Below are 112,740 nucleotides of genomic sequence, written 5' to 3' on the forward strand. Positions count from 1 at the left end.
GCGACGTCCTGCACCGTCGTGAACACGCCGTCGACCGTATTGCCGAGCATCACCTTCTTCACGACTTCCTCTTCGCTGATCCCGAGCTCCTTCGCCTGCTCCGGAATCTGCTTGTCGACCAGCGGCGTGCGCACGAAGCCCGGACACACGACGTGCGAGCGCACGTTGTGCTTCGCGCCTTCCTTCGCCAGCACGCGGGCCAGGCCGAGCAGGCCGTGCTTGGCCGTCACGTACGCCGACTTCAGCGGCGACGCTTCGTGCGAGTGCACCGAACCCATGTAGATCACGACACCGCCGCGATCGTCCTTGTACATGTGCTTGAGCGCGGCCTTGGTCGTCAGGAATGCGCCGTCGACGTGGATCGCCTGCATCTTCTTCCAGTCGGAGAACGAGTAGTTCTCGATCGGGTTGACGATCTGGATGCCCGCGTTCGACACGAGGATGTCGACCGAGCCGAACGTTTCGGCCACCTTGTCGATACCGCTGTTCACGGCTTCCTCGTTCGTCACGTCCATCGCGACGCCGATCGCCTTGCCGCCGGCCTTGACGATCTCGTCGGCAACGGCGTTCGCGCCGTCCTGGTTCAGGTCGGCGATCGCGACGGCCGCGCCCGCTTTCGCGAGCTCGAGTGCGATTTCCTTGCCGATGCCGCTCGCGGCGCCCGTGACGACTGCGGTCTTGCCATTCAGGTTGCTCATGTTCGAATTCCCGTGGTGAAAGGTTTGACAGGGAGAAAGGACTGCGGACGTGTTACTGAGCCAGGTAATCGTAGACGACTTCGCCGAGGCCCAGCGTCAAATCCGCGACGATGTGCCGGGCTTCGACGATTTCGAGCACGGGGAGGTCGGCTACCGGCGCGAGCGCGTGCGGCGCCAGCTCGAGCGATGCGGGGCCCGTCCACGCGCCCTTCATCTTGATGTCCTGCATGTAGTAGCGCACCAGTTCGCAGACGCGCGCGGTGCCGTCGACGTGCGGGATGATCTTCAGCAGGAAATTGGGGCCGGCAAGACGCTTCGTCTGCTCGTCGATGTCGAGTTCCTTGTGCTTGTAGCCCATCGTGCCGGTCGCGACGCGCACCTTGCCGTAGTCGAGCGTGCCGAGGAGGTGGTCGGTGTTCACGTGCAGCGTGGGCGATGCGAGTTTCTTCGGGAAGCCCCACAGTTCGCGGCCGCCGGCGATCGGCGGGTGATCGTCGAGATACATCGCGAGCGTATAGCCGCCCGGCTGGCCGTTGTATTCGACGGGAATGACCTGGCCGCTTTCGGTGTAATCGCCGAAGCCGGTCGAATCGGCCATGCGGATGAATTCGTAATGCACGAGCGGCTCGGTGACCTGCAGCGGCTCGGGGACGATTTCGCGGAGACGGTCCGGATCGGTGCGATACGTGATGATCAGGAACTCACGATCGACGAAACGGTAAGGGCCCATCGGGAAGGCAGGGCTGGTCAACGGCATCGCAAACGCTTTCGATCGGACATCGCTGGGTTTCATGCGGACTCCTTGTTGTTGATCGCTTCGTGGATGAGTGCTCGTAAGCTCGTAATCCTATGCCTGTGCGTTGCCGTTGTGCGATGCCGCATGTGGAATTAATTGTTGCCGATTTCGTAGAATTCGACGCGTAAATATTGAGATGAATGATGCAAACGGCCTGGACGGCACCCGGCGTCCCGATATTCGCATGCATCGATGACGTCACGATGTGAAAAAGGTGAGCCTTTACGGGATGGTAGGTGAGCTTTTCCGGGAGGCGGTCGCTCGGGAATGTGACAATTGTGTGAACTTGTGCTGCAGTGCAGGCTCTAAGTGCGTTCGCCGCGGCGGGCTTCGTCGCGTGCGACTGCCGCATTAAGCATCGCTTAAGCGGGAGCGCCCTAGCATCGTTCGTATCAGGCCGGGCAACCGGCCGAGTTTTTACGCCCCACGCAACCGGATTCATGCAGACCCTCAATCTCACCCTTTTTTCCGCCATCAACGCCGGGGTTGCGCCGCAGCCGGGCGTTGCCCGCCTCGCCATCTTCGCCGCCGACTGGCTCGTCTATGCGCTGCCCGCGATGCTGCTGCTGACCTGGATCTTCGGCGCACGCACGACGCGGCGCCAGGCGATCGAAGCCGGCGTCGGCGTGTGCGTGGCGATCGCGCTCGCGCAGGTCATCGGGCATTTCTGGTTCTCGCCGCGTCCGTTCATGGCCGGCGTCGGCACGCAACTGATTCCGCATGCGCCGGACAGCTCGTTTCCGAGCGACCACATGACGTTCGCGTGGAGCATGGCAGTCGGGTTGATGCTCGGCGGCACGACCCGGCTCACCGGGTTCGTGATGGCCGCGTTGGCCGCGGCGATTGCATGGGGGCGTATCTATGCGGGCGTGCACTGGCCGTTCGACATGGCGGGCGGCGTGCTGGTCGGCACGGCCGGCGCGCTGGCCGCGCACCTGTACGGACAACGCGCGACCGCGCTGCTCGAACGGCTCGGCGATTCGGTGCATGCAGTCGTGATGGGGCGCCGGCACGCGCCGTAAGCGGGGGGGCGGGCCGGACGCCGTCAGCCGGGTGTCCTGGCCGGTTCAGCCGATGCGGATGGTCCGCCGCCCGCATCGTGCAGTTCGGGCGTATCGGCCGGATGTTGCGCGGCGTCGCGGTCGAGCGCGCTTTCCTTCAGGATCGCGCACATCGCGACGAACAGCGCAAGTACCACCGCGGCAAGGCCGCAATAGCCGGCGATCTTCAGGTTGCGAAGGAAAGGCGAAGCGGGGCTTTCTTTTGTCATGACCGGACGCTCCTGGGCAGGCTGCGACGGCTGTCGCCCGACAGCGGCGTCGCACACACAGATATATACCAGTCGCGATAGCGGTGCCAAGCCCGCTGGTGCGCCGACGCGACGATTGTGTCATCCGCCGGTCAACCGGGTACGCCTTTGACGGCTACCCGCATCCGTCAGTCTTCCAGGGTTTCGTGCACGGCCGCCGCGCCGCGCTTCCAGTAGGCCGCCGCGCGGATGCGCGATTTGTCGACGCCGCGCTCGCCGGTCAGGTGCTGGCGTACCGCGCGCATCGACAGCGCTTCGCCTGCCGCCCACACGTAGCCGTCGCCGGACGGCGGCAGCGGCAGGTCGCGCACGGCATTCAGCAGCTCGTCGCCGTTTGCGGCGTCGGCTTCGGCGCGGAAGCGCCAGATTTCATGCACGTCGGCGCGCGTGTCGAACGCGATCTGCGCGGTGCGATCCGCGACTTCCATCACGACGACCGCGCGCGCACCGGCCGGCAATTCCTCGAGGCGCCGCGCGATGGCCGGCAGCGCCGTATCGTCGCCGATCAGCAGGTGCCAGTCGAAACCGGTCGGGACAACGAACGATCCGCGCGGACCGCCGATACCGAGCCATTGGCCGACGCGTGCCTGGGCGGCCCACTGCGACGCGGGGCCCGGATGGTTCAGCACGAATTCCAGGTCGAGTTCGCGGGCGGCGCGGTCGAAGCGGCGCGGCGTGAAGTCGCGCGCGACCGGCCTCGGTTCGCCTTCCGGAAACTCCGGGCCGTTCGCGCCGAGCGTCGGCATCGCAGGCCGTTCGGCGCCGGGCGGCGGGAAAAATACCTTCACGTGATCGTCGAACGACGCGGATTCGAAATCCGCGAGATCCGGGCCGCCGAGCGTGACGCGCAGCAGGTGCGGCGTCACGGCATGCACGCGCAGGACCTGCAGCAAGCGGAACTTGAGGGTGTGGCGCACGCGGGTCACGGTGCGCTCGGATGTGTTCTGCATCAATCCGTTCTCCTGAGGTTTGACGGGGCGGCGCGGATCACGCGCCGGTACCACCTTCGATTTCGCCCGTCGCGCGGCGCAAGATGGCCGCGACGCGGCGCTGTTCATCCGGGCCGGCTGCGCTCTTGTGCAGCAACGCGCGCTTGAGTGCGAGGCGCGCCTCGACGAACTCCGGCAGCCAGCCTGCTTGCGTTTCGTCCTGCGTTTCGTTGCCCGCCGATTCCCCGGCGAACGCACGGCGCATGAACTCCATCTTGCGCGCGAGGTGCGTGAGGCGTGCGAACAGCGTGTCGACCCGTTCGCGCTGGGCGTCGAGATGGGTGCGGCCGGCGTCGGTCAGTGCATAACGCTTGCGGTTGCCTTCCGCCTGCGACGCGACGAAGCCGACTTCTTCGAGATACGTGAGCGCCGGATACACCATGCCGGGGCTCGGGCTGTAGAAACCGTTCGAACGCGTGTCGAGCGCCTTGATCAGTTCGTAACCGTGGCTCGGTTGCTCGGCGACGAGCGCAAGCAACAGCAACTGGAGATCGTCGGAGCTGAACTGGCGGCCGCGTGGCATGCCGTCGTCGCCGAAATCGCCAAAGCCGCCGCGCCCGCCACGGCCGCCGAACGGGCCGCCGCCACCGAACGGATCGTGGCCGCGACGGTGGCGGCCGATCGCGTACCAGAGACCGGCGAACCAGTCAGGGCGGGCATGCGCACCATGACCGTCGCTTCGGGCATGGCCGCGGGAAGGGTTGTGTCGCATGATCGTGTCCTATATGTCGGAAAACATATCTAAAGATATATATCGAAAGATAGGCCGTCAAGGGGATTTATTGGGGATGGATGGTGGGGCCGGCAAAAAGGTGACCTCTTTTGCGGTGCTTGAGCAGAACTACTGAGATCGTATTTTCAATAGTTTTTAGCGGGCGAGTTCGTTTGCCGAGACATCGAATATCTGTCGATCCGCTTGCCCGCCTCGGTAGACGAGCATGCCGACGTCGTCAGCTCGACGCTGTGACCACGCTTGTTGGAGCAACCCACGAGCAGGAGGGGCGAAGATTGTGTTCGAGCGATGTAACAACTGGGTCGCCAACTGGCCGGGCACTGTACGAGCGTTGCGCATCGAGCGCCGCAGTTGTGGCGCGGTTCGAAACTTGCGGTGTCTTTTGGGGAGCGATATTGCGACGCTCTTGAATTTCAGTGACGGTTCGCCGATAACGCCGCACTCTTTGTTGAAGCCCTGCATGACGGCATATGCGATATCGATCGACGCATCCGAATATGGGGCTGCCGCCCTGGCACTACGTGAACCGGGTACTCGCGCCCAGCGGATATGCGATCGAACCGCCCGACCTGATCGTCGGGTTTATGGGTTCGGTTGTTGCTGTGCCTGAAAATGTGCAGTCCCTCGATACTTAGTCTAACGAACTGATCGAGCGCTCGCTGGCCCAGATCGGAAGATCTGCTCAACTCATGCAAACGGTGTAGCGGGAGTGATTTGTCCTCGGCGATGAAGTCATCAAGACATTCGGGACGCAACGTTACTTGCTTGCGGTCCTCGCCGTCGACAAAACGCCCCTTCGTCGCTTCTCATCGGAACGGGTTGATTCAGTCCAGGTGATCGAGCGCGCTTTTATGCAGTCTCGGCCAGTAGCTGCCACTGGCCGATCCTTCAATAGACCGCTCAATTGCGTCATCGAGATTCAGAAGCGGTCGCCACGGCCCCATCCCTCGTAGAACACATCATGAGCCGGCTGAAACCGGAATCGGCCGGATATCGCCAAGACTCGCTTGTGTGGGTGCCTCGCCCAGCCATTGCATGAATTCGCCCACATGCCGCGCCCAAAGATCGGGACGAGTCATCGTGAAATGGCCCGGCGATGACGGTGTGCCCTGCTGCACCAGATACCGGCCATGCTGAAGCGTTGGCACAAGTCGCTCGAGAACGCGCAGGGTGTCGGGGTTGAATTCGTCGTCGGAGAAATTCAGGGCAAACAGCTTGGCCCGAATCCTGGAAAGCCCTGGCTCGGGATCGTAGTCAAACGACGACTTGAGCGAATAAAGAATGTCGTTCGCGTCGACATGCTCCGCCTGGAAGCGCACGGTCGCGAGAAACTTGCTTGCCGCCGCGCCGTCCGGAATTTCCTGCTGTAGCGCGGGCGCACTGTCGATCATCATTCGCAACACACCGAAGCCTTGGACCCAGCCTCGGGGCGTTTGCGTGTACTCCCCGCTCTTCCAGTCGGGATCGGAACGGATCGCGTCGATCACCATGCGCCGCCACAGCAGATTGCGGCCCGAGACCGTAATCGGTAGTGAGACCACGGGCATGACGCCGTCCATCATGTCGGGATATGTTTCCGCCCATTGCCAGGCGTTCATGCCGCCCATCGACATGCCGAGAATCGCATGAAGATGGTCGATGCCAAAGGTTTCGGTCACCAGCTTGTGCTGGAGATCGACGATGTCGCCGTAATCGTAGTTTGGAAATTTCGCCCTTAATCCGTCACTCGGTTTGCTCGACTGGCCGTGGCCCACGTTGTCGGGAAAAATCAGGTAGTAGCGATTCGCGTCGAGTGGACGTCCCCGGTCGAACAGCGCTTTTGTGTAGGTCGGACTCAGCAGCGTTCGACTGTCCGCGCCGGTCCAGTGCAGGACCAGGACGGCGTTGTCAACGGCACCATGGGCATTGCGATGCGGCGTGCCGAGCGTTGCGTAGTGGATCCTCAGCCGGGGCAGCGTCTCGCCATCCCGGAACCGGTAGTTGTCGAACCAGGCATCGGCCTCAACGGCCGTCGGATTCGCGCGCGGGTCCCGCGGCGCCGTCGCTTCGCCGGCGGAGGCGGCCGACGGGATACCGGGCTGCGCCGACGCGGTGTCCTCAAACGTGGGGCCGCACAGCAGCAAGCCGAACAGCACGCTGGCTGCGGCACGGGTACGACGAAAGTTCACGATGATTTCCTTGTCCGATTGAAGAAGCGGTTTTGCACAGGGCGCGCCAGTGCCGTTGCTTCGGCAAGCTTCACCGCACGTTCGAGAGGCCCGGGCGGCGGCGCAGCAGGTCGAACGCCATGATGTGGCTCGCTCCTGATATTCCGACACCGTAGAACGGGATCAATGCCATCGGCAGTGTCTGGATGCCGGACATGCGGGGATCGTTGAGCAGGAAATAGGTCAATCCCGTACCGACCGCCACGACGAAATCTGCGAACCCGAACAGATGAAAGATCAGATACCGGTTGCGTGTTTTCGGCAGCATGGTGACGCCGAACGCCATCAACCCCGCGATGAGGTCCCCCCATCCCGCGTTCCTGACGAACGCTTCCGGCAGGAGATCGTGCGCCCCGTACCAGAAGAAGACCAGCGCGGCCGCAATCCGCCAGATATGAAACGCCGTCAGCGTTCTTAGCCCGATGGTCGCGATGTATGTGCGAAAGCCCCGGGACATCGAATAAACGGCAACCGGCGCCACGATACCGAGGGCAATGAGGCAGGCGAGCCCCAGCGGGTAGATCGCTCGATAAACCCCCGCTTCGGCCGCCGCGGCAACGGCCAATCCCCAGACGATCAGCACACCCAGCAAGCCCGTCCCGCCGTTCTTCCGGATCTCGACGATCTGATTCATTTCCGAATCCAATTAGGTTAACTAAGCATTGATCGAATTACCGGTATCGAATGGACGTGACGCCGTAGATTAAAGCGCGCCCTTTCTGCCGTCTTCGGACACCTTCAGAAGCGGCACCGACTTGAGCAGGGTTTCCGGCTGCACCCGCTCCCAGAGACTTCCTTTGCCTTGCTGCCGGCCACGCTCGTCTTCGCGTCGAAGCCATTGCTCGACGGTCCGGATACGGTTCGGATGGATTTCGTCGAGTAGCGCGTAGTCGCGTCGGATGACGCCGTGCTTCCAGATGTTCCAGAAACCGGTGAAGTTGTCGCGGAAACTCATCGTGCTCTTGTCATTCGGGTCCGCGTTGTATCCGGCGGGCGAGCTCGCCGCCATCTTGAGCGGGCCGTTCCAGTAAGTGTCCAGATCCGTGTCGATGTAGCGCGCCGGATGCCCCGTTACCCGTTCGAACGCCTCGGCCAGCTTCCCGTACTCGACGTGCTCGATGGCGACCTGGAGATCCATGCCGTTCGCGCGCTCCGGGTGGTCGAACAGCCAGCGCGCGTAGTAGCCGCAATCCTCCAGTGCGACATGCGGCACCGCGCCGTTGCCGAGCGGCACGCGCCAGGTGACGACTCCGTTCTCGACGAAGGGCATCATCGGCGTCTTCGCCGAAATGGCCATCTCCATGTATGGCCCGGTGGTGAACACGGCCGCGCCCATGCGGTCCCGGTTCGTCTGGTTCTGGAACAGGATCCATTCGCCCACGCGGCCCTTGCCGTCGTAGTGGCCAGCACGAAAGCGCGAATCGTAGCCGGCCTGTTTGAGCGCGTAGTCGAGGTTGCCATACACGAAGAACTCGATGCCTTCTTCCAGCGCGATTTCGTAGCAACGTATCGCCCAGTAGATCTCCGTTTTCTCGCCGGTGTTGAACCCGTCCAGATTGACGTACGCACCGTCGCAGCCGCGAAAGCCTGCCCGCAGAACGGCTTCGTCGGCAAACGTGCCTTTCAGGATCGACACGTTGCCGAGTGCGAGCAGCGCCTTGGCGCGCCGGGAATCGGGATCCCGGCTCAACGCGCGAACGGAATACTTGCCGTCCGCGACGAGCGCGCTGATGACAGGCAGGCCCTGCGCGCCTGTACCGCCGATGACGAAGATTCTGGAAGGGGCATGAGGAGGCATGATGGGTTCCTTGAGTTCGATGCTACGGACGCTCACCGACGACGTCGGTCAACAAGTGGGACACTCACTCTTATAATAAGAGTGAGTGTCCCACAAGACAAGAATATTTCGGCACTTGAACTGGGAAGGCGGCGGGCTCTTGGGGGGAAACGTCCTGTCGACGCTCATGCGACTCTTATAATGAGACTCACTCTCGGCGACGATCGCCGGGGCTAATCAGGGAAACGGCCATGCGCTCGAAGGGTTTTGACGGAATGGTGTGCCCGATTGCCGGCGTCATGGCGGCGATCGGCGACCGATGGGGCTTGCTGATACTGCGCGACCTTGTCTGCGGGCTCAGCCGGTACGACGAGTTTCGCCAGTCGTCCGGCATCACCAACGCGACGCTCAGCGACCGGCTCAAGCATCTGGAGGCCAACGGCCTCGTTGAGCGTAGGCGCTATCAGGTGAATCCGGAGCGATTTGAATATCTCCTGACTCACAAGGGCTGGCAGATCGCCCCGGTGATGCCGGTACTTGCCCAGATTGGGGACAGTCTGGACGTTTCCGGCGCTTCGGCGCCTCCGATGAAGTTCGTGAATCGAAAGACAGGCGCCGAGGTGCGGTGGAGCTTTATCGATCAGGAGACGGGGGAGCGGACCGACGCGGCGGATCTGGAGGTCCAGGAAGGTCCCGGTGCAGACGAGCTGGTCCGCTGGCGCCTGTCGCACGGTAACCGGCGTCGCCGAAAAGCAGATCCGCCTGGCGGACGAGCGCCTGCTTGATGGTCGCCCGGGTTTCTCCGTAGAACTTCATCAGGTCCTTCCCGGACACCTCGTCAGGCAGCATGCTGCGCCGGCGATCGTGGGCGATCCTGGCGAGCAGCGCATCCTCGGCCCTCGCCGAGTGTTTCGCTTGATCAGCTCGACATCTCGTGGTGCCCACCGACGTCGCCCGGCGTGCAGGCGCTGATCGAAACAGGCGGCGCCGTGTCGATTGATAACCTCGGTGCATCAATTCTTCCAAAAATCGCACTTATCGTTTGATCGACGCCGGGAGAACATTCCGGAAAACGACAATCGTCCCGCCCCGCATATTTCCGGATTTTCAGGAGACACCTCGATGCACCCCTCGTCCAGCCTTCCGGCCGAACGTTCGAAGGCCGCCGCGATCTTTCGCGTCACGGCCGGCAATTTTCTCGAGCAGTTCGACTTCTTCCTGTTCGGCTTCTACGCCACGCAGATCGCCAATGTCTTCTTCCCTGCGCAAAGCGAGTTCGCTTCGTTGATGATGACCTTCGCCGTGTTCGGCGCCGGCTTCCTGATGCGGCCGCTGGGCGCAATCGTGCTGGGCGCGTACATCGACGAGGTAGGCCGCCGCAAGGGCCTGATCGTCACGCTGTCCATCATGGCGAGCGGCACCATCCTGATCGCGTTCGTGCCGGGCTACGCGTCGATCGGGCTGCTGGCGCCCGTGCTCGTACTGATCGGGCGGCTGCTGCAGGGCTTCTCCGCAGGCGCCGAGCTGGGCGGTGTATCGGTCTATCTCGCCGAGCTGGCAACGCCCGGCCGCAAGGGCTTCTTCACCAGCTGGCAATCGGCCAGCCAGCAGGTTGCGATCGTCATCGCGGCGGGCCTCGGCTTTGTGCTCAATCAGTGGCTGAGCGCATCGCAGATCGCCACCTGGGGATGGCGCGTGCCGTTCTTCGTCGGCTGCATGATCGTGCCGTTCATCTTCATGCTGCGCCGCAACCTGGAGGAAACCCAGGAATTCAAGGCGCGCAAGCATCGCCCGGGCATGAAGGAAGTGTTCGGCACGCTGGTTCAGAACTGGGGCGTCGTGGTCGCCGGCATGATGCTGGTCGCGATGACCACCACGAGCTTCTATCTGATCACCGTCTATGCGCCGACCTTCGGCAAGACGGTGCTGCATCTGAGCACCGCCGACAGCCTGCTCGTGACACTCTGCGTCGGCGTGTCGAACTTCGTGTGGCTGCCGATCGGCGGTGCGCTGTCCGATCGGTTCGGCCGTCGGCCGCTGCTGGTCGGCATGACGATGCTCACCGTCCTGACCGCCTATCCGGCGCTGTCGTTCCTCGCTCACGCGCCGTCGTTCGCCAACATGCTGCTCGTCCTGCTCTGGCTCTCGTTCATGTACGGGATCTATAACGGTGCGATGGTCGTCGCGCTCACCGAAGTGATGCCGGTGCAGGTGCGTGTCGCGGGCTTCTCGCTCGCCTACAGCCTCGCGACGGCCGTGTTCGGCGGCTTCACGCCGGCCATCTCGACCGGGCTCATTCACATGACGGGCGACAAGGCCGCACCCGGCTACTGGATGAGTTTCGCCGCGGTGTGCGCGCTGCTTGCGACGTTCGCGCTCTACCGTCACCGCACGGCGACGCTCACGCCGGCGCATTGATGTTCAGCCCATCCGAAACCTCACCCACCCACACGAATTCGCATGACCACGACCATGAGAAATCAGCTCCTGAAATTTTGCGCGACCGCGCTCGTCGCCACCGCGGCGTTTGCGGCCAACGTACAGGCGGCCGAGCTCCACGTGATGAGCTCGGGTGGCTTCACGGCCGCTTATAAACTGCTCGGCCCGCGGTTCGCGTCCACGACCGGCAATACGCTCGACACCGCGCTCGGCCCGTCGATGGGCAAGTCGCCCGAAGCGATTCCGAACCGGCTCGCGCGCGGCGAGCCCGCCGACGCCGTCATCATGGTCGGTTACGCGCTGGACGAACTGATCAAGCAACGCAAGGTCATCCCGGGATCCCGCGTCGAGCTGGCCGATTCGCGCATCGGCATGGTCGTGCGCGACGGCGCGGCAAAGCCCGACATCAGCACCGCCGAAGGTCTCAAGCAGGTGCTGCTGCACGCGAAGTCGATCGCCTACTCGGACAGCGCGAGCGGCGTGTATATCGAACGCGAGTTGTTCAGGAAGCTCGGCATCGAGGAGCAGGTGAAGTCCAAGGCGAAGATGATCCCGCGGATTCCGGTGGCGTCTGTCGTCGCGAACGGCGACTACGAAATCGGCTTCCAGCAGGTCAGCGAGCTGCTGCCCGTCCACGGTGCGACCTTCGTCGGCAAGATTCCCGAATCGCTGCAGTCCGTCACGCGCTTCGCTGCCGGCATCCCCGTCGGCGCGCAGCATCCGAAGGAAGCGAAGGCGCTGCTCGATTATCTGGCGTCGCCCGACGTGCAGGCCGACGTGCAATCGACCGGGCTGGATTCCGCTTCCGCTCATTGAGCCTGATCGACGGGAAGGCTGGTGTCAGACCGCCTTCCCGTCACCGCCGCCGTCTCCCGCGACACCGTTGTCATCGGCCCCGTCCGGCGAGGCCGGCCCGCCCGCCGCGAGCCTCTGCGCAAGACGCGTACGATCGCACGCACCTTCCCACAGCGAAACGAAGATCACCGCGCACGCATTGCTGATCACGCTGGTCAGGGCACGCGCCTCCGACATGAAGCGATCGATGCCGACCAGCAGTGCGACGCCGGCGACGGGCAGGTCGGGCATGACGGCGAGTGTGGCGACCAGCGCGACCAGCCCGCTACCGGACACACCGGCCGCCCCCTTCGATGTGAGCAGCATGATGGCGAGCATCACCGCGATCTGCGACGCGGAGAGCGGCACGTCGCACGCCTGGGCGATGAACAATGCCGCGAGCGTCAGATAGATCGCGGTACCGTCCAGATTGAAGGAATAGCCCGCCGGCAGCACGAGCCCCACGATGCCCTTGTCGCAGCCGAGTGCCTCCAGCTTGACGATCAGACGCGGCAGAACGGGCTCCGTGGACGACGTCGCGAGGACGATGAGCAATTCTTCGCGCATGTAGCGCAGGAGCCGCCACAGCGCGAAACCATGCAGTCGCGCGAGCGGTGCGAGCACCAGCGCGACGAACAGCACGCAGGCCACGTAGAAGGACGCCATCAGCTTCGCGAGCGAGCCGACCGAACCGATGCCGAAACGGCCCACCGTGAACGCCATCGCGCCGAATGCGCCGAGCGGCGCGAGCCGCATGATCATCGCGAGCACGCGAAAGACGACCTGGGCGACACCGTCGATCAGCGCAAGAACGGGCCGGCCGGCCCGCGGGTGCGCATTCAGCGAGAAGCCGAACAACAGCGACAGCAGCAGCACCGGCAACACTTCGCCTTTGGCGAACGCGCCGAGCATCGTGTCCGGAATCACGCTCAGCCCGAACGCGACAAGCCCCCGCGGCTCCGCATGCTTCGCATACGGAGCGAGGATGCCTGGATCCAGGTGGTGGACATCGACGTGCATGCCGGCGCCGGGCTGCAGCACATATGCGGTGACGAGTCCGAGCGCGAGCGCAGCGGCGGTCAACAGATAGAAGAGCGCCAGTGCCCGCACGATCGTGCGGCCGATCGCCTTCCCGTTCGCCAGCGACGTGATGCCCGAGACGATCGTGCAAAAGACGATCGGCGCGATGGTCATCTTGACCAGGCCGACGAACGCATCGCTGAGGGGCTTGAGCATCGTGCCCGCCGCGGGCCACGCGTGACCGATGCCCATGCCGAGCATCATCGCGAGCAGAACCTGCACGTAAAGCGATCCAAGCGGCCTGGCCAACCTCACTGTCCGGTCTTCCTTCGTGTCTCTCTGTCGTCGTTATGCCGATGCGCCACTGCTTGCGGTCCCGCCACGCTTCGCGTCGATGACCATCCGATGAAATGCCTCGGCGGCCGGTGTGAGCGGTCGTCCGCGCCGCTTCACGATTCCCACGCGCCGTTTGACGACCGGTTCGACGAGCGGCACGCTCGTGAGGATCGGGTGGTCATGCCCAGGCATCGCCATCGACGGGACCGCGGCGACGCCGAGCCCCGCTTCGATCAATCCGAGCAGGGTCGTCACGTGGCGTGTCTCGCAGACGCTCGGCGCGCGCGGCGCGACGGCGGTCAGCGCCTGGTCGAGCAGCAGACGGTTGCCGGAAGTCTTGTCGACCGACACGTAATCGTGCTCGTAAAGCTCGTTCCAGGTCACGCGCTTCTTGCGCGCGAGCGGGTGGTCGCGGCGACAGGCGGCAACGAAGCGTTCCTGGAGCAGCACCTTGAACTCGATCTCCGCCTCCTGGCTGCCGATGAAGCTCACGCCGAAATCCGCCTCGCCGCTGATGACGGCCCCGAGCACCTCGTTGGCGCTCGCATCGAGCAGCTTCACCCGGATGCGCGGAAAGCGCTGATGATAGCGCGCGACGATGGCGGGAAGAAAGTAGTAGGCGACCGACGGCACGCATGCGATCGTCACATGGCCCAGGCGGCTCGATGAAACGTCGCGAATGCCGAGCAGGGCGGCATCGAGATCGTCGAGCAGTTGTTCGGCACTCTGCGCGAACACGCGCCCGACCGTGGTGAGCGAGACGCTGCGCGTGGTGCGCTCGAACAGTCGCACGCCGAGCGCTTCCTCGAGCTTGTCGATACGACGGCTCAAGGCCGGCTGGGAAATGTTGACTGCGTCGGCGGCCTTTCGGAAGCTGCCCGTTTCCACGACGGCGCGAAATGCCTGCAAGTCGGTTAAATCGAAGTTGATCCCCACAGGCAAATCTCCGCCACTCAGATGCGGTGCATTGTGCATGATTCCGCCGGTGCCAGGCGCGTTGCGTTGCCTGAAACCGATGTCTTCGGGTTTGCCCGCCGTGGTTGCCCGAACCGCGCACGATAGTCCCGCGGTGATGCGCCGACGCATGTTGCAAACGCACGCTGCAACGCGTCCACGCTTCCGGATCCCGATCGTTCGGCTATCCGTTCGAGTGGCCGGTCGGCCCGCTCCAGCCGTGCCTTCGCACACCCGACCCGCGCAGCCGGCACGTAACGGGCCGGCGAGAGCCCGGTCTCTTTGAGGCGTGTGATCCTTGCGCGGCGGCAGGTCGTCGGATCGTGGAAATCGAGGGGATTACCGTGCGACCAAGGTCGCGTGGATGACTTTTGGCAGCCACGCATACGCAATCGTTACCAGCGTCACGCCGACGACGAGCATCGGCACAACCATCGGCCATGCGCCAGCTTGATAACGCGGATCGGCGAATCCCGCTGCCGTTTGTCCTACGCTGAACGCGAAAAACATCATGATGAAGCCGGACCAGGATACGGCGCGGCCTGCAAGTTGAGGTAGGCCGCTGACCGCCCCTGCCTGCCCGCACGGCTGATGGATTCCGTGGCCGAGGCAATACACGCCATGCCCGACGAGCAGCGGCCAGATGCTGCCGGGAAGCAGCGCGCACCCCAATGCCTGGATCACCGCGCCGCAGAGGCTCAGCGTTGCGCCTTGCCGCACCGTTCGCAACATGCTCTGACGGCGCAGCAGCACGCGGCAGCCGAACGTGCTCAGGACATAGACGAGCGTACCGCTCGCCGGTATCCAGCCATAACGCTGGGGCGAGATGCCGAACTGCCCGATGTAGATGGCCGGAGACAGCAGCAGAAAGCAGAACATGCCGGTGTACGTCGACGCGGCCAGCAGTGTCCATACCCTGAACGGGGCATTGCCGAATATCTCGCGCACCTCCCGGGTCGAGTCCCGGCTCGGCGCGCTTCGCGCGAAGCTTTCCTCGAAGCCGTACCAGCACATGACGAGCAGCCCGAACGCATACACGCTCATCCCCGCGAGCACCCATCGCCATCCGGCTTGCTGTGCGACATACGCACCGAGGATCGGGGCGAGGAACGCCATCATTCCCATCCCCATGAAACCGCGCGCCATCACGTACGGGCCGTCGCCCGCCGAATACCGGTCGCGCACTGTCGCACGGGCGCATACCAGTATCGCGGCCATGGCCAGCCCCTGCATCGCGCGAGCGGCCACCAGCATCGCCGCAGTCGAGGCCAGCGCAGCGGCCAGTGCGGACAGTGCATAGAGTGCAAGGCCGGCCAGCAGGACGGGGCGGCGGCCGAACCGGTCGGAAAGGCTGCCCATCGGCAATTGCCCGACACCGAATATCAGCGCGAAAACCGTGAGGCTGACACTGGCGGAGCCCAGCGTGGCGGCGATTTCGGGCAGCGCCGGCAGGTAACTGTCGGTCGCCACCGGCTGGGCCGCCAGCAGAAGCGGCAACATGAGCGCGAAGTTCAGGCGAGCGGGTCGCGTGGAGTCCGGCATGGCGGTTTTCGACACGGTATCGGGCATCGTGCTTCGAGTAAGGGCTGCGGTTACGCCAGGTTGCTCGCCCGGCGAGGGCGGCCGCGGCGAGCTGAAATGGCTGGGCGGAAGGGGCGCCGAACCCGACGCCCCGCCGAACGCCGGCTAGCTGCCGACGGATCCGGGCACGGGTTCGCGCGCGATGCGATCGTGCGACAGCGCCTCGGCGCGCAGCAGGTCGTATTCTGCCTTGCCGACCGGTTGCGCGTTCGCTCGGCCCAGGTCGTTCAAATGGACACGACTGGTCTCGCGTGCGCTCCAGGCCGCGAGCGACGCGATCACGGTGATGCCGAACGCGATCGCACCGACGATCAGCCAGACGTGATGGGCGCCGGGCGGCGCGACCGCGGTGAACAGCGCGGGCAGCATCGCCGTGGCCGCGGTACCGAGGTTCTGCGCGATGGCCATCGCCGAGACGCGCGTGCGGGTCGGGAAGAGTTCCGGGTAAAAGGCGGGAAATACCGCGTTGTAGCCCTGGTACACCACGCCCCACATCAGCATCGACATCACGAATGCGAGCGGCACGTTCCGGATGCTGATCGCATACAGGTACGCGAACGCGAGCAGCCCGGCGGCCAGCGAGCCGACGATGATCGGCGGCCGGCGGCCGACGCGGTCGGACAGGTTGCCGACGAACGGAATCACGATCATCGCAACGATGTTGCCGACCACCGTGATCCAGAGATAGACATCCTTCTGGAATCCGATTCCATATGCAGGCTGAACCGCATAGGCCGCGCCGAAGATCGTCGCGACGACCGGAATCACGTTCATCATCGACATGCAGGCCACGCGCAGCATGTCGGGAAAGTGGTGCCTGAAAGCGTCGGCCACCGGCGAGCCGGCTTGCGACCGGTTGCGTACCGCTTCGTCGAAGGCCGGCGACTCGTCGACCTCGCGGCGAATGATCAGTCCCGCGACGATGACCAGCGCACTCAGCAGGAACGGAATGCGCCAGCCCCAGCTATCGAATTGCGCGGACGGCATGTAGTAGGCGAGCGGCAGGAACACGGCGGCGGCCAGCACTTGCCCGGCCTGCACGCCCTGCAGCGTGAAGCTGACGAAGTAGCCGCGCCGGCCGAACGGCGCGTGTTCCAGGATCATCGAGCTCGCGCCGGTGATCTCGCCGGCCACGGCGAAACCCTGCAGCAGGCGCAGCGTGACCAGCAGGGCGGGCGCGATCAGCCCGGCTTGCTGATAGGTCGGCAGGAGGCCGACGCCGACGGTCGAGATGCCCATCAGGAACATGCAGAACAGCAGGACGGTTTTCCGTCCGCGCGTGTCGCCGAGGTGGCCCAGCACGAACGCGCCGATCGGGCGGGACACGTAGCCGACGCCGTAAGTGGCCAGCGACGCGATGATGGCCGTCGTGGGGCTGCCGTGCGGAAAAAATATCTGCGGGAAGATCAGCGCCGATGCCGTGGCGTAGATGAAGAAATCGTAGTATTCGAGCACCGATCCGATCCAGCCGCTGATCGCGGCTTTTCTCGATTGGTGCCTGCCCCTGGGCTCGTCTCGCAAGGTCGTGGTCATCGTCGTCTCCGGATATTGATATGTGTGCCGGGCAAGGCGGTGATGCGGGGAGTCGTCACTGCCCGATGTGTCGACCCCGTCGTGCGACCTGACCGCGGCCTGTCGATACGGCGCGCGGCGAGCACGCGCGGTGCGCAACGCCGCGCCCTGGCGACGGCTGCGCATGCGCGTCGGTCCCGCATCGGCAGCCGATGCGGGAATCGGCTTATTCGTCGCCGAGCGCCGAAACCGCGGCCCTCAGCGCGAGCAGATAACTTTGGACACCGAAACCGCAAATCTGCCCGCTGACGATCTCGGCCAGGACGGAGTGATGCCGGAACGGCTCGCGTGCGTGAATGTTGGACATGTGCAGTTCGACGATCGGGCACGTGAGGATCGCAAGGGCATCGCGAATGCCGTAGCTGTAATGCGTCCATGCGCCCGCGTTGATCAGCACCGCGTCCTGGTGTTCCTCGAAAGCGCGATGAATGCGCTCGCACATCGCGCCTTCGTGGTTCGTCTGGAACGATTCCACCTGCACACCCAGTTCCGTCGCCAGCCCTTGCAGCCGCGCATCGATCTGCGCGAGCGTGATCGTCCCGTACTGCGCCGGATCGCGCTTGCCGAACATGTTGTGATTGATGCCGTGCAGCATCAGGATCTTCTTCATGCGAATCTCCGTTGCGTGTTCAATCAAAGGGCACGGCCAGGCGATCGATCACCGCGCTGGTCTGGGGGCGTACGCCGCGCCACCACGCGAACGCTTCGGCCGCCTGCTCGACCAGCATGCCGACGCCATCCGCGATCCCGTGTACGCCTGCGTTTTTCGCGAGCCGGAGAAACGGCGTCAGACGCTTGCCGTATGCCAGTTCGTAGGCCGTGCCGGCCGGACTGAACACGCTCGGCGGAACCGGCGGCAGGTCGCCGGTCAGGCTGGCCGACGTGGCATTGACCACCAGGTCGAAACGCCCCATGCGTGTGAGATCCGCGTAACCGCTGGCAACGAGCGGGCCGCGTCCGGCAACCTGCGCGGCCAGTGCGCGCGCCTTGTCGACGTCGCGGTTCGCGATGACGAGTTCCGCCGGGCCGGCTTCGAGGAACGGCAGCAGCGCGCCGCGTGCCGCGCCGCCGGCACCGAGGACCAGGACACGCTTGCCGGCCATCGGCAGATTGAGGTTCGTTTCGATATCGCGCACCAGCCCGATGCCGTCGAAGTTGTCCGCCAGGATGCGGCCGCCTTCGAACTTGAGCGCGTTGGCCGCGCCCGCGAGCTGCGCGCGCTCGCTGCGTTCGTCCGACATCGCGAACGCGTCGAGCTTGAACGGCGCGGTGACGTTGATGCCCTTGCCGCCGCCGTCGAAAAACGCGCGAACCGCGTCAGCGAAGGCACCTGCCGGTTCGATCGGCCCCTCGATCGCCGTATAGCCGAGGTCCTGCCGCGTCTCCTGCGCGAAGAGGCCGTGAATCAACGGGGATTTCGTGTGTCCGATCGGATTGCCGATCACCGCGTATTGATCGGTCATCATTGGCTCGCTTTTGAGTAGAGGACGCCGTCGGCCTGCATCGCGTCGATTTCGGCCGGATCGAACCCGAGGGAGCGCGCGATCTCCGCGTTGTGCTGCCCGAGATCGGGCGCGACGTCGCGAATCGTCGTATCGCAATCGGAAAACCGGAACGGCAGGTTGGGCAGGCGCAGCGTCCCGTAGCGCGGATGCTGTTGCTCGACGACCATGCCTCTGGCCTGGATCTGCGGATCGTTCAACACCTCGTCGATGCGCTGCACCTTCGCGCACGGAACGTCGATGCCGTCCAGCAGATCCAGCACCGACGCGACGGAACGCGCGGCCACCCACGGCTCGACCACCGACAGAATCTCCGCGCGGTGCGCATTGCGGCCGGTGCTGTCGTGAAACCGCGTATCGGCGCCGAAGCCCGCCGGGCCGCCGTGCGTCGCGATCAGCTCGGCGAAGCGCTTCCACGCGTCGTCGACTTGCGCGGCGATCACGAGATCGCCGTCCGCGGCGCGGAACACGCCGTAGAGCGTCGAGGTCGGCATGTCGTGCCCGGTCTGCTCGGGCAGCACGCCCTGCAGCGTGTAGCACTGCACCGCATATTCGTGCATCGATACCAGCGTGTCGTACAGCGCCATGTCGACGTGTTGCCCGCGGCCGCTCTTCACGCGCCCCAGCAGCGCGGCATTGATGGCCGCGACCGCATGGATGCCGGTGTACATGTCGCCGAGCGAGATGCGCAGCAGCGGCGGCCGCTCGCCCGGCGTGCCGACCATCTGCATGATCCCGCTCTTGGCTTCCGCGATCAGCCCGAAGCCCGCGCGATGCGCGTCGGGGCCGGTATGCCCGTACGCCGAAATCGAGCAGTAGACGAGGCCCGGATTGCGCGCGGACAGTTCGGCATAACCGAGCCCGAGCTTGTCCAGCGCGCCCGGCCGATAGTTCTCGATGAACACGTCGGCCGAGTCGCACAGCCGCTGCATGAATGCCTTGCCGCGCGCGTCCTTCATGTTGACGCTCACGCCGCGCTTGCCCATGTTGAGCTGCAGGAAGTAGCCGCTTTGCTGGTCGTCGAGCACGGTCGCATGCTGCCGTCCGGCGTCGCCTGACCCGGGCCGCTCGACCTTGATGACTTCGGCGCCGAGCGCCGCGAGACAGCGCCCGACATACGGCCCGGCAAGGAAGTGGCTGTAGTCGACGACGCGAATGCCTTCGAGTGGGCGAGCCTGCATTACAGTGCCTCCGGGCGGCGCGGCACCATCAGGCGATGCTCGCCGCGTTGAACGACCTGACCGTCCTGATTGATCAGCTCCGACGGCAGCACGACGATGCCCCAGTCCGGGCGGCTCTTGCTCGCCCGCATCGAGCCGACGCGGAACTTCACGTGCAGCACGTCGCCGACCTTGATCGGCAGCAGGAAATCCCAGGTCCAGCCGAGCGACATGCCCGGCAGAAAGCGATAGTCGCTCTGCGTCTTCAGGCCGTCGGCGATGGACAGGCCGAACAGCCCGTGCGCGACGAGGCACCCGAAATGGCTCGCGTTCGCGTATTCCTCGTCGACGTGGACGGGCGTATGGTCGCCGGTGAGGTCGGCGTACGCGAGAATGCGCTCCTTGGTCACGACGTAGTTCGGGCTCGTGCACGTGTCACCCTCGCGGGCGTCGTCCCAGTATTTTTCGACGATCGTCATGCTCATGCCTCCGCACGCGGGTTGATTGCCAGCGCCTGTGCGACGCAGGAAGCCGGCCGGGCCTGGATCAGTTCGACGGCGAGCCCGTCGGGCAGGCGAAGCCAGTTGCGCCCCTGCGGCATTTCCGTCACGCCGAATTGTTGGGCCGCGGCCAGCGCGGCCTCGAGGTCTTCGCACATCACGCCGAGATGGGCGAGCCGGCCTTCCGGGCCTTCGTATTCCGGCGCGTGGATGAACTGCAGGCCGCCGAGCGTCCAGTACTGCCGCGGTGCGTCGAGCGTGCCGTCCACTTCGCGCAGCGTCATGCCGAGCACGTCCTCGAAGAAACGGATGTGCCAGCGGATGTCCTTCACCCAGATCGCGACGTGTTCGAGATAGGCTTTCTTGGCATTCATGCGGCCGCCTCCTGCCGTTGGCGGTCGGCCATCGCGCGTTCCAGCCCCTTGATGCACGCGACGAGCGTCGCATTGACCGGTGTCGGCACGCCGTAGCGCTGGCCCCAGCGCACGACCGAACCGTTGATGAAGTCGATCTCGGTGATCGAGCCCTTCTCCAGGCTTTGCAGCATCGACGTCTTGAAGGTCGCGGGCAGCCCCTCGGCGGCCAACGTCCATGCCTGTTCGGGATCGGTCATCGACAGCTTCACGCCCGCAGCCTGCGCCGCCGCGATCGCCTCGGCCACGGCCGCGAGCGACGTCGCCTTCAGCAGCGGCTCGTCGTAAAGCTGCCCGTAGGTGAGGCCGGTCAGGCCCGTCAGCGCACCCGTCGCGACGTTCACCAGCAGCTTGTCCCACATCGTGCCGACGATGTTGTCGCTGATCGTCGTGGCGAGGCCGGCGGCATTGAACGCCGCGGCGATCGCCTCGACACGCGGTGTGATGCGGCCGTCGAGTTCGCCGATGTAGGTGTATTTGCCGATCACGCCGGATTCGATATGACCCGCGCCGCGCAGCACGCCGCCGACGTAGGTCTTGCCCGCGAGGACGCGCTCGCGGCCGACGACGTCGATCAGGATGTCCTCGTGTCCGAGGCCGTTCTGCAGCGACAGCACGGCGGTATCCGGCCCCACCAGCGATTGGGCGCCGCGGATGGCCGCATCGGTGTGGAACGACTTGACCAGCACCACCACCAGGTCGGCCACGCCGACATCGGCAGCCCGGGTCGTCGCGTGGACGCGCACGTGGCGGGTGCCGCCGGCATCGTCGACGCGCAGGCCGTCGCGGCTCATCGCATCGACATGCGCGGGCGAGCGGTCGATCAGCCAGGTCTCATGGCCGCCTTGGGTGAGGGTGGCGCCGATCGCGCAGCCCAGTGCGCCGGCGCCCAGAATTGCTATTTTCAATGGATTCTCCTGTGTCGACCGGAGTTGGCGCTTTGGCGCCTTACTCCGGTCCCATGCAAAGCTGACGTATGGCATCACGATAGGCGTTGCCGCTCATGCCGCCAATGCAATGGATACAATGGCGTCATTGCGATGGACAATAACGCTACGATGCCCGCCGACCTGCCCGACCTGAAGCTGCTTCAGCTTTTCGATCTCCTGTACGACGTGCGCAGCGTCACGCGCGTAGCCGAGCAACTGGGCCAGAGCCAGCCGACGGTCAGCATCTGGCTCGGGCACTTGCGGGAACACCTGCACGATCCGCTTTTCATCCGGACGCCCGGCGGCATGGCGCCGACACCGCAAGCCGACGCGCTGATCGGGCCATGCCGGGAAATTCTCGAATCCCTGCGGCGCTTCACCGCGTGGGAGATCGCGTTCGATCCGGCGACGGCCCAGCGACGGTTTCGCATCTGCATGACCGACGCGAGCCACATCACGCTGCTTCCGCGGCTGCTGGCCCATGTCCGGGCGCAGGCGCCCGGCGTCCGGCTGGAAGCCGCACGGATCGACGGCAATACGGAGCGCGCGCTCGAATCCGGCGAAGCCGATCTCGCGATCGGCTATGTGCCGTGGCTCGGCGGCGGCATTTATCAGCAGAAGCTGTACGACCAGGACTGGGTATGCCTGGCCAACCGGCATCACCCGAGGATTCGCGGTCGCCTCGGGGCGAAGCAGTATCGTTCCGAAGGACATGTCGCCATTACGGCGGGAACGGGCGCGCAACTCCTCGAGCAGGCGCTGCGGCAGGCGCGCATCGAGCGCGACGTCGTGCTGGAGCTGCCGGGTTTTCTGGGGCTGGGGGCGATCGTCCAGACGACCGACCTGATTACGACGCTACCCCGTCATATCGGCCAGACACTGGCTCAGGCGAGCGATCTGGCGGTTCATGCGTGCCCGATCCCGGTCGACGGCTTTGCGGTACGGCAGCATTGGCATGCGCGATATCACCATGAGGCGGGCAATCGATGGCTGCGTGGTGTCGTGATTCAACTGTTCGGTGCATCGGATTGACCTGCGGGTTTGGCGTTCGCGACGGATGCCGGACTGGCCGGCGTCTGGTTGGATGCAAAACGTCCTGGAAGCCGTATTTTTCGACGTTTTACGTCGATGTTCGATTCGGTTGAGATTTTTTCAGTCGCATCGAGGCGATATGATTTCTCCAGCCCCAACACCGTCGGCCGATCCATGAAGCGCGCCAGCATCGCTGCGACGCGGCCCCGCAAGCACGAGAGAGTTGTATGCCGGACACGCCAATCGTCATCGTTGAACACGCCCGCAGGCGAACCGCCCAAGTCCGGTCCGGCGACGTCCCCGCCGCCTTGCAGGAGGGTCCCAAGTGGGTGTGCCGTATCGTTCCGGATCACGCACAGCGATCCTGCGAAGGGCGCCGATCCGCTGCAAGCGCGGCTGAAATGCTCGGCCGACTGAAGCCTGCGAACGTCGTGTTGACGGACTCCGTGCCGAGCGCCGGCGGCTGGCTGGCGCGCGCTTCGACCGACGAGGCGGGCCGGTGTCGCGCCTATGCGCATCTCGGTGCGGACCAGGTCCTCGAGATGGTCGGCATGCCGGGCGTCGGCCCGTGGCTCGACGAGCACGACACCTGGTGGCCCGGCGCGTACGAGCTGCCGTTGCTCGAACAGTTGTCCGCGAACGAGTCGCCCCTGCGCAACCTGCTTGGCGCGACTGCGCCCGCCCATCTGTTGATGAGCCTGACCGAAGTCGACGGCACCGCACTCGTGACCGAATCGGACGATGGCATCGAGCGCCCGTTCCGTATTCCTGCAGGAGTGGACACGATCCATTTCGAACCCGTATGCATCCGCGGGCCAGTCGCGCAGTGGCGCGAAACGCTGGTTACCGCGTTCGACCGTGTCCGGCATCTGGTCGGGCTCAGGTCGGCCCGCCCTTTTTATCTTTGACGCAAGCACCCGTTCTCCGGCAGGCCACGCCATGACCGACGCACTCGACTCCTTCGACCGCAAGATCCTGAATATCGTCCAGCGCGATTGCACCGCGACGGCGGACGCCATTGCCGAACGGATCGGCCTGTCCACCTCGGCCGTGCAGAAGCGCCTGAAGCGCATGCGCACCGAAAAGATCATTTCGGCGGAAATCGCGGTGGTCGATCGCGCGGCGGTCGGCAGGCCGATGACGTTCATTGCGGCAATCGAGATCGAACGCGAAAACTACGAGACGGTCGCCAGGTTCCGCGAGTGGTCGAAGGCGCATGACGAAATCCAGCAGATCTACTACGTGACCGGCTCCGTCGACCTGATCGCGATCATCACCGCGCACGACGTCGAGGCGTACGACCGGCTGTCCGCGCGGATCATGCAGAGCAACCCGATGATCCGCCGGATCAACACGAATGTCGTGCTGAGTGCGGTCAAGGTCGGGCTGTTCGTGCCGGTCGACAAGGACGGCGACGACGAACCGCCGGCCACCTGACGTACCTGTTTCGCGCGGGAACGGGCGATCCGTCCGTCCCGCATGACAAACCGAAATGGATGACGACCTGAATCGGGCGAAACGACTAATTTGAAAATCGATTCGCATAACTAACCTGTGTCGTGTGGTCAATGAACAGGAGATGATCGAGATGGAACTCAAACTGGCACTGGTCGGTTTCGGCGGAGTCAATCAGGGACTGGTCGAACTGCTCAAAAAGAAGCGCGGGATGCTGGGGGCGGCGGGACTCGACGTATCGGTGACGATGGTCGCCGACCTGCGGCTCGGGATCGCGACGAATCCTCGCGGTATCGCGCTGGATGTCCTCGACGAAACCGCGCGGCGGGGCGTCGATGCGGAAGCGCTGCGCCGCGATCCCGGCACGCTGGTGTCGCCGGACGTCGGCCTCGGTGCGGTGCTGAAGGCCATCGCGTCGGATCACGTGGATGTCGTCATCGAGGCGACCTTCACGGATCCGAACACCGGCGAGCCTGCGCTGTCGCATTGCCGGACCGCGCTCGAATGCGGCAAGCACGTGATCACGACCAACAAGGGGCCGATCGCGCTCGCGCAGCCGGCACTGGCGCGGATCGCCGCGCAATCGGGTGCGTGCGTGATGTACGAGGGCACGGTGATGAGCGGCACGCCGGTGCTGCGGCAGCTCGCGACCTCGCTGCGCGGCTGCGACATCAACGGTTTCGCCGGCATCCTGAACGGCACGTCGAATTACGTGCTCGGTGAGGTCGAGGCCGGCGCGAGCTTCGATGCGGCGATCCGGGATGCGCAGCAGCGCGGCTATGCGGAGGCGAATCCGGCGGCCGACGTCAACGGTTCGGACGTACAGCTGAAAGTCGTGATTCTGGCGAACGCGCTGTGGAATGCCGGCCTCAAGCGGGGCGACGTGACGTGCCGCGGCATCGTGGAATTGACCGAGCACGACGTGCGCGCGGCGGCGGCGGAGCGCATGTCGTGGCGGTTGATCGGTTCTGCCGTCCGTCATCCGGACGGCACCGTGACCGCGAGCGTCGAACCGCGCAAGCTCCCGGCCGGCCATCCGCTGCTTGCCGCGAGCGGCGTGACGAACGCGATCACGTTCGACACCGACGTGCTCGGCGGCGTGACGATCAGCGGGCCGGGGGCCGGCCGTGAGGAAACGGCGTTCGCGATTCTCTCCGACCTGATCGAACTCGCGGACAGAATCGGCGCAGCCTCGCACGAGGTGGCGGCATGAGCGCGCGCGATGCGGTGATGGCCGACTGCACGGGAGCCGGCGTGGCCGATGTCCGGTCGCCCTATGACGGCTCGATCGTCGGCCAGGTTCGACTGTCGCGAGCCGATGCGGCACCGGCCCTTGTCGAGCGCGCGCTCGACGGCGCGCGCTCGGCCGCAACCCTGCCACGCAGCCGGCGGGCCGACATCCTGTTTCGCGCGGCCGCGAGCGTGGAAGCACAGGCGGAGACATTTGCACGCACGATCGCGCTCGAAGCGGGCAAGCCGCTGCGGCAGGCCCGCAAGGAAGTCGCGCGCTGCGTGAACACGCTGCGCCTGTCGGGCGAGGAAGCGAAGCGACTGGCCGGCGAGACGATCCCGTTCGACGGGTATCCCGGCTCCGAGGATCGCAGCGGCTACTACACGCTGGAGCCGCTGGGCGTGATTCTCGCGATCACGCCCTTCAACGACCCGCTGAACCTCGTTGCACACAAGCTCGGGCCGGCGCTCGCGACCGGCAATGCGGTCATCCTGAAGCCCTCGTTGCTCGCGCCGCTGTCCGCGCAGGCGCTCGTCGAGGTTCTGTGGGAAGCCGGGGCGTCGCGCGACGCGCTGCAGATCGTGCACGGCGGCGCGGATATCGCGTCGGCTCTGGTGCGCGACCGGCGGATCCGGATGGTGACCTTTACCGGCGGCCCGCAGACCGGCGAAGCCATCACGCGCGATGCTGGGCTCAAGAAGGTCGCGATGGATCTCGGTGGAAATGCGCCGGTGATCGTCATGGCCGACTGCGACCTGAAGGATGCCGCCGAATCCTGCGTGTCGGGTGCGTTCTGGGCAGCGGGACAGAACTGCATCGGCACGCAGCGGATCTTCGTCGCCGAGGCGGCATACGAGCCGTTCGTCCGGTATTTCGTCGAGCTGACCGGCAGGATGGTCGTCGGCGATCCACTGGACGATGCGACCGACATGGGGCCGATGATCGGCGAGGAACAGGCGATCCGCGTCGAACGCTGGGTCGACGAAGCGGTGTCGCGCGGTGCGACGGTGCTGACCGGCCATCGGCGGCGCGGGGCGCTGTACGAACCGACGGTGTTGGCGGATGTGCCGCACGACGCGCGCGTATGGACCGACGAGGTGTTCGCGCCGGTCGTGACGATCGAGAAATTCACCGACCTGCAGCAGGCGCTCGACGCGGCCAACGCGTCGGAGAGCTCCCTGCATGCTGGCGTGTTCACCAGCCGGCTGGAGGTGGCGCTCGGCGCGGCCGAGCGACTCCAGGCGGGCGGCGTGATGATCAACGATTCGTCCGATTACCGCTTCGACGGCATGCCGTTCGGCGGATTCAAGCATGGGTCGCTGGGCCGCGAAGGCGTTCGGTTCGCGATGACGGAAATGACACAGCCGAAGGTGGTGTGCTTCAGGCGCAACCGGCGGCTGTCGAGCTGATGCACAAGCGCCGGCGCCTGGCGGGCCGGCGCGAACCGAAGCGGTGTGGTGAGCAACGTATCGAAGAAGGAGTCGAGGATGCCAGCAGCAATTCCTGCATGCAAACCGGCGGCGGACGCGCTGGTGGTCGAGGATATTCACAAGTCGTTCGGCGGTGTCGAGGTGCTGAAGGGCATCTCGCTGACCGCGAGGAATCACGAGGTCGTATCGATCCTCGGCAGCAGCGGGTCGGGCAAGAGTACGTTCCTCAGATGCATCAACCTGCTGGAAATGCCCGACCGCGGCCGGATCTGCGTGAACGGCGAAACGCTCGCGCTGAAGCCGGCGGGCCGCGACGGCGCGCTCGTCGCGGCCGATGCGCAGCAGGTGATGCGCGTGCGCCGCAAGCTCGCGATGGTGTTCCAGCAGTTCAATCTCTGGGCGCACATGACCGTGCTGCAGAACGTGATGTTCGTGCCGGCGCGCGTGCTCGGCGTGCCGAAGCGCGACGCACGCGACAAGGCGATCGCGATGCTCGAACGGGTCGGGCTCGCCGGCAAGTGCGAACACTATCCGAACCAGCTGTCGGGCGGCCAGCAGCAGCGCGTCGCGATTGCACGTGCACTCGCGACCGACCCCGACGTGATGCTGTTCGACGAGCCGACGTCCGCGCTCGATCCCGAGCTCGTCGGCGAAGTATTGAAGGTGATGCGCTCGCTGGCCGACGAGGGACGCACGATGCTCGTCGTCACGCACGAGATGGGATTTGCGCGCGAAGTCGCGAACCGCGTCGTGTTCGTCCACCAGGGAAGAATCGAGGAAGACGGCAGTCCCGATGAGGTGTTCGCGAGCCAGAAATCGGCGCGTTTCCAGAAGTTTCTGTCCAGCATCATCTGATGCGGATTCGTTGTCAACGGGAGAGGAAACCATGAAGAAGCTGCTTCAGTCGCTGTGCGTGGGCGCGGCATTGCTCGGATCGGTCGCGCATGCCGAGCAGGTCGTGCGGATCGGTACGCTCGCCGATTACGCGCCGTTCGAATACAAGGATGCATCCGGCAAGCTGCAGGGCATGGAGATCGACATCGGCAAGAAGATGTGCGACACGATGAAGGTCAAGTGCCAGTGGGTGACGATGGATTTCGACGCGCTGATTCCGGCGCTCAAGGCGAAACAGATCGATGCGGTGCTCGCGCAGATGTCGAAGACGCCGGAGCGCGAGCAGTCGGTGGACTTCACGCGCATTTTCACGACGGCACCCGTGCAGCTCGTCGCGAAGCAGGGCTCGGGCATCACGGACAACGCCGCCACGTTGCGCGGCAAGACGATCGGCGTTCAGACGGCCTCGACGCACGAATCCTATCTGCGCCGCCGCCTGCCGGCGGGCAAGTCGGGGGTCAACGTGAAGGTCTATCAGACGCTCGACGAGGCCTGGCTCGATCTCGAGGCCGGGCGCGTCGATGCGGTGTTCGCCGACAACACGGTCGCGTACGACTGGCTGACGAAGGCCGGCAGGAAGGAAGGCTTCGACTTCGTCGGCAAGCCGATTGCCGATGCGGAGATCTTCGGCGACGGTACGGCGATCGCGGTACGCAAGGGCGACGCGCCGCTGAAGGCGCTGTTCGACAAGGGCATCGCGCAGGTGCAGGCGGACGGCACGTTCGCCGCAGCCAACAAGCGCTATTTCCCGTTCAGCATCGCGCCGCAATAACCGCGCATCGGGACCGCGCGGTCGCCGGACGGCGGCCTGCGCGAATCGGGCTCACAAGGAGCGATATAACGATGGACATCTTGGTGAACTACGGCGCGCAGATCGCGGCTGGCGCGCTCGTCACGCTGGAGCTCGCGGTCGCCGCACTGTGCGTCGGCATGCTGCTCGGCATCGCCGGCGCATCGGCAAAGCTGTCGAGCCTGGGGTGGCTCAGACATGCGACCTATGCGCTGACCAATTTCCTGCGCGGCATTCCCGAGTTCCTGATCCTGCTGATCTGCTACTTCGGGCTGTCGCATCTGCTCAACGCGCAATTCGCTGGCGCCATCGTCATCAGCCCGTTTTCCGCCGGCGTGATCGCGCTCGCCGTGGTGTTCGGCGCCTACGCGTCGGAGATGTTCCGCGGCGCGTTCATCGCGGTGCCGGCCGGACAGATCGAGGCGGCGCGCGCGTATGGAATGACACGCGCGCAGACACTGTGGCATGTGCGCCTGCCGCAGGCGTGGCGCATCTGCCTGCCGAGCCTGAACAACATGTGGCAGAACCTGCTGAAGGACACCTCGCTGGTGTCGATCGTCGGGCTCGAGGACATGCTGCGCAAGGCCAACATCGCCGCGCAGTTCACCAAGCAGCCATTCGTCTTCTACGTGACGGTCGGCATCGTCTATTTCGGCTTTCTCGCCGCATCCAACCCCGTGTTCGCATGGCTCGAGCGCATCGCGGGCCGCGGTTACGCAAAGCGCACCTGAGGAGGGCCATGCGATGAACGACTTTCTTTCCCTCATCGTGCAGTCCGGCCCGGATATCGCGCGCGGCATATGGATCACGCTCGAACTGCTGGTGCTGTCGTGCACGCTTGCATTCGCGCTTGCGGTGCCGCTGGCGGTCGCGCGCACGTCGGCACGCCCGTGGCTGTCGACACCGAGCCGCCTGTTCATGTCGGTGTTTCGCGGCACACCGCTGCTGGTGCAGATTTTCGTGCTGTATTACGGGCTTGCGCAGTTCTCGGTCGTGCGTGCGTCGCCTCTGTGGCTGCTGGTCGGCGGATCGTTCTCGTGTGCGTTGTGCGCGCTGACGCTCAATCTCGCGGCGTACATGGCCGAAGACATCCGGGGCGGGATTGCCGGCGTCCCCGCCGGCGAGAAGGAAGCCGCGCTCGCGTTCGGGATGAGCCGGTTCATGCTCACCTGGTTCGTGATCGTGCCGCGCGCGATCGGCATCGTCGCGCCGACGCTCGGCAACGAGATCGTGCTGCAACTGAAGTCGACCGCGCTGGCCAGCACGATCACCGTGCTCGACCTGACCGGTGTCGCGCGCCGCATCTCCATCGAAACCTATACGACCGACGCGCTGATGCTGGCCGGCATCGTGTACGTCGGTATCACTGCGGTGCTTTCGACCGTGCTCAAACGTGTCGAAGGTCTGCTGAATCGCCATCTGGGCAGCGCGCGTGCGTGACGGACGCTGCATAACGCGACACAACGAACGATCCGAGGACGACATGGGATACAAGCTTGAAACGCTGGCGCTGGCTGCGGACCGCGACGTGACCGACGAGAAGTCGGTCGCGCCGGCGATTCACTATTCGGCGGTGTTCAAGGCAGCCGGCAGCGAGGAGTTTGCGGAGATGTCGAGCGTGCCGCAGCATCCGCGCAACTACACCCGCTACGGCAATCCGGTTCACGAGCGCGTGAAGGCGGTCATGGCGGAGCTCGAAGGCACCGAGACCGCGCTCGTCACCGCATCCGGAATGGGCGCGATCGCGACCGCGATCCTCAGTGTCGTGAAGGCCGGCGATCACGTCGTCGGCCAGACGCGTCATTACATGAGCACCACGAAAATGCTCGACGACATGCTGCGCCGGTTCGGCGTCGAGGTGACGTTCGTCGACCAGACCGACGTGGGCGCGTTCGATCGTGCGATCCGCCCGAACACGCGGCTGATCGTGCTCGAGTCGCCGGTCAATCCGCTGCTGCTCGTGACCGACATCGCCGCGGTGACGGAAATCGCAAGGGCGCGCGGCATCCTGACGCTCGCGGACAACACGTTCGCGTCGCCGGTCAACCAGCAGCCGCACCGGCTCGGGGTCGACATCGTCGTGCACAGCGCGACCAAGTATCTGGGCGGCCATCACGACCTGACCGGCGGCGTGATCTGTACGAGCCGCGTGCTCGCCGAGCAGATCTGGCATACGCACATCACGCTCGGCTCGGTGCTGTCCCCGATGGACGCGTGGCTGCTGCTGCGCGGGCTGCGCACGCTGCCGATGCGGGTCGAGCGGATCAACGCGAACGCCCAGGCGCTCGCCGAATTCCTCGAAGCGCACGCGAAGATCGAACGCGTGTTTTATCCGGGCCTGCGCAGCCATCCGCAGCACGCACTCGCATGCCGGCAGATGCGCGGCTTCGGCGGTGTGGTGGCGTTCGGCGTGCGAGGAGGCTACGGCGAAGCGCAGCGCTTTGTCGAGGCGCTGCGCTTGCCCCTGAATGCAGGCAATCTCGGCGGCGTCGATTCGCTCGCGATCCATACGGCATCCATGTGGGCGGGCACGATGTCGGCGGAGCAAATGCGCGCTGCCGACATTCCGCTCAATTTCATCCGCTATTCGGTCGGCATCGAGCACATCGACGACCTGAAAAGCGATGTCGCGCAAGCATTGGAGCAGATCTGACACGGACCAGCGCGCACGCTCGATCGACGACTCGCGCGCGTCGCGCCGACCTTTGAATCGATTCGGGCACGAGATGCGCGGATTGCAACGACGGAGCACGGACTATGCATGACATCACAGTACTCGACGGCGGCATGGGGCGCGAACTGGCGCGGATGGGAGCGCCGTTCAGGCAGCCGGAGTGGTCGGCGCTCGCGCTGATGGAAGCGCCGCATTACGTCGGCCTTGCGCACGACGCATTCGTCGCGGCGGGTGCCGACGTGATCACCGCGAACAGCTATGCGGTCGTACCGTTCCATATCGGCGACGAGCGGTTCCGTCGCGACGGAGTCGCACTCGCGGCCCTTGCGGGGCAACTCGCGCGGCAAGCGGCGGACCGCGCAGGGCGGCCCGTGCGCGTTGCAGGATCGCTTCCGCCGACGGGCGGTTCCTACCGCCCCGACCTGTTCGACGCGGCGCGCGCCGATGCCATCTTGGCGACGCTCGTCGATGGGCTCGATCCGTACGTCGACCTGTGGCTGGCCGAGACGCAGAGCCTGACCGACGAGATCGGCGCGGTCCGGCGAGCGCTGGGTGAGAATCCGAAGCCGCTCTGGGTCTCGTTCACGCTGCGCGATGACGCCGAAGCAGGCGCCACGCCGGTATTGCGATCGGGGCAGACGCTCGACGAAGCGATCGACGCCGCCGTGTCCGCGCGCGCGACCGCGCTGCTGTTCAATTGCAGCCAGCCGGAGGCGATGGGTGCGGCGATCGAGACGGTGCAGCGCACGCTTGCGCGAACGGGGACGTCGCTCGTGATCGGTGCCTATGCGAACGCGTTTCCGCCTCAGCGCGCCGATGCGCGTGCGAACGAGGAACTCCACGGTTTGCGCGGCGACGTCGATCCGCCCGGCTATGCAAGATGGGCGGAGCAGTGGCTTGCGCTGGGCGCGCAGATCGTCGGCGGATGCTGCGGAATCGGCCCCGACCACATCGCGGCATTACGCGACGCGGTCGATGCACGCGGCGCCCGGCATACCGGGTTCAGCGAATGAAGATCGACGGCCTGGACCAGAAGATAATCGACGCGTTGTGTGCCGATGCGCGGATTCCGCTCGCGGTGCTGGCCGACAGGATCGGTCTGTCCAGGCAGGCGGTCCGGAACCGGATCGACCGGCTCGAAGCGCTGAACATCATTGCAGGCTATACGGTGCGGCTCGCATTGCCCGACGAGGTCGTGCCGGTGCGCGCCGTGATGCTGGTTTACCGCAAGGACCGGATGCGCGGTGCGGACGTGCTTGCCGCACTCGAGCGGATCGCCGAGGTGCGCGATTGCGCGGTGCTCAGCGGCGAGGTCGATTTGCTGGTGCAGATAGAGGCGCCCACGCACGAGCGCGTCAGCGATATCTGGGCGAAGATCAGTGCGATGGACGGTGTGCAGAACATGACGACCAGCTTCGTGCTCGACTCGGTTGTCCACAAGCGTTGACCAAACCGGCGCGACGGGAAAAGAGCAGGTCAGTCTTCTCGCGCAAGCCGCAGCAAGATGTCGGCGAGGGCTCGAATTTTCGGTTGTGCCGCACGTTGGGACGGATATACGAGGAAGTAGGAAAGGCCGTCCTGAACCACGTCCTCAAACGGCGTCACCAGCGATCCGGCACGGAGCCGGTCTCGTGCCATTCGTGGGTCGCCGATTGCAATTCCGTGTCCTTCCGCCGATGCTGCGAGCGTCAATTCGAGGGTATCGAATACAAGTCCACGGTCCGCATCGATCTGGAGCGCCCCAACATGATCGAGCCAGCATCTCCACTCCGCGTGGCTGGGCCCGGGATGGAGCAAATCGACATGCGCAAGGTCGGCAACGGATCGCAGTGATGTTGCCAATGCGGGCGCGCACATCGGCGTGAGCGTCTCGGAAAACAGCGGTAGCGCTTCCATACCGGTCCACTGTCCCGTGCCTCGCACAATGATGGCATCGACGTCGGACGTAGTGAAATCTGGCGTATCGTCCGCGGATGTCGAAATACGAAGCTCCGTCCCGCTCATGGCGCGATGAATGTCCGGCAGCCGCGGGAGCAACCAGCGAATGGCGAACGTGGACGGCAACGTCAAGGTGAGAACCGAGGTCGTCCGTGCATGGATGTCCGCGTGCTGAACCAATTGCGTGAGCACGTTGACCGCGACCGTCAGCAGTCCATTTCCTTCCGCCGTCAACGTCAGCCCCGATACATGGCGCACAAAGAGCGCGCATCGATAATGCGTTTCCAGCTGCTGTATCTGGCGGCTCACCGCGCCTTGCGTACGGCATAGATGAGCCGCAGCCTTGCTGACGCTGCCAAGCTGCGCCGCGGCGACGAATGACTGAATCGCTGCCAGCGGTGGGAGGGGCCGCGTCAGGTCAGCCAGCGGATATGCATGCGCTGCATACCCGGATTGCATATTTTTCGATTGTTCGGTCATCGGTGCGTCGCTATCGTGCGTCTACCGGATGCCCTGTTCTTGCGAATGAACGGGGTTGTCGACGAATGATCGGAGGATAATTTTGGACTCAACGTCGGGATCACTATATACGGAACAGGTTCGCGCGTACCTTCGGGAACTGGAGCGAGGCGATGTCGGTGCCATCTGCGCGCTATTTACGCCGGACGCGCAGATTTTCTCGCCATTTCTCGGCTGGATGCACCCTGAGCCCTTCTTTTCGAAGGTCGCTGCCGCGTCGGGAGAAAGCAAGATTACGCCGATCGATATCTGCGTCAGCGCGAGCGGGGCTCGACGTGCGACAGGTTACTTCATCTACGACTGGCGCCTGAAAGACGGCTCGGCGGTGCGCTTCGAGTGCGTCGACGTGTTCGAGTTCGACATCGCGGGGCTCATCGAACGGATGATCATCGTCTACGACACCCATCCGATTCGTAGTACGGTCGGCGACAAGTACGCGTAGCGGAATCGATGTCGCGCAATACCGAAGGCTGGTTTATGGGGCGGTTGCCGACAAGCTGCAAGCGGCCTCCACGCGCACGCGGCCCGGATGAATACCCGTGCGGATTGTCTTCGTATCGAGAGGCGTCACACCGCCAGATCTCGGCAGCTTCGTGTGCTAATCCCTCACGCCCTGCGCCGAGCTCATGAAGTTGACGCTGATCCGCGTGCCGTCGATTTCCGGTTCCTTGGGCACACAATGCACCCAGTCTTGCTGCGCGCGCCCTCCCATCACCACCAAGTCGCCGGAAGACGGTTTGAAAGTCATGGAGCGGCCGCCCTTGATCGGCTTGATCAGGAACCGGCGTATCGTGCCGAGCGTCAGGACGGGCACGATGCAGTCGAGCTTCCGGCACGAGCCGTGGTCGCGATGCCAGCCTGTACTGTCTTGCCCGTTGCGATAGAGGTTCATCCACAGGCCGTCGTATTCCACGCCGTAGTGACGCGATAGCGCGCGCACAGCCTGCAGCAGGCGCGCGTCGGGCACGTCGGCGACATGCTTGTAGACCGCCGTCATGCGCGGCTCGCGGAACACCTGGTTGAACATGCGCCGATCGTGCTCCAGCCACGGAACGCTGTTGCGCAACTGCTCATAGAGCAGCGAAGCCCCCGAAATCCATCCGGGCACGATGTCGATCCAGGAATGAGCGTCGAGATCGAAACGCCTTGCCGATCCGAAGGACTCGTCTATCGAGAATTCGGCGTCGCTGCTTCCGAACAAATCGCTCTGAGCAGGTACCGTGCTCGGGATCCGTGTGATTGAATTCATCGTGCAAGTTGATCGCTTCCGGTGTGACGAGTCACGCGGCCGGGAAAGATGTCGATATGAGTCGTCGTCAGGCAGAAGCACCGTGATTCATCGCATGCCACGCACGCAGCACCGAATAGCCGCGCCAGGGCCGCCATTTCTCGGCGGCTTGTGCTGCGGCACGGGCGCTACCTACACCCAGGGCTTTTTGCAACGCGACGTCGCCGGCGGGAAAGGCGTCGGGCCAGCGCAGCGCGCGCATGGCGATGTACTGCGCCGTCCAGTCGCCGATGCCGGGTAGTGCACACAATTCGGCGCAAGTCGCAGTGACGTCTACGCCGGGATGCAAAGCGATGCGCCCGTCCAGCACGGCATGCGCCAGCGCATGCAGCGCGGTCTGGCGTTGCCGCGTGATGCCCAGGCGGCCGAGCTCATCGCCGATGGCGGTCGCCAGGGCAGCAGGCGTGGGAAAGAGACGATCCAGACCCGCGACAGGCGTTTCGATCGGATCGCCGAAGGCCGCAACCAGTCGCGCGCCCAGTGTGCGTGCAGCGGCCACGGTGACCTGCTGGCCCAGTACGGCGCGCACCGCCAGCTCGAAGCCGTCCAGTGTGCCCGGCACGCGCAAGCCTTCGCCCGACGGGAACGCGGCGTGCAGAGCCGCGTGGATGGCGATCGGGTCGGCGTCCAGATCGAACGCGGCGCGCACACGGTTGATCAGCGCCGGCAGGGCGGCGGCCAATGAATCGCTGATCGTCAGCACGGCCTGCGCGCGATCTTCGTCGAAGCGAGCGCGCAACCAGCCGCTACGCGCCTGCGCACCTTGCACAAGCCGCAGCGTTCGCGTGTATTCCAGGCCCGCGACCTGCTCCACGCCGGGCAACGCGCGCAGGCGCAAGAAGCCCACCATTGCCTGTACGTCATAGGGCGGTCGCCAGCCGAGTCGTACGGTCACGCCTTGTCCATCGGACGTGGATCTGGCCCGGCGCAAGGCGCTGGGATTCAGGCCGTAGTGGCGCGAGAAGGCATCGTTGAAGCGTCGGACGCTGGAAAAGCCGCTGGACGCCGCGACCTGGCTCATCGGCAATCGGGTGTCGGCAATCAGCTGCTTGGCTGCCAACAGCCGGCGTGTTTGAAGGTACTGAAGAGGCGACACGCCGAAGTGTGCGTCGAAAATGCGGCGCAGATGGCGATCGGTCACGCCCAGCCGTTGCGCAATGCGCGGCATCAAGCCGCCGCTCGACTGCCCGAAGGTCGGGCGCGCGGAGGTCATGTGCCGCCATGCGTCGGGTTCATCCATCAACCTTGCGGCCTGCAGGGCCAGGATGCGCGAAGCGTCCTCCGTGCTCCAGGACGCCGCGCGCGGGGCCAATTCGGGGCGGCAACGCAAGCAGGGCCTGAAACCGGCCGCTTCTGCTTCTGCCGCGTGACGGTAGAAGCGGAGGTTCTCGCGACGTGGCGTTTTCACGCGACACACCGGACGACAGTAGATGCCGGTGCTGGTGACGGCCGCGAAAAAGGAGCCGTCGAAGCGCGCGTCGTGCGCCTTCAGCGCCAGGTAGCAGGCGTCGCTGTCGGGGGTGTCGATGGGGGTAGGCATGGGTGACATCGTATATCCCGGGCGCCCGCGACGTGCGCCATTTTCGGACATGTGGTCTGTCGGCTTTGCGCCGCCGAACACCGGGCATCTCGAGCATCCGGGACGGCGGGGAATGATTGCGCGGTTCGGCCCCGCCAACCTCACGGAACGCGGTATGCGCTTGACTTCAAGGTGATCGGGAAGCTGGATCGTGCGTGAGGCAGTGCGGTGCGCTCATAAAACGGACCGGCCCTCACGATGGCGCATTCCCGTTCCATCGCAAGAATCGGAGTTGCCGCGCGACTTCTTCCCGACAAAGTGTCGCTACGCGCAGGCCGGATGATCAAGCCGTGAGTTGCACGGGCGATAGCGGCCCCGTTTTTTGCGAGCCTGCCGCTTGCAGCGGCGGTTGTTGCCGATGCGTTCCATCGACCTTCCGGCCGGGCGATCACGGCGATCGAATCGTCGACGTCTTGCCTGCTTCCAGCCGTTGCCGGCAATCGATCGTGACGCGGCGGCGTGCCGGTACCCGCTTGCCCGCCGACACCCGCCGAAATATCGGATGCGACACCTTAACCCCGCAGTAACTCTTTTAATGCAATCCGCCAAAACATCGGATGGAATTATTTAAGCGGAAGAAACTATTTAATTTATTTCCTTTTAATCAAACAAAACATCCGCGCCGGCAAAGGTATTTTAGTTAGCCTCGTCATTCAATGTGACTGCTTCCGCTCCGCATAAGCCTGGCGGGGCTATGTGGGTGATTCAAATTTACGACCCTTTATATGCGACCTAAAAATCGGTCGAAAATGTAAAGCATTGCAATATCAAGGAATAATTTGAGCGTTTCGATTGCGATGCATGATTTTATTTGGCAGGATTTTCATCAGGTTGCTCGATTTCAAGACAACAATACAGCCGGCCATTCAATCAGTCGAAACAACGCGTGCCGGATGAGCAACGATCCGAAAGGAAGCTGACGAAGAAACGGATAACGAGGCGGCGAACGGGCGACATCGTTCGCGTTCATTGAAGCAATCGTTTGCCTGGGCGTCGATGCGTCACTCGAGCGATCCGGGCGGATTCGATACGGGGCAGCCATGGCGATACTCATGAACGATTCTTCCGGGGAAGCGTGCCTGCTCCGCGCGTATCACGTGTTCGGCCGGGACGCCGCGCGTTGCGATACGGTCATCCGGGATGCGTCGGTGTCCCGTGTTCACGCCCATATCCGCTGGGTGGGCGGGCTGTGGGAACTCCACGATCACAGCAGCAACGGCACGTCGCTGTCCGGCGTGCCGTTGCGCCACGGCGATCACGCGGTACTGCAGCCGGGTGACGTGATCCGGTTCGGCAGGGCCGGCATCGCGCCGTGGCGCGTTGAAGCGCTCGACGATCCGGCCGATACGCTGTGGCCGATACGAGGCGCTGCGCATCCGATCGTGCTCGCGCCGCGCCAGATCCTGGCCGCACGCGCCGCGCAGCCGGTCACGATCGTCCGGTCGCCGGCCGGCGAATGGCTGTGCGACGACACGTTGCCGCCGCGCGCGCTCCATGACGGCGACGAAGTATCGACCGGCGATGCCACGTGGCGCCTGGCACTCGCGCGCAATGGTTCGACGATGAGGCTCTCCGCGCCCGCCGATCCGGCCGTGCCGGCGCAACTGCTCGAATTCCTCGTCAGCCGGGACGAAGAGCATGTGCGCATGCTGCTGCATGTTCGCGGCGGCGTGGTCGATCTCGGCGAGCGCGCGCATCACTACAGTCTCGTCACGCTAGCCCGCGCGCGTTCGGCCGACATGCAGGCCGGCTACGACGCCGCCACGCAAGGCTGGATCGAACTCGACCGGCTGGCGCGCATGCTCGGCATCGACACGTCCCATGTCAACGTGCAGATTCACCGCGCCCGGAGCCAGTTCGCGGCCCTGCCGGGGCTGGGCGCGAGCCAGCTCGTCGAGCGTCGGCGCGGCAGCGTCAGGTTCGGCGATTTCCCGTTCCGCGTCATGCGCGGCGCGCATCTCGAATGCGAGTCGGTGCCGCCCGCTCAGCCGCGCATCGGCGTGCATCGTCCGGCGCCGGCCCCGGCAGTCCATTGCTCATGAACGCGAGAGAACCGGTCTCGGCACCGGCGGTGCCCCGCGCGCCCTTCGCGCCGTTTGCGGAACTGGCCGGCAAGCGGCGTTACCGGCTCGGTTCGTTGCTCGGCGAAGGCGGCAATGGCGTGGTGTTTCGCGCGACCTGCTGCGAAACGGGACAAGCCGTCGCGATCAAGCTGATGCGGGATCACGCCGCGCGGACCGCGACGGAGCGCGCGCGCCAGCGTGCGCGTTTCCAGCGCGAGACGAGCCTGTGCGAGGCGCTGCGGCACCCGAACATCGTGGCATTGCTGGACAAGGGGGAAGCGCCCGACGGCCGGCTGTTCGCCGTATTCGAGCTGGTGCAGGGCCGGACCTTGCGCGACCGGCTCGCGGCACAGGGGCCGCTGTCGGCCGTCGACACGGGCCGGCTGATGGCGGAGGTGCTCGACGCGCTCGCGGCCGCGCATCGCCGGGGCATCGTGCATCGGGACCTGAAGCCGCAGAACATCGTGATCGCGATGGCCGATGACGGGCCGCACGCGAAGCTCCTCGATTTCGGCATCGGTGCGTTGCTGCCGGGCGCGGAAGACATCGGGCGCCAGACCCTGACGCTGGCGACCGAGGTGCTTGGTTCGGCGTCCTATTGCGCGCCCGAGCAATTGCGCAACGAGCCGCCGACGCCAGGAAGCGACCTGTATGCGTGGGGCCTGGTCGTGATCGAATGCCTGACGGGCGAGGTCGTCATGCGCGGTGCGAGCGTGGCCGACATTCTCTATCAGCAGCTCAGCCCGGTGAATGTCGTGTTCCCTTCGCCGATCGCGTCGCATCCGCTCGGCGCGGTATTGCGGCGCGCGTTGAGCAAGAATCCGGAGCAGCGCGCGGCGTCGGCCGACGAACTCGCGGAACCGTTTCGCGCGCTCAACTTCGCGGCGCTCGTCGGCCAGTTCGATGCCGGCCGCGCAAGCGGACCGACGCATCCGCGCCCGTTCGCGCCGGACGGCGAGCCGATCGCAACGGCGGGCGGGTACCGTCAGATCACCACGCTGTGCTGTTGTGTGACGATCACCGGGGAAGGCCGGCGACGCCACGCCGGAGTCGATCACGACGCCTTGCTCGACGGCTACGAGGCGCAATGGCAGACGAAGTGTGCGGATATCGCCGTCGGTTACGGCGCGCAGGTCGACGCACGGCTCGGCGACACGCTGCTGTTTCATTTCGGCCTGCAAGGCGACATCGATCGGCCGGCGCGCCGCGCGGCGCGCGCGGCACTCGACATGGTGCGGGTGGCCGGGCGCGCCCGGCTGCCGGTGCCCGCGGTGGCCGGCGGCGACGCCGATGGCGCGAGCTGGCGCGTCGAAGTGGCCGCCGCGATTCACGTCGGGCAGGTTCTCGCCCATGCGTCGCATATGTCGGGCGTATCGACACCTGCCGCGGCCGCGCGGCTGCTGCGGCTTGCCGGGCCCGGACAGATTCTGATCAGCGACGATGCGCGGCTGGTGCTCGAACGGCATGCGGACTGTCGGCCGACCCCGTTGCGGCTCGCGCGAGCGGGCCTCGTGCCGCAGCCGGTTCACGAATTGCTCGGCGAGCGGCGCGCCGATACGCCGTTCGATTCGCTCGACGCCGGCATGCGGGCACCGATGATCGGCCGCGCGCGCGAACTCGACGTGCTCTCGCGCGCGTGGCAGGAGACGCTCGCACGACATCGTCGCGTGATGCGCGGCGAGCCTGTGCCGAGCGGTGTGACGCGGCTGGTCGTAGGCGACGCGGGGCTCGGCAAATCGCGCCTCGTACACGAGTTGTGCGAGGCCGTCCGGGGCGAGGGTTCTGCGTGCGCGTATTGCGGGTGCCTGCCCGAGCGGGAGAATCACGCACTGTTTCCGGTCCTGCGATTCATCGCCGCGCATTGGCATATCGACGCCGACGACCCGGCGGGTCTCGCGCTCGCGGCGATCGACACCATGATCGCGCCGCTCGAATGCGATCACGCGGCGGCCCGTGTCGCGCTCGCGACCTGGCTGGGGGTGCCCTGCGGCGGGACGAGGGCTACATGGTCGAGTGCGCGCGAACAACACGCATTGTTCGACGTCCTCGAGCAGCTGATCGTGTCGCTCGGCAATGGCGCGCCGGTGTTGTTCGTCGTCGAGGATGTCCAGTGGATCGACCGCACGACCGAGGATTTTCTTGCGTACCTGCGGCGCTCGCCGCGCGCGGTGGAGCTCGGCATCGTGCTCACGTCGCGCCCCGACAAGCTCGCGCGCTGGCGCGGCGCGACGAAGCGCATGGTGTTGCGCCGCCTGCCGCGCGACGACGCGCAGCGCCTGATGTCGGCATGCCTGGGCCCGGGCGAGCTCGATCCGCTCTGGCTCGACCCGCTCGCCCGGCGCACGGCGGGCATTCCGCTGTTCATCGAGGCCGTCGCGCGCGAGCTGACGATGGGCGGCGCGGACGACACGCTCGCCGGGCTGCTGACGACGGAACCCCGCCCGCTTCCGCTCAGTCTCGGCGCGATGCTCGGTCGAGCGTTCGACCGGATCGACGACGCGCGCGACACCGCGCAGCTCGCCGCGACGATCGGGCTCGAGGTCGATGCGCAACTGCTCGTCGCGGCTTCGCCGCATGATCGCGCGACGCTCGACGCACACCTGCAGTTGCTGCTCGAGGAACGGATCCTGTACGCGCAACATCGGCGCGATCGCGTGGTCTATTCGTTCCGCCATGCGTTGATTCGTGATGCGGTGTATGCGTCGATGCCGCCCGACCTGCGGCGCGGCAATCATGCGCGCGTCGGCCGCGCGCTGGTTGCGTGAGCCGCTCGCGGCGCCGGTGCGCATGCGTTTGGCGTCGCTCATTTCTGGCTGCGTTTTGGTGCACGACGGCTTTACCCGGTGCCGGTGGAACCTGGGTGGTGCACCCGGCCACGCAGCGAAGCGAAGTTGAATCCGGCACGGCTGTTTCCGTGACCTGACCGGTCGTCCGCCAGTGGCGCCGGGTGCCGGGCGCGACGTCTGGCGTGGCGTAGTTTCATCTCGTGCTCCCGCTTTCGTCTTTCGAAATCCTGACGTATTTCAAAATGCTTTCCATCCATGCCGCATGCGCGATTCGATGCCGGGACAGTCGAAATTTGCATAGCGTTTGTGAACGGAATTACGGCTGCATACGTTCGCGGTTGACGGTGCCGCGCGCCATGTCCGGCGCGCAGCGGCCTCGATGCGCGGCGTGATGGCGCGTCGCACGGCTGCGGGCACCGACGGGCCCGGATCGCGGTACGGTCCGAACGAGATCACGCAAGCACATGAGGATGCAGTCATGGCATCGATTCCCGAACCCGCGCCGACCGGCGACACCAGTAAACGGAACTGGCTCGAATCCCACGAGGCCGGCTATCACAAGACCCTCGGCAATCGACAGGTGCAGATGATCGCGATCGGCGGCGCAATCGGTACCGGCCTGTTCCTCGGCGCGGGCGCGCGCCTGCAGGCTGCCGGGCCGTCGCTCGCGATCGTCTATCTGGTGTGCGGCGTGTTTTCCTTCCTGATCCTGCGCGCGCTCGGCGAGCTCGTGATGCATCGCCCGAGCAGCGGCAGCTTCGTGTCGTATGCGCGCGAATTCCTGGGCGAGAAAGCGTCGTTCGTCGCCGGATGGATGTATTTCCTGAACTGGGCGATGACCGGCATCGTCGACATCACCGCGGTCGCGCTCTACATGCATTACTGGGCGCCGTTTTCGGGCGTGCCGCAGTGGATCTTCGCGCTCGCCGCACTGTGCATCGTCGCGACGATGAACCTGATCGGCGTGAAGTGGTTCGCCGAGATGGAATTCTGGTTTGCGTTGATCAAGGTCGCCGCGATCGTGCTGTTTCTCGTGATCGGCAGCGCGATCCTCGGCACTGGCGGGCATGTCGCAGGCCATGACACGGGCATGCACCTGATCACCGACAACGGCGGGTTCTTCCCGCACGGGCTGATGCCGGCGCTGGTGCTGGTGCAGGGCGTGGTGTTCGCGTTCGCGGGCGTCGAACTGGTCGGCACCGCCGCCGGCGAATGCAAGGACGCGCGCAAGGTGCTGCCGCGCGCGATCAACAACGTGATCTGGCGCATCGCGATCTTCTACGTCGCGTCGGTCGTCCTGCTGGTCTGCCTGCTGCCGTGGAGCGCGTACAAGGCGGGCCAGAGCCCGTTCGTCACGTTTTTCGGCGCGCTCGGCGTGCCCGGCATCGGCTCGGTGATGAACCTGGTGGTGTTGACCGCGGCACTGTCGAGTCTCAACTCGGGACTGTATTCGACCGGGCGCGTGCTGCGTTCGCTCGCAATGGGCGGCTCGGCCCCGGCGTTCCTCGGGAAGATGAGCGGGCAATCCGTGCCGTACGCGGGCATTCTCGTGACGGTCGCGATCTACGTGGTCGGCGTGCTGCTCAACTACCTGGTGCCGTCGAGCGTGTTCGAGATCGTGCTGAACATCGCGTCGCTCGGCATCATCAGTACGTGGGCATTCATCGTCGTGTGCCAGATGAAGTTCCGCGCGGCGGTCGCGCGCGGCGAGGTGGACGACGTGTCGTTCAGGATGCCCGGTGCGCCCGTGACGTCATGGCTGACGCTGCTGTTCCTGCTCGGCGTGCTGGTCCTGATGGCATTCGACTATCCGAACGGCACGTGGACGATCGCGTCGATCCCGCTCGTCGCGCTGCTGCTCGTGGCCGGCTGGAAGTGGCTGAGCGGCCGTGCGCACCGCGCGTCGCTCAAGCCGACGATTCCATCGGTCGCGCTCACGCAGAACGTGCTCGAGAAGGACGGCGACTGACGGCATGCGCGACAAGGGGCGGGCGCCGGCTCGATTGCGGCGCGCCCGCTCAAATACCCATTCGCGCGGCAACACCGTCGCGATCGACGAACTTGTGTTTCAGCGCGGCCGCGACGTGCACGGCCAGCAGCAAGCCGAGCGTGAGCACCAGTGCACGATGCAGCGCGTCGGTCAGGAGTCGCAACGGTTCGTCGCGGCCGACAAGCATCGGCAGGTCCGCGATGCCGAAGAAGCTGACCGGATGCGCACCGGCGAGGCGGTGCACGTAGCCGGTCAGCGGCACGAGAAACAGCAGCAGGTACAGCACGCCGTGCAGTGCGCCGGCGATCCGCGCCTGCCACGCTGGAACGCTGCCAGGCAGCGGCGGCGGCGTGTGCGTCGCGCGCCACACGAGGCGCGGCACGGTCAGCATGAAGATCAGGCTGCCGATCGACGCGTGATAGAACAGGATGCCGTTGAACTGCGGCGAGCTGTGCGGGAACGTATCCATGTAGAGTCCGATCGACAGGTTCGACAGGATCAGGATCGCGATCGACCAGTGCAGGGCGATCGCGAAGCGTGCGTAGGTGGGGTGGTTGGGCTGTGACATGAGCGGTCTCGCTGTTTCGGGTGGGGTTCGCCCGGCCGCCCGTCCGGGGCGCGAACGGCGTGGCGACCTCCGATATACCGGAGCCGGCCCGGATTTATTCCCGTTGCATGTGTCGACCGCCGTGTCTCGCTTGTAGCCGGTATTCCCGGATCCGGTTCTGCGGCGTATGGTCGGTTGCGGCGAGTGCGCGGTAGCGCGTGCGCGTCGATGCGTTCGATGCGCTTGCCAGCCGGTCGGGCGACAGGCCCGGGGGCGCGGCTGCGATGCGCGCGATGGCTTCTGCGTGAAGCCGACCCTCGTCGTACCGAAGTCGTTGCAGTCGAGCGTGTGCCGCAACGAAAGCTTCGGGCCGGCCACGCGGGTCGCGCGGCCGGCCGCCTTGCGTGTCAGAACCGCGTACTGAATCCGACCCGCGCGATCGACTGCAGTGCGCCGCTCGACGCGCCGTTCGCGTCCATCACGCCGTTGATCTGCGCGTTGCTGCCGTGGTTCGCGCGCTGATGCACGCCCGCCACGTACACCATCGTGCGCTTCGACAGCCAGTACTGGACGGCCGCCAGGAACTGGTGCGCGTGCGCATTGTCGAGTGTGTCGTTGCCTTTCATGTAGGTGTAGCTCGCGCCGACCACCCACGCAGGCGACGGATGCCACGACGCGCCGGCTTCCGCCGACCACGCGCCCGCGCCGTTCGCCGAGTTCCGTACGGTCGTCACGAGCGCTTTCCCCGTGACCGTGCCGAGCGTGTAGTGCACCCCTGCGCCCCAGTTGCGCACGCTGGTCGGCGGGAGCCCCGCCGACGCGCCGTATTTCTGGTTCGTATAGGCCGCGCCCGCGCCGAACGGGCCGTTGTCGTAGCTCGCGCCGACGCTGACCGTGTTGTTCGCACCGACCGACCCCGCGACGTTCCCGAAGCCGTACAACGCGCCGAAGGTCAGGCCCGACAGCGACGGGCTCGCGTACTTGACGGAATTCGCGACGCGATTGCTGCCCGCGACGCGATCCCAGTCGAACGCGCCGGTGGGGTTGTTCGGCAACGCGAGCCTGTCGAACGGCCCGTTGCGAAAGCCGTACAGGCCGACGAGATCCTGCGCGATCTCGTTGCCGCTGGCGGCGAGCGCATCGACCATGAACTCGTACTGGTTGCCGAGCGTGAGCTTGCCGTAACGGTCGTTCTCCAGCCCGACGTAGGCCTGCCGAGCGAACAGCCCGCCGCCGATGATCGAGCCGTTGCCGAGCGAATACTGGTTCACGAGCCGGAAGATCGCGCGCGTGCCCGCGCCGAGATCCTCCTTGCCTTCGAAACCGAGCAGGTTCGGAAAGAAGATGTTGTCGTCGAATTTCGCGTTGCCGTGGCCGCCTTCGTTGCTGACGTAGCTGATGCCGGCATCCATCAGCCCGAACATCGTCACGCTGCTCTGCGCGAACGACACGGCGGGAAGGGCGCATGCCGCGAGCGCCACAAGGGTCTTTTTCGTCATCTCCAAAGTGCTCCTCACATGATTCCGGTCGGGCCGGATATTTTTGATTGGACTACTGATTGATATGAACAAACCCGAGCCGGGCGATTTCCGGTTCGGTGACAACCGGAGCGAGCCGGTGTGCGGCCGGCATCGGCTGGAACCGCGTGGCCGCCAATGCCTGCCGATGCCTGTCGAACGTGCGCGCTAGACCGTCGAATACCCGCCGTCGACCGGCACGACCGCACCTGTCACGAACGACGCAGCGGGCGAGCACAGGAACAGGATCACGTCCGCGACTTCGTTGGCCGTACCCCAGCGCCCGAGCGGCGTGCGTTCGAGGATGCGTCGCGACGCCTGCGTGTCGGCCATCAGGCCGCTGCTGAGCGGCGTGTCGATCCAGCCGGGCGCGATCGCGTTCACGCGGATGCCGCGATCGGCCCACGCCTGCGCGAGCGAGCGCGTGAGCTGCGCGATGCCGCCCTTGCTCGCGCTGTACGCGGGGCGGTCCTTGCTGCCGAAGTACGTGTACATCGATGCGACGTTGACGATGCTGCCGCCCTGTACGGACAGCGCCGGCAACGCAGCGTCGGAGGCGCGCATCACCGACGTCAGGTTCACGTTCAGCACGAGTTCGAACTGGTCCATCCGGTATTCGTCGGCGTGCCGGCTGATGCCGACGCCGTTGACGAGCACGTCGAGCCGCGGCAATGCGGCGATCGTGTGCGTCAGCGCCGCGTTGTCGGTCACGTCGAGTTCGACGCACCGGACACGCGGATGCACCGGCGCATGTGGGCCGGTAGCATCGAGCCCGAGCGCAACGACCGATGCGCCGGCTTCCGCGAAACGCCACGCCGTGCTTGCGCCGATGCCCGATGTGCCGCCGGTTACAACGACGGTTTTTCCCTCAAATAACCACTGGCGACTCATGTTGGACACTCTCGACGGCGTGGGTGGCGCGCGCATGCCGCTGCGCGGGGGAAACCAGGATCTTGATCTGCGTACGATCGGCGAGCAGCGCGTCGAAGCCGTCGGTGACGGCGTCCTCCAGCGACACGGTGCGCGTGACGATCGACGTGAGATCGAGCGCACCCGACGCGACGATGCGCAGCAGGTCCTCGTACGCATGCCGGTAGCCGACGCTCGCCGTGAAGGTCAGCTCGTCGTTGACCGCGCGGAACGCGTCGAAGCCCGCCTGCGGCATCAGGCCGACCATCACGACGCGCCCGCCCTTGCGCAGCGCCTGCATCGCCGCCTCGAACGTGGCCGGCAAGCCGGCCGCCTCGAAGCTCGCGTCGACGCCGAGTCCGCCCGATGCCTCGTGGATCGCGTCGCGCAGCACGGACGCGTCGAGCGTGCGCGCATTGAACGTGTGCGTCGCGCCGAAACGCGCGGCGGCCGCGAGGCGCTCGGTCGACACGTCGACCGCGACGAGGGTCGTCGCACCCTGCAGCTTCGCGAGCTGGATCAGCAGCAGGCCGATCGGCCCGAGCCCGAATACCGCGCACGTGTCGCCGAGCCGGAGCTCGGCGCGGCGCAGCGCGTGCAGCGCGACGGCCGCGGGTTCCATCACGGCGGCCTGCTCGAGACTCACGCCGTCGGGCAGCCGGTGCAGCATGTAGGCGGGCACGACCGCGAAGTCGGCCATCCCGCCGTCGCCCATCAGCCCGGCAAAGCCCATCGACACGCACAGGTTGTACGACCCCGAGCGGCAGTACGCGCACTGGTGGCAGCGATATTCGGGCTCGACGGCGACACAATCGCCCGGATTCAGCGCCGTCACGCCTTCGCCGACTTCGACGACGGTGCCGCAGAATTCGTGGCCGAGCGTCAGCGGCGCGGTACGGCGCGACAGCGGATGCGGCGTGTCGACCGGAATCGCGTGCGGGCCGTCCGCGTATTCGTGCAGGTCGCTGCCGCAGATGCCGCAATACGCGACCGCGATGCGCACCTCGCCCGGCCCGGCGCGCGGCGTATCGATTTCCACGAGACGGACGTCGCGCGGGCCATGCCATTGAAGTGCACGCATGTCAGCGTCCTCCGAGGTTCTGTGTATCGAGACGGTTCGCGGCCGTGCCGGCGAGCGCGCGCTTGCGCAGCACGGCGGGCGCGGTTTCGACGAGGCCGAACGACAGCACGCACGCGAGGATCGCGCCGGTGGCCGAAGTCCACATCGCGAACTGCAGGCCGTACTTGTCCGCGGCGAAGCCGGCGACGGTCGGCGCGACGAAGCCGCCGATCAGCTCGCCGGCGCCCATGATCAGCCCGAGCGCGCTGGCGATCGCCCGCGGCGGCACCGTTTCCGCCGGGATCGTCGCCATGAACAGCGTGAAACAGCCGAGGCCCGTGTAGGTCGCGAGCACGAGCGTGCAGAGCGCCCACAGCGAATTCGCGTGAATCATCGCGACGGGGCACGCGGCGGCGATCAGCGCGAACACGATCATCGTCGGCTTGCGGCCGATCCGGTCGGAGATCGCGGGCACCGCGAAACCCCAGAACACCCACGCGGCGCCGAGGCAGGTCATCACGACGCCCATGTCGGCTGGGGACAGGTGGCGGCTGTCGACGAGGAACACCGGCGCGAACGAGATGATCACGACGAACCACGTGAGGAAGAAGCAGCTGATCAGCACGCAAAGCAGGATGTTGCGTTCCTTCAGCAGCGCCCAGCGGCTGATCGCCGCGCCGCCCGCGGCCGGTGCGCCGACGGTGTCGGCCTGCGCATGCCGTGCGCCGCCGGGCGGCGCCTCGCGCACCCAGCGCCAGATGCAGAACGCGATCAGGAAGCCGGGAATGCACGATACGAAGAACGCGTGGCGCCAGCCGTGCGCGGTCGCGATGCCGATCACGACCGGCGGGCCGATCATCGCGCCGAGCAGGCCGGCGGCTGAGCCTTGCAGCAGGCCCATGTTCAGCCCGCGGCGGCCCGGCGTCGAACTCTCGACCATCAGCGACTGCGAGAGCGGCAGCACCGGGCCTTCGGCGATGCCCATCAGCGCACGGAACGCGATCAGGCTCGCGAAACCGCCGACGAGCCCCGACAGCGCCGAGCACACGGAAAAGCCGATCACGGCGGCGATCAGCAGCGGCTTGCGGGTGCCGCGCGCGTCGGACCACGCGCCGGTCGCGGCGCCCGACAGCGCCCACGTGAGCGCGAGCGCGGACGACACCATGCCGAGCTGCGCATTCGTCAGGTGCAGCTCGGCGGACATGAACGGGAACAGGAACGACAGCGCGAGGCGGTCGAAGAACACGAAACCGAACGTCATGAACAGGATCAGCAGCAGCCTGTTCTCGTACGTCCAGGCGGGCCTGGAGGAGGAGGGGGATGTCATGGTGAGCCTCGCCGCGCGTCAGCGGAACAGCTTCTCGATCGCTTGCGCGCCGAGGCCGACCTTCTCGTAGTGCGCCTTGCACATCGCGATGTACGAGTGCACGTCGAAGTAGCCGTCGGGTTGGCCTTCGTCGTCGAGCCAGATCAGCGGCCCCTTGACGATGAAGAACGCGCGCATCGGCTCGGGGTGATCGAATGCGACGAGCGTGTGGCCCTCGCCCGGCGTCTCGTATACGAAATCGCCGCGCGTCGCGGTCCATTCGTGCTCCAGGTAACCCCACTTGCCCGACAGCGTGTAAGCGAACACCTCGTGCGGGTGATAGTGCCGGTTCACGAGCCCGGCTTCCTTCGCCATCAGGATGTCGCACCATTTGTTCTGCGACGGCGAGATCCACAGCGGCCGCGACGAAACCGTTTCGGTGAACGGAACGTAATAACGCTCGTCGTCGGTGGCCGCGTTCGCGATGTAGGCTTCCGGAAGCGCATCGGGCTTGAACGGATTGGCAATCGGCGGGATGTTTTGCCAGAATTCGGCTACGGCTTGGTCGACCACGGTTCGTCTCCTTGTGTATGAGTGTCGTGGGCTCGACTTTAGCCAGCAGGTGCGCGCCGCTCTTGACTGGGCTGGACGAATTGCTTGATCGGGCCGGACATCGCACCGCACGACGTTTAAACGATCCATCCCCCAATTTCGCAATGCATGGCGCTCCGCACGACGGGCGCCAGCAGGAGGCGACGTGACGAATTCGACCGTTTTTTCACGCACGCGAGGCTCGACGGCCGACGTGCCGGTGCGCGACCGGATGGCGTACTGGGACGCGTTCAATGCAGAGACGCTGGTCGGCCTGCGCTGCTCGTCGCTGTCGCCGGCAGGGCTCGAGGTCGAGAAGACCGACATCGCGCTGCCGGGCCTCGGCATCGCCGACATCAGCGGCCAGGATCACGTGATCGAACGCAGCCCCGCGCTGGTGCGCCAGTTGCCGAAGGAGTCGTTGTTCGCGTGCCAGATCCTGAGCGGGCGTGCGTATTTCATCCAGCACGACCGGTGCCTGCTCGCGGAAGCCGGCGATGTCGTCGTCTACGACACGCGTGTGCCCTATCTGTTCGGATTCCTGACACCGATGCGGCAGTTGCTGATCGATATCCCGGTCACGACGCTCGACGACCGGCTCGATGCGGAACTGGCGGCGCTGCCGCTGCGGATCGCGCCGAAGCCGGGCGCGGGCGCGATGCTCGGCGCAACGTTGCGCGCGAGCGTCGAGCGGTTCATGAAGGACCCGGTCGAGCGCGATGCCGCGCGATTCGCCGAGCACACGCGCACGCTGATCGCGGAACTCGTCGACGCGGAAGTGAACGGCGCGGGCGCGTCGCGTGCGTCGTTGTCGTACCTGCTGACCGCGAAGCAGTACGTCGCGACGCACCTGGGCGACCCGGAGCTCGGGCCGCAGGCGGTTGCCGACGCGGTCGGGCTGTCGCTGCGCCATCTGAGCCGGCTGTTTGCGGCCGAAGGCGAGTCGATCACGCAGCACATCTGGTCGGAGCGGCTGGCGCACGCGCATCGCGAGCTGACCGATGCGCGGCTGCGCAAGACGAGCATCGGCGAGATCGCGTTTCGCTGGGGTTTCTCGAGCCAGGCGCACTTCAGCCGGGCGATTCGCGAGCGCTACGGCGCGTCGCCGATGGCGTTGCGCGATGCGGCGCACGCGGCCGGCCGCTGATACCGGCGGTCGATGCGGATCGATGGAGCGGCGGCGCGTGTCCCACGCGCCGTTTTTTTTCGTGCAGTGAACGACGGCGCAGATGCGCCGCGCCGCGTCATTCCGCCAGCATGAATTCGGCGCAGCGCTCCGCGATCATGATCGTCGGCGCGTTCGTGTTGCCGGACACGATCCGCGGCATCACCGACGCATCGCAGATCCGCAAGCCGTCGACACCCTGCACCGACAGGCGCGGCGTCACGACCGCGTGTTCGTCGTTGCCCATGCGGCAGGTGCCGGCCGGGTGATAGACGGTTTTCGCGCGACGCCGCACGTAGTCGGCGAGTGCCGACTCGGTCAGCGTCTCGGCTTCGCGCACGATGCGCGCGAGCGACGGCGCGCGGATGATCCGCCGCGCGAGCGCGACGCCGCGCACGAGACCGTCGACATCGGCCGGGTCGGACAGCGCGCCGCTGTCGAACAGGATCGGCGCGGCCGGATCGTTGCCGCGCAGTTGCACCGAGCCGCGCGAGCGCGGCCTGAGCAGGCACGGGTTGATCGACAGGCCGTGGCCGGGCAACGGCTCGCGATCGACGTCGCCGACGAGCGTCGGCAGCACGTGGAACTGGATGTCCGGGCGGCCGCTGCCGGTCGTGTCGACGAACGCGCCGGATTCGACGACGTTCGACGTCAGCAGGCCCGTGCGGCACAGCATCCACTGCAGCCCGTGCCGCAATGCCTTCAGCCCGCGATCCTCGCCCAGCAGGCTCACGGGCGCGTGGCTGCGGCCGTAGATCGAGACTTCGAGATGATCCTGGTAATTCGCGCCGACGTCGCGGCTGTCGTGCCGCACGTCGATGCCGTGCGCGTGCAGGTGCGCGCCGGGCCCGATGCCCGACAGCATCAGCAGCTTCGGCGTGCTAAGCGCACCGGCTGCGAGCACGATGTCGGCGCGCGCGGCGGCCGAACCCGTCGCGCCGCTTGCCGTCCGCCATTCGACGCCGGTCGCACGCCGGCCGTCGAACAGGATGCGCGTCACGCGGCAGCCGGTCAGCACGCGCAGGTTCGGATGCCGCAGCGCGTCGGCGAGATAGGTGGCCGCGGTACTGCCGCGCCGGCCGTCGAAGATCGTCGTGTGGTAGAACCCGACGCCATGTTGCGCGGCGCCGTTGAAATCGTCGTTGTAGGCGATGCCGGTTTCCTGAGCGGCTTTCACGAACGCGAGGCTCAGCGGATGCCTGAAGCGCGTGTCGCCGACCTTCAGCGGCCCGTCGGTGCCGTGAAACGGCTCGGAGAGCCGCAGGTGCGATTCGGCGCGCCTGAACACGGGCAGCACGTCGTTCCAGCCCCAGCCCGTGCAGCCGAGCGCGGCCCAGTCGTCGTAGTCGTCGCGCGTGCCGCGCACGTACAGCATCGCGTTGACCGAACTGCCGCCCCCGAGCGTGCGGCCCTGCGGCACGTAGGTCCTGCGTCCCGCCGCACCGGCTTGCGGCTCGCTCTCGAACGTGACCGTGCGGCGCGTGCCGAGTACGCGGATGAACGTCGCCGGTATCCGGATGAACAGGCTGTCGTCTTTCGGGCCGTCCTCGAGCAGCAGCACGCGCCTGCCGGCCTTCACCAGCCGGTGCGCGACCGTGCAGCCGGCCGAGCCGCCGCCGACGACGATATGGTCGTACGTCTCCATCCCGCTTCTTCTCCTTGCTGTCGGGCGGCGAAACGAGTGCCGCCGCGCAGGAAGCCAGCTTAGCGACCGCCATGCGGCCCCGTTTGACCGGGACGGACGGGGTGTTTGCCTCGCCGGGACACGGCGGCGGGTGGACGGTGGCGGGCTAGCGCGCGTCGGCCGGTGCCGGCGCCGACGCGCGCGACTCGCTCGGCGTCTCGCCGAAGCGCGCGCGATAGCTGCGGCTGAAGTGCGCGCTGTTGTTGAAGCCCCAGCGGAACGCGATTTCGCTGACCGTCAGGTGCTTCAGCGACCGGTCGCGCAAGTCGGCGCGGCAGCGTTCGAGCCGCCGCGCAAGGATGTAGCGCGTGAGCGGCGTTCCTTCGAGCTCGAAGACGCGCGAGAGCTGGCGTGGCGACAGGTTGATCGCGCGGCTCACCGACCGGCTGTCGAGATCGTCGTCGGCGAGATGGCTGTCGATGAACGCTTTTGCGCGCGACAGCGTGTGGACGGTCGACCTGGTCGGCGACGCGTCGCCGTCGCGCAGCCGCAGCATCGACTGCACGAGATCGAGGATCGCGGCGGCGCGCCGTTCGCGCGCACCGGGCGTCGGCTCCTGCGGCGCGGCGAGCAGCGCATACACCTGCCGCACGGCCCACGATGCGACGCCGTCGTCACGGTCGATCTTGACGAGGCTGCGGTAGCGCCACGGGCCGACGCGCGCCTCGAACACGTCGCGCGGCACGTCGAGCACGGTCATCGCCATGTCGGCGGGAAAACCGTGGCCGTACGGCATCGACGTGTCGTAGAGCACGAGGTCGCCGGGCCCGTGCTGCATGCAGTCGACGTCCTGGAACGTGTAGCCTTGCCCTGCGTGCATCAGGCAGATGAACACGGCATCGCGCTGGTCCGCGTGGATGTTGTGCGGCGTGCGCACGACTGCGTGCCGGTTCGCGACGATGTCGCACGCGCGGAACAGCCCGAGATCGCGCTTGCGCAGCGACGCATCGATCCCTTCGGACGACTTGCCGCTGCATTCGATCCGCACGAGCGTGCGAGCGACATGGTCGACCCAGTAGTCGACGCGTTCGTGGCCGCGCACGGCGCGCGTCGAGATCGTGGCGATCTCCGTGCTGGTGTCCGGCATGACGTTCTCCCGATGACCGCCTGAGCGGCGCAGTCTCGGGCACGCCGGAGCGCGTGGTCAATCCGTGAAAGACCCGGGGCATGTGCGTGACGCGCTTGCAGCGGGGCATGGCGGGCGATTGCGCGATCGATGTCCGTTCGGATCAACGAAAGCGGCCGTGCGAGTCAAGACACGGATGCGGCTTTGGGCTAAGCGTGGCCGGCTTACTTCGACGAAGACGACGGCAGCCCGAGCGACACGTCCTGCTCGTAGCCCATCTTGCCGCCTCGGTACTCGACGCTCACGTGGCCGGCCCGCCGCGCGTCGGTGACGTTCGCGTAGATCGACGTCATCACCATCCCCGCGTCGCAGTCGAGCGCGATCGTGCGGTCGACGCGGCCCGTCGCGCTGTTCACGGCCCGCAGCGACTGCATCGCAACGCCGCACTTGTCGGACAGCGCGTAGACGCCGATCAGCATGTGCGTCTTCGTGCGATACCACATCGGGATATCGACATTGCCGTCCAGCTGCGGGTGCTGGTCGTCGGTGTCGTTCAGCCGGCCGACTTCGTCCAGCGTGATCGGCAGCGTCTTGCGGCCGTCGTCCCACGTGCCGGTTGCCGTTTTCCCGGTGACGTTCAGCGCGATCGGGCAGGGCTTCGGCCGTGACGGCGAGGCGGCCGGTGCGACCGGCGAGTCGGCGTTCGATGCGGGCAGCGATGCTTCGCACAGCGTCATGCGGCCATCGGGCTCACGGCGGCCCTGCAACGGGATCGGCTTGCGATGCGCGTCGTAGTAGTAGCTGCCGTCGACGCGCCAGCGGCCCGCGTCGTTGTGGTTGATCGCGTCGTAAGTCTGCAGCGACACGTGTACCGGCGCGTTGCCGATCGTGCCGGTGTAGTTCGCGATTTCGTACCAGCCCGCGTAAGACGCGGCCGGCGCGCAGGCGAACGGCACGGCGAGCATGGCGGCGAACGGGGAGGCGTAGCGGGCGCGGCGGGTGTTCCGGGGCATGGGCGTTTTTTGTGCGAGGTGTGGGGCCGGGCGTCACGGATATCGGTCCGGCCGTGTCGAGCCGTGCGGCGGGCCGCCCGTGCGCCGCCATTGTATCCATCCGCCCCACCCGAATGCCCCGCCACCGCGCATGCGGTGACAGGGGCGCGCACACGACACGGGCCGGTCGCGGAACCGCGCAGGCCGCGCGATCCGGTCGGCCGGCCCGCTGCCGATGACTTCAGGCCGCGCTGGCCTCGTCGATCCGGCGGATGTCGTCCTGATCGAGCGTGACGCGGATCGCGTCGCCGAGCGATTCCAGCTGCGCGAGCGACGTCGCGCTCGCGATCGGTGCGGTGATCGTCGGCCGCGCGATCTGCCAGGCGAGCGCGATCGCGGCCGGCTGCGTGCCGTGTTTCGCCGCCACCGCATCGAGTGCCGCGAGGATGCGCAGCCCGCGTTCATTCAGGTAGCCGGCGACGCGGTCGCCGCGCACGCTCTTCTTCAGGTCGGCCTCGCTGCGGTACTTGCCCGACAGGAATCCGCTCGCGAGCGCGTAGTAGTTGACGACGCCGAGTTTCAGGTCGCGCACGACCGGCTCGAGATCGCGTTCGTAGTCGGCGCGGTCGAGCAGGTTGTATTCGGGCTGGATGACCTGGTACGCGGGCAGCCCGTCGCGCGCGCTGATCGCGGCGGCTTCGCGCAGGCGTGCGCCGCTGTAGTTCGACGCGCCGATGATGCGCACCTTGCCCGCATCGATCAGCGTTTGATACGCGCCGAGCGTTTCTTCGAGCGGGGCCGTGTCGGCGAGATCGCGGTGCGAGAAATACAGGTCGATGTAGTCGGTCTGCAGGCGGCGCAGCGAATCGTCGACGGCCTTCAGGATGTTGTCTTTCGACAGCCCCGCGCGCGCGTCGAGCAGGCCGACCTTGGTCGCGATCACGACCTGCTCGCGCTTGCCCGAGCGCTTCAGCCACTTGCCGATGATCGTTTCCGATTCGCCGCCGTGGTTGCCGGGAACCCAGGCCGAATAGACGTCGGCCGTGTCGATGAAGTTGATGCCGGTGTCGGCGAGCGCGTCGAGCAGCGCAAACGACGTGTTCTCGTCGACGGTCCAGCCGAAGACGTTGCCGCCGAACGCGAGCGGCGAAACCTGGATGTTCGATGTGCCGAGGGGGCGGTGTGCCATGTTTCTCTCCGGGTGGTGCGGGATCAGGGGATTGGACTGCGGGAGATGAAGCCGGTCGCGTTGAGACGGCGAAGCGCAGCACGAGGTTCCTCCTGCAGCACGCAAACCGACGTGTTCGGAGGCCGTGTGTCGGGATGCCGGATCAAGCGGCATCATCATGGATGCGCTGTCCGTTCGAGCGTCGCCCGGCACGCCGCAAGACATTGTATTTGTTACCGAATTCTCGCGGGAGGCGAAGAAATTACCGGGTCGTGTCAGCGTTGTCGCTGGTCGCGCTCTACGATATCCTTTCATCCCAAAAATAGGGAGGCAGCGCGCCGCTGCCATTCGAACGAAAGATCATTCTGAGGCGGTCATGGCTGACCTTGCAGCATTTATTCGCCCTCCGTTTTTCCTGCAAGACAAGCGCTTGCTCACGCTGTCTTTCCCCCACGACGACGCACCCTCGGTCACCGACGCGTACGGGCGGCACCGTCCGGCGCGGCTGGTCGCCGAGCGGCTCGTCGCGCACGAGGGGCTCGGGATCGACTTCACGTTTGAACTGACGCTGTTGTCCGGCGAGGCGGGCGTCACGCTGGACGACATGCTGGGCAAGCTGCTCGCGGTGTCGATGGTGCGCCCCGACGGCGGCCTGCGTTATTTCACCGGTTACTGCACCGAGTTTTCGCTGGTCCGCAACGACGACTCGATTGCGGAATATCGCGCGGTGCTGCGCCCGTGGAGCCATTTCCTGCGGACCCGCGTGAACAACCGTCTGTTCCTCGGCCAATCGCTTCAGCAGCAGATCGGCACGCTGCTCGCCGATTACCAGGGGCTCGCGCCGTCGTGGGAGTGGCGCGTGCGCGGCGACGATCCCGCGCGCACGATGAACGTTCAGGGCGGCGGGCTCGGCGAAAGCGACTGGAACTACATCGTCCGCCATCTGGAAGCCGTCGGGTGCCTGTACTGGTGGGAGCACGACGAGAAAGGCCTGAAGCTGATCGTCGGCGACGACAGCACGGTGCAGTGCCCGGCCGTCGACGGTCGCTCGCCCGTGATCCGTTTCCAGACGCACGACGGTCCGATGGCCGCCGACGCCATTTCGCGATGGTCCGCGGTGCGGTTGCTGTCCGCCGGCAGTTACAGCGCGACCGCGTTCGATTTCAAGGCGCCGCATGCGGCCAATGCGCAGATCCCGACGCTGCATCCGCCGGGCGTCGCGCCGCAGGTCGAGCATCACGAATACGTGGGGCACTACGGTTTCGCGAAACAGACGCGCGCCGGCGATGCGCTCGCACGCGTGAGGATGGAGGAGATCGAGGCGGCCGCGACGCGTTTCGACGCGGCCGGCAACCATCACGGCATCCTGCCCGGACGCTGGTTCCAGCTGGCCGATCACTTCAGCGCGGCGTCGGGCAGCCCGCAGGATCACGAGTACCTGATTCTCGAAGCCCGTCACGAAGCAGCGAACAACTACCTTCAGGCGGACGGCAAGCCCGAGTATCGCAACCGCTTCGTCGCGGGCCGTCGGCATACGCCCTGGCGCCCGGGTCGTGGCTTCAACAGCGAGCCCGTGCGTGTGCTGGCGCCGCAAACCGCGACCGTCGCCGGCGCGAAGGGGGCCGGCAGCGTCGACGTCGACGAATACGGTCGCGTCTGCATCGTCTATCACTGGGACCGTGCGGCGCAGGTCAGCGCGCGGATTCGCGTGGCCGCCGGCTGGGCGGGCGGCGAGAAGGGCATGATCGCGCATCCGCGCGTGGGCAGCGAGGTGCTCGTGATGTGCCTCGACGGCAATCCCGACCGGCCCGTCGTGTCGGGCACCACGTACAACGCGGAACGGATGCCGCCGTGGGCGCTACCCGACCAGCACGTGCTGACCGGCCTGCGCAGCCGCGAACTGTCGGGCGACAGCGGCAACGCGGCGGGCGGACGCTCGAATCACGTTCTGCTCGACGACACGCCGCAGCAGCTCCAGCTGAAGCTGCGCAGCGATACCGACGCGAGCGAACTGACGCTCGGGCACAACGTCCGCATCGACGCGACACAGGGGCGCACCGACCAGCGCGCCCGCGGTTTCGAGTTGCGGACCGACGCGCACGGCGCGGTGCGGGCGGCCAAGGGTCTGCTCGTCACCAGCGAGGCGCGCTACGACGCGCGTGCGCACGCGACCGATATCGGCGAGACCGTTGCACGCCTCGACAAGGCGCATGACCTGCACGAATCGTTGTCGGGTTCCGCGCACGACGTGAAGGCGCAGGAGTCCGGCGACCAGGATGCCGTCCATCAGGCGCTCCGCACGCAGAACGACGGCCTGAGAGGCACCGGCGGCAATCCTCAGCAAGGCGAGTTTCCGGAGTTCGCGCAGCCGTTTCTCGCGCTCGCCAGCCCGGCCGGGATCCTGGCCACGACGACGGGGTCGACCCATGTCGCGAGCGACCAGCACGTCGCGTTGACGAGCGGCGCCCATACGAGCATCGGCGCGGGCAAGAGCATGCTGGTCAGCGCGCAGGAGGCCGTGCGCGTCGCCGCGTTCGAGAAGGGCATTCGGCTCGTGGCCGCCGCCGCCGACATCGACATCCAGGCGCTGAAGGACAGCATCAACGTGCTGGCCAAGCTGGACGTGAAGGTCGATGCGAACCGCATCACCATCACCGCGAAGGAAGAAGTCCTGATCAACGGCGGAACCAGCTATACGCGCTGGAACGGTAGCGGCATCGTGCACGGGACCAAGGGCGAATTCACCGCACATGCCGCGTCGCACACGTTCACGGGGCCGGACAGCCTGCCGGTGCCCGCGCGCGCGTTCCCGGGCACGGCGTGCGCGCCGTGCATGGTCAACGCGGCATCGATGGCGTCGCCGTTCGCGGCCAAGGCATGAGGCAGGGCAGCGCATGACGAATGACCTGATTGCCGCGCAGGCGGCCGACGCGCTGCAGGCGGCGCTGTCGTCGCAGGACGGGCTGCGCGCTTACGTCCTGATCGACGGCGCATTGCTCGATACCTTGCCGGACGATGACAAGGCGTCGTGGCCCGCGTTCGTCGCGGCCTCGCTGCTCGACGACGCCGCCGACGACGAGGCGAGAATCGTCGGGCCGCTGCTGTTCGAATGGCAGCCCGGCGCCGACGGTGCCGATGCCGCGGACGCGATCGAGCCGCGCAGCATTCCGTGGCCGGCGGCGAGCGTGCTCGTGTCGCCGCTGTCGCTCGAGCGACTGGCCGCGCATCTGGCGCCGATGGTGGACGTCCAGCTCGAGCAGATGGAGAGCGTGATGCTGATGCGCTTCTTCGATCCGCGCGTGCTGCCGTTCTGGCTCGACATGCTGCCCGCCGCGCATCGCGCGTATCTGGCGCAGGGCGTGCGGCACTGGATTCACCGCGATACCTCGCTGCAGCTCCGGACGGCGGACATCGCCGCGCCCGCCAACGTCAGGCAGGCCGCCGAATTTCCGCTGCAGTTGACCCAGGCTCAGGAAGACGATCTGCTCGCCGCCTGCTATCCGTACACGATGCTCGAGCGGCTGCGTACCGAAAAGCCCGCGCTGCTCGCGTCGCTGCCGCCCGCACAGCACTACGGCTTCGTGCGCGATCAACTGGCACGCTGCCGCGCGCACGGCGCCGACAGCGCGGCGTCGTTGCTGATCTATTGCGAACTGGCATTGCGGTACGGCGCGCGCTTCGACGAGGATCCGGCGATGGCCGCCGTGTTCGACGCGGTGGCGCAGGGGCAGGCATTTCCGGAGGCGCTGGCGCTGGTGCCGGCGGAAGACTGGCGGCGCATGCAGGAAGCGGCCGCGTGATGGCGCGTGCGCGACGCGACCCGAATGAAATCGACTGGAAGAGAAGGAAGTTCAATATGAACCGCTGCTGGATCACCTTGCTGTCTGTGATGGTTTTTTCCACGGCCGCATGCAGCAAGACCTCGGGCGATGCCGAAAAGGAAAGCCTGGCCCCCGGCGACGCGAGCAAGTGGAATGACCCGAATTACGACGTCATAACGGCGGGGTCGTTCAACTATACGGATTACGATATCTACGGCGTTTACCTCCTGCCGCCGGACAAGAACAGCCTCGACGATGCGGCGAGCGCCGATGGGAAGAGCGCCACGCCGCGGAGCGCGACACACTGGACAGGCGGCGGCGGGCAAAGACCGAGCCTCGCATGGGATTTGCGATGGACCACGCCTCGCAAGTTCAAAGTGTGGTGGGAGCGCGTGGTCGACAAGCGCGCATTGGAAGCCTCGTCCCCCGATTACGACGAGTACACGCATCGAGAAACCCGACCCGGGATGGCATGGTGTGAAGGCGAGATCACGATCACGCGCCCGCCCGTGAAGGGCAAGAGCGGCGGTATCGTGTTGCACTTCTTCCCCGATGGCCGTGTGGAAGGCGATATGGACTTCCACGTCGATGGCCCAGTCCCGAAGGTGGCGCTTTCAATGCGCGACGAGCAGCGCAAGCTGACCGGTCGTGCCTGCCTGAAGGAAATTCCCAATCCGTTCTATGGCCGCAAGAAGCCGGCCCAATGGAACTGACGCCGGGCGCATTGCCGAAACAGGAGCGAAACTGCCATGAGCAATCCCCCCATTGTCAGACGCATCTCGGATCTCACCCCCGCCGAGGACGCCATCCGCAGTGCCCAGCGAGAAATTCTTGATCCGCTGCTGATCGAGCAATGCAAGGAGTGCCCGAAGCCCGTGTGGTTCACGGCATTCTTCGACGGAACGGGCAACAACTTCGACCTGGACGGCCGTGGTTTGAAGGATGTCAAGCTGACCAAGTACAGCAATATCGCGAAGCTCTGGCGGTTTGCGCATGCTGAAGACAACGCGTTCCCCCGGACTGTTGCACGCTATGTCGAAGGTGTCGGCACGCCGTGCGACAAAGTAGGAGATACCGGAAAGGGTCTCGACAATGCACTCGGTATGGCTGCCGCGAGAAAGGGCGAGTTGCGCATCCGATGGATGCTCAACGAACTCGACCGGCATGTCACCGGTCACATGCCCGCTGTGAGCCAGATCAACCTGGCCGTATTCGGTTTCTCGCGGGGCGCGACGGAAGCGCGTGCCTTCGTTCGCATGCTGACCGAGCAACTCGCCGAGAATATCGGCGGGAGGCTTTGGTGGAACAAGAAGAACATGAAGGGGCATCGCCCCGAAGTGGTCGTTTATTTCCTTGGAATTCTTGATACGGTTTCGTCAACGGGCTTCGGCGGCAGCCGCGTCGAGGCTGCGGGACCGGCCATCGCGACCATTTTTTTCGGACCGCTCGCCGGCGGTTACCTGTACTCCATCGACAAAGGCGGTCACGCGGAATGGGCGAACGATATTCGCATTCCGGGCTACGTGCGGCAATGCGTTCACTATGTGGCGTCGCAGGAGGTGCGGGAAAAATTCCCCGGTGACTCGGTGCGGGAAGACCAGAAGATTCCCGCGAACTGCCGCGAGGTGTACTACCCTGGCATGCACTCGGACGTGGGCGGTGGTTACGAGCACAACTACCAGGAAGGTCGAACCAACGAGCTGGCCAACGTTGCGCTGAACAATCTCTATATCGAAGCATGGAAGGCCGGCGTTCCGTTTCGTTCACCAAAGGAACTGCTTGCGGACGCCGGGCAACAGTTCGAGATTTCCAGGGAGCTGGAGGCCGCATGGAATGTCTACATGGGTCAGGGGGGCAGCAAAAGTGCGGGCGTGGCGCCGAATAGCGACAGGCTCGAGACGCAGGTCATTTGGCACATGAACCGCTATTATCAGTGGCGCGCCAGCAGAAGCCGCCGCCTGAAGGACGGCCGTCTGAAGCCACCCGGTGGCGTGGACGATCATATGGTCATTACCGATCGCGAGTGGAATGAAGATACGGATCGCTTGCGTCATGCAAACGGCGGATACCTGACTGTCTCTGTTTCGGAACAGGAAAAGGCCATCGACGCGGCCGTCCGGGTTGCCGGCAACTGGCTGGGTAGTCTCGATCCGGCGACGCGCGCGACGTTCGACAAGTTCTTCGACCACTATGTGCACGATTCGATTGCAGGTTTCAAGAAGCAGATGGAAGACGGCTACGTCGGCCCTGCGGAATTGAGCCGCTGGACGGTCAACCGCCAGTACTTCATGGGCAAGCGCGGCAAGAAGTTCCTGTACTGGCGCTACGAGGGCGACAAGGCCGAGCAGGCCGCCACGCAAATCGCCAAGGCCGATCCGGCCAGGCAGCAGGATCCGATGGCCGCCGACGAACCCCAACTGGCCAGCAACCAGCCCGTCGGCGGCACGCTGCCCGACACGACATCGACGGCCTGACGCCGGTCGCGACCGGCTGACCTCACGTCGCGGCAGACCGCATCTGCCGCGACGCTCCCCTCCCTACCGCAACTGCACGGCCGCGAGAAACAGCACCATGCTGCCGATCGCGCCGTCCAGCACGCGCCACGCGACTGCCTTGCGGAACCACGGCGCGAGCAATCGTGCCCCATAGCCGAGCCCGAGGAACCACACGACGCTGACCGACATCGCGCCGATCGCGAACGCGAGCCGCGCGCCTTCCGGTTCACGCGCGCCGGCCGTGCCGATCAGCAGGAACGTGTCGAGATACACGTGCGGGTTGAGCCACGTGAACGCGAGCGTCATCAGCACGATCGCGAGCCCGCTCTGCGGCGGCGGGGCGACCGCATCGCCGCGCACGTCGAGCGTTTCGTGGCCCGGCTTGAACGCGCGGCGCAGCGCGTTGATGCCGAACCACGCGAGATAGGCGAGGCCCACGTACAGCACCGCATGGACGAAGGTCGGATAGCGTTCGACGAGCGCCGATGCGCCGCCGACGCCTGCGCCGATCAGGATCATGTCGGACAGTGCGCACAGCAGCACGATCTTGCCGACATGCGAGCGCATGATGCCCTGCCGCAGCACGAATGCGTTCTGCGCGCCGATGGTGACGATGAGCGACCCGCAGAGCGCGGCGCCGTGGGAAAAAGCGAGCCAGTTCATGATGGATGACAGCAGGAGAAGCAGTAGACGGATGAATCGGGTAGCGCTAGTCTGCGGTCAGCATGAAAATAAGAGAAGCTAAATCACCTAATGCAGATTAAGGAAATCTAATGCTCGACTACGCGTTGCTCGATGCCCTCGCGGCGGTGATCCGGCACGGTTCGTTCGAGCGTGCGGCCAAGGAGCTGAATGTCACGCCGTCGGCCGTGTCGCAGCGCGTGAAATTGCTGGAGGAGCGGGTCGGCAGCGTGCTCGTCAAGCGCGGGCAACCGTGCGTCGCGACGACGTCGGGTGCGCTGCTGTGCCGTCACACCGAGCGCGTGCAGCTGCTCGAGGCCGAGCTGGGCGGGCGGATGCCGGCACTCCCGGGCCAGATCGCGAGCGCATGGCCGACGTTGCGTGTGGCCGTCAACGACGACAGCGTCGCGACGTGGTTCATCGACGCGGTCGGGCCGTTCTGCACGGAGCGCGAAACGTTGCTCGATCTCGTGATCGACGATCAGGATTACACGGCGTCGCGTATCCGCGACGGCAGCGTGCAGGGCGCCGTGACCGCGCAGGCCGAGCCGATCCAGGGATGCCGGTCGGAGCGGCTCGGGCGGATCCGCTATCGCGCGGTATGCTCGCCGGCGTTTTACGAACGCTACTTCGGCGCGGGCATTACGCGCGATGCGCTGCGTCGTGCGCCGTGTGTGATGTTCAATCCGAAGGACGGGTTGCAGGCGCGTTTCATCCGGCGCGTGACGCGCGCGGATCTCGATCCGCCGCAGCACTGGATACCGCACGTCGCGGGCTATCTGCGCGCATGCGAGACGGGATTGGGATGGGGGATGTGTCCGGACCGGATGGTCGATCGCCAGCTGGCGGCGGGTGAACTGGTCGACATGTCGCGCGGGCGAACGATCGATATCGACCTTTACTGGCAGAGCTGGCGTTTGTCGATCGGCTGGCTCGACGATTTCAGCGCGGCGCTGAAGGCGCGCGCCGCGCTGTTCCTCGATTGACCGGTCGCGTGACGCAGGTAGCGCGGCGCGCGAGATGTGCGCCGTGCGGCATCACGTCAGACGTGGTGCAGGCCGTCGAAATCGATGATCTGCACGTGGCGGCCCTGCATTTCGATCAGGCCGCGCTTCTGGAATTTCGACAACGTGCGGCTGACTGTTTCGAGCGTCATGCCGAGGTAGCTGCCGATGTCTTCGCGCGTCATCCGCAGGTTGAATTCCGACGGCGAGTAGCCGCGCTTCAGGTAACGCGACGATACGTCGAGCAGGAACGCGGCGACGCGCTCTTCGGCATTCAGCGAACCGAGCAGCATCGTTTGCGACGTTTCGCGCACGATCTGTTCGCTCATCAGCTTGTGCATGCGCAACTGCATCGAACCGGCTTCCGAGCACAATGCCTTGAGCGCGCTGTACGGAATCACGCAGACGGAGCTGTCTTCCAGCGCGACCGCGGTGCGCGGATGCGTGTCGTCGCAGATGCCGTCGAGGCCGAGCGCTTCGCCGGCGAGATGCAGGCCGGTGACCTGCTCGCGGCCGTCGTGGCGCGTCGCGACGGTTTTCAGCGAACCCGAGCGGACCGCGTACAGGTTGTCGAATGCGTCGCCTTCGCGGAACAGCGCTTCGCCGCGCTTGACGGGGCGCGCCGCGCAGATGACCGATTCGAGGCGGCTGAGCGCTTCGGGCGCCAGCCCCTGCGGCATGCACAGGTGCCGCATCGCGCACGTCGAGCAGTGGGCGGCCTGGCGAGGCGCCCAGCTACCGGCATGAGGCGTGGCGGCGGGACGTGTGGCGACGGGCGTCAGCATGATCGTTTACTCCGGCATTGAATCGACGGAATCATTGTCCCACCGCAACTTGCCGCTGTCGGGTGACAAAACGTCGCGACCGGCCGCGTATGCCGAACGCCGTTCACGCGGCCGGCTCGTCGGCGTTGGCGGCCGCCGGGATCAGCAGCACGGGCAGCGTCGCGTGGCGCACGCATTGCTCGGCGATGCTGCCGAGCACGAGACGGCGGAACCCGCGGCGGCCGTGCGTGCCGAGCACCAGCAGATCGGCGCCGAACGCTTTCGCGCCGTCCAGAATCAGCGACGATACGTCGTTGAGCGACGTCGCTTCGCTCCGCCGCGTCTCGCCCTTCACGCCCGCTGCCTGCATCAGCGCCGTGAAATCCTTCGCGAGCGCGTCGCCCTGCGCGACGAGCTGGTCGCGCAGCACGGACGGATCGTAGCCGGGCACGTTGTAGTAGATCGCGGCGTTCTCGACGACGTAGAACGGTTGCAGCTCGGCGCCGTGCGATTTCGCGAGCGCCAGCGCCGCATCGAACGCATGGCGGGACGTGTCGCTGCCGTCGACGGCAACCAGAATACGCTTGTACATAGTGTCTCCGAGTGGCGGGTTGAAACGAAGTCGGCCGAATGGCCGATCGGGCTGGGTGACGCGCGATGCTGCGAGGCAGGGTAAACCAATGGCCGGGACTTTGCAGCGAGGTGCCGGTCGTGCCGCGCGGCGGTGCCGCCTCCGATTGCGCGGCGCACGCCATGCACAGGGTGCATGCAGTGACGTGCGAGGCGTGTCGTGCGGCGTGGCCCCCGCCGTCGTCCGCATCGTCGGTGGAAATGCATGCGCAGGCAGCGTTGTCGCGCGCGGCACATGCGCATGCATGTGCATCGCCACGCGCGCCGATCGAGGCGACACCGCGCGACGGTCACGCGGATGCGTCGCCCGCCTCGCCATTCAATCGCAATCGCGCCGTTTCGACATGACCTCGATCAACGCACCTGCATCGGTGCGATTCACGGCGTGCATGAGACCGCCGGCGCCGTCGCGCGGAATCGTTCGTTCCTGCATCGCGCGGTTGACGGCACACGGTCGGCGCACTGTCGCGTGCGCCGATCCTCGGCCATCGGCTGTCGGCCGATACCGGTTGGCAAACGAACGATCGATTCAAACGCCGCGCCGGCTATCTCGGGACGGCGGTCAGCTCGAATACGCGCTCCGGCCGCCGCTGGTGGCCGGGCCAGTACGTGCTGCCGTACATCCGGTGGACGGGGCCGAACGGCGCATCGCTCATCGCCGGCGGCGCGTCGAAGCCTTTCTCGATCACCATGTATCCGGCACGCAGCGCGAACGCCGGATGGTTGCCGCCGGGGCGGCTGTCGAACCCGGCGAAGCCGTCGCCGGCTTCCGGCATCGCATTGACGAGCGACGCGTTGCTGCGCGTGATCTGGTCGGGCGAGATCGGCCCGCCGCCGGCGAGACGCGACGCCTCGCGGTTCTTGCCGTCGGTGTCGACCGTGCTGTCGTGCGTGTCGTCGTTGTCGAGCTCGATGCTGCGTGGGCGCGAGCGCTCGGTTTGACCGGATGATTCCATCGCGGCTCTCCTCGCGGCGAAGCGTTCCGGATCGAAGCAAATCCCGTTCCGGGCATGACGGGAAAAGGCGCGCGAGCGATCGCCGCGGTCGCGCGACGCGCACTGATTTGTCGTGATTTATTTCAGCTAGAAGACGCGTTTTCTACAGAGTATGATTCTTTTCCTGCGAAGCGGCGACAGGGGATTGAGTCGCGCCGCCTCTGCCCGCGCCGGGGCGCCGCAGCACCCTTAAAGACGGGCAGTGAACAACAAAGCAAGGGACTAGAGGTGGCGGATTCATGCAAGCGACTACTGCCTTCACGCACCGCGGTTATCTGTTGAACTGCGCGCCCGCGCGTGCCAGCGACGGTTCATTCAAGCCCTACGTCGTGATCTCCCGATCGAGCGACGGGGAGCTCGTTGCGAACCGCTTTTTCCCGATCGAGCTCCAGTTCAACGACGAAGGCGACGCGATCGCGCACGCGCGCGACTGGGCCGTGCGATGGATCGACGCCAGCAGCATCACGATCTGACGCTGCCGCGATTCGGTGCCCTCGGCCGTCCGGCCGATCCCCGGCGTGCCGCTGGCGGGCACAAAACGCGGTAATCTTGCGGAACCCGTCACTTTATTAGCGGCCGTGCGACCGAGCGCGGCCGCCTGCATTGATATATGTCGACATCACCCGCCCGTCAGTGGGGCCTGGAAGAAATCGTCGCCGGCTTGCGTGAGTCGCGCGAGGAACTCCATCGCACGCGCCATCCGCGCGGCATCCGCGAACTGCCGTCACGCGATGCGATCTGCAAGATTGTGACCGGCCTGCGCGCGTCGATGTTTCCGACGCACTACGGCGCACCGGACCTGACCGACGAAAGCGTCGATTTCTACGTCGGCCACACGCTCGAAAGCACGCTGCGCATCCTGTCCGAACAGATTCGCCGCGCGCTGCCGTTCCTGCCCGAACATGCCGACACGCCGTTCGCCGAGCTCGACGAACGCGCGTTCGAGATCGCGCGCGAATTCGGCCGGCAGTTGCCGGCGGTCCGCGCGCTGCTCGTCAGCGATATCCAGGCCGCCTATGCGGGCGATCCGGCCGCGCAGCACATCACCGAGATCCTGCTGTGCTACCCCGGCGTGCTGGCGATGATGCACCACCGGCTCGCGCACGCGCTGCACCAGCTTGGCGTACCGCTGCTTGCGCGCTTCATCAATGAAATCGCCCACTCGGCCACCGGCATCGACATCCACCCGGGTGCGCAGATCGGCCCGAGCTTCTTCATCGACCACGGCACGGGTGTCGTGATCGGCGAGACGGCGATCATCGGCGAGCGCGTGCGCGTGTACCAGGCCGTCACGCTCGGCGCGAAGAGCTTCCCGGCCGATGGCGACGGTGCGCTGGTCAAGGGCAATGCGCGGCACCCGATCGTCGAGGACGACGTGGTGATCTACGCGGGCGCGACGATTCTCGGCCGCGTGACGATCGGGCGCGGTTCGGTGATCGGCGGCAATGTGTGGCTCACGCACAGCGTGCCGCCCGGCACGAGCGTCGCGCAGGGCAAGGTTCGCGAAGGCGGGAGCACCGAGAAGCCGTAACGCGGCGCGCGGGCGCCGGCCGCCCGCCGCCGCGCGCGTCGGTCAGTGCTTGCTGTCGGGCGCGCGGTGCTTGTACAGCACGTCCTGGTCGACGCGGATCAGGTTCTGCCCCGCATCGACGACGAAATCCACGCCGTTGTACGCGTTGCCCGTCAGCATCAGGATCGCGCTCGCGACGTCGTCGGGGCCCGCGATGCGCGCGAGCGGCGTCGATGCGCGGCTCGCGTGTTCGAAGTCGGCCGGCGTCTGGTCGTCGCTCGGCAGCATCAGCCCCGGGAACACCGCGTTCACGCGCAGCACCGGCGCGGACGACAGCGCGAGCATCTGCGTGAGGTTGCCGAGCGCGGCCTTCGCGACCGTATAGCTGAAATGGTCGCGGTGAAAGTTTTCCTTGATCTTCTGGTCGACCACGTTCACGACGACACCCTGCGTGCCGGCCGCGCGGGCCCGTTCGTAGAACGCGCGCGTGAGCAGGATCGGCGCGCGGCAGTTGACGGCCCACGCCTGGTCGAACGCCGCGAGGTCGAAGCTCGGGAAATGATCCTGCCAGAATACCGACGCGTTGTTGACGAGCACGTCGAGGCGCCCGAAGCGCGCATACACCTGGTCGATCAGCGCGGTGATCTGTTCGGCATCCGACAGGTCGGCCTGCAACGCAACCGAATCGTGCCCGCGTTCGGCGATCGCGCGGGCCGCGGCCTGCGCCGCATCGGCCGAACGGTCGTAGTGCACCGCGGTGCGATAGCCGTGCGCGGCGAAATACTCGGCGAACGCGCGCCCGGCCCGGCGCGCGGCGCCGGTCACGAGCACGACGGGCGCGTGCGCCGTTTGCTTCGTCGACTCCATTACGTATTCGTCAGGTTGACTGAAGAAGGATTCGCGACGATCGACAGGAATTCGCGCCGCGTCGACGGATCGGTGCGGAACGTTCCGAGCATGCGCGACGTCACCATCTCGACGCCCGGCTTGTGCACGCCGCGCGTCGAGATGCACTGGTGCGCGGCTTCGAGGATCACGCCGACGCCCTTCGGCTGCAGCACGTCGAACAGCGTGTCGGCGATCTGCACGGTCATCTTTTCCTGGATCTGCAGGCGCTTCGCGAACGCGTCGACGAGGCGCGCGAGTTTCGAGATGCCGACCACGCGATGGTTCGGCAGATACGCGACGTGCGCGCGGCCGATGATCGGCACCATGTGGTGCTCGCAGTAGCTCTCGAAGCGGATGTCCTTCAGCACGATCATTTCGTCGTAGCCGTCGACTTCGCTGAACGTGCGCGCGAGGATGTCGCGCGGCTCCAGCGCGTAACCGGCGAAGAACTGCTCGTAGGCGCGTACGACGCGCGCGGGCGTGTCGATCAGGCCTTCGCGTGCGGGATCGTCGCCGGCCCAGCGCAACAGCACGCGAACGGCGTCCTCCGCTTCTTCGCGGCTCGGACGGGATGCGGCCGGTTCGGGCCGCGCGGACTTCTTTTTAGCCATCTATCTGCTCCATCGAATGCCGCCGCCGGGGCGGCGCGGAATCCGGGCATTGTTTCATGCTTTCGCAGGTCGCGTGCGAGGCCCGGCGCTCACTTCGGCCACTCGTCCTGCTCGTCGTTGAACAGCGACGCGACCACGCCGCGCAGCCACGCGGTGCGGGGATCGTTGTGGTACTTGCGATGCCAGTGCTGCTTCAGGTCGAAGCGCGGCAGGGCGAGCGGCGGCTCGACGGGCACGATGAACGCGTGCTCGGCTGCATACGCGTAGCCGATCGCATGCGGCACCGTCGCGATCAGGTCGGTGCGGCTCAGGATGAACGGCAGGCTCATGAAATGCGGCGTCTCGAGCACCGCGCGGCGCTGCATGCGCTGCTTCGCGAGATATTTCTCGAGGACCTCCTGGCTGCGCCCTTCGGCGCGCACCACCGCATGCCCGCAGGTGAGGAACTGTTCGACCGTGAACGGCGGCGCCTGTTCGAACGGGTGGCCGCGCCGCATCAGGCAGACGAACCGGTGCGTGAACAACCGCTGCTGGAAGAAGTTGTTGCCGTCGAGATCGGGGAAGTAGCCGACGGCGAGATCGATCGACCCGGCTTCGAGGCCGCGACCGACTTCGTCGTGCGCGAGCGAGACCGACCGCAGGTTCGCGTGCGGCGCCAGCGTCGCGAACGCCTGCAGCAGCTTCGGCAGGAACACGATCTCGCCCACGTCCGACAGCGCGATCGAGAACGTATGCGTGCTCGCGGCCGGGTCGAAGTCGTGCGGCGCGACGAGGCCGCGCTCGATCTGCGCGAGCGCGTCGCGGGCGGCCGGCAGCAGCGCGAGCGCGCGCGGCGTCGGTTCCATCCCGCGCGACGTGCGCACGAACAGCGGATCGCCGAAGTACTCGCGCAGCCGGCCGAGCGCCGTGCTCACGCGCGGCTGGCTTACGCCGAGCAGGTCGCCGGCACGGCTCACGTTGCGCGTGTCGTCGAGCGCGACGAGGTAGGGAATGAGGTTCAGATCGAGCGTTTCCATCGCCAGGCCAGTATCTTGAAAACGTATACAACATATCTCCTGAATCGCGTTGCCGCATAGTCGGGAAAGCGCTCAAATGTGTTCGACGATTCGAATTAATGTTCAGGAGACGAACAATGCGCACCCAGGTCGCCATCATCGGCGCCGGCCCGTCCGGCCTTTTGCTTTCCCATCTGCTGCGCCTGCAAGGCGTCGATTCCATCCTCGTCGAAGCGCGTTCGCGCGAATACTGCGAGAACCGCATCCGCGCCGGCGTGCTGGAGCAGGGCACGGTCGATACGCTGAACGACGCCGGCCTCGGCGAGCGGATGCGCCGCGAAGGGCTCGAGCATCACGGCATCGAGCTGCTGTTCTCCGGGCAGCGCCATCGCATCGACCTGTCCGAATTGACCGGCGGGCGCGCGATCACCGTCTACAGCCAGCATGAAGTCGTGCGCGACCTGATCGCGGCGGGCGTCGAGCATGGCCACCAGATGCATTTCGAAGTCAGCGACGTCGCGCTGCACGACGTCGAAGGCGAACACCCGTTCGTCACGTTCAAGCATGCGGACGGCCGCGAAGACCGCATCGACTGCGACTACATCGCCGGCTGCGACGGCTTCCACGGCATCGCGCGCCAGACGATCCCGGCCGAGCGGCTGAACACGTTCGAGCGCGTGTATCCGTTCGCGTGGCTCGGCATCCTCGCCGACGCGGCGCCGTCGCTCGACGAGCTCGTCTACGCGCATCACGACAACGGTTTCGCCCTCTTCTCGATGCGCTCGCCGACGGTCACGCGGCTGTACCTGCAGTGCAAGCCCGACGAGGACCTCACCGAATGGTCCGATGCGCGGATCTGGGACGAACTGCACACGCGCTTCTCGAACGACACGGGCTGGACGCCGACCGAGGGCCGGATCACGCAGAAAAGCGTGACGCCGATGCGCAGCTTCGTGTCGGAGACGATGCAGCACGGGCGCCTCTTCCTCGCCGGCGACGCCGCGCACATCGTGCCGCCGACCGGCGCGAAGGGGATGAACCTCGCGGTGGCCGACGTCCGCGCGCTGTCCCGCGCGCTCGGCGCGCGCTACCGCAACGGCGACGCGACGCTGCTCGACACGTATTCGGCGACCTGCCTCGAACGCGTATGGCGGGCCGAGCACTTCTCGTACTTCATGACGAACATGCTGCACTCGTCGCCGGAGGATTCGCCGTTCGTCAATCGCCTGAAGTTTGCCGAGCTGAAATACGTGACGCGCTCGCGGGCCGCCGCGCAGTCGCTCGCCGAAAACTACGTCGGGCTGCCGTTCGACGACGCGACGGCCCCCGAGGGAACCCGCCTTGACAACGCGCTGTGCGCGACTCTATGATCGGCCCATCGTTCGCTAATCGAATCTAGGTTCGATTAGCGAACAAATACCGGGATCGAGATCGGCCCCGGCGCGACACGCGGCACGCGCGTGTCCCCTCGACAGGCCGCGCATCGAGCCGCGGGTTCGTATCAGGAAGAGACATGGTCAACAAGATTTTCGAATCGCTTCAGTCGGCGGTGGCCGACATCCACGACGGCGCGACAATCATGATCGGCGGCTTCGGCACGGCCGGCATGCCGTCCGAGCTGATCGACGCGCTGATCGAACAGGGCGCGCGCGACCTGACGATCGTCAACAACAACGCGGGCAACGGCGAGACGGGCCTCGCGGCGCTGCTGAAGGCGAAGCAGGTGCGCAAGATCATCTGCTCGTTCCCGCGCCAGAGCGACTCGCAGGTGTTCGACGGGCTGTACCGCGCCGGCGAGATCGAGCTGGAACTCGTGCCGCAGGGCAACCTCGCGGAGCGTATCCGCGCGGCGGGCGCCGGCATCGGCGGCTTCTTCACGCCGACGGGTTACGGCACCAAGCTCGCGGAAGGCAAGGAAACGCGCGTGATCGACGGCAAGCCGTATGTGTTCGAGACGCCGATCCACGCCGATTTCGCGCTCGTGAAGGCGTACAAGGGCGATCGCTGGGGCAATCTCGTGTATCGCAAGACCGCGCGCAACTTCGGGCCGATCATGGCCAGCGCCGCGAAGGTCGCGATCGTGCAGGTGTCGGAAGTCGTGCCGCTCGGCGCGCTGAACCCGGAACACATCGTGACGCCGGGCATTTTCGTCCAGCGCGTCGTCGAGGTGCCGCAGGCCGCGCATGCGGCCGAGCTGGCTGCCGAACATGCCGCATCGCAAGCCGCTTGAGGGAGATATTCAGATGAAACGACTGACCCGCGATGAAATGGCCAAGCGCGTCGCCCAGGACATCCCCGAAGGCGCGTACGTGAACCTCGGCATCGGCGTGCCGACGCTGGTGGCGAACCACCTCGACCCGAGCAAGGAGATCTTCCTGCACAGCGAGAACGGCCTGCTCGGCATGGGCCCCGCGCCCGCGCCCGGCGAGGAAGACGACGAACTGATCAACGCCGGCAAGCAGCACGTGACGCTGCTCACCGGCGGCGCATATTTCCACCATTCGGATTCGTTCGCGATGATGCGCGGCGGCCACCTCGATTACTGCGTGCTCGGCGCGTTCCAGGTATCGGCGAACGGCGACCTCGCGAACTGGCATACGGGCGCACCCGATGCGATTCCGGCGGTCGGCGGCGCGATGGACCTCGCGATCGGCGCGAAGCAGGTGTTCGTGATGATGGAGCACCTGACGAAGCAGGGCGAAAGCAAGATCGTCGCGCAGTGCTCGTATCCGGTCACCGGCGTGCAATGCGTGAGCCGTATCTATACGGATCTCGCCGTGCTCGACGTGACGGCCGACGGGCTGGCCGTGAGCGAGATCTTCACCGACCTGTCGTTCGACGAACTGCAGAAGCTGACCGGCGTGCCGCTGATCGACGCGACGCAAAAGGCGGCTGCCTGAACCACCGACGTGCCGGCGCGTGCGTTTGCGCGCATGCCGGCGCGCTTGGGTGGACAATAGGCGCACGCCGTTTCCCCAATCTGATGCCATGCTCGAAGACAGCGCCCGCCTGACCTCCCTCATCTGCGGCACCGAGCCGCTCAACCGGATCTGGTCGCCCCGCGCGACGATCCAGCGGATGCTCGACGTCGAGGCCGCGCTCGCGCGTGCGCTCGCCGCGCAGCAGGTGATTCCCGCCGCCGCGGTCGCGCCGATCGAACGCGCGTGCGACGCAAGCCGGCTCGACGCCGACGCGCTCGCGCACGGCGCGGCGCTCGGCGGCAATCTCGCGATTCCGCTCGTCAAGCAGCTCACCGCGCAAGTGAAGGCCGACGACCCCGAGGCCGCGAAGTTCGTGCACTGGGGCGCGACGAGCCAGGACATCATCGATACCGCCACCGTGCTGCAGCTGCGCGACACGCTCGACGTGCTCGAGCCGATGCTCGACGAAACGTGTGCGTCGCTCGCGGCGCTCGCGCGCACGCATCGCGCGACGCCGATGATCGGCCGCACGTGGCTGCAGCAGGCGCTGCCGATCACGCTCGGCCTGAAATTCGCGCAATGGCTCGACGCGCTGCTGCGCCATCGCGCGCGTTTCGCCGAATTGCGCGAACGCGCGCTCGTGCTGCAGTTCGGCGGCGCGGCCGGCACGCTCGCGAGCCTGCGCGAGCACGCGGCCGGCGTCACGGCCGCGCTGGCGGCGGACCTGAAGCTCGCCGCACCGGCCGTGCCGTGGCACACGCAGCGCGACCGCATCGCGGAAGCCGCGTCCTGCTTCGGGATGCTGACGGGTACGCTCGGCAAGATCGCGCGCGACGTGTCGCTGCAGATGCAGACCGAAGTCGGCGAGCTTGGCGAACCGGCCGCCGCCGGCAAGGGCGGCTCGTCGACGATGCCGCACAAGCGCAACCCGGTCGGTTGCGCGGCGGTGCTCACCGCCGCGGTGCGCGCACCGAACCTCGTCGCGACGGTGTTCGCGGGCATGGTCCAGGAACATGAACGTGCGCTCGGCGGCTGGCAGGCCGAATGGGACGCGCTGCCCGATCTCGCGCGCCTGACCGGCGGCGCGCTTGCGCAGATCGCCCAGATCGTCGCGGGCCTCGACGTGAACACCGAACGCCTTGCCGCGAATCTCGAACTGACGCGCGGGTTGATTCTCGGCGAAGCGGTGATGCTCGCGCTCGGCGACAAGATCGGCCGGCTCGACGCGCATCACGTCGTCGAGCATGCGTCGAAGGAAGCCGTGCGCACGGGCTCGACGCTGTTCGATGTGCTCGCCGCCGATGCGACCGTGTCGGCGCACCTGTCGCGCGACGCGCTCGCGCGGCTGCTCGATCCCGCACATTACGTCGGCGAGGCGCAGGCCTATGTCGACGCCGTGCTCGCGCTGCACGCGGGCGCGAAATAACCAGGAGAACCTTGAGATGCCTTTCGCCACTGTCAACGGCGTGAAACTGCATTACCGGATCGACCGTGCCGCGCGCGCCGACGCGCCGTGGCTCGTCTTCTCGAATTCGCTCGGCGCCGACCTGCAGATGTGGGCACCGCAGATCCGTCCGCTCACGCAGCACTTCAACATCCTGCGCTACGACACGCGCGGCCACGGCCACTCCGAAGCACCGGCCGGCTCGTACACGATCGAGCAGCTCGCCGGCGACGTGATCGGCCTGCTCGACCACGTCGGCATCGATCGCGCGCATTTCTGCGGAATCTCGATGGGCGGGCTGACGGGCGCGGCGCTGGCCGCGCGCTACCCGTCGCGCATCGTGCGCGCGGTGCTGTCGAACACCGCCGCGAAGATCGGCTCGCCGGAAGTGTGGGCGCCGCGCGCGCAGAAGGCACGCGCCGAAGGGATGGCCGCGCTCGCCGACGCCGTGCTGCCGCGCTGGTTCACCGACGCATTCGTCGAGCGTGAGCCGCGCCTGTTCGATGCGATCCGCGACACCTTCGTGCATACCGACAAGGACGGTTATGCGGCGAACTGCGACGCGCTGAATGCCGCCGACCTGCGCGAAGAGGTGAAAGGCATCGCGCTGCCGGTGCTCGTCGTGACCGGCGCGAAAGACATGTCGACGCCGCCCGACCAGGGCCGCGCGCTCGCCGCCGCGATTCCGGGTGCGCAGCACGTCGAATTCGACGCCGCGCATATTTCGAACATCGAGTGCACCGACGGCTTCAACCGCGCGCTGCTCGATTTCCTGACCGCGTGAGGCACCGGCGATGAACGACCAGGAACGTTACGAAGCAGGGATGACGGTGCGTCGCGCGGTGCTCGGCGACGCACACGTCGATCGTTCGATCGAGAACCGTACCGAGGTGACCGACGAATTCCAGAACCTGATCACGCGTTATGCATGGGGTGAGATCTGGACGCGCGACGGCCTGCCGCGCCATACGCGCAGCCTGCTGACGATCGCGATGATGGTGGCGCTCAATCGCGGCGAGGAGCTTGCGCTCCATCTGCGCGCCGCGCGCAACAACGGCGTGACCCGCGACGAGATCAAGGAAGTGCTGCTGCAGACCGCGATCTATTGCGGCGTGCCGGCCGCGAATTCCGCGTTCCATCTCGCGGACAAGATCTTCAAGGAACAGGACGCGGCCGCGTAAGACGGTCGGTCAGGCGCGGCCGGCTGAGGGCGGCCGCAACCGATCGCATGGCCCGCTGTCGCAAGCGGGCCGTCGACGACGGAATCGATGAACGCGCCGGCAGAGCATCGGCGCACGGCACACCGGATGATTGGTGGACGAACAAAGGAAGGGCGCGGCTGCCATGCCGTATTGCTCATACATTATTAGCGTTGCTGGGGACCGGAGTAAGCGCTGACGCGCCAACGCCGGTCGACCACGACGCATGGGATCCAGGTAGACGCCAAGGCGCGAACCTGGATCGACACAGGAGACTAGCGATGAATCGCGCACCCGTGGTCGATGTCCAGACCTTCATCAACGAGCAGCCGTTCGGCGGCTTTCAGTGGCTCGTGTTCCTCATGTGTTTCGTGATCGTGCTGCTCGACGGCTTCGATACGGCCGCGATCGGCTTCATCGCGCCGTCGCTGCTCGGCGAATGGAACCTCACCAAGCCCGATCTCGCACCGGTACTCAGCGCCGCGCTGTTCGGCCTCGCGTGCGGCGCGCTCGTGTCGGGCCCGCTGTCCGACCGGCTCGGCCGCCGTTCGCTGCTGCTCGGCTCAGTATTCCTGTTCGGCGTCGCATGCCTGATGTCCGCTTTCTCGAATACGATCGGGCACCTGACGATCCTGCGTTTCATCACCGGCGTCGGGCTGGGCGCGGCGATGCCGAACGCGGTCACGATGATGGGCGAGTTCTGCCCGGACAAGCGCCGCGCGACCGTGATCAACCTGATGTTCTGCGGCTTCCCGCTCGGCGCCGCGTTCGGCGGTTTCCTCGCCGCGTGGATGATTCCGCATTTCGGCTGGCGCAGCGTGCTGATCCTCGGCGGCGTGACGCCGCTGCTGCTCGGCGTGCTGTTGCTGCTGAAGATGCCGGAATCGGTGCGCTTCATGGTCGCGAGCGGCCAGCATGTCGACAAGGTCCGCGCCACGCTCGCGCGGATCTCGCGCGACGCGCTGAACGCCGGTTCGTTCGCGATGACCGAAGCCGCGCCGCAGACCGGCAGCAAGGGCCTCGGCGTCGTGCTGTCGCGCTCGTACATCGTCGGCTCGGTGATGCTGTGGCTTGCGTACTTCATGGGGCTCGTGATCTTCTACGCGTCGATCAACTGGATGCCGATCCTGCTGAAGGATGCCGGGCTGACGCCGAAGAGCGCGACGCTGATCTCCGCGCTGTTCCCGCTCGGCGGTGTGGGTGCCGTGCTGTGCGGCGTGCTGATGGACCGCTTCAACGCGAACCGCGTGATCGCCGTATGCTACGCGCTGACGGCCGTCAGCGTCTATGCGATCGGGCAGGCTGCCGGTAACGTCGGGCTGCTCGTGCTGGTCGTGTTCGTGGCCGGCGTGCTGATGAACACCGCGCAATCGTCGATGCCGGCGCTCGCCGCCGCGTTCTATCCGACCGAGGGGCGCGGCACGGGTGTCGCGTGGATGCTCGGCGTCGGCCGCTTCGGCGGGATTGCGGGATCGTTCCTCGTCGCCGAGCTGACGCGCCGGCATTTTTCGTTCGCGGGCGTGTTCGCGACGATCGCCGTCGCGGGCTTGCTCGCGTGTGTCGCGCTGCTGATCAAGCAGATGGCGCGGCCGCATGGCGTGACGCAGCCGGCAGGCAAGATCGAATCGCTCGGGCATTGAGCGAAGTGCGGGCCGGTGCGATGCGCCGGCCCGCCGATACGGCGGCCGTCGGGCCGCCGGTTATTCTTCCGCGTCGTGTTCCTTCACGAAGTTGCGCAGATACGCGCGCAGCGCAGCCTCCCGGCTGCGATGATCGGAGAGGTTCGCGGCGCCCATGTCTTCCTCTTCGCCGAACATCGTCGGCGGCGCGCAATAGATGCCGATCTCGATGTCTTCGCGCAACACACGAATCTCGTGCGTGAGCGGGCGATACTCGGCGATCCAGTGCATCCCCTCGATGTGTTCACCCGCCCTCAGCAGTGGCTTCATCGGCACTCTCCCGGCAGCAGCGGCGCAACCGGCGAAGCGGTTGCGCGCGCCCGTACCAAAAGGGTACGCCTGCATGGCACGAATCTCAACGGGCACGCTGTGAGCGCTCACTGCGGCAGCAGGTGCGCGATCAGGGGGTACAGCGACAGGATCAGCAGCACGGCCATCGTCACGTTGAAGAGGCGCAGCGCGCGGGGATTCGACAGGAAGCGGCGCAGGCCGAGCCCGAACGCGGCCCACAGGCTGATGCACGGAAAGCCGATCAGAATGAATACGACGGCCATCCACGCGGCGTTCATCCCGTAGTCGCCGGACAGGCGGACCGTCGTTGCGGCGGTCAGCACCATCATCCATGCCTTCGGATTGATCCACTGGAAAGCGGCGGCTTCGATGAACGTCATCGGCCGCGGCTTGCCGCCGTGTGCCTTCACTTCGCCCGACGTGCCGATGCGCCACGCGAGGTACAGCAGGTACGCGACGCTCGCGACTTCGAGGATCGTATAGAGCAGCGGCAGGCGCTTGAATGCTTCGCCGAGGCCGAAGCCGACACAGAGCATCAGGATCGCGACGCCGGTGCTGATGCCGAACAGGTGCGGCACGGTGCGGCGGAAACCGAAATTGACGCCGGATGCGAGCAGCATCGTGTTGTTCGGGCCGGGCGTGATCGACGTGACGAGCGCAAACAGCATGCCGGCGGGCAGCGCGCTCAGGGTGAGGAATTCCATCGCGGATTCTCCATTCTGTTCTGGACTGGGATGGAGGTCAGTTTAGCGACGGTTTTCTGTACAGTACCGGTACAGTTTGATTGACGATTGCCGGTACGGGGGAGGGGGTGCTGTGGGGCGGTTGTTGATGTGTGTTGTTGGTTCTCAGAAAAGATGCCCGCAGTCTCAATATGTTGTCTTTGAACAATTGGCTGCATTCAATGTGGGACGAAAGCGGTTCGTCGAATCGCCCTTGCGAACAATAGCCATCATGTGGCTGCTACTCCGTCCGATGCTTCTTCACCAGTTCCAGCGTCTCGCACGCACGAAGAATCGTGTCTTTCGAGAATGGCGAGAGCGGATGTTCGTTGAGCCAGAGAAGCCATTCGATTACAGCGTCGCACTCGACGTCTGTCAGCTTGGGCCAACGCTGCAGAAAATAGTCGTCCCAGTATTCCACAACCGGCGACCTGTCCAGCGACCCCATCAAGCTCTCGATGACCGTCAACGCGACCTGATTGTCTTCGATCGAGACGCGCATGATTCCGGGCAAAAAGTAGCAGAACGCTTCGGGAGTAAATCTGTAGACCGCGTCTGCGTAGTTTGTCCAGTCGTAAGCAGTCGTCTCGTCCCAGAGCAGGTTTGAGAAGTGCAATGCGTCGTAGTACTCGTTCGTGTCGGGTGAGACGGTTGGAACGACCGACATCGGCTTTTTCCTCTCGGAAAAAGCCCGCCTAATATGTCCCATCACCAAACGCCCGTCATCAGCTGTTTGCATTTTTCTACCATCGCTCATGCGTCTGCCATCGCTTGTTGGCGGCCTGGGTCCCCACAGTTCCAACACCGTTGCTCGCGTTGTGACCTCGCCTTCGCAAGACCAAGCCAGGCGTTGTAACGGACCGTCAAGTCGTAGCCTCTCATAGCCGGTATACACCTGCCGAGCAGGCCGACGACGTCCTGTCCAATTGGTTCAAATCTCGTACCGATCCGAGCACCCGTCAAATAGACTCCTTGGGCGGGCCGGGTGAACAAGTTGCACACCGGCCGAGATCAATCTTGTTTCCGCCGTATGAGCGCACGCACCCAACCAGTGATCGCAACAAACGTCAGGCCGGGGGAAAGTATCAGTGCAATCAGTAGGTCGAAGACCTTGGAAAGCTCGGATTCCGTGGCCCCAAAAATCCGGTGACTGGCAGTTCGGGTCACGGCGTACCATAGAAGTGCGCCACCAATCGAACACAATCCGATCCTGAGCCAGGATTTCGCTTCCGGTTCAACCTTGCGCCAGGCAAAAATCGCGCTCGCAGCCCACGCGGCATAGATTGGAACCCACAAGGGTCGTGAAATTTCGGAGGCCGATACAAAGGTCGACAGGATTGCCACAAGGATCATGAGAACAAGCAAACCGATGGCATCCGGGAAATATCGGCTTCGTTGCATGGTGATCAACGGCATGGGTTTCTCATTTCTTGAATGCTGAATTGGGACACGTGCAAGCGTACTAAGCCTGATCCATTGCGGCCGTGCCAAACGGAGTGAAGACCGCGCCGGCCGGCTCAACTGCTCCGGAGAGAAATGACGAGACTGTACCCAAAACGCCAGCAATCGCTGGGAAAATGCCACTTATGACCCTTCCGACAAGGCCGGGTTCTTTCGTAAGGGTTGCCGATCACTTTCTCGAACTCGATGTTGAGGTCTCGAGACGCGAGCTTCAAGCTCCGCGTACTGCTGATCCTGGTCATCACCGTCCGGCGTCGTTCCACCTGGCGGCCGATGCAGCGCACCACGCTCTATCGCGTCGCCTTCTCGAACATGAGAACGACGATCGCATGGCAACGTCCTGGCCTGGCACGTCGTGTTCGTTTCCCGGTGACGCGAGTCAATGGTGGAGAAGCGGGAAAACCACGAGTCCGATGACGGCGGCCGCCGTCACGATTACCGGTTCCTGGAGCTTCTTGAAGCGCCATAGCAGCAGCACGGTCGTGACGGCGAGCAGTGCGGTCGGGACGTCGACGATCGATCGCTTCGCGATGACGAGGACGGAGCCCGTGATCGCGCCGACTGCCGCAGCCGTAATGCCGTCGACGAATGCCTTGACGCCTGGACGGTGCCCATACTTCTTCACGTAGGGCGCGGGAATGACCGTGAACAGGTAACACGGCAGGAATGTCCCGAGCGCGGCGACGCATGCGCCAGGCAGGCCCGCCACGAGGTACCCGATAAAGCCGACAGTGATCACGACCGGGCCGGGCGTGATCATCGCGACCGCGACGGCATCCACGAACTGCTTGTCGTTCAGCCAGTGATGTTCGGTGACGACGCCGCCATAGAGGAACGGCACGATCGCCAGTCCTGAGCCGAACACGAACGCGCCGGCCTTCATGAAGAACGCACCGATCTGGACGAGCTGCGGCAGGTCGATGCCACTCAGTAGCCCGCTGGCCGCCGGCAAGTTGGCGGCGGCAACCGCATTCAGTCCGCCCCGCTGCAGCCACCTGGGCGGCGCGCGCCACAGCCAGCCGATCAGGCCTGCGGCAACGAAAAGCCATGCGATTTCCGATTCCGTGACGAAGGTCACGGCAGCCAGCGTCAGGAAGATTGCCCAGAGGAGCTTGTCGTTGCCGACGGTCTTGGTCGTGAGCTTGTAAGCGCTCATCGCGATGATGCCGACCACCGCGGCACCGACGCCGTAGAAGACGGCCTGCATCCACGGCAGCCCGCCAAAATGCGCGTACGCGAACCCGAGCGCGAGCACCATCAGGAACGACGGCAGCACGAATGCGATACCGACGAGTGTCGCCCCGAGAAGGCGGTAGTGGACGAACCCGAGATAGATCGCGAGCTGGGCCGCCATCGGCCCCGGTGCGAGCTGGGCCAGCGTGAGCCCTTCCTTGTAGTCGGCCTCGGTTATCCAGCCGCGTCGCTCGACCAGATCGCGACGCATATAGCCTGCGAGCGCGACCGGTCCGCCGAAACCGAACGTGCCGAGACGCAGCATGTAGGCGACCAGCTCGCCAAGCGAGTAGGTCGGTTCGGTCGTGGCGATGGTCGTCGTCATGATCTGTCTGGGGTTTCGCTCTTGCCGTTCGATGTGAAGTGCGCATACAGGGAGTCGAGTACGGCGCCCATCTGCTCGAGCAGCTGATCGTCGTTTTCCGTCCGTTGGCGCGTGCCGGCCATCACGGCCTCGAAGCCCACTGCTTCAGGCGCGGCGGGACCGCCCACATCGAGCGCGTGCACGATCTCGCCGACACGCATCAGGGCCGGGTCCTTGTCGAGCCCGAAGCTGGCCAGCAGAACTTCGAATGTCACGCGCTCGCCCACGTGCGTAAAAGTCGCGCCGTCGAAATCGAAGCCCAGCGCGTCAGCCGGGCAATCCGCCGGCGACGCGAGCCAGATGAAGCGCGCTTGCGCGTCGATGAATCGGCGGATCAGCCACGCACTGGCGACGCGATCGACCCACATCCGCTGCCGCGTCGCCCAGGCGCGGCCCTGGTACTCGCCGATCGAGAGCGGACGAATGACGCGGTCCGCGGCATGCGGCTCGCCCGGCGACAGCACCGTGTCGACCAGCGCACCGAAATCCTGCAGGGCGACTTCGGCGCGGGTGGCCGAATCACCCGGGAAATAGTCGATCGCCCGGATGGCGTCGAGATCCTTGCGCAGGCGACGCAACAGGCGAGTGAGCTCGGCGGCTGATTGCCCGTCAAGCGTCTTGCGCACGTCGGCGAGCGCGCGCGTGAAGGTTGCGTAATCGTCGGCCCGGTCGAACAGCGCCCGGAATTCCTGTTCCTGGGACCGGTCGAGACTCGGTGTGCGCAACAGGTGAGCCGCGCCGCCGCTCTCGGCAATCGCGCCCGCGAGTTCACGCAGCGTCTCTTCGTGCGCTTCGGTTTGGGGCAGCAGGTAGACACCGTCGCGCAGCACGGCACAGCCTTTCGCCTTGAGCGCGCGCCAGAACCGCATGCGGGCCGTCGCGTTTTCCGTCGGAAGGGTCAGAACAAGCAGCGACCATGTAGAAAGGGATTGCATGTAGCGAATTCTACGTCTCGGTTATATTTTCTACAAAATTTATTTGAGTGATCGCGTGTCGTTCCGCACGCGCTCCCGGCAGGTAGCCAGGGTGTGCGAGGGGTGCCGCTCGCACAAGGCGCGCCAAGAAAGCGCCGCGCCTCGCTCGGGTGAGGGTCGGATGAGTGACCGCGTAATGCGGAACGAGGTAGGCGACGCCCAGGTGCTGCGGGCCGGATTTCGGTCCGGCGGAACGATCTACGGCGTCACGGCACGTGCCGTATGCATCCCCGCTTCATAGTGGCCCGGCTCGTTGCAGCTCAGCGCGTCGTGGCCAGGCGTGAGCCTGAATGACATGCGCTTGCCGGGCGCGATATCTTCCACTTCCCCGATTGTTTTCAGGGTGTGCTCCATCACCTGTCCTTTGCCGACAGGGAGTGCATCGTTGGGGAGATCTGACCTGAAGACGACGAGCTCGTGGTTCGTTGCGGTCATGCACCGGATTGTCGACGGGCGTCGCGTCGTCCGCCGCGTTGCTTTTCCGGTCGATCTGCCCGAGCTTGAAACGGCCGTCCTGTCGGTCGACCGGCCGGGTTACGCGCCGTCACGCACCGCCATCGCGAGCGGCATCATCGCCGGCCCGATGGACGCGAGCAGGCGCTCCTTCGATACCCCGTCGCGGGATTGAACGGAAATGCCGTGCAACTGCGTTGCATAGAAATCGGCCAGCGCCTTGATGTCGGTGCCCCGCGCGAGCTGCCCCTGTTCGGCCGCGAGCTGCAAACGCTGGGCGATCGATTGCGTGCGTGCGCGCCGGTGGGCGGCCAGCCATTCCATGACACCTTCGTTTTCGGCCGAGTAGTTGGTCGCGGCGGACACCACCATGCAGCCGTGCGGCTGGCCGCGCCTGGTATAAGCGGCGACGGCATCGCGCAGCATTCGTTCGATGGCCGCGCGGACATCGGTTTCCTCGCCGAGCGCACGATCGGCGAAGCCGCCTTCGCCTTGCTCGTAGAGCGCCACGGCCTCGTGGAACAGGGCTTCCTTGCTGCCGAACGCGGCGTAGATGCGCGCTGACGCGATGCCCATCGCTTCGACCAGGTCGGACATCGACGTGCCTTCGTAGCCGCGCCGCCAGAACGCAAGCATTGCGCGTTTCAGCGCCATGTCGCGATCGAATTCTCTCGGTCGTCCCGCCATATCCCTTTCGTCCGTCGTCACATCGTGCGCCGATTTTATCGCGCGCCGTGTTGACACGCGCCGTTCCCGCATTCTATTTTTTGTCGATCAACAAACAATTGGAATCGATCATGCGTACTCTCAAGGGCCCCAGTCTTCATCTCGCGCAGTTCGCCGACGATGCGGCGCCGTTCGACAGCCTGCCGCATATCGCGCAATGGGCGGCCGGCGTCGGCTTCAAGGCGCTGCAGATTCCCGCGTGGGACGGTCGGCTGTTCGACGTGGAGACCGCCGCGGACAGTCAGGCCTATTGCGATGACCTGAAGGGCATGCTGGCCGAACATGGGCTGGAGATCAGCGAACTGACCACGCATATCTTCGGGCAGCTGGTTGCCGTGCATCCGGCGTACGACGCCATGTGCGACAACTTCGCGCCCGAGGCCTTGCGCGGCAACCCGGCCGCGCGCACCGCATGGGCGCTGGATCGGCTCGAGCTGGCGGCACGGGCTTCACGCCGCCTGGGGCTGACCGACATGGGCACCTTTTCGGGCTCGTTCGCGTGGCCTTACCTGTTTCCGTTCCCGCAGCGGCCCGCCGGCCTGATCGAGACGGCCTTCGACGAGCTGGCGCGTCGCTGGCGGCCGATTCTCGACGCCTGCGACGACAACGGCGTCAACCTCTGCTATGAGATTCACCCCAGCGAAGACCTGCACGACGGCGTCAGTTTCGAGCGCTTCCATGCGCTGGTCGGCCAGCACGCGCGCTGCAAGATGCTGTTCGATCCCAGCCATTTCGTGCTGCAGCAACTGGACTATCTGGCGTACATCGATATCTACCGCGACCACATCCGCATGTTCCATGTGAAGGACGCGGAGTTCCTGCCTTCGGGGCGCCAGGGCATCTACGGCGGCTACAGTTCGTGGCTGGAGCGCGCCGGCCGTTTCCGTTCGCTTGGCGACGGTCAGGTCGACTTCAAGGCGATTTTTTCGAAATTTGCTCAGTACGACTACACAGGATGGGCCACCCTCGAATGGGAGTGCTGCCTGAAGAATCAGGAGGACGGCGCGCGCGAAGGCGTCGCGTTCATCAACGACCACATCATCCGGGTGACGGAGCGCATCTTCGACGACTTCGCCGGTGCCGCGGTCGATCAACGGCAAATCCACGACATGCTCGGCATCGCTTGAGCCGTTTCCCCCCACTGCCAGGAATCATCGATATGTCCGCTCAACTTCAGTCGTCGTCTGCCGACGCTCAAAGCTTTGCTCACCGATACGTACGCATCGACGGCCAGCGCGTCCATTGCGTCACGGCCGGCGCCGGTACCCCGGTCCTGCTGATTCCGGGATGGCCGCAAACCTGGTACGCGTGGCGTCACGTGATGCAGGTGCTCGCCGCGCGCGGCTTCATGGCCGTCGCGGTCGATCCGCCAGGTACCGGGTATTCCGATCGCCCGCATGCGGGTTACGACACGGGGCACACGGCGGCGACGTTGCATCGCGTGATGGCGCAGCTCGGCTTCGATGTTTACCAGGTGGCCGGTCACGACGTCGGCATGTGGGTGGCCTATGCGCTGGCGAGCGACCGGCCTGACGCCGTGAAGTCGCTGGCGCTCACGGAGGCGGTGATCCCCGGGCTGGCGCCCGCGCCGTCGATCTTCGCCCCGCCGGAAGAAAACATCTTCCTGTGGCATTTCATGTTCAACCAGCTGGCCGACCTGCCCGAGACGCTGATTGCGGGCCGTGAAAGGGCGTATCTGGAGTTCATGTTCAACCGCTGGTCGTTCCGGCGCGATTGTGTGGCCGTCGATGTGTATATCGATGCCTATGCGGCACCGGGCGGCTTGCGCGGCGGCTTCTCCTATTACCGTGCGATTCCGGAGACGATCCGGCAGAACCAGGCGCGGGCGCAGCGCAAGCTGACGATGCCGGTGCTCGCCGTCGGTGCCGAACATGCCACCGGCGATGCGCCGCTGGTCACGATGCGCGACAACGCGACCGATCTGCAGGGCGCGGTGGTCCCGGCTTGCGGCCACTTCATCATGGAAGAGGCCCCCGACGCATTCATCGGCCATCTGCTGCCTTTCCTGGAGCGGAGCCGCTGAACATGCCGATCGATACCGACATCGCATCACTGCTGGAGCGACTGGCCGTGACCGAGGCGCCTGCGTCGCTGGACGCGTTGAGACGGGCGACCGATACGACACTGCGGGGCTGGCATGGACCGCTGGAAGCGGTCGACCATACGGAAACCTTCGCGGTGCCCACGCGCGACGGGCAGCAGATTCGCGTGCGGGCTTATTGGCCAGCGGTCGCTTCGGAAAGCGCGGCGCGCCGGCCGGCGCTCGTTTATGCACACGGCGGCGGGTGGTGCCTCGGCACGCTCGAGCTATACGACAATCCCTGCCGCGCGCTGGCCAACGCGACGCAATGCGTCGTGCTGTCGGTCGATTACCGGCTTGCGCCGGAGCACCGGTTTCCGGTGCCGCTGGAGGATTTCTGCGATGCGCTGGACTGGGTGGTGCGCGAGGCGGCTGGCCTGGGGCTGGACCCGGCGCGCATCGCCGTCGGCGGCGACAGTGCGGGAGGAAACCTTGCGGCGGCTGCGTGTCTGGTCGCACGTGAGCGGGGCGGCCCGTCGATCGCGCATCAGCTGTTGCTGTATCCGCCGCTGGATGCGTCGATGAGCACGACGTCCTATCGGACTTGCGGGCAGGGCTACTACCTGACGCAGGATGTCATGCGGTATTGCTTCGACATGTACCTGACCGATCCGGCCGACGGCAGGTCGCTCTGCGTGTCGCCGCTGCAGGCGGCTTCGCTCGAGGGTTTGCCACCGGCCACGTTGCTGGCCTGCGAGTACGATCCGGTGCGCGACGACGCGCACGCGTATGCGGAGCGATTGCGGGAGGCCGGTGTGGCGGCCGATTTCGTCGTGCTGCCGGGAATGATCCATGCGTTCCATATGGCCGGCGTGACATCGGCAGCCCGCCAGGTGTTCGACGTGGCCGGCGCGCAGATGCGCAGGGCTTTCCAGCGGTGAGCGTATGGCCGAAGGGGGCGGCGCGAGCTGCGTGGAGGGTTGTAGGGTTCGGCGGCAGTCGACCAGCGCGAGCTACCTGCGCGTCCGAACCCGCGCCTTCACACACTTGAACCAGAGCCGCATCGCACCGACCCCGCCCGCCACCGGAACGCGCGGCAACAGGAATGCATCGTCGGACGCCCCGGCGCAACCTCGCCGGGTCGTCGTCGCGTTGCGGTAGCCGGCGGCGGCGACCTGGTCGCGCACGCGCGGGTCGAGATCGCCGTACGGGTAGCAGAACGATTCGACAGGCTGGCCGCTCAACGCTTCGAGCCGCCGCTTCGATTCGATGATCTGAACCGCCGACACGTGGGCCGGCACGTGCGACAGCGCGACGTGATCGAGCGTATGCGAGCCGATTTCGTGGCCGCGATCGCGCCATGCGAGCATGTCCGCGCACGTCATGAGTGGCGAGCGCGCCGTATCGGCACCCGCATCCCAGTCGTTCTCGCCGCCGAACCGGCCGGCGACGAAGTAGCAGGTCGCGGTGAACCCGAGCGCGTCCAGCACGGGCATCGCATGCGTGAGCACGTTGAGAAAGCCGTCGTCGAACGAGATGCCGAAGACCTTCCCGCTGCGCTCGCCGCGCAGGTACGGCTGCAGTTCGCGCAGGCTCAGGCCGCGGTAGCCGAGCCGCCTGAACAGCGTCATCTGGCGGCGGAACGCGTCGGGGGCGACGCTCAGGCTGCGCAGCCGGTCGGACGGCGGCGGCAGCGTGCGGATCTGGTGATACATCAGGATCGGGTAGCGCGTGGCGGGCAGCAGCATGAGCGGGTCGCGGGAACGGGGCGTTACGCGGCCTTGCGGAAAATCCGCAGGGTCTTGAAGTCGCCGACTTCGGTGAAATCGGCGTTCGCCGCCCATTGCTCGATGATCGGCTCGGCCTTCCGGTACGCCGACGAGCCCTTGTAGAACAGCAGGTGGCCTTCGCGCGCGGTATGGCGCGCGAACAGGTCGAGCACTTCGGCGTCGGTCTTCGCGCCGTAGCGGCTGTTCGTTTCGTCGCGGAATTCGCACAGATGGAACAGCGTGACGACGTCGAACGCCGGCAGCAGGTCCGTATTGCTCGTATAGATGTCGCCGAAATAGGCCAGGTAGGTCTTGCTCACCTCCGGTTGCCGCGTGACGAGATCGACGTACGACTTGTATTCCTTCGGCGACGCCGTCACGCCGAAGACGGTGTTGTTCAGGTGCGGCCGTGCGCATTCCACGCCGACGTGGTGGTGGCCGCCGGTGCCGAAGTGATAGATGCGGATGCCGTTGAGACGAGCGGATTCCAGCCATTCGACGAAGTGCACGTCGCACGGGCACTCCTGCGTGCGCAGGTCCCAGTACTTCTTCCAGATGTTCATTGCCATTAAACGGACCTCATGGATGTGACCCAGCGATAGGGGTTGTGTCGAATCGATTTCTGATAGACGGACAACGTTGCATCGACGAACCGGTCGAACGAGAACTCGCGCTTGCCCTTCAGCCGCGCGCTGCGCCCCATCGCGCGCACGCACGCGGGCTCGCGCACGATCTCGCGCAGGATGGCCTCGATCGCCTCGGGCTCGCGCGGCGGGACGACCCAGCCGTCCACGCCCGGCTCGACGTTCTCGGGCAGCCCGCCCACGCGCGTCACGATCGCGGGGCAGCCGAGCGACATCGCCTCGCGGCACGCATACGACAGGCTCTCGTGATACGACAGCACGAACGACACGTCGATGATCGAGAACGGCGCGCGCACATCGTCGAGGCGCCCGGTGAAAGCGGTGCGTGACGCCATGTGGTGCCGCTCGATCTGCTCGCGTTGCTCGCCGGACGGTTCCGCGCCGACCAGCAGCACGCGAAACCGCTCGCGCTCGTGTTCGGGCAAGCGGCCCAGCGCCGCGATCAGGTCCATCCAGCCTTTCTCCGGCGCGGTGCCGGCGCTGCTGCCCAGCACGATCGCATCCGCGCCGGACGGCCCGAACAGCGCGATCTTGCGGCGGCGGATTTCGTCGCCGGCCAGCTGTTCCGCGGCCTGCCGGCGCACGCCGTGCTTGACGACCGTGACGTTGCCGTACGGCGACCGGAGCGCGAGCATGCTCGCCACATAGTCGCTGACCGCGATGGTGTGGTCGGTTGCCAGCCGGGCGCGCAGCACGTTGCCGAAGCTGTCGGCGCGATAGGTGTTGTGCTTGGTGAGCACGACCGCGGGCCGATACCGGCAGCCGAGCAGCGCGAGCATCACCTGCCGGTGATCGGCGGACCCGTTGACGTGGATGATGTCGAAGCGCTCGGCGCGGATCCGCTGGCGCAGCCGGATGATTTCCTGGCACAGCCGGTTCCAGCGCGGCTTGAATTCCATGTCGAAGATCGCCACGTCGGGACTGTCCTTCAGCAGTCGCGACAGGCGGCTCCCTTCAGGCGACGCGACGGTCACGCGATGGTGCCGGCTCATCGCGGCGGCGAGGTCGCGGACGTAGGTGTCCTGGCCGCCGCCGTAGTCGCCGTGGAAGTTGGTATACAGAATGTTCATCACGATGCTGCCTTTCCTCGATCATTCATTTGGCAGGACTGCTGAGAAAATGAATGCCTCAACGTGTTGAAAGCAATGACTCGAACCCGGTTCCGCATTGCCGGTGCGTGATTGCGCACCGATGCCCGGAAGGGGGCATTGCGAAACGTTTCGAAATATTACAGACGCATTACGTGCCGTAGTGTCGAGGTCTGCGCATCTTTGTGAGGATGTGTCGCGATCGTTTGCAGTGTCGTCACATCGTGCGACGCCGCAGTGGAGGGAAGGGGAATTCCGGCGCGAACGGCGGTGTGGCCCGGTTACCTTCGCCGACCGGGCCGGAAAACATGCCCGAAGCGGGCAGGAAGCAGGCAGGAAGCGATCAGGAAGCGGGCAGAAAGCGGGCAGGATCGCGACAAAACCCGATTTTTCGACGACATCCGGACGCAAATCAAGCCGGCTGACTTTCAGATTTGAAAGCCGTGGGGCCATTTGCGTTAGAATGCCCCCCCTTGTCCGCCATGGCGACCGCCAAAGGCGGACTCGTCGCACCCAGAGAGACGTGGGTTTCGATTCGTAGCCGGGCGCGAAAGTTAGCCAGCCGTTAGCAACATACGCTTTGTGATTTGGAATACTAATGAAGAAGAAGCACAACATCACCAAGTACATCGTTGTCGCGATGATTCTTGGTATCGCCGTGGGTTACGCCTGCCATAGCGCATTTCCCGACCCGGCCATGGCGAAGGAAGTCGCCGGGTACGTGTCGTTGCTGTCCGACGTGTTCCTGCGCCTGATCAAGATGATCATCGCGCCGCTGGTATTTGCGACGCTGACCGTCGGCATCGCGCAGATGGGCGACGGCAGCGCGGTAGGCCGTGTCGGCGTCAAGGCGTTCGGCTGGTTCTTCATCGCTTCGTTTACGTCGTTGCTGCTCGGCCTGCTGACCGCAACGATCCTGCAACCGGGCAGCCATCTGAGCTTGCCGCTGCCGGCATCCGACGCAGCCCTCAACCTGAAGACGGGCGCCTTCACGCTGAAGGATTTCGTGGTCCACTTGGTGCCGAAGTCGATCGCGGAAGCGATGGCGAACAACGAAATCCTGCAGATCGTCGTCTTCTCGATCTTCTTCGGCACCGCGCTGTCGGCGCTCGGCGAATCGGGCAAGCGCCTGACCGGCGTGATCGACGATCTCGCGCAGGTGATGCTGAAGGTCACGGGCGCCGTGATGTGGTTCGCGCCGGTCGCGGTGTTCGCGGCGCTGGCGTCGACGATCACCACCCAGGGGCTCGGCATCCTGCTCACGTTCGCGAAGTTCATGGCGAGCTTCTACCTGGCACTGGCGCTGCTGTGGGGCGTGCTGACGCTCGCCGGCGTGACGTTCCTCGGCAAGCGCGCGTTCACGCTGATCCGGCTGATCCGCGAGCCGTTCCTGCTGTCGTTCGCGACGGCGAGTTCCGAGGCCGCCTATCCGAAGCTGCTGGATGCGCTCGACCGCTTCGGCGTGAACCGCAAGATCTCGAGCTTCGTGCTGCCGATCGGCTATTCGTTCAACCTCGACGGCTCGATGATGTACTGCACGTTCGCAGTGCTGTTCATCGCGCAGGTGTACGGCATCCATCTGCCGCTGGGCACGCAGATCACGATGCTGCTGATGCTGATGGTGACGTCGAAGGGGATGGCGGGCGTGCCGCGCGCGTCGCTGGTCGTGATCGCGGCGACGCTCAACCAGTTCAACATGCCCGAAGCCGGGTTGCTGCTGATCATGGGCGTCGACATGTTCCTCGACATGGGGCGCTCGGCCACCAACGCCGTCGGCAACTCGATCGCGGCTGCCGTGGTCGCGAAGTGGGAAGGGCAGCTCGACGCCCCGCGCGACGACAACGATCCGGACAACGGACGCGTCATGAAGGTGAAGGTGCCGGAGACTTCGGCATCGGCTTGACGCGTGGCAGTGCCGCAGTGCCGCAGTGCGGCAGCGCGGCGTCAGTGGCGCGTTGCCTGCCCCGCGGTAACGGACGATCGCCGGCCTGGATTCGCAATGGATTCAGGCCGGCGATTTGCCGGGTGCAATGAAGCCGCGTTGAATGCGGCGGTTTTTCCCGATTCTCCGAAACAGGCACTCGCCGTTTCAATCGATCATCGCTGAACCGGCGGCGATATTCCCGCAGGCACGAGCCTGAATTTCCCGATCCCCGATTCGACGCGTAAGTGACCATTCACTGTCGCGCAGTCACGCGTGCCGCCGGCACGCAGGGGCGCCACGGGCGACACCGCCGAAACCGCTTCCGCGAAAAGCGCAATAGCGCGCGATCCGCAATTTTTTTCGATTTATATAACGCTATTCTCGCGCTGCGCATGATCGAACGCATGCCGTACGTAATACCGACTGCGCCGGATGCTTCAGCGGAAGAATTGACGTATTGCGGCTTTCAAGCCGTCCGTCCGGCCCTTCATGTGAATGTTCGCACCATTCAGGAGTGCATCCGTCATGGTCGCCAGACAACGGTTTCAGGCCGCACTGCTCGCCGCGGCGATCGCCGCGATTACCCCGCCCGTTCACGCAAGCAACACCACCGACTGGCTGGCGAACACGTACGGCACGCTCGCGGCCCACGTCGGCAACGTCGCGCGTGCGATGTGGGTCGCGCCTGAAGGCGTGATCTATACGGCGTCGATGTGGGACGAGGACGAAGGCGGTGTCGCGATTTACCAGAACGGCAAGAGCGTCGGCTCGATCGGCACGCACTCGGAGTTCCAGGGCAGCGCGATCACGGGCAACGCGACCTCGCTGTTCGTCGCGCTGCAGCCCGGCAAGACGTACGGCAGCGGCGCGGTGGGGCGCTACAACCGCGCGACGAAGTATCGCGACCGCGTGATCCAGGTCAGCGCGGCCACCAACCAGCCGCGCATCGACGTCGTCACCGGGCTCGCGACGGCCGGCTCGCTGCTTTATGCGAGCGACTTCTACGGCAATCGCGTGCGCGTGTTCACCACCGACGGCGTGTGGCAGCGGGATATCGGCGTATCGGAGCCGGGCGCGCTCGCGCTGGACGCAGCGGGCAACGTGTGGGTGGCGCAGAAGCGCGCAGGCTCGATCGTCGGCTTCAGCCCGGCCGGTGCGCCGCTGAACACGATCCGGATGCCGTCCGGGTCGCAGCCGTCGGCGCTGTATTTCGATGCGGCGGCCGGGCAACTGCTGGTGGGCGACGAAGGCCCGGACCAGAACATCAAGCGCTATACGGTGTCGGGCCGGCCCGCGCTGGCCGGCACCTTCGGCGTGCGCGGCGGCTATCTCGACACGACGACGGGCATCAAGGGGCAGGTCGGTGCGCAGCGCTTCACGCGCATCGTCGGGATCGGCAAGGACACCGGCGGCAATCTCTACGTGCTCAACAATCCATGGGGCGGCAGCTGGGATCTCGGCCGCAACGGCGCGACCGACATTCATGCGTACAGCAGCACCGGCAGCCTGCGGTGGACGCTGCAGTCGCTGAACTTCGAAGGCATCGCCGCGCCGGACCCGGTCACGGACGGTGCGCTGTTCTACGGCGGCACGCACGTGTACGGCGGCAGCGCGGGCGGCAGGTTCATCGCGAACACGGTCGATCCGTTCACGTACCCGGCCGATCCGCGCATCGACATGAACGACACGCAGCGCGACGAGCATTTCGGCCTGCTCACGTCGGTGGGCGCGAACCGGATTCTCGTCGCGGCCGGCCAGAACCCGCCGGTCTTCTACTTCTTCCACTTCAACGCGGCGAACGGCTATGTCGCGATTCCGGACGGCGCGATCCCGGGCCCCGCGTTCAACACGACGCGGCGCGTGACGGGCGGCTTCAGCGTCGACAGCAAGGGCGGCGTGTGGGCCGGCCTCGACAAGACCGGCGCGATTACCCACTACCCGCTGACCGGCTTCGACGCGAGCGGCAAGCCGTCGTGGGGGCCGGGTGTCGCGACCCGCGTGCCCGACAGCATCCAGCCGCTCACGCGCATCGTCTATCTCGCGGACAGCGACACGATGGTGCTCGCGCAAGGTGCGATCGGGACCAACGACTGGACGTCGATCGGCACGCGCGTCGAGGTGTATCACGGCTGGAGCGCGGGCAATACGACGAAGCCGGACCCGGTGATCACGCTGCCGCACAGCGGCGCGAAATCGATCGACGCGGTGGGCAACCATCTGTTCGTCGGTTACTGGTTCAGCAGCAGCGGGCCGCTGTGGCCGAACGTCGACGCGTTCAACCTGACGACCGGCAATCTCGACACGACGCTGGTGAACGCGAGCCCCGCGACCGTGGATACCAGCAGCGCGATCGATGCGATGTACAGCATCCGCGCGTACCGCCGCTCGAACGGCGAGTACGTGGTGATGAAGAACAACGTGAAAGGCAACAGCATCACCGTGTACCGGTGGACGCCTTGATGAACGCGCGGCCGCGTCGACCGGCGGCCGCGCTCGTGAACGCCTCATCGTATTCGTCGCGATTTCGCGGGATTTCCACCGCGCATCCACACAATTTCCACATCACGCGTTCGTCATGAGCGGCGTGCGCAACGCGCGCCTCACCGCCCGCCGGGCGGCCGTTCCAAACCTCACGACGCGGAAAAGCGGTTCCGGGCACAATGACAGCGGCACCGGCAGGCACTGCGCGTGCCCACGACGATGAACCGGATCGACTGATGGGTTGCGCCGGCGCATTGCAGCGCCGGTGAACTCGCGCGGTATGCCCCATGCCGCGTTTTTTATGCCGAAGTGACGAAACGATGAAGATGAAAACGACACCGAACCGCCTGTTTCTGATCGCCGCACTGGCTGGCGCGATGAGCGGCCCAGTCCACGCAGAGACGCCGGCGGCCGCCGCGACCGTTGCGACGGTCAACGGCACGCCGATCACGCAGGCCGACGTCGACACGTTGCTGCGCGCGTCCGGGCAACCCGACTCGCCGCAGGTCCGCCAGGCGATCAAGAATCAGCTGATTACGCGCGTGCTGGTCCAGCAGGCCGCCGAGAAGGCGAACTATGCCGACAAGCCCGAGGTCAAGGCGGCGGTGCAGCAGGCGAAGGCGAATGCCGAAGTGCAGCTTTACCTGCGCGACAACGTGAAGCCCGAGCCGGTGACCGACGAGCAGGTCAAGGCGCGCTACGACGAGCTCGTGGCGTCGCTCGGCAAGAACGAGTACAAGCCGCGCCTGATCGTCGTCCAGGATCCGGTGACGGCCGCGACGGTGCTGAGCGAGCTGAAGGCGGGCAAGTCGTTCGACGGGCTGGCGCGCCAGTACAGCATCGCGCCGAGCCGCGACAGCGGCGGCGAGTTGCCGTGGGTGAGCTTCCACACGCCGGCGGCGGAAGGCAAGACGTCCGGCTTGCCGCTGCCGGTCGCGCAGGCACTCGAGAAACTGGCGGTCGGCGCCGCGACGAAGGATTCGATCCCGGTCGACGGCGTGCGGGCGATCGTGAAGCTGGATGCGAAGCGGCCGACGCAGGTGCCGGGTTTCGCGACCGCGAAGCCGGCGCTGCAGCAGCAACTGCAGGCGGCTGCGGTGGAGAAGGCGAGCGCGCAGATGATCGGCAACCTGCTGAAGGACGCGAAGATCACGCAGTAACGCGGCGGCGTCGAAACGCCGCGCGTCACGCGCGCCAGATCATGCTCGCGCTCGTGTCGGTTGCCGACTCGACGCGAAAGCCGAGCCGTTCGTAGAGCCGCCGCGCCGGGTTGCCGTGCAGCACGCTGAGCGATACCGGCACGTGCGCGCGCGCCGCGTCGGCCAGCAACGCGTTCAGCACGGCTTCGCCGATGCCCCGGCCCTGGTGAGCGGGGAGGATCTGGATCTGGTGAACGTGCCACTCGTCGGCGGCGCGTGTCACCTTCAGCAAGCCGATGGCGTCGTCGACGTCGCAGACGATCATCGCATCGTCGAAATTCGCGCGAATGCGCCGGTCGTGCGCTTCGTCGTCGGTGGGCGCGCCGACGCGCTGCAGGTGCACGGTCATCGTGAGCCGACGCAGGGTCAGCAGGAACGGCAGGTCGGCGGCGCATGCCGGACGCAGGCGGATTGCGGGTGTCATCGTGCGGACTCGTACGTTCGTTCGGGACGGGAGCGCCGACGGGAAGGTCGAACCCCGCAGCGCATCATCCGCGATGACGGGAAGCCGGTCAAAGGGCGCAACGCCGAATCCGGCGCGCATGCGTGGCCGATCATCCGGCGCGCCGGCCCGAGTGCGGGTGCACATCGGCGAGATTGGCGATCAGCGTGTCGATCACGACGCGCTTCAGGCTCACGAGCGCCGAAGGCGCATCGCTTGCGCCCGCATGAAGGCACACGTCGACGGACGGCAGTGGCGGCAGGCCGTCGCGCTCGCCGAGCTGCCGCAGCGCCGGCGGCACACCCGCCATCGTTCTCGAGGTAATGCCCAGGCCGCCGGCGACGCCGGCCCACAGGCTTTGCAGGCTGCCGGTCGTGTACGCGAGCCGCCACGGGATGCCGGCCTTGTCGAGCGCGTCGGTGCCCGCCTTGCGGAACAGGCACGGCGGCTTGTACAGCGCAAGATCGAGCGGTGCGCCGGCACGCGGACGCACGTCGATGCCTTGCGGCCCGATCCACGCCATCGGCAGCGTGACCAGGTGTTCGGCGTCGGCGCGATGCCCGCGCCCCATCGCGAGCACGATGTCGAGTTCGCCGCCATCGAGCCGGTCGAGCAACGCGCCGTTGCCGTCGACGACGATGTCGACGCGCACGCCCGGATGCGTGCGCTTGAACCGGCCGAGCGCGACGGGCAGCCACGATTCGGCGAAATCGCCCGGCAGTCCGAATCGCACGGCGCCGTCGACTGCCGCGCCGCGGATCGCGCCGATTGCCTCGTCGTTCAGTTCGAGGATGCGGCGCGCATAGGACAGCATCAGCTCGCCCGCTTCGGTCGGCACGAGGCCGCGGCCCTGGCGGCGAAACAGCGGCTGGCCGATCTGCGTTTCGAGCTTGCGCATCTGCTGGCTGACCGCCGACTGCGAGCGGCCGATCCGGTCGGCGGCGCGGTTGAGGCTGCCGAGCCGATCCGCGGCAATCAGCGTGCGCAGCGCATCCATGTCGAGATTCGGAAGCGTCATGATTCGGTTTTTCTTATAAGTCGATTTCGAATTATCGTATTGATTGCAGATTCCCGTCGCTACCATCGAGTGAACCGGTCGTTTCGGTTCACGGGGATGCGCGCGATACGCGGCTGGATACGCGACTGCGGATGTCCGTGAGGTGGCTTCTTTTCTTTCCGACAAGGACATTGAATGAAAATCGGCTCGATATTCCGCCAAGGCTTTCCCGGCATGCTGCTGGCCGCGTCGATGATTCCCGGTGACGCATCGGCCGCGCCGTCGCTCGCGGGGACGTGGACGCTGGTCGCGGCGGACGTACAACATCCCGACGGCACGATCGGCCGCGACTACGGTGCCGATCCGGCGGGCCTGCTGATGATCGACGCGCACGGGAACTATTCGCTGCAGATCTTCAAGTCGGAACGCCCGCGCTTCGCGTCGAACGACAAGGCGACCGGCACGCCGGAGGAATTCCGTGACGCCGTGCTCGGCTCGAGTACCCACTACGGCACGCTGAGCGTCGATCCCGCGAACCACACGCTGGCGTTTCACATCAGCAATGCGTCGTACCCGAACTGGGCCGGGCAAACGCAGACGCGAACCTATCAGTTGAAGGACGGCGAGCTGAGCTACCGCGTTCCGCCGCGTGCCAACGGCGACATTCCGATCTCGGTGTGGCGGCGAAAGGAGTGAACCGGGAGGCCGTTCGATCCGTGACGCATGCGGCCGTGAGGCCGTGATCGCGGCCGTTCCGGCACGCGCCGGGTAGCCGGCGCCACACGCGATTTCCCCGGCCCGCGCAAGCCGCCGCCGCCGGCCCGGCGAGCCGGATCAGAGGCCGCGGCTTCCCGTGCCTCCCCACCGGTATTCCTCCGTCAGCCCTGTCCGCATATCATGCGCACATCGCGCACCTGCCGGCCGCAGGCGCCGCCGCTTCCGACGCGGCGGTGCGTCTGCCTGCACGGCGCAGCACACAGGGATTCTCGATGGACACCAAACGATCGCGGCCGGGCCTCGTCGCCGCGCTGCTCTGGGCGGCGCTGTATCTCGCGACCGGCTATATCTCGCACGAGTTCAACGGCCCCGTCCGGCTGACGGGCTACATCTGGCTGCCGGCCGGCGTGACGGTCGGCGCGTTCATGCTGCGGCCGATGCGCGAATGGCTGACGCTGGCCGGCGCGTTCCTGGTCGGGCAACTCGCGCTGACCGGCATCGAACACGGCAGCCTGGTCAACGCGGTGCTGTTCACGGTCGACGAGGTCGGCGCCGCCGCGCTCGCGGTGTGGCTCGTCCAGCGCGTGCGGTTCTCGCTCGAAGGGCTGTATTTCCTGCGCTCGGTGATCCTCGCCGGCCTGATCGCGGGCGTGATCGGCGCGATCGGCGGCGCGGCGTGGTACACGGCGGTCAAGGGCGCGCCGTTCCTCGACGTGTGGTCGGTGTGGGCCGCGTCCGATTTCGTCGGCGTGCTGCTGGTCACGCCGGTGCTCGCGTCATGGTCGCGCTTTCGCGCGCACCGCTCGGGCGACCACGAGCGCTTCGACCTGGTACTCGGCATCGTCGCGTTCGCGCTGCTCGTGATCGGCGCGCTGGTGATCTTCGACGGCGACACGTCGAAGAAATTCGGCACGGGCGCCGGCTTTGCGCTGACGTATATCCCGCTGTTCCTGACCGTCGCGGTGACGCTGCTGCTCGGCGGCCGCGCGGGTTCGTCGTCGGTGCTGGTGCTCGCGCTGATCGTGATCGAGCAGACCGCGCAGGGCGACGGCCCGTTCGCGTCGTTCCATGAGCACTACGGCAGTTCGCTGCTCGAGGCGCAGCTTTACCTGGCGGTCGCGTCGCTGCTGGTGCTGACGGTGAGCACGCTGAAGACGACGCGCGAGCGCGTGCACGAACATGCGGCGGTCCTGCAGAACAACATGGAGCTCGCGCTCGCGAGCGCCGGCCAGATCGCGTACGTGCTCGATCCGGAATCGGGGCGGATCGAGTGGAGCGGCGACGTCGAGCGCGTGTTCGGTGTCGGCGTCGATGCGGCGCAGATCGCGAGCGTGTCGCTCGTGCTCGAACGTGTGCAGCCGGGCGACCGCGATGCGTTGAGCGACTACTGGAACGCGGAGATCGCCGGCGAGGATCGTGCGTCGCTGTCGCTGCGTATCGTGCAGCGCGACGGCGGCACGCGGACGATCACCGATCACGGCGCGCCGTTGCTCGACTCGAATGTCGACGTGACGGTGGTGGCAGGGGTCTGGCAGCTCGAGCGCGTGTGGCCGGCGGACGAATGAGCGGGGACGCGTCATGACGGGCCGCACGGGCGTCCTGCTGATCCACGGGCTCGGCGGCACGCAATACGATCTCGGTTCGCTGCACAAGGCGGTGCGGCGCGCGGGCGGCGAACCGCACATGATCACGCTGCCGGGGCACGGCACGCGCCCCGAGGATCTGGTCGGCGTGCGCGCGGAGGCATGGCTCGACGCGGTGACCGAGCAGTATCGCGCGCTGGAGAACGAGTACGACACCGTGCATGTCGCGGGCATGTGCATGGGCGCGCTGGTCGCGCTGCTGCTGTGCCATCGCGTGCAGCATGCGCGCGGCCGGCTCGCGCTGCTGGCCACGCCGGTGTTCATCGACGGCTGGTCGACGCCGTGGTACCGGGCATTGCGGCATGTGCTGTATCGCGTGCCGGGTGTCGCGGAGCGGATGCGCGTCGAGGAAGGCGAGCCGTTCGGCATCAAGAACGCGACGATCCGCGCGATCGTGAAGAAGAAGTTCGAGCGCGAAGACAGTTTCCACTATGCGTGGGTGCCGCTCGCGTGCGTGCGCCAGGTCGACCGGATGCGCGACTGGGCGCTCGAGGCGGCCGCCGGCACGCCGTGCGCGACGCTCGTGCTGCATGCGCGCGAGGACGAGCTGACGAGCCTGCGCTCGGCCGATTTCCTGCTCGAGAAGATGCCCGACGCACGCGGGATCGTGCTGGAGAACAGCTACCACATGATCTGCGCGGACAACGATCGCGACGACGTCGCGCGCCACGTGCTCGAATTCTTCGGGTTCGATCCGGTGCATGCGGTCAGCCCGGCGATGGCGCGCAGGATGGGGCGGATGGCGCCGTGACGAACGCTTACGCCGCTTCCGGGGGATGCGCGATCCGCGCCCGGATCTCGGGCGGCGCAAGACACGTGGCAACCGCTTCGTAGCCGGGCGAGCCCGGGTAAGGCGCCACGCGCGAAGGCGGACTGTGATTGGCCGGGCACAGGATGATCGCTTCATGCGGGCCGACCACCGACAGGTCGAGGATCGCCGACGAACGCGTCAGCAGGAACAGCGGCCGCATCCCGGCGGCGGCCTGTTCGCGCAGACGGGCAATCAGTGCCTGTTGCGTGGGGCGATCGAGATCCTGTTCGATCATGTCGACGACCCGTGTGCGCGGGCCTTCGGCTTCGAGGGCGACGAGCAGCGCGGTCAGCGCCGCCGACGGCGTCGCGCCTCGGGCGGCGAGCGCTGCCGATGCACGGTCGACGCGCGACTTCAATGCAGGATCGGTGCGCAGCACGTCGTGCGTCGCCGCACCGTCGTTCTCCAGCCGGTCGAGGCCGACGAACGCGGCGCCGGGCAGCGCGTCGGCGAGCCGAAGCGCCAGCCGCGTCTTGCCGCTGCCGAGCGGGCCGATGATGTAGTTCAGCGGCCGGATATCGCGACACTCGAACCACTCGCCGCCCCACGGCCACGGCAGGCTGAATGCCACGCCGGCGCTGCTGTCGTCGACGAGCCGGGTCAGTTCGCCGTCGGCCGGCATCCGGCCGCGCGCGAGGCCGGCGCGGATTGCGTGTACGCGATCGACCTTGCGCACGAGATCCTGAATGCCGTGGTCCAGCGCCGCTTCGTGAGCGGCCAGTGCGTCGTCGAGGCTGCGCGCGTCGCCGTCGAGCACGCTCGCTACCTGCGCGAGACCGAGGCCGAGTGCGCGCAGCGCGGCGATGTCGGCCGCGCGGGCGAGATCGTCCGGGCCGTACGCACGGTACCCGGCCGGCGTGCGTTCCGGCGTGACGAGGCCGTGCCGCTCGTACAGCCGCAGCGCCTTGATCGAGACGCCGAGCCGCGCGGCGGCGGCCGACGCGTTCAAACGGGGCGGGGACGTGCTCATCCGTCACTCTCCTTGCTGTCGATTCGTTGCGCCCAGCATAAAGGCGATCCCAAGGGCCGGGTCAAGCGAGCGTGCGTGTGCGATACACACGATGTGGCGGTCGACCGGGAACCGGAGGCCGGCGGCGGCGCCTTTCTCGCCGCGCCGCGCATCTGGGAGAATGCGGCTGCGGCCGTGCCGATTCACGGCCGGCGCCGACACGGCGCAGGATCCGACAGGTGGGAAATTGACCGACAACGAAGAACTTTCGCTCCACCAGGAGAGCCGCTTCTGGCAGCTTGCGCCGGTGAAATGGTGGATTCGCGGGCACGGCCGCGACGGCTATTCGTTCCGGCTGCTGCTGTGGCCGCCGGTGATCGTGTTCGTGCTCGAATTCCTCTGCATGATCTTCGATGCGCTGTACACCAGCATCGGCATCAGCGCGGTCGCGACGCTGTTCCTCGGTTTCGCCGGATACCATGGCGCGTTGCGCGAATGGCTGGTGCCGTCCGCGACCACGCGCGCGCTCGTGAAGGCACGCATGAAGAAGGCGGCCGAGCGGTTCTCGTCGCTCGGCGTGGGCGCGACCGTGCTCGCGATCTTCGTCGCCGCGACGTCGCTGTCGCTCGTGATGTCGGGTCAGGCGGTGCTGGACAGCGTATCGAAGGACGCCGTGTCGATCTTCATCGCGCTGGTGTTCCTGCCGGTGTACGTGTCCGGCGCGGTGCGCAAGCTGGCGATCGCGCGGATCGAGGAACTGGAGGCGCTGCGCAACGCGACCGTCGGCACCCGCCTGAAATTCGACCGGGCCGGCGCGGTGCGCGCGGTCGTCGTGCGGGGCGCGGCCGGGAAAGGGACGGTGTCCGTGCTGGAGTACACGGTGCTCGGGTTCAACCCGCCGCTCGAACAGGTCGGGCGCGAACCGTACGAGGTGCGGTAAAGGCGGACGTCAGGTCGGACCCAAAGGCGGTGTCTCAGGCCGGAAAGCGCGCGTGTTCCGGCGCCGGCGTGAGGTTGTCGGGCCACTGCACTTCGAACAGCGTGCCGCCCGTGCGGCTCGGCATGCAGACAGCTTCGCCATGATGCGCATGAGCGATCGCCGCGACGACGGCGAGCCCGAGGCCGCTGCCGCCCGGCTGCGTATCGTCGGCGCGCCGGAAGGCCTTGAACACGTTCGGCGCGAAATCGGCCGGGATGCCGGGGCCGTCGTCTCCGACGCGCAACCGGCACATCCCTTGTTCGATGCGCGTCTCGATGCGGATCGCGCCAGGCACCGCATGGCGGCGCGCGTTTTCCAGCAGCGCCAGCAGCGCCTGGCGGATGCGCACCGGGTCGCAGCACATGCGCCGCGTGTCGAGATCGAGCACCGGATGCTGCCCGGCGGCACGCAGCGCCGGCTCGAACATGTCGACCACGGCACGCGCTTCCGACGCGAGATCGGCGTCGCGGATCTCGATGCTCAGGTGGCCGCTGTCCGCGAGGCTGACCACGCGCAGATCCTCGATCAGCCGCGTCAGCCCCTCGACCTGCGCGAGCAGGCTGCGGAACTGCGCTTCGTCGGGCTTGAACACGCCTTCGGCGAGCCCCTGCAGGCGCCCGCGCAGCACCGTGACGGGCGTGCGCAGCTCGTGCGCGATCGCCGCGTTCCAGATCGCCTGCTCGTTGGTCACGCGCTGCAGCTCGCTGGCGAGCGCGTTGAAGTTGTCGGCGAGCAGCGCGGCTTCGTGCAGCGAGCGGTCGCCCGCGACGGCGCGCGCGTCGAGATCGCCGCGCGCGACGCGGCGAATGCTGTCCGTGACCGAGTTCAGCGGCACGAGGATGCGGCGCGCGAGATTGACCGCGACCGCGACCGACAGCGCGAGGCCGACCGACGTGGTCGAGACCAGCCACACCCATTCCGGCGCGGTCGGCAGCAGGTTCTTCGTGTCGAAATGTGCGGGCCAGTAATTGAACGCGAAGTAGTAGAAGACGTACGCGGTGAGCACCATCAGCAGTGTCACGCCGAACGCCATCCCCGCCATGGTCAGCGCGATCTGCCGGCTCAGGCCCTCGAGCTTCATGCTCAGCTCCAGAGCTTGTAGCCGACGCCGCGCACGCTGACCGGCACGCCCTGCACGCCCAGGTCGTCCAGCTTCTTGCGCAGCTTGCTGACGTGGCTGTCCACCGTGCGTTCCAGCGCGTCGCCTTCCGGCAGGCAGGTGGCCATCAGCTCGGCGCGGCTGAACACGCGCCGCGGCGCGCGCGCGAGTTGCGCGAGCAGCTTGAATTCGGTGAGCGTCAGGACGAGCGTGTGCCGTTCGCTGCCCACTTCGAGCGTGGCTTCGTGGTGTTCAAGATCGATCTCGAACGGCGCGACCCGCAGCACGCGCTGTTCTTCCTGGCGCGCGCCGGCCATCGAGCGGCGCAGCACCGCCTGCGCGCGCGCCACGACTTCGGCGGGATTGAACGGCTTCACCACGTAGTCGTCGGCGCCGATGCGCAGGCCGGTGAGCTTGTCGATGTCCTGGTCGAGCGCGGTCAGCATGATGACGGGCGTGTCGCCGCGATGACGGATTTCGGCGAGCACCTTCCAGCCGTCGACGTGCGGCATCTGCACGTCGAGCAGCACGAGGTCGGGCTTGAGCTGCAGGTGCAGCTCCAGCGCGCGGCGGCCGTCGGCGGCGTGCACGGTGCGCAGCCCGCCGCGTGCGAGATAGGCGGTCAGGATCTCGGCGATCTCGGGTTCGTCTTCGGCGATGAGGACGAGCGCCTGGGCGTTCTGGCCGGCGCCGGGCGATGAAGAAGATTCGGGCATGGCCACTCGTTCAGATCCATCAGGGGGTTCCATCAGGTCGCCATACTACCGCACGGCCGGCGCAATCGAACGGAGGCGGGGGGACAGCGCGGCGCGACGCGATTCGCGCCCGGCCGACGGATGTCCCGCCCTTGCTTGCGTTTGTAAAGAAGCTACGGCGTCGGACTCAGATGTGACCCAGCAGCACGAGTATCACGACGATGACGACGATCAACCCGACCGAGCCCGACGGCCAGTAGCCCCAGCTTCGGCTGTGCGGCCACGCCGGAAATGCCCCGATGAGCAGCAGAATCAGAATGATGATGAGGATCGTACCGAGCATCGCACCCCTCCTGACGTCGTGAATGGACGGTGCCTCCCGCCGCAATTCGCGTGCCGCGGCGAGGGCGGCCGAAAGCCGGCGCAAGCGCACGGTTGGCCTGCCTGGAATTCACCCGATGAATACCCGCCGATTCAGAAAATAAAGTTTGAAAATGCATCCCCGCCCCCTATGCTGAATCCTTCTGATCTGGCGGGCAGGCGATGGCTGAACTTTTTCTGGTACGGCATGGGCAGGCGTCCTTCGGCACGGACGACTACGACCGGCTTTCGCCGGCGGGCGAGCAGCAGGGCGTCTGGCTCGGCGAATACTTTGCGCGGCAAGGCCTGGCGTTCGACCGCGTGATCTGCGGCACGATGAACCGCCATGCGCAGACGGTCGACGCGATCCTGCGCGGGATGGGCCGCGAGGGCGCGGAGATCGACCGCCATCCCGGCCTGAACGAATACGACTTCCACGGCCTGTTCGCCGCCGCCGCGCACGACTACCCGGACATCGCCCGCCTCGCGGCCGGCTCGATGAAGGAGCATTTCCGCGCGCTGCGGCAGGTGCTGCAGCTCTGGTCGGAAGACAAGCTCGGCGACTCGGCCCCCGAGACCTGGGCGCACTTCCAGCAGCGCGTGGCCGAGGCCCGCGCGGCCATCCGCCACGGCGGCGGCCAGCGCGTGCTGACGGTGAGCTCCGGCGGCCCGATCGCGGTCACCGTGCAGCAGGTGCTGGCCGCCCCGCCGTCGAGCGCGATCGCGCTGAACCTGCAGATCCGCAACAGCAGCCTTTCGCAGTTTTTCTTCAACGCCGATGCATTCCATCTCGCGTCGTTCAACGGCATTCCGCATCTGGAGGATCCCGAACGACACGCGCTGCGAACCTACGGCTGACCCACGAACGATCGCGACGATGACGAACCCTACCCAGCAACTCGACGTAGCCCGCCTCACGCGCTATCTGGAAGCGCACGTGCCGGGCTTCGAAGGCCCGGTCGACATGGAGAAGTTTGCCGGCGGCCAGTCGAATCCGACTTTCCTGCTGCATGCGAAGAGCGGCCGCTACGTGCTGCGCCGCCAGCCGCCGGGCGAACTGCTGAAATCCGCGCACGCGGTCGACCGTGAATTCCGCGTGCTGAGCGCGCTGTCGGGCACCGCGGTGCCGGTCGCGCATCCTTATCATCTCTGCGAAGACCGCGACGTGATCGGCAGCCTGTTCTACGTGATGAGCTTCGAGGACGGCCGGATCTTCTGGGATCCCGCGCTGCCGGAGTTGCCGAAGGCCGATCGCGCGGTGTGCTACGACGCGTTGCTGCAGACGATGGCCGCGTTGCACGACGTCGATGTCGACGCGGTGGGCCTCGCCGACTACGGCCGCCCCGGCAACTACTTCGAACGCCAGATCGGCGTCTGGACGAAGCAGTACCGCGCGGCGGAAACGGAGCGCCTCGACGCGATGGAGACGCTGATCGACTGGCTGCCGAAGGCGTGCCCGGCCGACACGGGCCGGCCGACGCTGGTGCATGGCGATTTCCGGATCGACAACCTGATGTTCGCGCGCGACAGCTATCGCGTGCAGGCCGTGCTCGACTGGGAACTGTCGACGCTCGGCAACCCGCTCGCCGATCTCGCGTACTTCTGCATGTGCCTGCGGCTGCCGTCGGGTGGGCAGGTGCGCGGGCTCGCGGGCCAGGATCGCGCGGAACTCGGCATTCCCGACGAAGCGGCGATCGTTGCGCGTTATTGCGAGCTGCGCGGCATCGAGCCGATCCGCGACTGGCATTTCTACCTCGCATTCAGTTTCTTCCGGCTCGCGGCGATCGCGCAGGGCGTGAAGGCGCGCGCGCTGCAGGGCAACGCATCGAGCGAGCAGGCGCTGCGCGTCGGCGCGATGGCCGGGCGTCTCGCCGAGATGGCCGTCGGCGTGATCGACGTGCATCGCTGACATCGCCGGGCACGACACCACATCAATGGAGGAGCACAGCAACATGGCAACGAATCTGTTCGACCTGACGGGCAAGATCGCACTGGTGACGGGCGCGAGCCGCGGCATCGGCGAGGAAATCGCGAAACTGCTCGCGGAGCAGGGCGCGCACGTGATCGTGTCGAGCCGCAAGCTCGACGACTGCCGGGCCGTGGCCGACGCGATCGTCGCGGCGGGCGGCCGCGCCGAGGCGCTGGCCTGCCACGTCGGGCGCCTGGAAGACATCGCCGCGACGTTCGAGCATATCCGCGGCAAGCACGGGCGGCTCGACATCCTCGTGAACAACGCGGCCGCGAACCCGTATTTCGGGCACATCCTCGATACCGATCTCGCCGCTTACGACAAGACGGTCGACGTGAACATCCGCGGCTACTTCTTCATGTCGGTCGAGGCCGGCAAGCTGATGAAGGAGCACGGCGGCGGCGCGATCGTCAACACGGCGTCGGTGAATGCGCTGCAGCCGGGCGACCGGCAGGGCATCTACTCGATCACGAAGGCGGCCGTCGTCAACATGACGAAGGCGTTCGCGAAGGAGTGCGGGCCGTTCGGCATCCGCGTGAACGCGCTGCTGCCCGGGCTCACGAAGACGAAGTTCGCGGGCGCGCTGTTCGCCGACAAGGACATCTACGAGACGTGGAAGGCGAAGATCCCGCTGCGCCGCCACGCGGAACCGCGCGAAATGGCCGGCACCGTGCTGTACCTCGTGTCGGACGCGGCGAGCTACACGAACGGCGAATGCATCGTCGTCGACGGCGGCCTGACGATCTGAGCGCGCGATGAAGATCGACAGCTACGACGGCCAGGCCGTGATGATCACCGGCGCCGCGAGCGGCTTCGGCGCGTTGCTCGCGAGCGAACTCGCCGCGATGGGCGCGCGGCTGGCGCTCGGCGACCTGAACGGCGAGGCGCTCGAACGCGTGGCCGCGCCGCTGCGCGCGGCCGGCGCCGACGTGATCGCGCGGCGCTGCGACGTGCGCGTCGAAACGGACGTCGCCGCGCTGGTGCACGTGGCGGCCGAGCGTTTCGGCCGGCTCGACGTGGGCATCAACAACGCGGGCATCGCGCCGCCGATGAAGGCGCTGATCGACACCGACGAAGCCGATCTCGACCTGAGCTTCGCGGTGAACGCGAAGGGCGTGTTCTTCGGGATGAAGCACCAGATCCGCCAGATGCTCGCGCAGCGCGAAGGCGTGATCCTGAACGTCGCGTCGATGGCCGGGCTCGGCGGCGCGCCGAAGCTGGCCGCCTACGCGGCGTCGAAGCATGCGGTGGTCGGGCTCACGAAGACGGCGGCCATCGAATACGCGCGCCACGGCATTCGCGTGAATGCGGTGTGCCCGTTCTACAGCACGACGCCGATGGTCACCGACAGCGAGATCGGCGACCGCCAGGATTTTCTCGCGCAGGGCTCGCCGATGAAGCGGCTCGGCCGGCCCGAGGAAATCGTCGCGACGATGCTGACGCTGTGCGCGAAGGAAAACACTTATCTGACCGGGCAGGCCGTCGCCGTCGACGGCGGTGTCTCGGCCTTCTGACGGAACCGGACGAACGGAATCGAGGAGTCGATCATGGACTTTGGCTACACCCCGAAAGTGGAAGAACTGCGCAGCCGCGTGCGCGCATTCATGGATGCACACATCGTGCCGCGCATCCGCCAGTGGAACGAGGAAGTGCACGCGGGCCAGTATCCCGTGTCGTTCATGGAAGAACTGAAGGAGCGTGCGAAGACGGAAGGGCTGTGGAACCTGTTCCTGCCGCACCTGAAGGACGACGAGCCCGGCACGGGCCTGACGAACCTCGAATACGCACCGCTCGCCGAGATCATGGGGCGCGTGGGCTGGGCGTCGGAAGTGTTCAACTGCAACGCGCCGGACACCGGCAACATGGAGCTGCTGCACATGTTCGCGACGCCCGCGCAGCGCGAGCAGTGGCTGAAGCCGCTGCTGCGCGGCGAGATCCGTTCGGCGTTCGCGATGACGGAGCCCGATGTCGCATCGTCGGATGCGACGAACATCACGACACGCATCGAGCGCGTGGGCGACGAGTACGTGATCAACGGCCGCAAGTGGTTCATCACGAACGCCGCGCATCCGAACTGCAAGATCTTCATCGTGATGGGCAAGACCGATCCCGATGCCGAGTCGCACCAGCAGCAGAGCATGATTCTCGTGCCGCGCGACACGCCGGGCGTGACGGTCGTGCGCAACATCACGGTGGTCAATCACTACGCGCCGGAAGGGCACTGCGAGATCACGTTCGACAACGTGCGCGTGCCGGCGAGCAATCTGCTCGGCGAGGAGGGCAGCGGCTTTGCGCTCGCGCAGGCCCGCCTCGGGCCGGGCCGCATCCACCACTGCATGCGGTCGATCGGCGCGGCCGAGCTCGCGCTGGAGCTGATGGTCGACCGCGCGCAGTCGCGCGTCGCGTTCGGCAAGCCGCTGAACCGGCACGGCACGGTCGGCGAATGGATCGCGCGCTCGCGCATCGAGATCGAGCAGGCGCGCCTGCTCGTGCTGAAGGCCGCGTGGATGATCGACAAGGTCGGCGCGAAGGCCGCGCGCAAGGAAATCTCGATGATCAAGGCGCTGGTGCCGACCGTGTATGCGAACGTCTGCGACCGCGCGATGCAGGTGTTCGGCGCGGCGGGGTTGAGCCCCGATACGCCGCTCGCCGACCTCTGGACCTGGGGCCGCGCGCTGCGCTTCGCCGACGGCCCGGACGAGGTGCACCTGCAGGCGATCGCGCGGATGGAAATCAAGGACGGCGAGCCGGGTTCGACGGCGCCGTACCTGACGCCGCCGCTGCGCGCCTGAGCGTCGCGCCGGGATGCGCAGGGCCGTGGACGAGCGGGTGTCGCACGCCGTAAGATGCCGGCAAGGAGATCCGGCGATGCGCCTTTCGAAGATTGACCTGAACCTGTTCGTCGTATTCGACGCGATCTACACGAAGCGCAACCTGACGCGCGCGGCCGAGGTGCTGAATCTCACGCAGCCGGCCGTCAGCAACGCGCTGGCGCGGCTGCGCAAGACCCTGAACGATCCGCTGTTCGTCAGCACGCCGGCCGGGATGATGCCGACGCCGCTGGCCGAGAACATCGTCGGCCGTGTGCGCGAGGCGATGCAGCTGCTCGATTCGAGCGCGCACGAAGGCGACGTGTTCGATCCGGCGTCGTCGACGCGCGTGTTCCGGATGAGCATGAGCGACCTGACCGAAGCGCTGCTGCTGCCCGCGCTCGGCGAACTGCTGCAGAAGCATGCACCCGGCATGCACGTGCGCAGCTACACGATGGACCGCCGCGAAGTCGCGACCGCGCTCGCGAACGGCTCCGTCGACATCGCGATCGACGCGCCGCTGATCGGCGATCCGCACCTGCATCAGGCGCTGCTCGTGCGCGATCGTTATGCGTGCATGATCCGCGACGATCACCCGTTCAAGGGCGACACGCTCACCATGGACGACTACCTGTCGATGGGGCACATCCACGTGTCGAGCCGCCGCAAGGGCAGCGGGCACGTCGACGCGGAGCTGACGCGCCTCGGGTTGCGCCGCACCATCCAGATGCGCGTGCAGCACTACATGGTCGCGCCGCTGATCGCGATGCGCGGCGACCTGGCGCTGACGGCACCGCTGCGGCTGCTGCAGCGTTATCCGGCGCGGATTCTCGAACTGCCGTTCGAGATGCCGGCGCTCGAATACTTCTGCTACTGGCATCGCAGCGCGGATCAGGATCAGGGCAGCCGGTGGCTGCGCGAGCAACTGGTGACGCTGATGGGCGGGATCGGCGAACCGCGGTGAGGCGCACGCGGCGGCGGTCAGCTTCGCAATGCCCGCGCCAGCACCTTCGCCACATGCACGGCTTGCGCTTGGGCGCCGTCCTGGATCTGATGCCGGCAACTCGTGCCGTCCGCGACGACGATCGCGCCTTCCGCCCGCGCACGCACGGCAGGCAGCAGCGACAGCTCGGCCATCGCCTGCGATGCGGCGTAATGCTCGGCTTCATAGCCGAAGCTGCCGGCCATTCCGCAGCACGACGATTCGACCGGCGATACCTTCAACCCCGGAATCCAGCGCAGCACCGTCTGCACCGGCGTGAACGCGCCGAACGCCTTCTGATGGCAGTGGCCGTGCACGAGCGCTTCGTTCGCGTCGATCGCGTGCAGCGGCAGCGTCAACCGGCCGGCCTCGTGTTCGCGCACGAGAAACTCCTCGAACAGGAACGCGTGGCTCGCGAGCCGTGTGGCTTCGTCGCCGTAACCGTAGGCAAGAAACTCGTCGCGCATCGACAGCAGGCACGAAGGCTCCAGCCCGACGATCGCGATACCGCGTTCGAGGTACGGCCGCAGCGCGTCGAGCGTGCGCCTGGCTTCGGACTTCGCTTCGTCGACGAGCCCGGCCGCGAGGAACGTGCGGCCGCAGCACAGTGGCCGCGCGCCTGCGCGCACGTTGAAATGCACGGTGTAGCCGGCCGCTTCGAGTACGGCCTGCGCGGCGCGCGCGTTGTCCGGCTCCTGGTAGTTGCTGAACGTATCGACGAACAGCAGCACTTCGCGGTTGGCCGAGCCGGTTTGCGTGGGCGTTGATGCACCCGCACCCGCTCCCGTATCAGCCAGAAACGGTCGCGCGAACCCGGGCAGCGCACGCTGCGGCGCGAGGCCGATCCATCGCTTGATCGACGACGCGACGACCGGTACGCCATTGACGAACGCGATCGCGCCGCGCAGGCGCGCGGCCCACGGCGCATAACGCGGCAGATACGCGACGAGCCGTTCACGCAGCGTCGTGCCGTGCTTGCGGTTCCACGCGTGCCGCGCCTCGATCTTGAAGCGCGCCATGTCGACGCCCGTCGGACAATCGCGTTTGCAGCCCTTGCACGATACGCACAGGTCGAGCGCGGCCTTCACGTCGTCGCCGGCGAGGCCGTCGGCGCCGAGCTGGCCCGTCATCGCGAGCCGCAGCGTGTTCGCGCGGCCGCGCGTCACGTGCTGTTCGTCGCGCGTCACGCGGTAGCTCGGGCACATCGTGCCCGCGTCGAACTTGCGGCAGTGGCCGTTGTTGTTGCACATCTCGACGGCCGATGCGAGCCCGTGCGTGACGTCGGTGCCCGAGCCGGGGGCGGTTTCTTCGCCGGTCAGCGGATTGCGCTTGACGTTCCATGCCGACCAGTCGAGCGCGGGCCGCAGCGGCAGCGCCGCATAGCCGGGCGCGAAACGGAAATGCTCGCGCGCATCCATCTTCGGCGGATTGACGATCTTGTCGGGGTTGAAGCGGTTGTCGGGATCGAACAGCTTCTTGATCTCCGCGAACGCCGCATTCAGGCGCGGGCCGTACTGCCAGGCGACCCATTCGCCGCGGCACAGCCCGTCGCCGTGTTCGCCCGAATACGCGCCCTTGTACTCGCGCACGAGTGCCGCCGCTTCTTCGGCGATCTCGCGCATGCGCGTCGCGCCGTCGCGCCGCATGTCGAGGATCGGCCGCACGTGCAGCGTGCCGACGCTCGCGTGCGCGTACCACGTGCCTTCGGTCTCGTGCCTGTGGAACACGTCGGTCAGGCGGCGCGTGTATTCGGCGAGATGTTCGAGCGGCACCGCGCAATCCTCGATGAACGACACCGGTTTGCCGTCGCCCTTCATGCTCATCATGATGTTCAGCCCGGCCTTGCGCACCTCCCACAGCGCCTTCTGTGCGCCGGCATCGGTCATCTTCACGACGCTGCCGGGCAGGCCGAGATCGGCCATCAGTTCGGCGAGCCGGTCGAGCTGCGTGTGTTGCGTGTCGCGCGATTCGCCCGCGAACTCGACGAGCAGGATCGCCTGCGGTTTGCCGACCAGCGCCCGTTCGATCACGGGCCGGAACGCGGGGTTTTCCATCGACAGATCGATCATCGTGCGATCGACCAGCTCGACGGCCACCGGCTTCAGCTTCACGATGTGCTGCGCGGTGTCCATCGCCTGGTAGAAGGTCGGGAAGTTCACGACGCCGAGCGTCTTGTGCGCGGGCAGCGGCGCGAGCTTCAGCGTGATCTGCCGGCTATGGGCGAGCGTGCCTTCCGAGCCGACGAGCAGGTGCGCGAGATTCGCATGGCCGTCGTCGGTGTAGGCGCGCGGGTTCTGGCAGTCGAACAGGTCGAGGTTGTAGCCGGCCACGCGGCGCAGCACCTTCGGCACGCGCTCGACGATCTCGTCGCGCTCACGCTTCGCGATGCGTTCGACACCGTGCAGCAGGTCGAGCGTGCGGCGATCGGTGACGGGCTGCGCGAGCGAACCGAACCGGCATTCGCTGCCGTCGGCGAGGATCGCGTCGATCGCGAGCACGTTGTGCACCATGTTGCCGTACTCGATCGAGCGCGATCCGCACGAGTTGTTGCCGGCCATCCCGCCGATCGTGCATTGCGCGGCCGTCGACACGTCGACCGGAAACCACAGCCCGTGCGGTTTCAGCCACGCGTTCAGGTGATCGAGCACGATGCCGGGCTCGACGGTGACGGTGCGGGCCTGCGCATCGAATGCGACGATCCGGTTCAGCCATTTGCTGTTGTCGACGACGAGCGCCTCGCCGACCGTCTGCCCGCACTGGCTGGTGCCGGCGCCGCGCGCGAGCACGGGAATCTTGCGGTCGCGCGCGATGTCGAGCGCGATCCGCAGGTCGTCCTGGTCGCGCGGCACGACCACGCCGAGCGGCATGATCTGGTAGATCGACGCGTCGGTCGCATAACGACCGCGGCTCGCACGATCGGCGTAGACGTCGCCGCGCATTTCACGGCGCAGCCGCTCGAACAGCGGCGACAGCGCGGCGCCTTGCGACGGCACGAGATGGACGGGGCGAACCAGCGAAGGCGAGACGGCGGATGTCATGGCGGCGGTCGGTATCGGGTGGGAACGGATCGGGCGAGGATCGGGTGAGGGATCAGGCGAGCGTGACGCTGACGGGCGGCAGCCCCGCGATGCGGCCGACGGCTGTGCCCGCGGCCCGCGGAAAATACATGCCCGTGTACGAGCCGGTCGTGACGACGGTGCCGGCCGGCAGCGCGATGCCGCGTCGCGACGCATGATTCACGAGCCACGGCAGCAGGCGGCGCGGGTCGCCGGCCGGGTTGGTGCCAGGTGAGGTGCCGGCGATGTCGTGCCCGTCGAACGTGAACGCCGGGGTCGGCGCGGCGAACGGGAAATCGGCGCGATAACCGGTCATCTCGCCCAGCACGAGTGCACCGTGGTTCTGCAGGTCGGCGAGCTGGGCGGCTGGCGCGACGTCCGGCCATTCGCGGAAGCGGCTCGCGACGATCTCGATCGCGGCACCCATCTGCGCGATACCGTCGAACACTTCATCGTCGGCATAGGCGGGCGCACGCGGCGCGAAGTCGCGGCCGAAGCGAAACGCGATCTCCAGTTCGAGGCCGAGCGGCCGGAACGCGCCGCGCGGCAGCGTGACGCCGCTCGCATGGCGGCAGTCGTCCGGCAGCGGCGCGCCCTGGATCGGCCCGTCGGGCTGTTTCGCGCCGACCTTCCACGCGCCGATCGCGGCGCGGCGCTCGGCGAGCAGTTGCGCCTGCACCGCATAGGCGGCGTCGGCATCGGCGGGGACGAGAGCTGAAGGCAGCGCGGCGAACGCGATGCCGTGTTGCCAGCCGGCGGCGAGCCGGACGGCGAGGTCGTGGGTAGCCTGGGTCATCGTTG

Annotated in this window: 108 protein-coding genes and 4 pseudogenes; 52 read left to right on the forward strand and 60 right to left on the reverse strand. The window is 66.3% G+C overall.

All coding sequences use genetic code 11. The annotated features are described in order from the left end of the window. Window positions 1-698, reverse strand: a 698-nt coding sequence (locus VK92_RS12650; protein ID WP_048468172.1) for a 3-hydroxybutyrate dehydrogenase, incomplete at its 3' end; no start/stop codon positions are given. 52 nt (window positions 699-750) lie between these two features. Next, on the reverse strand, window positions 751-1,491 hold the full coding sequence (locus VK92_RS12655; protein ID WP_021157498.1) for an acetoacetate decarboxylase: 741 nt from the start codon (window positions 1,489-1,491) through the stop codon (window positions 751-753). 443 nt (window positions 1,492-1,934) lie between these two features. Here VK92_RS12655 and VK92_RS12660 point away from each other — a divergent pair, with 443 nt between their 5' ends. Beyond that, the gene (locus tag VK92_RS12660) at window positions 1,935-2,516 is read left to right on the forward strand and encodes an undecaprenyl-diphosphatase (protein WP_021157499.1); all 582 of its coding nucleotides are present in this window, start codon (window positions 1,935-1,937) and stop codon (window positions 2,514-2,516) included. A 23-nt stretch (window positions 2,517-2,539) separates the two neighbouring features. Here the strand turns inward: VK92_RS12660 and VK92_RS12665 are convergent, their stop codons facing one another. The 7 genes from VK92_RS12665 to VK92_RS12690 form a co-directional block, all read right to left on the reverse strand. Further along, window positions 2,540-2,764, reverse strand: a complete 225-nt coding sequence (locus tag VK92_RS12665; protein ID WP_021157500.1) for a hypothetical protein — start codon at window positions 2,762-2,764, stop codon at window positions 2,540-2,542. A 167-nt stretch (window positions 2,765-2,931) separates the two neighbouring features. After that, on the reverse strand, window positions 2,932-3,753 hold the full coding sequence (locus VK92_RS12670) for a siderophore-interacting protein (protein ID WP_048021180.1): 822 nt from the start codon (window positions 3,751-3,753) through the stop codon (window positions 2,932-2,934). A 37-nt stretch (window positions 3,754-3,790) separates the two neighbouring features. Then, window positions 3,791-4,504 carry a PadR family transcriptional regulator gene (locus tag VK92_RS12675; protein WP_048021182.1) on the reverse strand — a complete coding sequence of 238 codons (714 nt, stop codon included), beginning with the start codon at window positions 4,502-4,504 and terminating at the stop codon, window positions 3,791-3,793. A gap of 156 nt (window positions 4,505-4,660) precedes the next feature. Beyond that, window positions 4,661-4,987: a hypothetical protein gene (locus VK92_RS41705; RefSeq protein ID WP_124589586.1), complete on the reverse strand. Its 327-nt coding sequence runs from the start codon at window positions 4,985-4,987 to the stop codon at window positions 4,661-4,663. A gap of 497 nt (window positions 4,988-5,484) precedes the next feature. Further along, window positions 5,485-6,693: an alpha/beta fold hydrolase gene (locus VK92_RS12680; protein WP_231600480.1), complete on the reverse strand. Its 1,209-nt coding sequence runs from the start codon at window positions 6,691-6,693 to the stop codon at window positions 5,485-5,487. Window positions 6,694-6,763: 70 nt separating this feature from the next. After that, window positions 6,764-7,366 (reverse strand): hypothetical protein, encoded by a 603-nt coding sequence (locus VK92_RS12685; protein WP_048021184.1) that lies wholly within the window; start codon window positions 7,364-7,366, stop codon window positions 6,764-6,766. 69 nt (window positions 7,367-7,435) lie between these two features. Beyond that, complete coding sequence (locus VK92_RS12690; protein WP_231616442.1) at window positions 7,436-8,566, reverse strand: NmrA family NAD(P)-binding protein; 1,131 nt, start codon at window positions 8,564-8,566, stop codon at window positions 7,436-7,438. Window positions 8,567-8,760: 194 nt separating this feature from the next. Here VK92_RS12690 and VK92_RS12695 point away from each other — a divergent pair, with 194 nt between their 5' ends. The 3 genes from VK92_RS12695 to VK92_RS12705 all read left to right on the forward strand — a co-directional run bounded on the left by VK92_RS12695 (window position 8,761) and on the right by VK92_RS12705 (window position 11,764). Then, complete coding sequence (locus VK92_RS12695; protein WP_048021188.1) at window positions 8,761-9,294, forward strand: winged helix-turn-helix transcriptional regulator; 534 nt, start codon at window positions 8,761-8,763, stop codon at window positions 9,292-9,294. Window positions 9,295-9,631: 337 nt separating this feature from the next. Next, entirely contained in the window at window positions 9,632-10,927 is a 1,296-nt protein-coding gene (locus VK92_RS12700) for an MFS transporter (RefSeq protein ID WP_048021190.1), read from the forward strand. A 54-nt stretch (window positions 10,928-10,981) separates the two neighbouring features. Then, on the forward strand, window positions 10,982-11,764 hold the full coding sequence (locus tag VK92_RS12705; RefSeq protein WP_048021192.1) for a substrate-binding domain-containing protein: 783 nt from the start codon (window positions 10,982-10,984) through the stop codon (window positions 11,762-11,764). 24 nt (window positions 11,765-11,788) lie between these two features. On the opposite strand, the gene dctA is transcribed toward VK92_RS12705, so the two are convergent. The 11 genes and pseudogenes from dctA to VK92_RS12755 all read right to left on the reverse strand — a co-directional run bounded on the left by dctA (window position 11,789) and on the right by VK92_RS12755 (window position 21,728). Then, window positions 11,789-13,117, reverse strand: a complete 1,329-nt coding sequence (dctA, locus tag VK92_RS12710) for a C4-dicarboxylate transporter DctA (RefSeq protein ID WP_048021194.1) — start codon at window positions 13,115-13,117, stop codon at window positions 11,789-11,791. A gap of 33 nt (window positions 13,118-13,150) precedes the next feature. Beyond that, the gene (locus VK92_RS12715) at window positions 13,151-14,074 is read right to left on the reverse strand and encodes a LysR family transcriptional regulator (RefSeq protein ID WP_048021196.1); all 924 of its coding nucleotides are present in this window, start codon (window positions 14,072-14,074) and stop codon (window positions 13,151-13,153) included. 17 nt (window positions 14,075-14,091) lie between these two features. After that, window positions 14,092-14,379: pseudogene (locus tag VK92_RS39915) on the reverse strand (helix-turn-helix domain-containing protein); the annotation flags it as partial. Window positions 14,380-14,431: 52 nt separating this feature from the next. Further along, window positions 14,432-15,634, reverse strand: coding sequence for an MFS transporter (locus VK92_RS12720; RefSeq protein WP_048021546.1), 1,203 nt, complete (start codon window positions 15,632-15,634; stop codon window positions 14,432-14,434). A 144-nt stretch (window positions 15,635-15,778) separates the two neighbouring features. Further along, complete coding sequence (locus VK92_RS12725; RefSeq protein ID WP_048021198.1) at window positions 15,779-17,206, reverse strand: MFS transporter; 1,428 nt, start codon at window positions 17,204-17,206, stop codon at window positions 15,779-15,781. Window positions 17,207-17,411: 205 nt separating this feature from the next. Then, window positions 17,412-17,855, reverse strand: coding sequence for a type II 3-dehydroquinate dehydratase (gene aroQ, locus VK92_RS12730; RefSeq protein WP_021157525.1), 444 nt, complete (start codon window positions 17,853-17,855; stop codon window positions 17,412-17,414). A 19-nt stretch (window positions 17,856-17,874) separates the two neighbouring features. After that, window positions 17,875-18,708 (reverse strand): shikimate dehydrogenase, encoded by an 834-nt coding sequence (gene aroE, locus VK92_RS12735; protein ID WP_048021200.1) that lies wholly within the window; start codon window positions 18,706-18,708, stop codon window positions 17,875-17,877. After that, window positions 18,708-19,928, reverse strand: a complete 1,221-nt coding sequence (locus VK92_RS12740; RefSeq protein WP_048021202.1) for a CaiB/BaiF CoA transferase family protein — start codon at window positions 19,926-19,928, stop codon at window positions 18,708-18,710. The genes aroE and VK92_RS12740 overlap by 1 nt, the downstream gene beginning before the upstream one ends. Next, entirely contained in the window at window positions 19,928-20,386 is a 459-nt protein-coding gene (locus VK92_RS12745; protein WP_048021204.1) for a MaoC family dehydratase, read from the reverse strand. Before VK92_RS12745 ends, VK92_RS12740 begins: the two co-directional genes overlap by 1 nt. Window positions 20,387-20,388: 2 nt before the next feature. Beyond that, on the reverse strand, window positions 20,389-20,781 hold the full coding sequence (locus VK92_RS12750; protein ID WP_048021206.1) for a VOC family protein: 393 nt from the start codon (window positions 20,779-20,781) through the stop codon (window positions 20,389-20,391). Continuing rightward, complete coding sequence (locus VK92_RS12755) at window positions 20,778-21,728, reverse strand: ketopantoate reductase family protein (protein ID WP_027790148.1); 951 nt, start codon at window positions 21,726-21,728, stop codon at window positions 20,778-20,780. Before VK92_RS12755 ends, VK92_RS12750 begins: the two co-directional genes overlap by 4 nt. A 132-nt stretch (window positions 21,729-21,860) precedes the next feature. Here VK92_RS12755 and VK92_RS12760 point away from each other — a divergent pair, with 132 nt between their 5' ends. Continuing rightward, window positions 21,861-22,781: a LysR family transcriptional regulator gene (locus VK92_RS12760; protein ID WP_048021208.1), complete on the forward strand. Its 921-nt coding sequence runs from the start codon at window positions 21,861-21,863 to the stop codon at window positions 22,779-22,781. On the opposite strand, the gene VK92_RS41710 is transcribed toward VK92_RS12760, so the two are convergent. Continuing rightward, window positions 22,757-22,972, reverse strand: a complete 216-nt coding sequence (locus tag VK92_RS41710) for a hypothetical protein (RefSeq protein WP_131723278.1) — start codon at window positions 22,970-22,972, stop codon at window positions 22,757-22,759. The genes VK92_RS12760 and VK92_RS41710 overlap by 25 nt on opposite strands. Window positions 22,973-23,008: 36 nt before the next feature. Between VK92_RS41710 and VK92_RS12765 the strand changes: the two genes are divergently transcribed. The 11 genes from VK92_RS12765 to VK92_RS12815 all read left to right on the forward strand — a co-directional run bounded on the left by VK92_RS12765 (window position 23,009) and on the right by VK92_RS12815 (window position 32,702). Beyond that, window positions 23,009-23,689: a hypothetical protein gene (locus VK92_RS12765; RefSeq protein WP_042973529.1), complete on the forward strand. Its 681-nt coding sequence runs from the start codon at window positions 23,009-23,011 to the stop codon at window positions 23,687-23,689. 31 nt (window positions 23,690-23,720) lie between these two features. After that, complete coding sequence (locus VK92_RS12770; RefSeq protein ID WP_048021211.1) at window positions 23,721-24,218, forward strand: Lrp/AsnC family transcriptional regulator; 498 nt, start codon at window positions 23,721-23,723, stop codon at window positions 24,216-24,218. 151 nt (window positions 24,219-24,369) lie between these two features. Continuing rightward, window positions 24,370-25,449 carry a homoserine dehydrogenase gene (locus VK92_RS12775; protein ID WP_042973579.1) on the forward strand — a complete coding sequence of 360 codons (1,080 nt, stop codon included), beginning with the start codon at window positions 24,370-24,372 and terminating at the stop codon, window positions 25,447-25,449. Further along, window positions 25,446-26,876, forward strand: coding sequence for an aldehyde dehydrogenase family protein (locus VK92_RS12780; RefSeq protein ID WP_048021213.1), 1,431 nt, complete (start codon window positions 25,446-25,448; stop codon window positions 26,874-26,876). Before VK92_RS12775 ends, VK92_RS12780 begins: the two co-directional genes overlap by 4 nt. Before the next feature lie 78 nt (window positions 26,877-26,954). Further along, the gene (locus VK92_RS12785; RefSeq protein ID WP_048021215.1) at window positions 26,955-27,752 is read left to right on the forward strand and encodes an ABC transporter ATP-binding protein; all 798 of its coding nucleotides are present in this window, start codon (window positions 26,955-26,957) and stop codon (window positions 27,750-27,752) included. Window positions 27,753-27,783: 31 nt separating this feature from the next. Next, the gene (locus tag VK92_RS12790; protein ID WP_021157538.1) at window positions 27,784-28,563 is read left to right on the forward strand and encodes a transporter substrate-binding domain-containing protein; all 780 of its coding nucleotides are present in this window, start codon (window positions 27,784-27,786) and stop codon (window positions 28,561-28,563) included. Between the two features lie 71 nt (window positions 28,564-28,634). Further along, window positions 28,635-29,312 carry an ABC transporter permease gene (locus VK92_RS12795; RefSeq protein WP_048021217.1) on the forward strand — a complete coding sequence of 226 codons (678 nt, stop codon included), beginning with the start codon at window positions 28,635-28,637 and terminating at the stop codon, window positions 29,310-29,312. Window positions 29,313-29,325: 13 nt separating this feature from the next. Then, the gene (locus VK92_RS12800) at window positions 29,326-30,021 is read left to right on the forward strand and encodes an ABC transporter permease (protein WP_021157540.1); all 696 of its coding nucleotides are present in this window, start codon (window positions 29,326-29,328) and stop codon (window positions 30,019-30,021) included. A 43-nt stretch (window positions 30,022-30,064) separates the two neighbouring features. Then, window positions 30,065-31,234, forward strand: coding sequence for a trans-sulfuration enzyme family protein (locus tag VK92_RS12805; protein WP_048021219.1), 1,170 nt, complete (start codon window positions 30,065-30,067; stop codon window positions 31,232-31,234). A 104-nt stretch (window positions 31,235-31,338) separates the two neighbouring features. Beyond that, window positions 31,339-32,268, forward strand: coding sequence for a homocysteine S-methyltransferase family protein (locus VK92_RS12810; RefSeq protein WP_048021220.1), 930 nt, complete (start codon window positions 31,339-31,341; stop codon window positions 32,266-32,268). Next, window positions 32,265-32,702, forward strand: coding sequence for an Lrp/AsnC family transcriptional regulator (locus VK92_RS12815; RefSeq protein ID WP_048021222.1), 438 nt, complete (start codon window positions 32,265-32,267; stop codon window positions 32,700-32,702). Before VK92_RS12810 ends, VK92_RS12815 begins: the two co-directional genes overlap by 4 nt. Before the next feature lie 29 nt (window positions 32,703-32,731). On the opposite strand, the gene VK92_RS12820 is transcribed toward VK92_RS12815, so the two are convergent. Further along, entirely contained in the window at window positions 32,732-33,673 is a 942-nt protein-coding gene (locus VK92_RS12820) for a LysR substrate-binding domain-containing protein (RefSeq protein WP_048021224.1), read from the reverse strand. 82 nt (window positions 33,674-33,755) lie between these two features. Here VK92_RS12820 and VK92_RS12825 point away from each other — a divergent pair, with 82 nt between their 5' ends. Then, window positions 33,756-34,154, forward strand: coding sequence for a nuclear transport factor 2 family protein (locus tag VK92_RS12825; RefSeq protein WP_185735629.1), 399 nt, complete (start codon window positions 33,756-33,758; stop codon window positions 34,152-34,154). Between the two features lie 156 nt (window positions 34,155-34,310). Here the strand turns inward: VK92_RS12825 and VK92_RS12830 are convergent, their stop codons facing one another. After that, entirely contained in the window at window positions 34,311-34,961 is a 651-nt protein-coding gene (locus tag VK92_RS12830) for an alpha-ketoglutarate-dependent dioxygenase AlkB (protein WP_081058644.1), read from the reverse strand. Between the two features lie 67 nt (window positions 34,962-35,028). Continuing rightward, complete coding sequence (locus VK92_RS12835) at window positions 35,029-36,540, reverse strand: DNA-3-methyladenine glycosylase 2 family protein (protein WP_048021227.1); 1,512 nt, start codon at window positions 36,538-36,540, stop codon at window positions 35,029-35,031. Window positions 36,541-37,619: 1,079 nt separating this feature from the next. Here VK92_RS12835 and VK92_RS12840 point away from each other — a divergent pair. The 3 genes and pseudogenes from VK92_RS12840 (at window position 37,620) to ansP (ending at window position 43,397) form a co-directional block, all read left to right on the forward strand. Further along, window positions 37,620-38,621: an FHA domain-containing protein gene (locus VK92_RS12840; RefSeq protein ID WP_048021229.1), complete on the forward strand. Its 1,002-nt coding sequence runs from the start codon at window positions 37,620-37,622 to the stop codon at window positions 38,619-38,621. Continuing rightward, window positions 38,618-41,470, forward strand: a pseudogene (locus VK92_RS12845) (TOMM system kinase/cyclase fusion protein); the annotation flags it as partial. The gene VK92_RS12840 and the pseudogene VK92_RS12845, both read left to right, overlap by 4 nt. Window positions 41,471-41,906: 436 nt before the next feature. Further along, window positions 41,907-43,397: an L-asparagine permease gene (gene ansP, locus VK92_RS12855; RefSeq protein WP_048021232.1), complete on the forward strand. Its 1,491-nt coding sequence runs from the start codon at window positions 41,907-41,909 to the stop codon at window positions 43,395-43,397. Between the two features lie 49 nt (window positions 43,398-43,446). Here ansP and VK92_RS12860 read toward each other — a convergent pair whose 3' ends face one another. The 6 genes from VK92_RS12860 to VK92_RS12885 form a co-directional block, all read right to left on the reverse strand. Next, on the reverse strand, window positions 43,447-43,986 hold the full coding sequence (locus VK92_RS12860; protein WP_021157562.1) for a cytochrome b: 540 nt from the start codon (window positions 43,984-43,986) through the stop codon (window positions 43,447-43,449). A 386-nt stretch (window positions 43,987-44,372) separates the two neighbouring features. Then, the gene (locus VK92_RS12865; RefSeq protein ID WP_048021234.1) at window positions 44,373-45,464 is read right to left on the reverse strand and encodes a porin; all 1,092 of its coding nucleotides are present in this window, start codon (window positions 45,462-45,464) and stop codon (window positions 44,373-44,375) included. Between the two features lie 186 nt (window positions 45,465-45,650). Next, window positions 45,651-46,373 carry an SDR family NAD(P)-dependent oxidoreductase gene (locus VK92_RS12870; RefSeq protein WP_048021235.1) on the reverse strand — a complete coding sequence of 241 codons (723 nt, stop codon included), beginning with the start codon at window positions 46,371-46,373 and terminating at the stop codon, window positions 45,651-45,653. Beyond that, entirely contained in the window at window positions 46,351-47,472 is a 1,122-nt protein-coding gene (locus VK92_RS12875; protein WP_048021237.1) for a 2,3-butanediol dehydrogenase, read from the reverse strand. The genes VK92_RS12870 and VK92_RS12875 overlap by 23 nt, the downstream gene beginning before the upstream one ends. Before the next feature lies 1 nt (window position 47,473). Next, window positions 47,474-48,778, reverse strand: a complete 1,305-nt coding sequence (locus VK92_RS12880) for an MFS transporter (protein WP_048021239.1) — start codon at window positions 48,776-48,778, stop codon at window positions 47,474-47,476. 18 nt (window positions 48,779-48,796) lie between these two features. Next, window positions 48,797-49,330, reverse strand: a complete 534-nt coding sequence (locus tag VK92_RS12885) for a 2,4'-dihydroxyacetophenone dioxygenase family protein (RefSeq protein WP_021157568.1) — start codon at window positions 49,328-49,330, stop codon at window positions 48,797-48,799. A 184-nt stretch (window positions 49,331-49,514) separates the two neighbouring features. Here VK92_RS12885 and VK92_RS12890 point away from each other — a divergent pair, with 184 nt between their 5' ends. After that, window positions 49,515-50,495, forward strand: a complete 981-nt coding sequence (locus VK92_RS12890) for a helix-turn-helix domain-containing protein (protein ID WP_021157569.1) — start codon at window positions 49,515-49,517, stop codon at window positions 50,493-50,495. Window positions 50,496-50,592: 97 nt separating this feature from the next. Here the strand turns inward: VK92_RS12890 and VK92_RS12895 are convergent, their stop codons facing one another. The 4 genes from VK92_RS12895 to VK92_RS12910 all read right to left on the reverse strand — a co-directional run bounded on the left by VK92_RS12895 (window position 50,593) and on the right by VK92_RS12910 (window position 55,444). Continuing rightward, window positions 50,593-52,158 carry a GMC family oxidoreductase gene (locus VK92_RS12895; protein WP_048021242.1) on the reverse strand — a complete coding sequence of 522 codons (1,566 nt, stop codon included), beginning with the start codon at window positions 52,156-52,158 and terminating at the stop codon, window positions 50,593-50,595. 145 nt (window positions 52,159-52,303) lie between these two features. Beyond that, a complete protein-coding gene (locus tag VK92_RS12900; protein ID WP_048021243.1) occupies window positions 52,304-53,284 on the reverse strand; it encodes a helix-turn-helix domain-containing protein in 981 nt (326 codons plus the stop codon). A gap of 203 nt (window positions 53,285-53,487) precedes the next feature. Continuing rightward, window positions 53,488-54,276: a hypothetical protein gene (locus tag VK92_RS12905; RefSeq protein ID WP_048021245.1), complete on the reverse strand. Its 789-nt coding sequence runs from the start codon at window positions 54,274-54,276 to the stop codon at window positions 53,488-53,490. A gap of 220 nt (window positions 54,277-54,496) precedes the next feature. Further along, window positions 54,497-55,444, reverse strand: coding sequence for an aldo/keto reductase (locus tag VK92_RS12910; RefSeq protein WP_048021247.1), 948 nt, complete (start codon window positions 55,442-55,444; stop codon window positions 54,497-54,499). A gap of 409 nt (window positions 55,445-55,853) precedes the next feature. Here VK92_RS12910 and VK92_RS12915 point away from each other — a divergent pair, with 409 nt between their 5' ends. Genes VK92_RS12915 through VK92_RS12930 form a run of 4 tightly spaced genes read left to right on the forward strand, consistent with a single transcriptional unit; the run spans window position 55,854 to window position 61,718 of the window. Beyond that, window positions 55,854-58,304 carry a type VI secretion system Vgr family protein gene (locus tag VK92_RS12915; protein WP_231600483.1) on the forward strand — a complete coding sequence of 817 codons (2,451 nt, stop codon included), beginning with the start codon at window positions 55,854-55,856 and terminating at the stop codon, window positions 58,302-58,304. 13 nt (window positions 58,305-58,317) lie between these two features. Further along, a complete protein-coding gene (locus tag VK92_RS12920; RefSeq protein ID WP_048021251.1) occupies window positions 58,318-59,223 on the forward strand; it encodes a DUF4123 domain-containing protein in 906 nt (301 codons plus the stop codon). Then, window positions 59,223-59,957 carry a DUF3304 domain-containing protein gene (locus VK92_RS12925; RefSeq protein ID WP_231600497.1) on the forward strand — a complete coding sequence of 245 codons (735 nt, stop codon included), beginning with the start codon at window positions 59,223-59,225 and terminating at the stop codon, window positions 59,955-59,957. The genes VK92_RS12920 and VK92_RS12925 overlap by 1 nt, the downstream gene beginning before the upstream one ends. A 36-nt stretch (window positions 59,958-59,993) precedes the next feature. Next, the gene (locus tag VK92_RS12930; protein ID WP_048021255.1) at window positions 59,994-61,718 is read left to right on the forward strand and encodes a T6SS phospholipase effector Tle1-like catalytic domain-containing protein; all 1,725 of its coding nucleotides are present in this window, start codon (window positions 59,994-59,996) and stop codon (window positions 61,716-61,718) included. 63 nt (window positions 61,719-61,781) lie between these two features. On the opposite strand, the gene VK92_RS12935 is transcribed toward VK92_RS12930, so the two are convergent. Further along, a complete protein-coding gene (locus VK92_RS12935; protein WP_021157577.1) occupies window positions 61,782-62,402 on the reverse strand; it encodes a LysE/ArgO family amino acid transporter in 621 nt (206 codons plus the stop codon). Window positions 62,403-62,512: 110 nt separating this feature from the next. Here VK92_RS12935 and VK92_RS12940 point away from each other — a divergent pair, with 110 nt between their 5' ends. After that, the gene (locus VK92_RS12940) at window positions 62,513-63,406 is read left to right on the forward strand and encodes a LysR family transcriptional regulator ArgP (protein ID WP_039344521.1); all 894 of its coding nucleotides are present in this window, start codon (window positions 62,513-62,515) and stop codon (window positions 63,404-63,406) included. 56 nt (window positions 63,407-63,462) lie between these two features. Here the strand turns inward: VK92_RS12940 and fnr are convergent, their stop codons facing one another. From fnr to VK92_RS12955, 3 genes are all read right to left on the reverse strand, one after another. Next, window positions 63,463-64,209, reverse strand: coding sequence for a fumarate/nitrate reduction transcriptional regulator Fnr (gene fnr, locus VK92_RS12945; RefSeq protein WP_042973551.1), 747 nt, complete (start codon window positions 64,207-64,209; stop codon window positions 63,463-63,465). Between the two features lie 103 nt (window positions 64,210-64,312). After that, a complete protein-coding gene (locus VK92_RS12950; RefSeq protein ID WP_021157579.1) occupies window positions 64,313-64,780 on the reverse strand; it encodes a universal stress protein in 468 nt (155 codons plus the stop codon). A 583-nt stretch (window positions 64,781-65,363) separates the two neighbouring features. Then, a complete protein-coding gene (locus VK92_RS12955; RefSeq protein WP_048021258.1) occupies window positions 65,364-65,774 on the reverse strand; it encodes a DUF3005 domain-containing protein in 411 nt (136 codons plus the stop codon). A 278-nt stretch (window positions 65,775-66,052) separates the two neighbouring features. On the opposite strand from VK92_RS12955, the gene VK92_RS12960 reads away from it, so the two are divergent. Both VK92_RS12960 and epsC read left to right on the forward strand, forming a co-directional pair. Then, on the forward strand, window positions 66,053-66,286 hold the full coding sequence (locus VK92_RS12960) for a hypothetical protein (protein ID WP_011356723.1): 234 nt from the start codon (window positions 66,053-66,055) through the stop codon (window positions 66,284-66,286). 137 nt (window positions 66,287-66,423) lie between these two features. After that, window positions 66,424-67,344, forward strand: coding sequence for a serine O-acetyltransferase EpsC (gene epsC / locus VK92_RS12965; protein ID WP_021157582.1), 921 nt, complete (start codon window positions 66,424-66,426; stop codon window positions 67,342-67,344). Window positions 67,345-67,386: 42 nt separating this feature from the next. Here the strand turns inward: epsC and VK92_RS12970 are convergent, their stop codons facing one another. The 3 genes from VK92_RS12970 to VK92_RS12980 all read right to left on the reverse strand — a co-directional run bounded on the left by VK92_RS12970 (window position 67,387) and on the right by VK92_RS12980 (window position 69,838). Beyond that, entirely contained in the window at window positions 67,387-68,190 is an 804-nt protein-coding gene (locus VK92_RS12970; RefSeq protein WP_048021261.1) for an SDR family oxidoreductase, read from the reverse strand. After that, entirely contained in the window at window positions 68,190-68,822 is a 633-nt protein-coding gene (gene folE / locus VK92_RS12975; protein WP_021157584.1) for a GTP cyclohydrolase I FolE, read from the reverse strand. The genes VK92_RS12970 and folE overlap by 1 nt, the downstream gene beginning before the upstream one ends. An 89-nt stretch (window positions 68,823-68,911) precedes the next feature. Next, entirely contained in the window at window positions 68,912-69,838 is a 927-nt protein-coding gene (locus VK92_RS12980; RefSeq protein WP_048021263.1) for a LysR family transcriptional regulator, read from the reverse strand. A 116-nt stretch (window positions 69,839-69,954) separates the two neighbouring features. On the opposite strand from VK92_RS12980, the gene pobA reads away from it, so the two are divergent. The 7 genes from pobA (at window position 69,955) to VK92_RS13015 (ending at window position 77,021) form a co-directional block, all read left to right on the forward strand. Beyond that, complete coding sequence (gene pobA, locus VK92_RS12985; protein WP_048021265.1) at window positions 69,955-71,187, forward strand: 4-hydroxybenzoate 3-monooxygenase; 1,233 nt, start codon at window positions 69,955-69,957, stop codon at window positions 71,185-71,187. A gap of 143 nt (window positions 71,188-71,330) precedes the next feature. Continuing rightward, window positions 71,331-72,047: a 3-oxoacid CoA-transferase subunit A gene (locus VK92_RS12990; protein ID WP_021157587.1), complete on the forward strand. Its 717-nt coding sequence runs from the start codon at window positions 71,331-71,333 to the stop codon at window positions 72,045-72,047. A 13-nt stretch (window positions 72,048-72,060) separates the two neighbouring features. Further along, the gene (locus VK92_RS12995; protein WP_006482308.1) at window positions 72,061-72,717 is read left to right on the forward strand and encodes a CoA transferase subunit B; all 657 of its coding nucleotides are present in this window, start codon (window positions 72,061-72,063) and stop codon (window positions 72,715-72,717) included. 88 nt (window positions 72,718-72,805) lie between these two features. After that, window positions 72,806-74,164: a 3-carboxy-cis,cis-muconate cycloisomerase gene (locus VK92_RS13000; RefSeq protein WP_021157588.1), complete on the forward strand. Its 1,359-nt coding sequence runs from the start codon at window positions 72,806-72,808 to the stop codon at window positions 74,162-74,164. Window positions 74,165-74,180: 16 nt separating this feature from the next. Continuing rightward, a complete protein-coding gene (gene pcaD, locus VK92_RS13005; protein ID WP_048021267.1) occupies window positions 74,181-74,966 on the forward strand; it encodes a 3-oxoadipate enol-lactonase in 786 nt (261 codons plus the stop codon). A gap of 10 nt (window positions 74,967-74,976) precedes the next feature. Further along, a complete protein-coding gene (gene pcaC / locus VK92_RS13010; protein ID WP_021157590.1) occupies window positions 74,977-75,363 on the forward strand; it encodes a 4-carboxymuconolactone decarboxylase in 387 nt (128 codons plus the stop codon). A gap of 299 nt (window positions 75,364-75,662) precedes the next feature. Next, window positions 75,663-77,021: an MFS transporter gene (locus VK92_RS13015; protein ID WP_021157591.1), complete on the forward strand. Its 1,359-nt coding sequence runs from the start codon at window positions 75,663-75,665 to the stop codon at window positions 77,019-77,021. A 60-nt stretch (window positions 77,022-77,081) separates the two neighbouring features. Here VK92_RS13015 and VK92_RS13020 read toward each other — a convergent pair whose 3' ends face one another. The 4 genes from VK92_RS13020 to VK92_RS13035 form a co-directional block, all read right to left on the reverse strand. Further along, window positions 77,082-77,330, reverse strand: coding sequence for a hypothetical protein (locus VK92_RS13020; RefSeq protein ID WP_027790093.1), 249 nt, complete (start codon window positions 77,328-77,330; stop codon window positions 77,082-77,084). Window positions 77,331-77,437: 107 nt separating this feature from the next. Beyond that, window positions 77,438-78,055 (reverse strand): LysE family translocator, encoded by a 618-nt coding sequence (locus tag VK92_RS13025; protein WP_048021269.1) that lies wholly within the window; start codon window positions 78,053-78,055, stop codon window positions 77,438-77,440. A 259-nt stretch (window positions 78,056-78,314) separates the two neighbouring features. Beyond that, window positions 78,315-78,740, reverse strand: a complete 426-nt coding sequence (locus VK92_RS13030; protein ID WP_048021270.1) for a hypothetical protein — start codon at window positions 78,738-78,740, stop codon at window positions 78,315-78,317. Window positions 78,741-79,084: 344 nt separating this feature from the next. Beyond that, entirely contained in the window at window positions 79,085-79,489 is a 405-nt protein-coding gene (locus VK92_RS13035) for a hypothetical protein (protein ID WP_048021272.1), read from the reverse strand. Window positions 79,490-79,747: 258 nt separating this feature from the next. Between VK92_RS13035 and VK92_RS42435 the strand changes: the two are divergent. Continuing rightward, window positions 79,748-79,834, forward strand: a pseudogene (locus VK92_RS42435) (paraquat-inducible protein A); the annotation flags it as partial. Between the two features lie 79 nt (window positions 79,835-79,913). Here the strand turns inward: VK92_RS42435 and VK92_RS13040 are convergent. The 4 genes and pseudogenes from VK92_RS13040 to VK92_RS13055 form a co-directional block, all read right to left on the reverse strand. Further along, complete coding sequence (locus VK92_RS13040) at window positions 79,914-81,092, reverse strand: chromate transporter (protein ID WP_048021274.1); 1,179 nt, start codon at window positions 81,090-81,092, stop codon at window positions 79,914-79,916. Beyond that, window positions 81,089-82,066 carry a chromate resistance protein ChrB domain-containing protein gene (locus VK92_RS13045; protein ID WP_048021276.1) on the reverse strand — a complete coding sequence of 326 codons (978 nt, stop codon included), beginning with the start codon at window positions 82,064-82,066 and terminating at the stop codon, window positions 81,089-81,091. Before VK92_RS13045 ends, VK92_RS13040 begins: the two co-directional genes overlap by 4 nt. Before the next feature lie 237 nt (window positions 82,067-82,303). Next, a pseudogene (locus VK92_RS13050) lies at window positions 82,304-82,525 on the reverse strand (hypothetical protein); the annotation flags it as partial. Window positions 82,526-82,639: 114 nt separating this feature from the next. Next, on the reverse strand, window positions 82,640-83,245 hold the full coding sequence (locus VK92_RS13055; RefSeq protein ID WP_021158066.1) for a TetR/AcrR family transcriptional regulator: 606 nt from the start codon (window positions 83,243-83,245) through the stop codon (window positions 82,640-82,642). 110 nt (window positions 83,246-83,355) lie between these two features. Here VK92_RS13055 and VK92_RS13060 point away from each other — a divergent pair, with 110 nt between their 5' ends. The 3 genes from VK92_RS13060 to VK92_RS13070 are packed head-to-tail and all read left to right on the forward strand — an operon-like array spanning window position 83,356 to window position 86,266. Continuing rightward, window positions 83,356-84,411, forward strand: a complete 1,056-nt coding sequence (locus VK92_RS13060) for a sugar phosphate isomerase/epimerase family protein (protein WP_048021553.1) — start codon at window positions 83,356-83,358, stop codon at window positions 84,409-84,411. A 32-nt stretch (window positions 84,412-84,443) separates the two neighbouring features. After that, on the forward strand, window positions 84,444-85,328 hold the full coding sequence (locus tag VK92_RS13065) for an alpha/beta fold hydrolase (protein WP_048021278.1): 885 nt from the start codon (window positions 84,444-84,446) through the stop codon (window positions 85,326-85,328). 2 nt (window positions 85,329-85,330) lie between these two features. After that, complete coding sequence (locus VK92_RS13070; RefSeq protein WP_048021280.1) at window positions 85,331-86,266, forward strand: alpha/beta hydrolase; 936 nt, start codon at window positions 85,331-85,333, stop codon at window positions 86,264-86,266. Window positions 86,267-86,338: 72 nt separating this feature from the next. Here the strand turns inward: VK92_RS13070 and VK92_RS13075 are convergent, their stop codons facing one another. The 3 genes from VK92_RS13075 to VK92_RS13085 are packed head-to-tail and all read right to left on the reverse strand — an operon-like array spanning window position 86,339 to window position 88,808. Then, window positions 86,339-87,073: a polysaccharide deacetylase family protein gene (locus VK92_RS13075; protein ID WP_048021282.1), complete on the reverse strand. Its 735-nt coding sequence runs from the start codon at window positions 87,071-87,073 to the stop codon at window positions 86,339-86,341. A gap of 23 nt (window positions 87,074-87,096) precedes the next feature. After that, a complete protein-coding gene (locus VK92_RS13080) occupies window positions 87,097-87,663 on the reverse strand; it encodes a hypothetical protein (protein WP_021158062.1) in 567 nt (188 codons plus the stop codon). Next, window positions 87,663-88,808, reverse strand: a complete 1,146-nt coding sequence (locus VK92_RS13085; RefSeq protein ID WP_048021284.1) for a glycosyltransferase — start codon at window positions 88,806-88,808, stop codon at window positions 87,663-87,665. Before VK92_RS13085 ends, VK92_RS13080 begins: the two co-directional genes overlap by 1 nt. A gap of 616 nt (window positions 88,809-89,424) precedes the next feature. Here VK92_RS13085 and VK92_RS13090 point away from each other — a divergent pair. The 3 genes from VK92_RS13090 to VK92_RS13100 all read left to right on the forward strand — a co-directional run bounded on the left by VK92_RS13090 (window position 89,425) and on the right by VK92_RS13100 (window position 94,391). After that, entirely contained in the window at window positions 89,425-90,729 is a 1,305-nt protein-coding gene (locus tag VK92_RS13090; RefSeq protein WP_048021285.1) for a dicarboxylate/amino acid:cation symporter, read from the forward strand. A 546-nt stretch (window positions 90,730-91,275) separates the two neighbouring features. Next, window positions 91,276-93,210, forward strand: coding sequence for an SMP-30/gluconolactonase/LRE family protein (locus tag VK92_RS13095; protein ID WP_048021286.1), 1,935 nt, complete (start codon window positions 91,276-91,278; stop codon window positions 93,208-93,210). 341 nt (window positions 93,211-93,551) lie between these two features. Next, window positions 93,552-94,391 (forward strand): peptidylprolyl isomerase, encoded by an 840-nt coding sequence (locus VK92_RS13100; protein WP_042973835.1) that lies wholly within the window; start codon window positions 93,552-93,554, stop codon window positions 94,389-94,391. 25 nt (window positions 94,392-94,416) lie between these two features. Here VK92_RS13100 and VK92_RS13105 read toward each other — a convergent pair whose 3' ends face one another. Further along, complete coding sequence (locus VK92_RS13105; protein ID WP_048021289.1) at window positions 94,417-94,854, reverse strand: GNAT family N-acetyltransferase; 438 nt, start codon at window positions 94,852-94,854, stop codon at window positions 94,417-94,419. A 130-nt stretch (window positions 94,855-94,984) separates the two neighbouring features. After that, window positions 94,985-95,890, reverse strand: coding sequence for a LysR substrate-binding domain-containing protein (locus VK92_RS13110; RefSeq protein ID WP_048021291.1), 906 nt, complete (start codon window positions 95,888-95,890; stop codon window positions 94,985-94,987). Between the two features lie 174 nt (window positions 95,891-96,064). Here VK92_RS13110 and VK92_RS13115 point away from each other — a divergent pair, with 174 nt between their 5' ends. The 3 genes from VK92_RS13115 to VK92_RS13125 all read left to right on the forward strand — a co-directional run bounded on the left by VK92_RS13115 (window position 96,065) and on the right by VK92_RS13125 (window position 98,980). Beyond that, window positions 96,065-96,565, forward strand: coding sequence for a lipocalin-like domain-containing protein (locus VK92_RS13115; RefSeq protein ID WP_053076238.1), 501 nt, complete (start codon window positions 96,065-96,067; stop codon window positions 96,563-96,565). 293 nt (window positions 96,566-96,858) lie between these two features. Beyond that, window positions 96,859-98,151 (forward strand): MASE1 domain-containing protein, encoded by a 1,293-nt coding sequence (locus VK92_RS13120; protein WP_021158050.1) that lies wholly within the window; start codon window positions 96,859-96,861, stop codon window positions 98,149-98,151. 13 nt (window positions 98,152-98,164) lie between these two features. Continuing rightward, complete coding sequence (locus VK92_RS13125; protein ID WP_048021294.1) at window positions 98,165-98,980, forward strand: alpha/beta hydrolase; 816 nt, start codon at window positions 98,165-98,167, stop codon at window positions 98,978-98,980. A 7-nt stretch (window positions 98,981-98,987) separates the two neighbouring features. Here VK92_RS13125 and VK92_RS13130 read toward each other — a convergent pair whose 3' ends face one another. Next, a complete protein-coding gene (locus tag VK92_RS13130) occupies window positions 98,988-100,010 on the reverse strand; it encodes a MerR family transcriptional regulator (protein WP_048021296.1) in 1,023 nt (340 codons plus the stop codon). Window positions 100,011-100,236: 226 nt separating this feature from the next. On the opposite strand from VK92_RS13130, the gene VK92_RS13135 reads away from it, so the two are divergent. Beyond that, a complete protein-coding gene (locus VK92_RS13135; RefSeq protein WP_048021557.1) occupies window positions 100,237-100,929 on the forward strand; it encodes a hypothetical protein in 693 nt (230 codons plus the stop codon). Window positions 100,930-100,963: 34 nt separating this feature from the next. Here the strand turns inward: VK92_RS13135 and VK92_RS13140 are convergent, their stop codons facing one another. The 3 genes from VK92_RS13140 to VK92_RS39920 all read right to left on the reverse strand — a co-directional run bounded on the left by VK92_RS13140 (window position 100,964) and on the right by VK92_RS39920 (window position 103,105). Further along, on the reverse strand, window positions 100,964-102,049 hold the full coding sequence (locus tag VK92_RS13140) for an ATP-binding protein (protein WP_048021297.1): 1,086 nt from the start codon (window positions 102,047-102,049) through the stop codon (window positions 100,964-100,966). Window positions 102,050-102,051: 2 nt separating this feature from the next. Further along, entirely contained in the window at window positions 102,052-102,783 is a 732-nt protein-coding gene (locus tag VK92_RS13145; protein ID WP_021158045.1) for a response regulator, read from the reverse strand. Window positions 102,784-102,949: 166 nt separating this feature from the next. Next, window positions 102,950-103,105 carry a DUF3309 family protein gene (locus VK92_RS39920; protein ID WP_021158044.1) on the reverse strand — a complete coding sequence of 52 codons (156 nt, stop codon included), beginning with the start codon at window positions 103,103-103,105 and terminating at the stop codon, window positions 102,950-102,952. Window positions 103,106-103,305: 200 nt separating this feature from the next. Here VK92_RS39920 and VK92_RS13155 point away from each other — a divergent pair, with 200 nt between their 5' ends. The 6 genes from VK92_RS13155 to VK92_RS13180 all read left to right on the forward strand — a co-directional run bounded on the left by VK92_RS13155 (window position 103,306) and on the right by VK92_RS13180 (window position 108,865). Further along, the gene (locus tag VK92_RS13155) at window positions 103,306-103,980 is read left to right on the forward strand and encodes a histidine phosphatase family protein (protein ID WP_048021300.1); all 675 of its coding nucleotides are present in this window, start codon (window positions 103,306-103,308) and stop codon (window positions 103,978-103,980) included. Between the two features lie 19 nt (window positions 103,981-103,999). Beyond that, window positions 104,000-105,031: a phosphotransferase gene (locus VK92_RS13160; RefSeq protein WP_048021301.1), complete on the forward strand. Its 1,032-nt coding sequence runs from the start codon at window positions 104,000-104,002 to the stop codon at window positions 105,029-105,031. A 43-nt stretch (window positions 105,032-105,074) separates the two neighbouring features. Next, window positions 105,075-105,839: an SDR family oxidoreductase gene (locus VK92_RS13165; RefSeq protein WP_042973844.1), complete on the forward strand. Its 765-nt coding sequence runs from the start codon at window positions 105,075-105,077 to the stop codon at window positions 105,837-105,839. A gap of 7 nt (window positions 105,840-105,846) precedes the next feature. Next, on the forward strand, window positions 105,847-106,605 hold the full coding sequence (locus VK92_RS13170; RefSeq protein WP_048021303.1) for an SDR family NAD(P)-dependent oxidoreductase: 759 nt from the start codon (window positions 105,847-105,849) through the stop codon (window positions 106,603-106,605). A gap of 33 nt (window positions 106,606-106,638) precedes the next feature. Then, window positions 106,639-107,883, forward strand: coding sequence for an acyl-CoA dehydrogenase family protein (locus VK92_RS13175; RefSeq protein WP_021158039.1), 1,245 nt, complete (start codon window positions 106,639-106,641; stop codon window positions 107,881-107,883). 76 nt (window positions 107,884-107,959) lie between these two features. Beyond that, window positions 107,960-108,865: a LysR family transcriptional regulator gene (locus tag VK92_RS13180; protein ID WP_027790054.1), complete on the forward strand. Its 906-nt coding sequence runs from the start codon at window positions 107,960-107,962 to the stop codon at window positions 108,863-108,865. A gap of 17 nt (window positions 108,866-108,882) precedes the next feature. On the opposite strand, the gene VK92_RS13185 is transcribed toward VK92_RS13180, so the two are convergent. Further along, the gene (locus VK92_RS13185) at window positions 108,883-111,921 is read right to left on the reverse strand and encodes an FAD-binding and (Fe-S)-binding domain-containing protein (protein ID WP_048021306.1); all 3,039 of its coding nucleotides are present in this window, start codon (window positions 111,919-111,921) and stop codon (window positions 108,883-108,885) included. A gap of 52 nt (window positions 111,922-111,973) precedes the next feature. Further along, complete coding sequence (locus VK92_RS13190) at window positions 111,974-112,735, reverse strand: 2-keto-4-pentenoate hydratase (RefSeq protein WP_053076239.1); 762 nt, start codon at window positions 112,733-112,735, stop codon at window positions 111,974-111,976. Between the last annotated feature and the right edge of the window lie 5 nt (window positions 112,736-112,740).

Source organism: Burkholderia sp. LK4 (genome assembly GCF_001043615.1).
GTDB lineage: Bacteria > Pseudomonadota > Gammaproteobacteria > Burkholderiales > Burkholderiaceae > Burkholderia > Burkholderia cepacia.

Bases quoted from the DNA above. Each gene is read 5' to 3' on its own strand.
- VK92_RS12655 (WP_021157498.1), bottom strand. From the start codon at position 1,491: ATGAAACCCAGCGATGTCCGATCGAAAGCGTTTGCGATGCCGTTGACC.
- VK92_RS12660 (WP_021157499.1), top strand. From the start codon at position 1,935: ATGCAGACCCTCAATCTCACCCTTTTTTCCGCCATCAACGCCGGGGTT.
- VK92_RS12665 (WP_021157500.1), bottom strand. From the start codon at position 2,764: ATGACAAAAGAAAGCCCCGCTTCGCCTTTCCTTCGCAACCTGAAGATC.
- VK92_RS12670 (WP_048021180.1), bottom strand. From the start codon at position 3,753: ATGCAGAACACATCCGAGCGCACCGTGACCCGCGTGCGCCACACCCTC.
- VK92_RS12675 (WP_048021182.1), bottom strand. From the start codon at position 4,504: ATGCGACACAACCCTTCCCGCGGCCATGCCCGAAGCGACGGTCATGGT.
- VK92_RS41705 (WP_124589586.1), bottom strand. From the start codon at position 4,987: ATGCAGGGCTTCAACAAAGAGTGCGGCGTTATCGGCGAACCGTCACTG.
- VK92_RS12685 (WP_048021184.1), bottom strand. From the start codon at position 7,366: ATGAATCAGATCGTCGAGATCCGGAAGAACGGCGGGACGGGCTTGCTG.
- VK92_RS12695 (WP_048021188.1), top strand. From the start codon at position 8,761: ATGCGCTCGAAGGGTTTTGACGGAATGGTGTGCCCGATTGCCGGCGTC.
- VK92_RS12700 (WP_048021190.1), top strand. From the start codon at position 9,632: ATGCACCCCTCGTCCAGCCTTCCGGCCGAACGTTCGAAGGCCGCCGCG.
- VK92_RS12705 (WP_048021192.1), top strand. From the start codon at position 10,982: ATGAGAAATCAGCTCCTGAAATTTTGCGCGACCGCGCTCGTCGCCACC.
- VK92_RS12720 (WP_048021546.1), bottom strand. From the start codon at position 15,634: ATGCCGGACTCCACGCGACCCGCTCGCCTGAACTTCGCGCTCATGTTG.
- VK92_RS12725 (WP_048021198.1), bottom strand. From the start codon at position 17,206: ATGACCACGACCTTGCGAGACGAGCCCAGGGGCAGGCACCAATCGAGA.
- aroQ (WP_021157525.1), bottom strand. From the start codon at position 17,855: ATGAAGAAGATCCTGATGCTGCACGGCATCAATCACAACATGTTCGGC.
- aroE (WP_048021200.1), bottom strand. From the start codon at position 18,708: ATGACCGATCAATACGCGGTGATCGGCAATCCGATCGGACACACGAAA.
- VK92_RS12740 (WP_048021202.1), bottom strand. From the start codon at position 19,928: ATGCAGGCTCGCCCACTCGAAGGCATTCGCGTCGTCGACTACAGCCAC.
- VK92_RS12745 (WP_048021204.1), bottom strand. From the start codon at position 20,386: ATGACGATCGTCGAAAAATACTGGGACGACGCCCGCGAGGGTGACACG.
- VK92_RS12750 (WP_048021206.1), bottom strand. From the start codon at position 20,781: ATGAATGCCAAGAAAGCCTATCTCGAACACGTCGCGATCTGGGTGAAG.
- VK92_RS12760 (WP_048021208.1), top strand. From the start codon at position 21,861: ATGGACAATAACGCTACGATGCCCGCCGACCTGCCCGACCTGAAGCTG.
- VK92_RS41710 (WP_131723278.1), bottom strand. From the start codon at position 22,972: ATGCTGGCGCGCTTCATGGATCGGCCGACGGTGTTGGGGCTGGAGAAA.
- VK92_RS12765 (WP_042973529.1), top strand. From the start codon at position 23,009: ATGCCGGACACGCCAATCGTCATCGTTGAACACGCCCGCAGGCGAACC.
- VK92_RS12770 (WP_048021211.1), top strand. From the start codon at position 23,721: ATGACCGACGCACTCGACTCCTTCGACCGCAAGATCCTGAATATCGTC.
- VK92_RS12775 (WP_042973579.1), top strand. From the start codon at position 24,370: ATGGAACTCAAACTGGCACTGGTCGGTTTCGGCGGAGTCAATCAGGGA.
- VK92_RS12780 (WP_048021213.1), top strand. From the start codon at position 25,446: ATGAGCGCGCGCGATGCGGTGATGGCCGACTGCACGGGAGCCGGCGTG.
- VK92_RS12785 (WP_048021215.1), top strand. From the start codon at position 26,955: ATGCCAGCAGCAATTCCTGCATGCAAACCGGCGGCGGACGCGCTGGTG.
- VK92_RS12790 (WP_021157538.1), top strand. From the start codon at position 27,784: ATGAAGAAGCTGCTTCAGTCGCTGTGCGTGGGCGCGGCATTGCTCGGA.
- VK92_RS12795 (WP_048021217.1), top strand. From the start codon at position 28,635: ATGGACATCTTGGTGAACTACGGCGCGCAGATCGCGGCTGGCGCGCTC.
- VK92_RS12800 (WP_021157540.1), top strand. From the start codon at position 29,326: ATGAACGACTTTCTTTCCCTCATCGTGCAGTCCGGCCCGGATATCGCG.
- VK92_RS12805 (WP_048021219.1), top strand. From the start codon at position 30,065: ATGGGATACAAGCTTGAAACGCTGGCGCTGGCTGCGGACCGCGACGTG.
- VK92_RS12810 (WP_048021220.1), top strand. From the start codon at position 31,339: ATGCATGACATCACAGTACTCGACGGCGGCATGGGGCGCGAACTGGCG.
- VK92_RS12815 (WP_048021222.1), top strand. From the start codon at position 32,265: ATGAAGATCGACGGCCTGGACCAGAAGATAATCGACGCGTTGTGTGCC.
- VK92_RS12820 (WP_048021224.1), bottom strand. From the start codon at position 33,673: ATGACCGAACAATCGAAAAATATGCAATCCGGGTATGCAGCGCATGCA.
- VK92_RS12830 (WP_081058644.1), bottom strand. From the start codon at position 34,961: ATGAATTCAATCACACGGATCCCGAGCACGGTACCTGCTCAGAGCGAT.
- VK92_RS12835 (WP_048021227.1), bottom strand. From the start codon at position 36,540: ATGCCTACCCCCATCGACACCCCCGACAGCGACGCCTGCTACCTGGCG.
- VK92_RS12840 (WP_048021229.1), top strand. From the start codon at position 37,620: ATGGCGATACTCATGAACGATTCTTCCGGGGAAGCGTGCCTGCTCCGC.
- ansP (WP_048021232.1), top strand. From the start codon at position 41,907: ATGGCATCGATTCCCGAACCCGCGCCGACCGGCGACACCAGTAAACGG.
- VK92_RS12860 (WP_021157562.1), bottom strand. From the start codon at position 43,986: ATGTCACAGCCCAACCACCCCACCTACGCACGCTTCGCGATCGCCCTG.
- VK92_RS12865 (WP_048021234.1), bottom strand. From the start codon at position 45,464: ATGACGAAAAAGACCCTTGTGGCGCTCGCGGCATGCGCCCTTCCCGCC.
- VK92_RS12870 (WP_048021235.1), bottom strand. From the start codon at position 46,373: ATGAGTCGCCAGTGGTTATTTGAGGGAAAAACCGTCGTTGTAACCGGC.
- VK92_RS12875 (WP_048021237.1), bottom strand. From the start codon at position 47,472: ATGCGTGCACTTCAATGGCATGGCCCGCGCGACGTCCGTCTCGTGGAA.
- VK92_RS12880 (WP_048021239.1), bottom strand. From the start codon at position 48,778: ATGACATCCCCCTCCTCCTCCAGGCCCGCCTGGACGTACGAGAACAGG.
- VK92_RS12895 (WP_048021242.1), bottom strand. From the start codon at position 52,158: ATGGAGACGTACGACCATATCGTCGTCGGCGGCGGCTCGGCCGGCTGC.
- VK92_RS12900 (WP_048021243.1), bottom strand. From the start codon at position 53,284: ATGCCGGACACCAGCACGGAGATCGCCACGATCTCGACGCGCGCCGTG.
- VK92_RS12905 (WP_048021245.1), bottom strand. From the start codon at position 54,276: ATGCCCCGGAACACCCGCCGCGCCCGCTACGCCTCCCCGTTCGCCGCC.
- VK92_RS12910 (WP_048021247.1), bottom strand. From the start codon at position 55,444: ATGGCACACCGCCCCCTCGGCACATCGAACATCCAGGTTTCGCCGCTC.
- VK92_RS12920 (WP_048021251.1), top strand. From the start codon at position 58,318: ATGACGAATGACCTGATTGCCGCGCAGGCGGCCGACGCGCTGCAGGCG.
- VK92_RS12925 (WP_231600497.1), top strand. From the start codon at position 59,223: ATGGCGCGTGCGCGACGCGACCCGAATGAAATCGACTGGAAGAGAAGG.
- VK92_RS12930 (WP_048021255.1), top strand. From the start codon at position 59,994: ATGAGCAATCCCCCCATTGTCAGACGCATCTCGGATCTCACCCCCGCC.
- VK92_RS12935 (WP_021157577.1), bottom strand. From the start codon at position 62,402: ATGAACTGGCTCGCTTTTTCCCACGGCGCCGCGCTCTGCGGGTCGCTC.
- VK92_RS12940 (WP_039344521.1), top strand. From the start codon at position 62,513: ATGCTCGACTACGCGTTGCTCGATGCCCTCGCGGCGGTGATCCGGCAC.
- fnr (WP_042973551.1), bottom strand. From the start codon at position 64,209: ATGCTGACGCCCGTCGCCACACGTCCCGCCGCCACGCCTCATGCCGGT.
- VK92_RS12950 (WP_021157579.1), bottom strand. From the start codon at position 64,780: ATGTACAAGCGTATTCTGGTTGCCGTCGACGGCAGCGACACGTCCCGC.
- VK92_RS12955 (WP_048021258.1), bottom strand. From the start codon at position 65,774: ATGGAATCATCCGGTCAAACCGAGCGCTCGCGCCCACGCAGCATCGAG.
- VK92_RS12960 (WP_011356723.1), top strand. From the start codon at position 66,053: ATGCAAGCGACTACTGCCTTCACGCACCGCGGTTATCTGTTGAACTGC.
- epsC (WP_021157582.1), top strand. From the start codon at position 66,424: ATGTCGACATCACCCGCCCGTCAGTGGGGCCTGGAAGAAATCGTCGCC.
- VK92_RS12970 (WP_048021261.1), bottom strand. From the start codon at position 68,190: ATGGAGTCGACGAAGCAAACGGCGCACGCGCCCGTCGTGCTCGTGACC.
- folE (WP_021157584.1), bottom strand. From the start codon at position 68,822: ATGGCTAAAAAGAAGTCCGCGCGGCCCGAACCGGCCGCATCCCGTCCG.
- VK92_RS12980 (WP_048021263.1), bottom strand. From the start codon at position 69,838: ATGGAAACGCTCGATCTGAACCTCATTCCCTACCTCGTCGCGCTCGAC.
- pobA (WP_048021265.1), top strand. From the start codon at position 69,955: ATGCGCACCCAGGTCGCCATCATCGGCGCCGGCCCGTCCGGCCTTTTG.
- VK92_RS12990 (WP_021157587.1), top strand. From the start codon at position 71,331: ATGGTCAACAAGATTTTCGAATCGCTTCAGTCGGCGGTGGCCGACATC.
- VK92_RS12995 (WP_006482308.1), top strand. From the start codon at position 72,061: ATGAAACGACTGACCCGCGATGAAATGGCCAAGCGCGTCGCCCAGGAC.
- VK92_RS13000 (WP_021157588.1), top strand. From the start codon at position 72,806: ATGCTCGAAGACAGCGCCCGCCTGACCTCCCTCATCTGCGGCACCGAG.
- pcaD (WP_048021267.1), top strand. From the start codon at position 74,181: ATGCCTTTCGCCACTGTCAACGGCGTGAAACTGCATTACCGGATCGAC.
- pcaC (WP_021157590.1), top strand. From the start codon at position 74,977: ATGAACGACCAGGAACGTTACGAAGCAGGGATGACGGTGCGTCGCGCG.
- VK92_RS13015 (WP_021157591.1), top strand. From the start codon at position 75,663: ATGAATCGCGCACCCGTGGTCGATGTCCAGACCTTCATCAACGAGCAG.
- VK92_RS13020 (WP_027790093.1), bottom strand. From the start codon at position 77,330: ATGAAGCCACTGCTGAGGGCGGGTGAACACATCGAGGGGATGCACTGG.
- VK92_RS13025 (WP_048021269.1), bottom strand. From the start codon at position 78,055: ATGGAATTCCTCACCCTGAGCGCGCTGCCCGCCGGCATGCTGTTTGCG.
- VK92_RS13030 (WP_048021270.1), bottom strand. From the start codon at position 78,740: ATGTCGGTCGTTCCAACCGTCTCACCCGACACGAACGAGTACTACGAC.
- VK92_RS13035 (WP_048021272.1), bottom strand. From the start codon at position 79,489: ATGCCGTTGATCACCATGCAACGAAGCCGATATTTCCCGGATGCCATC.
- VK92_RS13040 (WP_048021274.1), bottom strand. From the start codon at position 81,092: ATGACGACGACCATCGCCACGACCGAACCGACCTACTCGCTTGGCGAG.
- VK92_RS13045 (WP_048021276.1), bottom strand. From the start codon at position 82,066: ATGCAATCCCTTTCTACATGGTCGCTGCTTGTTCTGACCCTTCCGACG.
- VK92_RS13055 (WP_021158066.1), bottom strand. From the start codon at position 83,245: ATGGCGGGACGACCGAGAGAATTCGATCGCGACATGGCGCTGAAACGC.
- VK92_RS13060 (WP_048021553.1), top strand. From the start codon at position 83,356: ATGCGTACTCTCAAGGGCCCCAGTCTTCATCTCGCGCAGTTCGCCGAC.
- VK92_RS13065 (WP_048021278.1), top strand. From the start codon at position 84,444: ATGTCCGCTCAACTTCAGTCGTCGTCTGCCGACGCTCAAAGCTTTGCT.
- VK92_RS13070 (WP_048021280.1), top strand. From the start codon at position 85,331: ATGCCGATCGATACCGACATCGCATCACTGCTGGAGCGACTGGCCGTG.
- VK92_RS13075 (WP_048021282.1), bottom strand. From the start codon at position 87,073: ATGCTGCTGCCCGCCACGCGCTACCCGATCCTGATGTATCACCAGATC.
- VK92_RS13080 (WP_021158062.1), bottom strand. From the start codon at position 87,663: ATGGCAATGAACATCTGGAAGAAGTACTGGGACCTGCGCACGCAGGAG.
- VK92_RS13085 (WP_048021284.1), bottom strand. From the start codon at position 88,808: ATGAACATTCTGTATACCAACTTCCACGGCGACTACGGCGGCGGCCAG.
- VK92_RS13090 (WP_048021285.1), top strand. From the start codon at position 89,425: ATGAAGAAGAAGCACAACATCACCAAGTACATCGTTGTCGCGATGATT.
- VK92_RS13095 (WP_048021286.1), top strand. From the start codon at position 91,276: ATGGTCGCCAGACAACGGTTTCAGGCCGCACTGCTCGCCGCGGCGATC.
- VK92_RS13100 (WP_042973835.1), top strand. From the start codon at position 93,552: ATGAAGATGAAAACGACACCGAACCGCCTGTTTCTGATCGCCGCACTG.
- VK92_RS13105 (WP_048021289.1), bottom strand. From the start codon at position 94,854: ATGACACCCGCAATCCGCCTGCGTCCGGCATGCGCCGCCGACCTGCCG.
- VK92_RS13110 (WP_048021291.1), bottom strand. From the start codon at position 95,890: ATGACGCTTCCGAATCTCGACATGGATGCGCTGCGCACGCTGATTGCC.
- VK92_RS13115 (WP_053076238.1), top strand. From the start codon at position 96,065: ATGAAAATCGGCTCGATATTCCGCCAAGGCTTTCCCGGCATGCTGCTG.
- VK92_RS13120 (WP_021158050.1), top strand. From the start codon at position 96,859: ATGGACACCAAACGATCGCGGCCGGGCCTCGTCGCCGCGCTGCTCTGG.
- VK92_RS13125 (WP_048021294.1), top strand. From the start codon at position 98,165: ATGACGGGCCGCACGGGCGTCCTGCTGATCCACGGGCTCGGCGGCACG.
- VK92_RS13130 (WP_048021296.1), bottom strand. From the start codon at position 100,010: ATGAGCACGTCCCCGCCCCGTTTGAACGCGTCGGCCGCCGCCGCGCGG.
- VK92_RS13140 (WP_048021297.1), bottom strand. From the start codon at position 102,049: ATGAAGCTCGAGGGCCTGAGCCGGCAGATCGCGCTGACCATGGCGGGG.
- VK92_RS13145 (WP_021158045.1), bottom strand. From the start codon at position 102,783: ATGCCCGAATCTTCTTCATCGCCCGGCGCCGGCCAGAACGCCCAGGCG.
- VK92_RS39920 (WP_021158044.1), bottom strand. From the start codon at position 103,105: ATGCTCGGTACGATCCTCATCATCATTCTGATTCTGCTGCTCATCGGG.
- VK92_RS13155 (WP_048021300.1), top strand. From the start codon at position 103,306: ATGGCTGAACTTTTTCTGGTACGGCATGGGCAGGCGTCCTTCGGCACG.
- VK92_RS13160 (WP_048021301.1), top strand. From the start codon at position 104,000: ATGACGAACCCTACCCAGCAACTCGACGTAGCCCGCCTCACGCGCTAT.
- VK92_RS13165 (WP_042973844.1), top strand. From the start codon at position 105,075: ATGGCAACGAATCTGTTCGACCTGACGGGCAAGATCGCACTGGTGACG.
- VK92_RS13170 (WP_048021303.1), top strand. From the start codon at position 105,847: ATGAAGATCGACAGCTACGACGGCCAGGCCGTGATGATCACCGGCGCC.
- VK92_RS13175 (WP_021158039.1), top strand. From the start codon at position 106,639: ATGGACTTTGGCTACACCCCGAAAGTGGAAGAACTGCGCAGCCGCGTG.
- VK92_RS13180 (WP_027790054.1), top strand. From the start codon at position 107,960: ATGCGCCTTTCGAAGATTGACCTGAACCTGTTCGTCGTATTCGACGCG.
- VK92_RS13185 (WP_048021306.1), bottom strand. From the start codon at position 111,921: ATGACATCCGCCGTCTCGCCTTCGCTGGTTCGCCCCGTCCATCTCGTG.
- VK92_RS13190 (WP_053076239.1), bottom strand. From the start codon at position 112,735: ATGACCCAGGCTACCCACGACCTCGCCGTCCGGCTCGCCGCCGGCTGG.